The 115,343-nt window shown below is 70.9% G+C and carries 97 protein-coding genes and 5 pseudogenes (2 of these 102 only partly in view); 60 read left to right on the top strand and 42 right to left on the bottom strand.

Going from position 1 to position 115,343, the window contains the following annotated elements:
* Positions 1-761, top strand: the 3' portion of a protein-coding gene (locus OG285_RS10060) for an FAD-dependent oxidoreductase (protein ID WP_371790792.1). Its footprint begins 391 nt before the window's first position; only the last 761 of its 1,152 coding nucleotides appear in the window; the start codon falls outside the window, past its left edge; its stop codon occupies positions 759-761.
* Between the two features lie 48 nt (positions 762-809).
* Here OG285_RS10060 and OG285_RS10055 read toward each other — a convergent pair whose 3' ends face one another.
* Positions 810-965 (bottom strand): hypothetical protein, encoded by a 156-nt coding sequence (locus OG285_RS10055; protein ID WP_371790791.1) that lies wholly within the window; start codon positions 963-965, stop codon positions 810-812.
* A gap of 294 nt (positions 966-1,259) precedes the next feature.
* Here OG285_RS10055 and OG285_RS10050 point away from each other — a divergent pair.
* The 7 genes and pseudogenes from OG285_RS10050 to OG285_RS10020 all read left to right on the top strand — a co-directional run.
* Positions 1,260-1,631, top strand: a pseudogene (locus OG285_RS10050) (carboxymuconolactone decarboxylase family protein); the annotation flags it as partial.
* Between the two features lie 133 nt (positions 1,632-1,764).
* A pseudogene (locus OG285_RS10045) lies at positions 1,765-2,097 on the top strand (DUF952 domain-containing protein); the annotation flags it as partial.
* Positions 2,083-2,682, top strand: a complete 600-nt coding sequence (locus OG285_RS10040; protein ID WP_356827417.1) for a DUF1349 domain-containing protein — start codon at positions 2,083-2,085, stop codon at positions 2,680-2,682. The pseudogene OG285_RS10045 and the gene OG285_RS10040, both read left to right, overlap by 15 nt.
* 121 nt (positions 2,683-2,803) lie before the next feature.
* The gene (locus OG285_RS10035; RefSeq protein ID WP_356827202.1) at positions 2,804-3,559 is read left to right on the top strand and encodes a tyrosine-protein phosphatase; all 756 of its coding nucleotides are present in this window, start codon (positions 2,804-2,806) and stop codon (positions 3,557-3,559) included.
* A gap of 199 nt (positions 3,560-3,758) precedes the next feature.
* On the top strand, positions 3,759-4,310 hold the full coding sequence (locus tag OG285_RS10030; RefSeq protein ID WP_371790790.1) for a transposase domain-containing protein: 552 nt from the start codon (positions 3,759-3,761) through the stop codon (positions 4,308-4,310).
* A gap of 202 nt (positions 4,311-4,512) precedes the next feature.
* Positions 4,513-5,127, top strand: a complete 615-nt coding sequence (locus OG285_RS10025) for a hypothetical protein (protein WP_371790789.1) — start codon at positions 4,513-4,515, stop codon at positions 5,125-5,127.
* A 939-nt stretch (positions 5,128-6,066) separates the two neighbouring features.
* Entirely contained in the window at positions 6,067-6,465 is a 399-nt protein-coding gene (locus tag OG285_RS10020) for a hypothetical protein (RefSeq protein ID WP_371790788.1), read from the top strand.
* Here the strand turns inward: OG285_RS10020 and OG285_RS10015 are convergent.
* The 6 genes and pseudogenes from OG285_RS10015 to OG285_RS09990 all read right to left on the bottom strand — a co-directional run bounded on the left by OG285_RS10015 (position 6,446) and on the right by OG285_RS09990 (position 10,117).
* Positions 6,446-6,997 carry an NUDIX domain-containing protein gene (locus tag OG285_RS10015; protein WP_371790787.1) on the bottom strand — a complete coding sequence of 184 codons (552 nt, stop codon included), beginning with the start codon at positions 6,995-6,997 and terminating at the stop codon, positions 6,446-6,448. The genes OG285_RS10020 and OG285_RS10015 overlap by 20 nt on opposite strands.
* A 35-nt stretch (positions 6,998-7,032) precedes the next feature.
* Positions 7,033-7,380 (bottom strand): annotated as a pseudogene (locus OG285_RS10010) (tetratricopeptide repeat protein); the annotation flags it as partial.
* A gap of 159 nt (positions 7,381-7,539) precedes the next feature.
* On the bottom strand, positions 7,540-8,349 hold the full coding sequence (locus tag OG285_RS10005) for an aminoglycoside phosphotransferase (RefSeq protein ID WP_371790786.1): 810 nt from the start codon (positions 8,347-8,349) through the stop codon (positions 7,540-7,542).
* A 77-nt stretch (positions 8,350-8,426) separates the two neighbouring features.
* The gene (locus OG285_RS10000; protein ID WP_371790785.1) at positions 8,427-8,564 is read right to left on the bottom strand and encodes a hypothetical protein; all 138 of its coding nucleotides are present in this window, start codon (positions 8,562-8,564) and stop codon (positions 8,427-8,429) included.
* Between the two features lie 3 nt (positions 8,565-8,567).
* A complete protein-coding gene (locus tag OG285_RS09995) occupies positions 8,568-9,677 on the bottom strand; it encodes a radical SAM protein (RefSeq protein WP_371790784.1) in 1,110 nt (369 codons plus the stop codon).
* Entirely contained in the window at positions 9,665-10,117 is a 453-nt protein-coding gene (locus OG285_RS09990; protein WP_371790783.1) for an ATP-binding protein, read from the bottom strand. The genes OG285_RS09995 and OG285_RS09990 overlap by 13 nt, the downstream gene beginning before the upstream one ends.
* Before the next feature lie 149 nt (positions 10,118-10,266).
* Between OG285_RS09990 and OG285_RS09985 the strand changes: the two genes are divergently transcribed.
* Complete coding sequence (locus tag OG285_RS09985; protein ID WP_371790782.1) at positions 10,267-11,577, top strand: helix-turn-helix domain-containing protein; 1,311 nt, start codon at positions 10,267-10,269, stop codon at positions 11,575-11,577.
* Between the two features lie 3 nt (positions 11,578-11,580).
* Here the strand turns inward: OG285_RS09985 and OG285_RS09980 are convergent, their stop codons facing one another.
* Positions 11,581-12,120 carry an NUDIX hydrolase gene (locus tag OG285_RS09980; RefSeq protein WP_371790781.1) on the bottom strand — a complete coding sequence of 180 codons (540 nt, stop codon included), beginning with the start codon at positions 12,118-12,120 and terminating at the stop codon, positions 11,581-11,583.
* Between the two features lie 176 nt (positions 12,121-12,296).
* On the opposite strand from OG285_RS09980, the pseudogene OG285_RS09975 reads away from it, so the two are divergent.
* Positions 12,297-13,200, top strand: a pseudogene (locus tag OG285_RS09975) (tyrosine-type recombinase/integrase); the annotation flags it as partial.
* A gap of 7 nt (positions 13,201-13,207) precedes the next feature.
* On the opposite strand, the gene sodN reads toward OG285_RS09975, so the two are convergent.
* Positions 13,208-13,603, bottom strand: coding sequence for a superoxide dismutase, Ni (gene sodN, locus OG285_RS09970; protein WP_356827199.1), 396 nt, complete (start codon positions 13,601-13,603; stop codon positions 13,208-13,210).
* 142 nt (positions 13,604-13,745) lie between these two features.
* Here sodN and sodX point away from each other — a divergent pair, with 142 nt between their 5' ends.
* Entirely contained in the window at positions 13,746-14,171 is a 426-nt protein-coding gene (gene sodX / locus OG285_RS09965) for a nickel-type superoxide dismutase maturation protease (protein WP_356827198.1), read from the top strand.
* Here sodX and OG285_RS09960 read toward each other — a convergent pair.
* On the bottom strand, positions 14,075-14,704 hold the full coding sequence (locus OG285_RS09960) for a CGNR zinc finger domain-containing protein (RefSeq protein WP_356827197.1): 630 nt from the start codon (positions 14,702-14,704) through the stop codon (positions 14,075-14,077). The genes sodX and OG285_RS09960 overlap by 97 nt on opposite strands.
* A gap of 216 nt (positions 14,705-14,920) precedes the next feature.
* On the opposite strand from OG285_RS09960, the gene OG285_RS09955 reads away from it, so the two are divergent.
* Positions 14,921-15,610: a class I SAM-dependent methyltransferase gene (locus OG285_RS09955; protein ID WP_356827416.1), complete on the top strand. Its 690-nt coding sequence runs from the start codon at positions 14,921-14,923 to the stop codon at positions 15,608-15,610.
* Positions 15,611-15,690: 80 nt separating this feature from the next.
* Here the strand turns inward: OG285_RS09955 and OG285_RS09950 are convergent, their stop codons facing one another.
* From OG285_RS09950 to OG285_RS09940, 3 genes are read right to left on the bottom strand one after another with little or no spacing between them, the layout of a single operon-like run.
* Positions 15,691-16,452: an amino acid ABC transporter ATP-binding protein gene (locus OG285_RS09950; RefSeq protein WP_356827196.1), complete on the bottom strand. Its 762-nt coding sequence runs from the start codon at positions 16,450-16,452 to the stop codon at positions 15,691-15,693.
* On the bottom strand, positions 16,449-17,384 hold the full coding sequence (locus tag OG285_RS09945) for an amino acid ABC transporter permease (protein ID WP_356827195.1): 936 nt from the start codon (positions 17,382-17,384) through the stop codon (positions 16,449-16,451). The genes OG285_RS09950 and OG285_RS09945 overlap by 4 nt, the downstream gene beginning before the upstream one ends.
* Positions 17,385-17,413: 29 nt before the next feature.
* The gene (locus tag OG285_RS09940) at positions 17,414-18,364 is read right to left on the bottom strand and encodes an ABC transporter substrate-binding protein (protein WP_356827194.1); all 951 of its coding nucleotides are present in this window, start codon (positions 18,362-18,364) and stop codon (positions 17,414-17,416) included.
* 558 nt (positions 18,365-18,922) lie between these two features.
* On the opposite strand from OG285_RS09940, the gene OG285_RS09935 reads away from it, so the two are divergent.
* The 4 genes from OG285_RS09935 to OG285_RS09920 all read left to right on the top strand — a co-directional run bounded on the left by OG285_RS09935 (position 18,923) and on the right by OG285_RS09920 (position 22,472).
* On the top strand, positions 18,923-20,137 hold the full coding sequence (locus tag OG285_RS09935; protein WP_371790780.1) for an NADP-dependent malic enzyme: 1,215 nt from the start codon (positions 18,923-18,925) through the stop codon (positions 20,135-20,137).
* A gap of 193 nt (positions 20,138-20,330) precedes the next feature.
* Positions 20,331-21,296 (top strand): zinc-binding dehydrogenase, encoded by a 966-nt coding sequence (locus tag OG285_RS09930; protein WP_356827192.1) that lies wholly within the window; start codon positions 20,331-20,333, stop codon positions 21,294-21,296.
* A gap of 394 nt (positions 21,297-21,690) precedes the next feature.
* Positions 21,691-21,900, top strand: a complete 210-nt coding sequence (locus OG285_RS09925; protein WP_328331342.1) for a helix-turn-helix domain-containing protein — start codon at positions 21,691-21,693, stop codon at positions 21,898-21,900.
* The gene (locus OG285_RS09920) at positions 21,900-22,472 is read left to right on the top strand and encodes a Clp protease N-terminal domain-containing protein (protein WP_371790779.1); all 573 of its coding nucleotides are present in this window, start codon (positions 21,900-21,902) and stop codon (positions 22,470-22,472) included. Before OG285_RS09925 ends, OG285_RS09920 begins: the two co-directional genes overlap by 1 nt.
* A gap of 63 nt (positions 22,473-22,535) precedes the next feature.
* Here the strand turns inward: OG285_RS09920 and OG285_RS09915 are convergent, their stop codons facing one another.
* Together OG285_RS09915 and OG285_RS09910 are read right to left on the bottom strand one after the other, a co-directional pair.
* Positions 22,536-23,741 (bottom strand): helix-turn-helix transcriptional regulator, encoded by a 1,206-nt coding sequence (locus OG285_RS09915; protein ID WP_371790778.1) that lies wholly within the window; start codon positions 23,739-23,741, stop codon positions 22,536-22,538.
* A 1-nt stretch (position 23,742) separates the two neighbouring features.
* The gene (locus OG285_RS09910) at positions 23,743-24,594 is read right to left on the bottom strand and encodes a DUF4097 family beta strand repeat-containing protein (RefSeq protein ID WP_356827189.1); all 852 of its coding nucleotides are present in this window, start codon (positions 24,592-24,594) and stop codon (positions 23,743-23,745) included.
* Positions 24,595-24,718: 124 nt separating this feature from the next.
* Between OG285_RS09910 and OG285_RS09905 the strand changes: the two genes are divergently transcribed.
* Complete coding sequence (locus OG285_RS09905) at positions 24,719-25,525, top strand: hypothetical protein (RefSeq protein ID WP_371790777.1); 807 nt, start codon at positions 24,719-24,721, stop codon at positions 25,523-25,525.
* Positions 25,526-25,583: 58 nt separating this feature from the next.
* On the opposite strand, the gene OG285_RS09900 is transcribed toward OG285_RS09905, so the two are convergent.
* Positions 25,584-25,772 (bottom strand): DUF6104 family protein, encoded by a 189-nt coding sequence (locus OG285_RS09900; RefSeq protein WP_356827187.1) that lies wholly within the window; start codon positions 25,770-25,772, stop codon positions 25,584-25,586.
* Positions 25,773-25,937: 165 nt separating this feature from the next.
* Here OG285_RS09900 and OG285_RS09895 point away from each other — a divergent pair, with 165 nt between their 5' ends.
* From OG285_RS09895 to fxsT, 7 genes are all read left to right on the top strand, one after another.
* Entirely contained in the window at positions 25,938-26,336 is a 399-nt protein-coding gene (locus tag OG285_RS09895; RefSeq protein ID WP_356827186.1) for a CU044_2847 family protein, read from the top strand.
* On the top strand, positions 26,329-28,305 hold the full coding sequence (locus OG285_RS09890; RefSeq protein ID WP_371790776.1) for a trypsin-like peptidase domain-containing protein: 1,977 nt from the start codon (positions 26,329-26,331) through the stop codon (positions 28,303-28,305). Before OG285_RS09895 ends, OG285_RS09890 begins: the two co-directional genes overlap by 8 nt.
* 146 nt (positions 28,306-28,451) lie before the next feature.
* Positions 28,452-29,480 (top strand): MoxR family ATPase, encoded by a 1,029-nt coding sequence (locus OG285_RS09885; RefSeq protein ID WP_356827184.1) that lies wholly within the window; start codon positions 28,452-28,454, stop codon positions 29,478-29,480.
* 4 nt (positions 29,481-29,484) lie between these two features.
* Positions 29,485-32,781 (top strand): SAV_2336 N-terminal domain-related protein, encoded by a 3,297-nt coding sequence (locus tag OG285_RS09880; RefSeq protein ID WP_371790775.1) that lies wholly within the window; start codon positions 29,485-29,487, stop codon positions 32,779-32,781.
* Positions 32,778-32,963: a hypothetical protein gene (locus OG285_RS09875; RefSeq protein WP_356827182.1), complete on the top strand. Its 186-nt coding sequence runs from the start codon at positions 32,778-32,780 to the stop codon at positions 32,961-32,963. The genes OG285_RS09880 and OG285_RS09875 overlap by 4 nt, the downstream gene beginning before the upstream one ends.
* The gene (locus OG285_RS09870) at positions 32,960-34,141 is read left to right on the top strand and encodes an FxsB family cyclophane-forming radical SAM/SPASM peptide maturase (protein ID WP_371790774.1); all 1,182 of its coding nucleotides are present in this window, start codon (positions 32,960-32,962) and stop codon (positions 34,139-34,141) included. Before OG285_RS09875 ends, OG285_RS09870 begins: the two co-directional genes overlap by 4 nt.
* 69 nt (positions 34,142-34,210) lie before the next feature.
* On the top strand, positions 34,211-37,204 hold the full coding sequence (gene fxsT, locus OG285_RS09865) for an FxSxx-COOH system tetratricopeptide repeat protein (RefSeq protein WP_356827180.1): 2,994 nt from the start codon (positions 34,211-34,213) through the stop codon (positions 37,202-37,204).
* Positions 37,205-37,298: 94 nt separating this feature from the next.
* Here the strand turns inward: fxsT and OG285_RS09860 are convergent, their stop codons facing one another.
* The 4 genes from OG285_RS09860 to OG285_RS09845 form a co-directional block, all read right to left on the bottom strand.
* Positions 37,299-41,144 carry a multifunctional oxoglutarate decarboxylase/oxoglutarate dehydrogenase thiamine pyrophosphate-binding subunit/dihydrolipoyllysine-residue succinyltransferase subunit gene (locus OG285_RS09860; protein ID WP_371790773.1) on the bottom strand — a complete coding sequence of 1,282 codons (3,846 nt, stop codon included), beginning with the start codon at positions 41,142-41,144 and terminating at the stop codon, positions 37,299-37,301.
* A gap of 269 nt (positions 41,145-41,413) precedes the next feature.
* On the bottom strand, positions 41,414-42,505 hold the full coding sequence (locus OG285_RS09855; RefSeq protein ID WP_371793494.1) for an ATP-binding protein: 1,092 nt from the start codon (positions 42,503-42,505) through the stop codon (positions 41,414-41,416).
* 71 nt (positions 42,506-42,576) lie between these two features.
* A complete protein-coding gene (locus tag OG285_RS09850) occupies positions 42,577-43,314 on the bottom strand; it encodes a response regulator transcription factor (RefSeq protein ID WP_164266008.1) in 738 nt (245 codons plus the stop codon).
* Positions 43,315-43,447: 133 nt separating this feature from the next.
* Positions 43,448-44,137 carry a spermidine synthase gene (locus OG285_RS09845; RefSeq protein ID WP_371793493.1) on the bottom strand — a complete coding sequence of 230 codons (690 nt, stop codon included), beginning with the start codon at positions 44,135-44,137 and terminating at the stop codon, positions 43,448-43,450.
* Between the two features lie 153 nt (positions 44,138-44,290).
* Here OG285_RS09845 and OG285_RS09840 point away from each other — a divergent pair, with 153 nt between their 5' ends.
* Entirely contained in the window at positions 44,291-45,130 is an 840-nt protein-coding gene (locus tag OG285_RS09840; protein ID WP_371790772.1) for a rhomboid-like protein, read from the top strand.
* Between the two features lie 27 nt (positions 45,131-45,157).
* Positions 45,158-47,560, top strand: coding sequence for an endopeptidase La (lon, locus tag OG285_RS09835; protein WP_371790771.1), 2,403 nt, complete (start codon positions 45,158-45,160; stop codon positions 47,558-47,560).
* 63 nt (positions 47,561-47,623) lie between these two features.
* Here lon and OG285_RS09830 read toward each other — a convergent pair whose 3' ends face one another.
* On the bottom strand, positions 47,624-48,457 hold the full coding sequence (locus tag OG285_RS09830) for a lysozyme (RefSeq protein WP_356827176.1): 834 nt from the start codon (positions 48,455-48,457) through the stop codon (positions 47,624-47,626).
* A gap of 232 nt (positions 48,458-48,689) precedes the next feature.
* On the opposite strand from OG285_RS09830, the gene OG285_RS09825 reads away from it, so the two are divergent.
* Complete coding sequence (locus OG285_RS09825) at positions 48,690-49,172, top strand: MarR family transcriptional regulator (protein WP_356827175.1); 483 nt, start codon at positions 48,690-48,692, stop codon at positions 49,170-49,172.
* A gap of 73 nt (positions 49,173-49,245) precedes the next feature.
* Here OG285_RS09825 and OG285_RS09820 read toward each other — a convergent pair whose 3' ends face one another.
* Positions 49,246-50,028, bottom strand: coding sequence for a hypothetical protein (locus tag OG285_RS09820; RefSeq protein WP_356827174.1), 783 nt, complete (start codon positions 50,026-50,028; stop codon positions 49,246-49,248).
* Positions 50,029-50,404: 376 nt separating this feature from the next.
* On the opposite strand from OG285_RS09820, the gene OG285_RS09815 reads away from it, so the two are divergent.
* The 6 genes from OG285_RS09815 to OG285_RS09790 all read left to right on the top strand — a co-directional run bounded on the left by OG285_RS09815 (position 50,405) and on the right by OG285_RS09790 (position 56,433).
* Complete coding sequence (locus OG285_RS09815) at positions 50,405-52,981, top strand: nitrate- and nitrite sensing domain-containing protein (protein WP_371790770.1); 2,577 nt, start codon at positions 50,405-50,407, stop codon at positions 52,979-52,981.
* The gene (locus tag OG285_RS09810) at positions 52,978-53,463 is read left to right on the top strand and encodes a roadblock/LC7 domain-containing protein (RefSeq protein WP_356827172.1); all 486 of its coding nucleotides are present in this window, start codon (positions 52,978-52,980) and stop codon (positions 53,461-53,463) included. The genes OG285_RS09815 and OG285_RS09810 overlap by 4 nt, the downstream gene beginning before the upstream one ends.
* Complete coding sequence (locus OG285_RS09805) at positions 53,442-53,849, top strand: DUF742 domain-containing protein (RefSeq protein ID WP_164266009.1); 408 nt, start codon at positions 53,442-53,444, stop codon at positions 53,847-53,849. The genes OG285_RS09810 and OG285_RS09805 overlap by 22 nt, the downstream gene beginning before the upstream one ends.
* On the top strand, positions 53,830-54,456 hold the full coding sequence (locus OG285_RS09800) for an ATP/GTP-binding protein (RefSeq protein ID WP_371790769.1): 627 nt from the start codon (positions 53,830-53,832) through the stop codon (positions 54,454-54,456). Before OG285_RS09805 ends, OG285_RS09800 begins: the two co-directional genes overlap by 20 nt.
* Before the next feature lie 14 nt (positions 54,457-54,470).
* Complete coding sequence (locus tag OG285_RS09795) at positions 54,471-55,706, top strand: styrene monooxygenase/indole monooxygenase family protein (protein WP_371790768.1); 1,236 nt, start codon at positions 54,471-54,473, stop codon at positions 55,704-55,706.
* A gap of 511 nt (positions 55,707-56,217) precedes the next feature.
* Positions 56,218-56,433 carry a YozE family protein gene (locus OG285_RS09790; protein WP_371790767.1) on the top strand — a complete coding sequence of 72 codons (216 nt, stop codon included), beginning with the start codon at positions 56,218-56,220 and terminating at the stop codon, positions 56,431-56,433.
* 1,115 nt (positions 56,434-57,548) lie between these two features.
* Here OG285_RS09790 and OG285_RS09785 read toward each other — a convergent pair.
* Positions 57,549-58,061 (bottom strand): N-acetyltransferase family protein, encoded by a 513-nt coding sequence (locus OG285_RS09785; protein ID WP_371790766.1) that lies wholly within the window; start codon positions 58,059-58,061, stop codon positions 57,549-57,551.
* A gap of 24 nt (positions 58,062-58,085) precedes the next feature.
* Positions 58,086-58,883 carry a GntR family transcriptional regulator gene (locus OG285_RS09780; RefSeq protein ID WP_371790765.1) on the bottom strand — a complete coding sequence of 266 codons (798 nt, stop codon included), beginning with the start codon at positions 58,881-58,883 and terminating at the stop codon, positions 58,086-58,088.
* A gap of 129 nt (positions 58,884-59,012) precedes the next feature.
* Between OG285_RS09780 and OG285_RS09775 the strand changes: the two genes are divergently transcribed.
* The 7 genes from OG285_RS09775 (at position 59,013) to OG285_RS09745 (ending at position 64,867) form a co-directional block, all read left to right on the top strand.
* A complete protein-coding gene (locus OG285_RS09775) occupies positions 59,013-59,399 on the top strand; it encodes a hypothetical protein (protein WP_371790764.1) in 387 nt (128 codons plus the stop codon).
* Complete coding sequence (locus OG285_RS09770; RefSeq protein ID WP_371790763.1) at positions 59,396-59,803, top strand: XRE family transcriptional regulator; 408 nt, start codon at positions 59,396-59,398, stop codon at positions 59,801-59,803. Before OG285_RS09775 ends, OG285_RS09770 begins: the two co-directional genes overlap by 4 nt.
* Complete coding sequence (locus OG285_RS09765) at positions 59,800-60,591, top strand: hypothetical protein (protein ID WP_371790762.1); 792 nt, start codon at positions 59,800-59,802, stop codon at positions 60,589-60,591. The genes OG285_RS09770 and OG285_RS09765 overlap by 4 nt, the downstream gene beginning before the upstream one ends.
* Before the next feature lie 2 nt (positions 60,592-60,593).
* Entirely contained in the window at positions 60,594-61,283 is a 690-nt protein-coding gene (locus OG285_RS09760) for an HNH endonuclease (protein ID WP_371790761.1), read from the top strand.
* Positions 61,280-62,977 carry an ATP-binding protein gene (locus OG285_RS09755; RefSeq protein ID WP_371790760.1) on the top strand — a complete coding sequence of 566 codons (1,698 nt, stop codon included), beginning with the start codon at positions 61,280-61,282 and terminating at the stop codon, positions 62,975-62,977. Before OG285_RS09760 ends, OG285_RS09755 begins: the two co-directional genes overlap by 4 nt.
* A gap of 250 nt (positions 62,978-63,227) precedes the next feature.
* On the top strand, positions 63,228-63,461 hold the full coding sequence (locus OG285_RS09750; RefSeq protein WP_371790759.1) for a helix-turn-helix domain-containing protein: 234 nt from the start codon (positions 63,228-63,230) through the stop codon (positions 63,459-63,461).
* A 167-nt stretch (positions 63,462-63,628) separates the two neighbouring features.
* Positions 63,629-64,867 carry a tyrosine-type recombinase/integrase gene (locus tag OG285_RS09745; protein ID WP_371793492.1) on the top strand — a complete coding sequence of 413 codons (1,239 nt, stop codon included), beginning with the start codon at positions 63,629-63,631 and terminating at the stop codon, positions 64,865-64,867.
* Positions 64,868-65,070: 203 nt separating this feature from the next.
* Here OG285_RS09745 and OG285_RS09740 read toward each other — a convergent pair whose 3' ends face one another.
* The 3 genes from OG285_RS09740 to OG285_RS09730 all read right to left on the bottom strand — a co-directional run bounded on the left by OG285_RS09740 (position 65,071) and on the right by OG285_RS09730 (position 67,572).
* Positions 65,071-66,285: an NlpC/P60 family protein gene (locus OG285_RS09740; protein ID WP_371790758.1), complete on the bottom strand. Its 1,215-nt coding sequence runs from the start codon at positions 66,283-66,285 to the stop codon at positions 65,071-65,073.
* 143 nt (positions 66,286-66,428) lie between these two features.
* Positions 66,429-66,776: a hypothetical protein gene (locus OG285_RS09735; RefSeq protein WP_371790757.1), complete on the bottom strand. Its 348-nt coding sequence runs from the start codon at positions 66,774-66,776 to the stop codon at positions 66,429-66,431.
* A 64-nt stretch (positions 66,777-66,840) separates the two neighbouring features.
* Positions 66,841-67,572: a TetR/AcrR family transcriptional regulator gene (locus tag OG285_RS09730; protein ID WP_371790756.1), complete on the bottom strand. Its 732-nt coding sequence runs from the start codon at positions 67,570-67,572 to the stop codon at positions 66,841-66,843.
* A 164-nt stretch (positions 67,573-67,736) separates the two neighbouring features.
* Here OG285_RS09730 and OG285_RS09725 point away from each other — a divergent pair, with 164 nt between their 5' ends.
* A complete protein-coding gene (locus OG285_RS09725) occupies positions 67,737-68,975 on the top strand; it encodes a 4-hydroxybenzoate 3-monooxygenase (protein ID WP_371790755.1) in 1,239 nt (412 codons plus the stop codon).
* A 53-nt stretch (positions 68,976-69,028) separates the two neighbouring features.
* Here OG285_RS09725 and OG285_RS09720 read toward each other — a convergent pair whose 3' ends face one another.
* Positions 69,029-69,469, bottom strand: coding sequence for an ATP-binding protein (locus OG285_RS09720; protein WP_371790754.1), 441 nt, complete (start codon positions 69,467-69,469; stop codon positions 69,029-69,031).
* A 163-nt stretch (positions 69,470-69,632) separates the two neighbouring features.
* Between OG285_RS09720 and OG285_RS09715 the strand changes: the two genes are divergently transcribed.
* Positions 69,633-70,511: a helix-turn-helix domain-containing protein gene (locus OG285_RS09715; protein ID WP_371793491.1), complete on the top strand. Its 879-nt coding sequence runs from the start codon at positions 69,633-69,635 to the stop codon at positions 70,509-70,511.
* Complete coding sequence (locus OG285_RS09710; RefSeq protein ID WP_356827164.1) at positions 70,508-70,717, top strand: DUF397 domain-containing protein; 210 nt, start codon at positions 70,508-70,510, stop codon at positions 70,715-70,717. The genes OG285_RS09715 and OG285_RS09710 overlap by 4 nt, the downstream gene beginning before the upstream one ends.
* A 41-nt stretch (positions 70,718-70,758) precedes the next feature.
* On the opposite strand, the gene OG285_RS09705 is transcribed toward OG285_RS09710, so the two are convergent.
* The 4 genes from OG285_RS09705 to OG285_RS09690 all read right to left on the bottom strand — a co-directional run bounded on the left by OG285_RS09705 (position 70,759) and on the right by OG285_RS09690 (position 73,596).
* The gene (locus OG285_RS09705; RefSeq protein ID WP_371790753.1) at positions 70,759-71,133 is read right to left on the bottom strand and encodes a VOC family protein; all 375 of its coding nucleotides are present in this window, start codon (positions 71,131-71,133) and stop codon (positions 70,759-70,761) included.
* 335 nt (positions 71,134-71,468) lie between these two features.
* Positions 71,469-71,660, bottom strand: coding sequence for a hypothetical protein (locus tag OG285_RS09700; RefSeq protein WP_371790752.1), 192 nt, complete (start codon positions 71,658-71,660; stop codon positions 71,469-71,471).
* 260 nt (positions 71,661-71,920) lie between these two features.
* Positions 71,921-72,601: a hypothetical protein gene (locus OG285_RS09695; RefSeq protein WP_371790751.1), complete on the bottom strand. Its 681-nt coding sequence runs from the start codon at positions 72,599-72,601 to the stop codon at positions 71,921-71,923.
* A gap of 62 nt (positions 72,602-72,663) precedes the next feature.
* A complete protein-coding gene (locus tag OG285_RS09690; protein WP_371790750.1) occupies positions 72,664-73,596 on the bottom strand; it encodes a diiron oxygenase in 933 nt (310 codons plus the stop codon).
* Positions 73,597-73,724: 128 nt separating this feature from the next.
* Here OG285_RS09690 and OG285_RS09685 point away from each other — a divergent pair, with 128 nt between their 5' ends.
* The gene (locus tag OG285_RS09685) at positions 73,725-74,825 is read left to right on the top strand and encodes a ferritin-like domain-containing protein (RefSeq protein ID WP_371790749.1); all 1,101 of its coding nucleotides are present in this window, start codon (positions 73,725-73,727) and stop codon (positions 74,823-74,825) included.
* Between the two features lie 79 nt (positions 74,826-74,904).
* On the opposite strand, the gene OG285_RS09680 is transcribed toward OG285_RS09685, so the two are convergent.
* From OG285_RS09680 to OG285_RS09660, 5 genes are all read right to left on the bottom strand, one after another.
* Positions 74,905-77,670, bottom strand: coding sequence for a SpoIIE family protein phosphatase (locus OG285_RS09680; protein WP_371790748.1), 2,766 nt, complete (start codon positions 77,668-77,670; stop codon positions 74,905-74,907).
* Between the two features lie 23 nt (positions 77,671-77,693).
* Positions 77,694-78,836, bottom strand: coding sequence for an amidase family protein (locus tag OG285_RS09675; RefSeq protein ID WP_371790747.1), 1,143 nt, complete (start codon positions 78,834-78,836; stop codon positions 77,694-77,696).
* A 46-nt stretch (positions 78,837-78,882) separates the two neighbouring features.
* A complete protein-coding gene (locus OG285_RS09670) occupies positions 78,883-80,340 on the bottom strand; it encodes a penicillin-binding transpeptidase domain-containing protein (RefSeq protein WP_371790746.1) in 1,458 nt (485 codons plus the stop codon).
* Positions 80,337-81,716 (bottom strand): FtsW/RodA/SpoVE family cell cycle protein, encoded by a 1,380-nt coding sequence (locus OG285_RS09665; protein ID WP_356827156.1) that lies wholly within the window; start codon positions 81,714-81,716, stop codon positions 80,337-80,339. Before OG285_RS09665 ends, OG285_RS09670 begins: the two co-directional genes overlap by 4 nt.
* Before the next feature lie 212 nt (positions 81,717-81,928).
* On the bottom strand, positions 81,929-82,246 hold the full coding sequence (locus tag OG285_RS09660) for a zinc-ribbon domain-containing protein (protein ID WP_356827155.1): 318 nt from the start codon (positions 82,244-82,246) through the stop codon (positions 81,929-81,931).
* A 101-nt stretch (positions 82,247-82,347) separates the two neighbouring features.
* On the opposite strand from OG285_RS09660, the gene OG285_RS09655 reads away from it, so the two are divergent.
* Positions 82,348-83,229: an NERD domain-containing protein gene (locus tag OG285_RS09655; protein WP_356827154.1), complete on the top strand. Its 882-nt coding sequence runs from the start codon at positions 82,348-82,350 to the stop codon at positions 83,227-83,229.
* A 106-nt stretch (positions 83,230-83,335) separates the two neighbouring features.
* Here the strand turns inward: OG285_RS09655 and ligD are convergent, their stop codons facing one another.
* Positions 83,336-84,226, bottom strand: coding sequence for a non-homologous end-joining DNA ligase (gene ligD, locus OG285_RS09650; RefSeq protein WP_356827153.1), 891 nt, complete (start codon positions 84,224-84,226; stop codon positions 83,336-83,338).
* A 189-nt stretch (positions 84,227-84,415) separates the two neighbouring features.
* Here ligD and OG285_RS09645 point away from each other — a divergent pair, with 189 nt between their 5' ends.
* The 3 genes from OG285_RS09645 to OG285_RS09635 all read left to right on the top strand — a co-directional run bounded on the left by OG285_RS09645 (position 84,416) and on the right by OG285_RS09635 (position 88,837).
* Complete coding sequence (locus OG285_RS09645) at positions 84,416-85,576, top strand: Ku protein (protein WP_371790745.1); 1,161 nt, start codon at positions 84,416-84,418, stop codon at positions 85,574-85,576.
* 147 nt (positions 85,577-85,723) lie between these two features.
* Complete coding sequence (locus OG285_RS09640; RefSeq protein ID WP_371790744.1) at positions 85,724-86,659, top strand: VC0807 family protein; 936 nt, start codon at positions 85,724-85,726, stop codon at positions 86,657-86,659.
* 327 nt (positions 86,660-86,986) lie between these two features.
* Positions 86,987-88,837 (top strand): MFS transporter, encoded by a 1,851-nt coding sequence (locus tag OG285_RS09635; RefSeq protein WP_356827150.1) that lies wholly within the window; start codon positions 86,987-86,989, stop codon positions 88,835-88,837.
* A 38-nt stretch (positions 88,838-88,875) separates the two neighbouring features.
* On the opposite strand, the gene OG285_RS09630 is transcribed toward OG285_RS09635, so the two are convergent.
* Positions 88,876-89,766: a LysR family transcriptional regulator gene (locus OG285_RS09630; RefSeq protein ID WP_371790743.1), complete on the bottom strand. Its 891-nt coding sequence runs from the start codon at positions 89,764-89,766 to the stop codon at positions 88,876-88,878.
* 128 nt (positions 89,767-89,894) lie between these two features.
* Between OG285_RS09630 and OG285_RS09625 the strand changes: the two genes are divergently transcribed.
* On the top strand, positions 89,895-90,260 hold the full coding sequence (locus OG285_RS09625) for a nuclear transport factor 2 family protein (RefSeq protein WP_356827148.1): 366 nt from the start codon (positions 89,895-89,897) through the stop codon (positions 90,258-90,260).
* A gap of 222 nt (positions 90,261-90,482) precedes the next feature.
* Here the strand turns inward: OG285_RS09625 and OG285_RS09620 are convergent.
* Positions 90,483-90,659: pseudogene (locus OG285_RS09620) on the bottom strand (DNA-binding protein); the annotation flags it as partial.
* Positions 90,660-90,713: 54 nt separating this feature from the next.
* Here OG285_RS09620 and OG285_RS09615 point away from each other — a divergent pair.
* The 3 genes from OG285_RS09615 to OG285_RS09605 all read left to right on the top strand — a co-directional run bounded on the left by OG285_RS09615 (position 90,714) and on the right by OG285_RS09605 (position 92,749).
* On the top strand, positions 90,714-92,114 hold the full coding sequence (locus OG285_RS09615) for a hypothetical protein (RefSeq protein ID WP_371790742.1): 1,401 nt from the start codon (positions 90,714-90,716) through the stop codon (positions 92,112-92,114).
* A 202-nt stretch (positions 92,115-92,316) separates the two neighbouring features.
* The gene (locus tag OG285_RS09610; protein WP_371790741.1) at positions 92,317-92,568 is read left to right on the top strand and encodes a hypothetical protein; all 252 of its coding nucleotides are present in this window, start codon (positions 92,317-92,319) and stop codon (positions 92,566-92,568) included.
* Entirely contained in the window at positions 92,552-92,749 is a 198-nt protein-coding gene (locus tag OG285_RS09605) for a hypothetical protein (protein ID WP_371790740.1), read from the top strand. Before OG285_RS09610 ends, OG285_RS09605 begins: the two co-directional genes overlap by 17 nt.
* Positions 92,750-93,085: 336 nt before the next feature.
* On the opposite strand, the gene OG285_RS09600 is transcribed toward OG285_RS09605, so the two are convergent.
* Positions 93,086-93,718, bottom strand: coding sequence for a response regulator transcription factor (locus OG285_RS09600; protein ID WP_356827145.1), 633 nt, complete (start codon positions 93,716-93,718; stop codon positions 93,086-93,088).
* A gap of 273 nt (positions 93,719-93,991) precedes the next feature.
* Here OG285_RS09600 and OG285_RS09595 point away from each other — a divergent pair, with 273 nt between their 5' ends.
* The gene (locus OG285_RS09595; RefSeq protein ID WP_371790739.1) at positions 93,992-96,838 is read left to right on the top strand and encodes an AAA family ATPase; all 2,847 of its coding nucleotides are present in this window, start codon (positions 93,992-93,994) and stop codon (positions 96,836-96,838) included.
* A gap of 147 nt (positions 96,839-96,985) precedes the next feature.
* Here OG285_RS09595 and OG285_RS09590 read toward each other — a convergent pair whose 3' ends face one another.
* Complete coding sequence (locus OG285_RS09590; protein WP_371790738.1) at positions 96,986-98,353, bottom strand: RICIN domain-containing protein; 1,368 nt, start codon at positions 98,351-98,353, stop codon at positions 96,986-96,988.
* A 623-nt stretch (positions 98,354-98,976) separates the two neighbouring features.
* Here OG285_RS09590 and OG285_RS09585 point away from each other — a divergent pair.
* The 7 genes from OG285_RS09585 to OG285_RS09555 form a co-directional block, all read left to right on the top strand.
* Positions 98,977-101,880, top strand: a complete 2,904-nt coding sequence (locus OG285_RS09585; RefSeq protein ID WP_371790737.1) for an AAA family ATPase — start codon at positions 98,977-98,979, stop codon at positions 101,878-101,880.
* A gap of 184 nt (positions 101,881-102,064) precedes the next feature.
* On the top strand, positions 102,065-102,709 hold the full coding sequence (locus tag OG285_RS09580; protein ID WP_356827141.1) for a response regulator transcription factor: 645 nt from the start codon (positions 102,065-102,067) through the stop codon (positions 102,707-102,709).
* A gap of 258 nt (positions 102,710-102,967) precedes the next feature.
* Positions 102,968-106,918: a type VII secretion protein EccCa gene (gene eccCa, locus OG285_RS09575; RefSeq protein ID WP_356827140.1), complete on the top strand. Its 3,951-nt coding sequence runs from the start codon at positions 102,968-102,970 to the stop codon at positions 106,916-106,918.
* 53 nt (positions 106,919-106,971) lie between these two features.
* Positions 106,972-108,384 (top strand): type VII secretion integral membrane protein EccD, encoded by a 1,413-nt coding sequence (gene eccD / locus OG285_RS09570; protein ID WP_356827139.1) that lies wholly within the window; start codon positions 106,972-106,974, stop codon positions 108,382-108,384.
* Between the two features lie 9 nt (positions 108,385-108,393).
* The gene (gene eccB, locus OG285_RS09565; RefSeq protein WP_371790736.1) at positions 108,394-109,728 is read left to right on the top strand and encodes a type VII secretion protein EccB; all 1,335 of its coding nucleotides are present in this window, start codon (positions 108,394-108,396) and stop codon (positions 109,726-109,728) included.
* A 2-nt stretch (positions 109,729-109,730) separates the two neighbouring features.
* Entirely contained in the window at positions 109,731-112,838 is a 3,108-nt protein-coding gene (locus tag OG285_RS09560; RefSeq protein WP_371790735.1) for a hypothetical protein, read from the top strand.
* Positions 112,835-115,343 carry the 5' portion of a right-handed parallel beta-helix repeat-containing protein gene (locus OG285_RS09555; RefSeq protein ID WP_371790734.1) on the top strand. 815 nt of this gene lie beyond the right edge of the window, so 2,509 of the gene's 3,324 nt are visible here — the first part of the coding sequence; the start codon lies at positions 112,835-112,837; its stop codon lies off the right edge, out of view. Before OG285_RS09560 ends, OG285_RS09555 begins: the two co-directional genes overlap by 4 nt.

The following is a 115,343-nucleotide window of genomic DNA, read 5'->3' as shown; positions in this document are numbered from 1 at the left end:
CCGGGGCCCGCGCCCTGGCCGACGGCCGCCACGAGGTCACCCTCGCCGACGGCACCGCCTTCACCACCGACCTGCTGGTCGGGGCCGACGGGGCCTGGTCCCGGGTGCGACCGCTGCTGTCCGCCGAGGTGCCCGCGTACACCGGGGTGAGCATCGTGGAGGCCGACCTGCAGGACGCGGACACCCGCCACCCGGCCTCCGCCGTGGTGGTCGGAGGGGGCATGCTCTTCGCCCTCGGCGACCGCAAGGGTTTCCTGGCCCACCGCGAGTCCGACGGCAGCCTGCACGTCTACGCCACCCTCACCGTCCCCCGGGAGTGGACCTCCACCGTCGACTTCACCGACGCCGAGGGCGCCAGGGCAGTGGTGCTGGAGCAGTTCGACGGCTGGGACGACAGTCTGCGCGCGCTGGTGGCCGACGCCGACGGACCCTTGGTCCCGCGGCTCGTGCACGCCCTGCCGGTGGGTCACCGCTGGGACCGCGTGCCGGGAGTGACGCTGCTGGGCGACGCCGCCCATGTGATGTCCCCGCTGGCCGGAGAGGGCGCCAACCTGGCCATGATCGACGCGGCCGACCTGGGACTGGCCCTGGCCTCGCACCACGGCGACACCGAGGCCGCGCTGGCCGCGTACGAGCAGGGCATGTTCCCCCGCGCCGAGTCGGCCGCCGCCGAATCCGCCGCCAATCTCCTTGTCTGCTTCAGCGACGACGCCCCCAAGGGGCTGCTGGAGATGTTCGCCGGTCACCACCGGGCCGGCTGACCCGTACGGCATCACCGGGAGGGAACCGGCCACCCGGTGGCGCGGCCGCTACCCGGTCCTGTGGGCGGCCGTGGCCCGGCAGAGCGCCGCCCCCACGGCGTACCAGAACAGATCCGGCGCGTTGAACGTGGTGCCGAGCACCGGGCGCGGACCGGCGGCGACCGCCACCACCGCCGCGCCGCACGCGCGCATCCGTCTGCTCATCCCGCACAGTCTGCCCGGACCCGGCCGGGTCCCGTACGAGGCCCAGCACTTACCGTCTCTCTGAGAACGGCGAATGTTCAACCACCTTGTACAGCCCACCCGTAGGGCCACCCCGTACCGCCACCCGGCACATCCACCTCGTACGGTCACTTTGCGCGGCTGCCCGATACCCGACGGGCGGCCGGGAACGGAGCAGCCATGAGCACCCCGAGCGATCCGGTCACCCCGGAGGCCGCCACGGCACTCTCGTCCGACACCGTCGCCGAGACCCGGCAGGACCGTTTACAGCGGGGAATGGGGATGCTCGACCGCGTCGTCGGTGAGGGCGGCCGACGGGTCATCGACTCACTGGCCGACATCTCGCCCGAGCTGGGGCATCACATCGTCGCCTGGGCCTTCGGCGACATCTACAGCCGTCCCCAGCTGGCCCTGCGCGACCGGCAGTTGGTCACCCTGGGCATGCTCACCGCCCTCGGCGGCTGCGAACCGCAGCTCGACGTCCACATCAACGCCGCGCTCAACCTCGGCCTCAGCGCGGAGGAGATCGTCGAGGCGCTGCTGCACTCGGCGGTCTACTGCGGCATGCCCAAGGCGCTCAACGCCACCGCCGTGGCGAAGAAGGTCTTCGCCGAACACGGCTTGCTCAGCGAGCCGGAGAAGCCCGGCGGCTCCGCGCACGGCGTTCCGGAACAGGGCCGCCGCGGGGACGGCGCTGCGGCCCAGGCGGGTCAGGAGCAGGCCGGTCAGGGCCGGGCCCGTCAGGGGCAGGCCGGTCCCGGGTAGCGCATAGCGTGGGCCCATGACCGAACTGCTGCACATCACCGAGCGCTCCCTGTGGGAGGCGGCCCGCGCGGCCGGCACGTACGAGATGTCGACCCGCGGCCGCACCCTCCATGAGGAGGGCTTCATCCACTGTTCGACGCGCGGCCAGCTCGTCGCGGTCGCCGGCTTCCTCTACGGGAGCGGGACGGAGAGCGCGGACGGCCACGGCGAGCTGGTCGTACTCGTCATCGACAGCGACCGGCTCTCCGTACCGCTGCGCTACGAGGTCCCCGCGCCCGGCGCCGACGCGTTCCCGCACATCTACGGGCCGCTCCCGGTGGACGCGGTCACCAAAGTGGTTCCCTGGCAGGACGGATACGCGCTCGACTGGTCGGACGGGACCTGGCTCAACCCGCCCGCGCACGCGGGGACGGACGGCGCCGAGCTGGTGGTGACCACCCGCGACAGGACCGACTTCTGGCGTACGACCGGTTACGGCTTCGTCCGCGACGACGGGCACGCGCTGCTGACCGGGCTGAGTGCGGGATCGGCGGTCGAAGTGACGTTCCTGGCCGACTTCGACACGCTCTACGACCAGGCGGGCGTCCTGGTCCGCACCGACGAGCAGAACTGGATCAAGGCGGGTGTCGAGATGACGGACGGCGCACCGCACGTGGGCGCGGTGGCGACCCGCGGCGTCTCGGACTGGTCCATGGCGCCGGTCCCGGAGTGGGCGGGCCGGCCGGTCACCGTCCGGGCCAGCCGCTCGGGGGACGCGGTGACGGTACGGGCGCGCGCCGACGGCGAGCCGTGGCGGATGATCCGGCTGACGCCGCTGGACCCGGAGGCGACCGCGTCGGCCGGACCGTTCTGCTGCTCACCGCAGCGTGCGGGACTGCGGGTCCGCTTCACCCGGTTCACGGTCGGCCCCGCCGACCGGCAGCTGCACGGCTGACGGCGGCGGCCGACCGCTGTCCGCGCCCGCGTGCCTGCGGGACGGGTGCCTCGGCCATGACCAGTGATCCGTACCGCGGTCTTCGGGCGCGCCCCCGGTCCGCGGCATAGGCTTCCGCGTCATGAACGGACGCATACCTTTCCAGCGGCTGCACAACTTCCGTGATCTGGGCGGCCGTCCGGCCGATGACGGCCGCACGGTGCGCACGGGGCGGCTGTTCCGAGCCGACTCGCTGGCCAAGCTCGGCGGCGCGGACTGGGAGCGGTTCCTCGCCCTGGACATCGGTACCGTCATCGACCTGCGCCACTCCTGGGAGATCGACGCCAAGGGCCGCGTCCCCGTGCACCCGTCGTTCACCTACCACCACCTCAGCGTCGAGCACCGCCCCTACGACCAGCCCAGTCTCGGCCCGGACGTCGCGGCCGGCCCGTACCTCGCCGAGCGGTATCTGGAGGTCGCCCACGACGGCGTCGGGGAACTGAGCCGGGCCGTCGAAGTGATCGCGGCCGCCGGGGAGCGCCCCGCTGTCTTCCACTGCACCTCGGGCAAGGACCGCACGGGCCTGCTGGCGGCGCTCGTGCTGACGCTCCTGGGGGTGTCCGAGGCCGACATCATCGCGGACTTCGCCCTCACCGGGCTGGCCAGCGAACGCCTCCTCGCCGACTGGCGGGCCGAACACCCGGGCGCGGGGCCGATCTGGCCCGGCTACGGCCGTGCGCCCGAGGACGTGATGCGCCTGTTCCTGGCTGCCCTGACCGAGCGGTACGGGTCCGTGCGCGGCTACATCGCCGACCGGCTGGACATCGAGGACGACGTGGTCGCGGCGCTGCGGCGGAACCTGCTGGAAGCGGCTCCCGCCACCGGGCCCCAGCCGTAGCGCGCCGGGCTTCACGACAGAGAGACCCGACCGCTCGAAGCGGTCGGGCCTCTCTCGTCGCCACTCTGTCCTGGGTCCGGCCGGAGGCCGAACGGTCAGGACATCAAGCCTTCTTGGTCTCCTAGTAATGGGCCGGGTCGGCGACCTGCAGCGATGACTGCCGCAGGTCGCTGACCTGGTCTTTTGGTGATTGTTGGCAATGGCTTCCGACGGTCATGATCGGGTGTCCTGCGGACTGTGTGCGGACTGGCTCGCTGTCAGCCGGGTGGGCAAGCCCCAGAAAGCCAGCCGCGACACGCGCCCACTGAAGTCCGCTCGAGCCGCCAAGACCGTTCGACGCCTTACTCAGTCAGGGGGTCGCTCATACCCTGCGCGAACGCCAGGCTCATGCCTGCGGGCAGAAGCAGCTCAGCCGCCACACCGCCGAGGACTGGACGTGGGCGTCGCCGAAACCCTGCTGCACACCCACGACATCATGCAGGGACTGTCCGTGGACTGGCTACCACCAGCACCGCTGAGCTCAGCCGTACTAGAGCCAATGCCGGTGACTTTAGGTGGCTGTGCCTCGTTGTCTTCTGTGTGGCGAGGGTGGGGCAGGTCAGGGCGCCTGCGGGTGAGCGGTTGTCAGACCGGATTGCGATCGGGGTTGCTGACGCAGGAGTTTCCGCCGGGTCTGGTGGATGAGGTGATTGCCGAGACCGGCCGGGCTGAGCTGCGCAGTCGTCTGCTGCCGGCGCGGGGCTCGTGGTGATGTACGCGGCTGCGGACTGCCCGCGTCCCAGTCTGGCCATGCCTCACCGTCCTACTGGTGACAGTGGATTGGAAAAGCGTTAGCCTGCCGAAGGCGGAATTCTAAATTCCGAAGATCAGATTTCAGCCAGCAGTCGCAGTTTGAGGGGGGGAGATCTTCAACGAAATATGGGACGCAATCACCCTAAAGAGAGCGTCGTGAAGTGGAGAAATTTCCGGATGGGGACTACCAGACCCGGCAAGTCGGTTTCCAGCCACTCGGTTCGGAATCTCTTAACAGGCTGGTGCCGACCTGTGAAAGATTTCTCCCGTTCCCAACAGGGGGAATCATGGGAGGGGATTTCATGAGGTTCACCGGTAGATCCATCGTTCTCACCATCGCAGGCGCCGCCCTGGCCGCTATCGGCCTTGCTGCGCCGGCCGCCGCAGACAGTGCTCAGGCGGGTGTCACCCCGAGTGCCACCGTCACCATCCACCACCGCGGGGACGGCACCCAGCCGCCCGCCGAGCTGGGCAACCCCTCTGAGTGGGGTGTGGTAAAGATCGAAATCCCTGCGGCGGGCTCCGTTCAGACGTTGGCAGGAAATACCTGCAAGAATGTCACGCATGGCACGTGGTGCTACGGGTGGGACCCGACGACTCCGGTGGGCAAGAAGCACTGCTATTCGAATTACAGCGCGGATGTGAAGCACAAGACCACGGTGAGGGTCCAAAACGTCGACTACGGAAGTGGCTGGGCGGCGAAGGGCGACACATCCTATGCTGGCGTAACCATTGGCGGGGCCTATACTTGCTACGCCTACTATGATAATGCCTAAATGCGACCCCCGTATTGCCGGGTGAATTCCTGGCAGGAGGAGTGGACTGGTGTACGAGTCTGGGGCCACACGGGCAACCGTTTGGCCCCAGTGCTCTCGGCTTAGGTCTAAGAATGAATGGGGAAGAGAAATCGGAAACTTTCCGGGCGTCCGCGCTATATCGCTGGCAGCGCCACTCGGGGTTGGCTTGCTGCTTGGCCTGCTGGGCCCTCTTGGTGGAAAATGGGGCAATCCCGCCGGGGTAGTCGTGGATGTCATTTTTTCCGGCGGGTGGCCGTGGGCCTGTTACGCATTTCTGGTGGGTTATTCCCGTTGGTCAAAAATTGAATCAGTTATTCTTGCACCTTTTGGGCTGGCTATCGGGGTAGTCACTTACTACCTATTTAAGGATTCGATTCTTGCTGCCACCGTCTCGGACGGATTGCAAGCCTCAGGCGATGGATCGGCCTCTAAAATTGCGGCATGGGGACTGCTGGCGTTTGTATTCGGTGCGCCTCTTGGGCTCTTGGGAAACGTCGCGCGAGTGCCAGGCATTGGTGGCCTCTTCTTTCGGCTGCTCATTCCCGTCGTGGCCTTTTATGAGACCTCTATGCGTTTGACTAACGAGTCGCGTGGACCAGGTTTGGTTGTCATAGATACCTGGAAATCGGTGCGGTTCGGCGCGGTCGCTGTTGCGTTCGCTCTAGTGGCCCACACAATATGGAGTTGGTGGCACGCTCGGCGCACTCGTTCTTCGAAGTCGGAGCAGCTTGATTACCGATAAGCCTGTGCGGTAGGCCGAGATATGAATCTCCCAGGATAGTTCCCCCCCGCTGGCGTCGATGCTGAATTCGTGAAGGCTTTATTGGTAGCGCGGTGAGTTCGATTCAGCATTCCTCGAAGGCGACGTACGCGATGGCCGTCAGAGTTGCGGCGGTGTTGATGCGCAGCTGAAGGAACTTGGACGGCGACACTCCGAAGAGCGAACGGCTCCTCCTGTGGGCGTACTGGCTACTCTCCGGCTACGGCCTGCGCGCCTTCCGCGCCACCGGCGTGCTGCTCGCCGCCATCACCGTCACCGTGCTGCTCCTGATGGGCTTTGGCCTGACCAACCACGACCCCGATCCCGCCACCCCAGGCACCCTCCACGGCCACAAGATCATCCTCGCCACCAGCGCACCCGATCCCGCCCTGCATGGAAGATGGCCCCAGCGCATGACCTGGGCACGCGCGGGGAAGGCCACCCGTGTCGCTGTGAACTCGGTGGTCTTCCGTTCGTCCGGACAGAACCTCACCATCCGCGGTATCTATATCGAGATGGCCTCCCGCCTTCTCGAACCTACCCTTCTCGCCCTGTAGATCCGCAACCGCTTGTAGCAGGCGGGGCATTCGCTTGCTTCCAGCCGTCCAGGGAGACCTGCGGTCCGCCTCCGAGATAGCGGTGCAGGGCGCTGGCGGTGGTCTCCACGAAGTCCCCGGGGATGGCATCGGCGTTCACCCAGCGGACCTGGGCGTGCTTGCGGGGTTCACGGGTTTCCGGTTCGCCGGTCCATTCGTGCGCGGCAAAGACGACCGTGAGGAAGCCATTGGGGGCCTCCACGCCCCAGGCTCCGTGAATGATGTGGGCAACCTTCAAGGCTTCCGGCTTTACTGTCAGGCCGGTCTCTTCGTAGAGCTCACGGACTGCGGTCTCGGTGATGGGATCGCCGGGTTCGTTCTTGCCGACCGGCAGGTCCCACATGCCCTGGGCCAACTTGGCGTTCTCGCTGCGCTGGAGGAGTACGACGCGGTTGGTGGCCCGGTCGTGGACGATGACCGCGGCGACCAGCAGGGTCATCGATTCGAGCGCCGGCTTGAGGGCCTTCGGCTGGTCGTCGGTCTGCTGGGTCATGGGCGGTCCCTTCGTCGGACTGGCTGTTGGGCATGTTAGGCGAGGGCTTCGCGTGCGCGGCGGGCGAGATCGGCGGCGCCGGGTACCTTGCGCCGCTGGTAGACCGCGAGGGTGGAGCGGATTTGAGGTGCTCGCCTTGGGGGTGTGGTCGGAGGTCACGCCTTCCGTGAGGGTCATCCAGGCTGCAACGGCTTCGTCGGCGCGGGCCTGGGCGGCGAGGTTGTCTCCGAGACCGCCGTGGATGAGGGCGTGGACTCGCTTGTACTTCTTCGGGCCCAGCGGGCGAGGGCGCCGCGGTGCTGCTGTTCGGTGCCGATGTGGTTGGAGAGGCCGTTCAGGGCGCGGGCGGCGTGGCGAGCCGCAGTGCCGGCGGCGGTGCCGTTGGAGTGGCACGCGCGCCGCCGCCACAACAGTTCCGCGGAAGAGAGCAGTTCGGAGAGGTTCGCCGACCCTTCTGTGATCGGGAGCACAAGATCAACGCGGGGGAGTGGCGCCATGGCGGGCCTATCCGCAAGCTGCTTGGGGCCGAACCGTGGGTTTCGTCAGGAGCGATCGTTTCGGTGCTGTTGCCAGAGTCGCGTGGCGTCAAGCAAGTTCGTTGTCCAATCATCTGGGGCGGAACCCGCGATCTCTTCCCAGAGGTTCGCGCTGGCGTGGGTGAAGACGTCCACTGCCCGGGGTGGTGCCAATGTCCAGGCGGGCAGGAGCGCGACCGACTTTTCCGCGCTGACTGGTGTGTGACCTGCCGCGATCAGCCAGATAATCCAGTGGGCCGGATCGAGCCAGGCGGCTCCGCGGGTGGCCCAGCCCCAGTCGACGAGGTGGGCGCGGTGGCCAGCGATGAGGACGTTGTGGCTGTTCCAGTCCGTGTGGAGTAGCGCGTTGCCCTTGAAGACGTCTGCGTCGGCGGGGTGCGGGACGTAACTGGCCAGGCGTTGTTCGGCGTGACGGAGTTCGATGTCCGGGCAGGGGAGGGAGGCCAGTTCCCGGAGTGCGTCCGAGACTTTGGGCAAGTCGGGGGAGCCTGGGGAGTAATCGGCGTGGTGGCCGTCGATGGTCTCAAAGCCGAGGACGTCCCAGCCGTCGGCGATGACGTGGAAGAGCAGGGCAGGGGCGAGGGGGGTGACGTACGGGTTGATGTCGGCCTCGCGCTGCTGGGTCCAAACCCAGCGATGGTCGGTGCGCAGGCCCTTGAGGAAGACGGCTCCGCCGATGGTGTGTGCACGTGCGGAGAGGGAGCTGTTGAGGCCGGTGGTGATGTTCTCGATCTTGAGGATCGGTCCGGTCTCGGCCTCGATGGCGGTGCGGGCGCCGGAAGGGAGTTCGTCGAAGGCGACGGGGGGTGCGGGCATGGTCGTCAGGTTTCCAGACTTGCGTGCCAACAAGGGCTTCCGGCACGAAGTGCTGCCGGAAGCCCTTGGCTAGTTGGTCAGTTGTACGGGTTGTCGTCCCCGCAGCCGGACGCGGTGGCTGTGGCGAAGGCGTCCACGTCTTCGATGAGGATGACCTCCTCATCGGGCTCTGACGGCGGGCGGATGGGGGCGATTTCGACTGCTACGGCGGTCATGGTTCAGCTCCTTGTTGTCGCGTGCTGGCAGTACCTGTCCAGTGGTGCCTTCGCCTCCTGGTAGACCTTGGCCAGCGGTCGGCATACCCGGCAGGTGCCGGAGAGCTGACAGCCGGTGCAGCCACCGGTACGAAGCATCAGGGAGTCGGCGACGCCGCCGAGGCGGCTCAGTCCTTCGACTCCCGTGGTCATGAGGGGGATCGCATCATCGCGGCCGACCTTGCAGATGGAAGCCATTCCGTGTGGATCGACGTGAAAGAATGTGTGACCTGCGTTGCAGCCCTGGAAGGGCTCGCGGTCGGCGAGGTGGTCTGGGGCCTGGGTTGCGAGGGTTTCCGCACCGCCGTAGATGGTCGGCGACATATGGGTGTACTCGCGGTACGGCAGCCGGTAGCGGTCGGCGAAGGCGCGCATGAGGTCGGCCTCGTGGACGTTGTGCCGCGTGATGATCAAGGCCAGGTCGAGGGGCAGTCCGGCCTCGTGGGCTGCGTCCAGTCCTCTGACGAACATGCGGTACGCGCCCCGATGCCGGGTCAGTCCGTCGTAGGACTCCGCAGTGGCCCCGTACAGGCTGAGTGTGATCCGGTTCGGCCGCAGGCGTGTCAGCAGAGCGAGGTTCTTCGGCGCGGCAAGGCGCGAGCCATTGGTGAGGATCTCGACCATCATCCCCAGCTCGTACGCCAGTCGGTACGTCTCGGCGAACAGCTTGTCGATCATCGGCTCGCCGCCCGTGAGCTGGAGCCAGAGCACCCCGGAGTCCCGAATGGCGTGAAGCAGGCGTTCACGTTCCGGCCAGCCCAGGCCGGCGAATTGCTTCAGGCCGAGGTAGCAGTGCTCGCAGTCGTAGTTGCAGCCGAGGTTCAGTTCATAGGAGGCGCGCCCGTAGCCGTAGGGGGAGCGGGTGCGAGCCAGGACAGTCTCACCAAGGCGTCGGCCGCTTAGATCGGTCTTCCAGGCGCGGCGGGCCACGTCGACCAGCCACGTGGGCGCTGCTGAGGTGGGCGCGGTGTGCAGTTCCTCGTACCGGTGGGCAGGAAGGCGTGCCGCCTTCGGACTGCCGGGCCGTACGAGGAGGTGGTGGTCGAGGTACGGGGCGGCGATCAGCTCGTGCATACGGACTCCTCACTCGGGCTGCCGAGGTTCAGGCGGGCCCAGACGGTCTTGCCGACCGGGTGGCGATCGTGGTGGCCGGTCTCCTCGGAGAGCGAATAGACGAGAAGCAGGCCCCGGCCGCCTTCGTCGTCCTCTCCGGCTTTGATTGGGCGGGGCGGGGTGCGGCTGGCATCGGAGACCTCCACCAGGCAGCGCGGGCCGTCAACAGTCAGCCGAACTTCGAAGAGGTGCCCTCGTCTGCCGCCGTGCTCGACGGCATTGGCGGCGAGCTCTCCGCAGACGAGGACCACCCGGTCGATGTCCTCCTCGCCATATCCCCAGCTCGCGAGTGTCTTGGAGGCGAGGCCGCGGGCCAAGGGAACGCACTTGCGTACCGGGCTGAACTGCATCTGCCACCGCAACGGGGTGGCCTGTCGGTCGTGCGTCGTCATCGCGTGCATCGCGTCCCCTCGTCGCGGGCGGGCTGTGGGATACGAGTGCACCGCAGTGGCGATCACAGAAGCAGGCCACGGTGATTACCCAACGTGGGTAACCTCATGGGCAGTCGGTCCCACGCCAGTCCGCCCAGACGGGCGAGTGAGGGGGATGAGTGGCACGCTCACAGGCTCATCGGGCTCTGCCGACCGAACTGCTGGCCAGTGCGGAATGGCAGGAAGCCTGTCGCGGTCGGAACTTCGCCCGTATCTTCAGGCTGGTCAAAGTCAAGGCCGGGATCTACCCGTCGCGGATCGCCGCACTGTGCGGCATGACGCCGAGCCGAGTCGGCGAGATCATGGCGGGACGGCGCGGCTTGGCACACATCGACGTGATCGAACGCGTCGCCGACGGCCTGCGCATCCCCGGTGCATTGCTCGGCCTGGCCCACCGACCCTGGGAGATCCCTGCCCCGGCCCGCACCGACGAGAGGCAGCCCGAGTCGCTTGCTGCTGTACAGGACGATCCTCAGTGCACAGAACCGGCAGAGGAATTGGACGACCTGCTCGCCTTGGTCGACGGACGTGCCACCCGCTCCACCCTCACTGCCCTGCGTTCCTCGGTCCAGGACTACTGGCGCCGAGACAACGCACACGGCGGCGCGACCCTGCGGCCGGCCGTCGTGGGGCACCTGCGCTATGTCGGCCGCCTCCTCGACTCTGCCGAGGGTGGCTTACGGCGCGACCTTCAAGGGGTCGCGGCCGAGCTGGCACGGCTCTCCGGCTGGGCCTACTTCGACGCCCGCCAGTACAGCACCGCTCGCACTTACTTCACCCAGGCGCTCAAGCTCGCCCACGCGCACGGTGACCGCCTCTTCATGGCCAACGTACTGTCCTGTATGAGCCTGCTGGCCACCTACGACGGCAACCCGAACGACGCCGTCACCCTTGCTTGCCGTGCCCAGGACGCGGCCCGCGCCACAGGCGAACAGCCGCTCGTCATGTCGATGCTGCATCTGCGCGAAGCATTCGCCCACGCCACCCTCCGCGACGCCCAGGCTTGCCACCAATCGGTTGGCCGCTCCCGTGACGAGTACGAACGCTCGCGCGGAAACGAAGTCGAAGCGCCCTCCTGGGTCCATTACTTCGACGAGACCAAGCTCCTCGTCGACACCGGCATCGCCTACGCGCGCCTTGGTGAACCAGCCCGTGCCGAGCCCCTCATCACGGAGGGCCTGCGCCGGGAAAACGCCGACCAGCAGCGAGGCCGCGCCTTCCACGCCTACTGGCTGGCCGGCACCCAGCTCCAGCTGGGCAAACTAGACGAGGCGTGCACCAGCGCCGGCCTCGCTCTCGACCTCACTGCAGCCATCGACTCGCCACGAGTGAGCGGCCACGTCCAGGAACTTCACCGCCGAATGCTGCCTTACGCACGCGAGGCCCCCGTCCTCGCCTTCGAGCAACGCATGCGCGACACCCTCGACTGACCCCTACGAGCTGCCGGTCGCCTCGTCCAGCAGCAGATACAGCAGGCCGACCAGGCTGCCACTGCTGACGACCTCGCGGCGGTCGATCATGCCCCGGATCTCCGAGACCGGGATCCACTCGATCCGGTCGGACTCGTTCACCTCGGTCGGCGGGCCCGCATACGAGACGGCCTCCGCGCGGAAGACGAAGTGCTCGGAGTCGGTGATGCCGTTCGCGGGCTGCGCGTACACCAGCGGTTTGACGCCCTCCACCCGCCAGCCGGTCTCCTCCTCGACCTCGCGGGCCGCAGCCTGCTCGGGGGTCTCGTCGGCCTCGATGAGGCCCATCGGGAGTTCCCAGCCCCAGGTGTCGGTGATGAACCGGTGTCGCCACATCATCAGCACGCGCTTCTGATCGTCGACGACGGCCGCCACAGCCAGGTGCCGCATCCGGACCACATGGTGTTCCCACCGACGCCCATCGGGCTGCTGGACGTCCACGAGCCACAGGTTGACCCACGGGTTGCTGTAGATCTGCCGCTCGCCATGGACGGTCCACTGCATGAGCCCAACTCCCTTGCTTCAGTGAAGTATCCAGCATGTCACTTTGACGAGAATTCGTCCGCCTGGTCGAGGCATCATCGCCCACGCCGACGAGAGGGAGGAACTTTGGGGCCAATAGGTATGGGCGCTGGCATGCTTGCCCTGGCAGCGATTGTGCTGCTTGCTGTTGCTGCCGCCTGCGAGTGCACTTGATACCCGCGCTTGGCTCCTACGCGATGGCGTCACTGAGGCGGACCTACATCCAGGCCCTCTTACAAGAAGCTGTCCGAGCAGCTGGGGCCTGGCAGTGTGCGCAACGTGCACGACGTCCTCGTCCGCGTCATGACGGCTGCCGTGGAGGACAAGGTCATACCTGCGAGTCCCTGCAAGCGGATCATGCTCCCCTCCGTGCCCGACGAGGAAATCACGCCGCCCACGGTTGCGCAGGTCGAGGCGATGCTCGGAGCAATGCCGCCGTACATCCGCTCAGCAATGGTTGTTCTGGCCGGATCCGGTCTGCGCATAGGGGAGTTGCTCGGCCTCAAGGTCTCGGACGTCGACTTCAAGAACGGCACCATCCGTATCGAGCGGCAGCGTCTGCAGTCCGGTCTCATCGGGCCACCGAAGACCGGCAAGTCCCGGCGAACGGTCCCCGTCGGAGAGGTCGTCACCGATGCGCTCCTCGCGCATCTCGCCGCGCGGCCCTCGAAAGAATGGCTGTTCACGATTGAGGAGGGTGAACCCCTCAACTACCGCCGCTGGAAGACCGAATGGAATTGCGCTCGCCGTGCGCTCCAGGCAGCGGAGAACGAGGCGGCCGAGCAAGAGGGCCGCAAGCCCGTCGAGCTGCCGCACATGGTGACCCACGACCTGCGGCACTTCTACGCCTCCGCGCTCATCGCGGGCGGCGCGAGCGTCAAGCAGGTTCAGTTGGTTCTTGGCCACGCGTCCGCCGTCATCACGCTGCGGATCTACGCGCACCTGTGGCCGGGCGAAGAGGACCGCACCCGGTCCGTGATGGACGCCGTACTCGGCGGCCAGCGGACCGGGTGCGGACCGGAAGGCGACATGACCAGCGAAACCGCAGGTCAGACCGCCTAGCCGTAGATCAAGCCTTCTTGGTCTCCCAGAAGATCTTGTCGATCTGGGCGATGTAGTCCAGCGCCTTCTGGCCCGTGGCCGGGTCCGTCGAGCCCTTGGCTGCCGACAGCGCCTTGAGGGTGTCGTTGACGAGCTGGTGGAGCTCGGGGTACTTCTCGAAGTGCGGCGGCTTGAAGTAGTCGCTCCACAGCACCGAGACGTGGTGCTTGGCGAGCTCCGCGCGCTCTTCCTTGATGACCGTGACGCGGGCCCGGAAGTGCGGGTCCTCGTTGGCCTGGTACTTCTCCTGGACGGCCTTGACCGACTCGGCCTCGATACGGGCCTGGGCCGGGTCGTACACGCCGCAGGGGAGGTCGCAGTGTGCGCTGACCTTCACCTTGGGGGCAAACAGGCGGGAAAGCATGGAGCTGTCCTTCCTCGTGATCGTCTTCTCGGGTGCGACATTACTCGGTGAGAAGCCCGTTTTCGCGAGTGCCCCCTGGGGCTTAGGACAAAAGTCCAGGGTCAGTATGGGACTGGTGGACGATCGGACCGGGAGGTACCGGATGACGGATCAGGGGCGGGAGACGCGGGCTCCGTTGGGTGTGGCGGAGGTGACGGGGCCCTCCATGGTGCCCACCCTGCTCCACGGGGACCAGCTGCTGGTGCACTACGGCGCCGGGTTCAGGCCCGGTGACGTGGCCGTGCTGCGCCATCCGCTGCAACAGGATCTGCTGATCGTGAAGCGGCTGATCGAGCGGCGTACGGGCGGCTGGTGGGTGCTGGGGGACAACGCGCACGCCGAAGGCGTGGACAGCCGGGCGTTCGGCACCGTTCCCGAGGAGCTGCTGCTCGGGAGGGTGCGGGCCAGGTACCGGCCCATCACGCGGGGGCGTCAGCGGTCGGCTGCCGTAGTGCTCTCCTGGCTGGCGTCGGCGGTGCGGCCGGTGCTGGCGGACCGTGACGTCTCCAGGCGCTTGCGCGCGCGGTAGGCGGCCACGTTGGCGCGGGTCGCGCAGCGGTCCGAGCAGTAGCGGCGGGATCGGTTTGTCGATGTGTCGAGATAGGCGTTGCGGCACGGCGCTGCCTCGCACAGGCCGAGCCGGTCCACCCCGTACTCGGTGAGATGGAACGCCAGCCCCATCGAGGCGATGGCCGCGTAGCCGGACGTCACGTTGGACGGGTGATCGGCCAGGTGCATGTGCCACAGCGGCCGGCCGTCGTCGTCCCGGTGGTCGTGGCCCGAGATCTGCGGCGAGACCGGGAACTCCAGCAGCAGTGAGTTCAGCAGGTCCACCGCGAGCGTCTCGTCCCCTCCGTCCGCCGCCTGGAACACGGCGCGCAGCCTCCCCCGTACCGAACGGAATCGGGTGACGTCGGCGTCCGTGGCGCGGCGTGCGGCGGCCGCGTTCGCGCCGAAGAGCTCGCGCACCGCGTCGACCGAGGTGAGGGAGTCCTTGTTGCGGGCCGGCTCCTCGGTGTTCACCAGGCGCACGGCGTAATCCGAGTAATAGGCCAGTTCCACTTGTAGTCCTTACGGAGGCGGTCTAGTGTCGACGGGCGCAGGCGGCCGTAATGGCTGTCTACGCTTCGAGGGTATTACTAGTGCGGCGCTGTGGGGGTTCCCGGCGCACGGACGGCGGCGGAGACGGAGGAAGCGGTGACGGATTCGGTGCAGGGTGTGGAGGGTACGGACTGGCAGGCCTGGCAGGAGAGCTGGGACCGCCAGCAGGAGTGGTACATGCCCGACCGCGAGGAGCGGTTCCGGGTCATGCTGGACATGGTCGAGGCGCTGGTGGGCCCCGCGCCCCGGGTGCTGGATCTCGCATGCGGTACGGGAAGTATCACGGATCGGCTGCTGAAGCGGTTCCCCGGAGCCACCAGCACGGGCGTGGACCTCGACCCGGCGCTGCTCGCCATCGCGGAGGGCTACTTCGCCGGTGACGAGCGGGTCGGCTTCGTCACCGCCGATCTCAAGGACCCGGGCTGGACCGGGCTGCTGCCGCACCGGGAGTACGACGCGGTGCTCACCGCGACCGCGCTGCACTGGCTGCACGCCGAGCCGCTCGCCGCGCTCTACGGACAGATCGGCCCCCTCGTCGTGGACGGCGGCGTGTTCATGAACGCCGACCACATGATCGACGACGGGACGCCGCGGATCAACGCGGCCGAGCGGGCCCACCGGCACGCCGCCATGGACCGGGCCAGGGCCGCGGGCGCCCTCGACTGGGCGGACTGGTGGGCACTCGCCGCCAAGGACCCGGTCCTCGCCGGACCCACCGCCGAGCGGTACCGGATCTACGGGGAGCACGCGGACGGGGACATGCCGTCCGTGCGGTGGCACGCGGACGCCCTGCGGGCGGCCGGCTTCGCGGAGGCGCGGGGCGTCTGGGCCTCGCCGTCGGACACCCTGGTGCTCGCCGTGAAGTAGGTCCCGGCAGCGGGGACACGTGAGGGGGGTACGGGCCATCTCGGTCCGTACCCCCCTTCACGTACGCCTGGTGCGACCGCTCACAGCACCTTCGACAGGAACGACTTCGTCCGCTCGTGCTGCGGATCGGTCAGGACGTCCCGGGGGTGGCCCGACTCGACCACCACGCCGTCGTCCATGAAGACCAGCGCGTCGCCCACCTCCCGGGCGAAGCCCATCTCGTGGGTCACGACGATCATGGTCATGCCGTCGTCGGCGAGGCCCCGCATCACGTCCAGGACGTCACCCACCAGCTCCGGGTCGAGCGCCGACGTCGGCTCGTCGAAGAGCATCAGCTTCGGCTCCATCGCCAGCGCGCGGGCGATGGCCACCCGCTGCTGCTGGCCGCCCGAGAGCTGCGTCGGATAGCTGCCCGCCTTGTCGGAGAGCCCGACACGGTCCAGCAGCCGTTCGGCGCGGGCCCGCGCGACGGCCTTGGCCTCGCCGCGCACCTGGACCGGCGCCTCCATCACGTTCTCGATGGCCGTCATGTGCGGGAAGAGGTTGAAGCGCTGGAAGACCATGCCGATGTCCCGGCGCTTGAGGGCGACCTCGCTGTCCTTGAGCTCGTAGAGCTTCTCGCCCTTCTGGCGGTAGCCGACCAGCTCCCCGTCGACGTACAGCCGTCCGGCGTTGACCTTCTCCAGGTGGTTGATGCACCGCAGGAACGTCGACTTGCCGGAGCCCGACGGGCCGATGAGGCAGAACACCTCCCGCGGGGCCACCTCCAGGTCGATCCCCTTGAGCACCTGAGTCGGTCCGAAGGACTTGTGGACGCCCTCGGCCTTCACCATCGCCGTCATGCGGACACCCCCGAGCGGTTGCTGAAGGAAGCCAGGTTCGCCTTGATCCGCTGGAGCGGGGTCAGCGGCAGGCTGCGGCTGGAGCCGCGCGCGTAGTAGCGCTCCAGATAGAACTGGCCGATGGAGAAGACGGTCGTGAGCACCAGGTACCAGGCGGCGGCCAGGAACAGCATCTCCACCGCGGCCCCGGACGTCTGCCCGATGTCCTGGGCCGTCCGCAGCAGCTCGTAGAACTGCACCGCGGCCACCAGTGAGGTGGTCTTCAGCATGTTGATGACCTCGTTGCCGGTCGGCGGCACGATGACCCGCATCGCCTGCGGGACCACGATCCGCCGCAGCGTCTTCGCGTGGCTCATGCCGAGCGCGTGCGCCGCCTCGGTCTGGCCCTCGTCGACCGCGAGCAGGCCTGCCCGGCAGATCTCCGCCATGTACGCGGCCTCGTTCAGGCCGAGCCCGAGCAGCGCCGTCAGCAGCGGCGTCATGAAGCTGGACCAGTAGTCCTTGTAGATCGGACCGAGGTTGATGTACTGGAAGACCAGGCCCAGGTTGAACCAGACCATCAGCTGGACGAGGACCGGGGTGCCCCGGAAGAACCAGATGTAGAACCACGAGATCGACGCGGTCACCGGGTTCTTGGACAGCCGCATCACCGCGAGGACGATGCCCCCGACGATGCCGATCACCATGGAGAGCACGGTGAGCAGCAGCGTCTGGCCCACACCGTGGATGATCCGGTGGTCGAAGAAGTAGTCCGGGATCGCGCCCCAGTTGATCTTGCCCTGGGAGAACGCGTAGACGATCGAGGCCAGCAGTGCCACGGCCACGACCGCGGCGACATACCGCCCGTAGTGCCGGACCGGAATGGCCCTGATGGTCTGCGGTCCGGTGGGCGGCGCGTCGACCGCGCCCACCTTTTCCATGTCAGCAGTCATAGGTGATACCTCTCAGCGCCGGCGTCCGGTCAGGATCCGCCGTTGAGCTTGGCCGTGTGGACAGCGCCCTGTTCGGCGCCCCACTTGGCCAGGATCTTGTCGTACGTGCCGTTCTTGATGATGGCGTCCATCGCCTGCTGGATGGCCTTGGTGAGCTGGTCGTTGCCCTTGGCGACCGCGATGCCGTACGGGGCCGCCTGGACCGTCGGGCCGACGATCTGGAAGTCCTTGCCGCCGCCCGAGGTCTTCACCGCGTACGCGGCGATGGGGGAGTCGGCGGAACCGGCGTCGGCGCCGCCCGAGCGCAGCCGGGTCTGGGCCTGCTGGTCGTCGTCGAAGGGCTGGATGGTCAGCTTCTTGCCGGCCGGACACTTCTTCGCCTGCGCCTTGGCGAGGTCGTGGGAGACCGTGCCGCGCTCCATGACGATCGTCTTGCCGCAGAGGTCCGACCAGGTCTTGATGCCCTCGTCCTTGCCCTTCCGCGTGTAGATCGAGACACCGGCCGAGTAGTAGTCGACGAAGTCGACGCCCTCACCGACCTTCTTGCCGTTCTCCACACCGTTCTGCCGGTCCTTGGTGTCGGTCATCGCGGACATCGCGATGTCGTAGCGCTTGGCGCGCAGACCGGTGACCAGGGTGTCGAACGTGCCGTTCTCGAACTGGAACGTCACACCGAGCTGCTTGCCGAGCGCCGCGCCCAGGTCGGGGTCGATCCCGGCCACCTTGCCGGAGCTGTCCTTGAACTCGACGGGCGCGTACGCGATGTCGGAGCCGACCTTGACGGTGCCCTGGGCCCGGATCGCCTGCGGCAGCAGGTGTGCGAGCGGCGCGGCGGTACCCGCGCCGTCGCCCTTGGGTCCGTCGTTCTTGGTCTGGTCGCCGCAGGCGGTCAGCAGCAGTGCGCCGGCGACCGCGATCGCGCCGACCGCGGCTGTCCGGGACGTCATTGCGGCCGTGCGGCGAGTGGAGCGTGCGGTCATGGTGGTGGTCCTCCGGCGGATCAGAGACAGCTGAATGCTGGAGCCGCGGCACACGGTGTTCCGGTGCCACGACCATGTGTGGATGACGGCATCTTGCCAGCCGTACTGGTCCAATCAGGTCGCTGGTCATGTCAAAATCGGGTAACGGGTCACCCCCGTTCTCCACTTGGCCGGTACGGCACGACCGGACCATCTGCTGGTAAACGCGCGTTCCGCCGGAGGATCTCCGGTCCGCCCCGCACCGTTCCGGGGCGCGTCTCGAAGGATGGACTTGATCCGCGAAGCCGGGCCGACCTGCCCGGATATCCCGCTATGAGTCATCTCACCGCGTCGGTACGGACTCGATATGGACTCGTCCGATGTGCGGTCCATCCGGTAGAACAGACGGTTACACCCCTCATCCGGGGCTCAGGGCGCGTGTGCGGCGCGCCCGCGCGTACGTACCTCCCCCCGCCGGCGGGCCAACCCGCCGACGGGGCACATACGCGGTGCCCGCCCACCCCTCCTCAACCAGGAGTGGCCACCCTCAACTGATGAAGACTTAAGGGGTAACAACCAATGGCAGCGGAGATCGTCAATCCTCGCAGCGAAAGTTTGAGCACTTCCTCGCAGGACCAGGACACCTTCGACCCGGTGTTCGCCCTGCATCGCGGCGGCAAGATGGCCGTCCAGGCCACGGTGCCGGTGCGCGACCGGGACGACCTGTCCCTCGCGTACACGCCCGGTGTGGCCAAGGTGTGCAGCGCCATCGCCGAGAAGCCGGAGCTTGTCCACGACTACACCTGGAAGTCGCAGGTCGTGGCCGTCGTGACGGACGGTACGGCGGTGCTGGGGCTGGGTGACATCGGTCCGGAGGCGTCCCTTCCGGTGATGGAGGGCAAAGCCATCCTCTTCAAGCAGTTCGGCGGCGTCGACGCCGTGCCGATCGCGCTGGCGACCACTGACACGGACGAGATCATCGACACCGTCGTGCGGCTCGCTCCGTCCTTCGGCGGTGTGAACCTGGAGGACATCTCCGCGCCGCGCTGCTTCGAGATCGAGCGCAGGCTCCAGGAGCAGCTGGACATCCCGGTCTTCCACGACGACCAGCACGGCACCGCCGTCGTGACCCTGGCCGCCCTGCGGAACGCGGCCATCCTGACCGGGCGCTCGCTGGGACAGCTGCGCGCGGTCATCTCGGGTGCCGGCGCGGCGGGTGTCGCCATCGCGAAGATCCTCGTCGAGGCCGGAATCGGCGATGTCGCGGTGTGCGACCGCAAGGGCATCGTCTCGGCGGACCGCGAGGACCTCACCGACATCAAGCGGGAGCTCGCGGGCTTCACCAACAAGGCGGGTCTGACCGGCTCGCTGGAGACCGCGATGTCCGGTGCGGACGTCTTCATCGGGGTTTCCGGCGGTACGGTCCCCGAGCCCGCGGTCGCCTCGATGGCCGAGGGTTCGTTCATCTTCGCGATGGCCAACCCGAACCCGGAGATCCATCCCACGATCGCCGCCAAGTACGCGGCCGTCGTCGCCACCGGGCGCAGCGACTTCCCGAACCAGATCAACAACGTGCTGGCGTTCCCGGGGATCTTCGCCGGGGCGCTCCAGGTGCGGGCCTCGCGGATCACGGAGGGCATGAAGCTCGCCGCCGCGGAGGCGCTGGCGGCCGTGGTGGCCGGTGAACTGAGCGCGGACTGTGTGATTCCGTCGCCGTTCGACGAGCGGGTCGCCCCGGCGGTCACCGCTGCGGTGGCGGCCGCGGCGCGCGCGGAGGGTGTGGCCCGGCGCTGAGGCCTTCCGGGGAGTGAGGTCGGGGGGCCCGTGCGATGCGCGGGCCCCCCGACCTCGCCCCGGTGTCCGGTCCCCACAGCCCGGCCCGACGGCCCGTTCCGGCACGTCGCCCCGGCCCCGCACCCGCCCAGTGCAGGCAGCGTCACACGCGTGGCCGGTTCCGTACGGACCCGGCCCCGCCTATCGTCGGGGCATGTTCGCCGCCTACGCAGCCCGCATCGACCGCGACCACCCTCTCAACGGCCTTGAGCTGGGGGAGCGTCCGGCCCCCGAGGCCCGGCCCGGCTGGACGACGGTCGACGTCAGAGCCGCCTCCCTCAACCATCACGACCTCTGGTCGCTGCGCGGTGTGGGGCTCGCCGCCGACAAGCTGCCGATGATCCTCGGCTGCGACGCCGCCGGGGTCGACCAGGACGGCAACGAGGTCGTCCTGCACTCCGTCATCGGGCAGAGCGGGTACGGGGTCGGGCCGAAGGAGGGGCGTTCCATCCTGACGGAGAAGTATCAGGGCACGTTCGCCGAGCGGGTCACCGTCCCCGAGTGGAACGTACTCCGCAAGCCGGAGGAGCTGAGCTTCGAGCAGGCCGCCTGTCTGCCCACCGCCTGGCTGACGGCCTACCGCATGCTCTTCACCAACGCCGGTGTGCGGCCCGGCGACTCCGTACTCGTCCAGGGTGCCGGCGGCGGTGTGGCGACGGCCGCCATCGTGCTGGGGAAGGCGGCGGGTCTGCGGGTGTACGCCACCAGCCGGGACGAGGCCAAGCGCGAACGGGCCGTCCGGCTCGGCGCGGAGGAGGCCTTCGAGCCGGGTGCGCGGCTGCCCCGGCGGGTGGATGCCGTCATCGAGACCGTGGGGGCCGCCACCTGGTCGCACTCCGTCAAGTCGCTCAAGCCGGGCGGGACCCTGGTGATCTCGGGCGCCACCAGCGGACCGGACCCGGTGTCGGCCGAGCTGACCCGGATCTTCTTCCTGGAACTGAAGGTCGTCGGCTCGACGATGGGATCCAAGGACGAGCTGGAGGACCTGCTCTCGTTCTGCGCGGCCACCGGGGTGCGGCCGGTCATCGACGAGGTGCTGCCGCTCGACCGGGCCCGCGAGGGCTTCGAGAAGATGGCGTCGGGCGAACTCTTCGGCAAGATCGTGCTGACCGGGTCCTGACACCGGCCGGCCGGTGACCACGGTGAACTCGCCCTGGGGGCCGCCCGTTCCGCCCTCCGAAGCACCGGTGTCCAGAAGCAGCGCCCTCTCCTCCCCGAACAGCGGGAAGCGGGAGGGCGCTTCGACGTGCACGGACTTCTTCTGCCGCAGGAGCAGGGTGTGTTCGGTACGGGCGTGGATCCGGATGTCCGGCGCGAGGTCGTGTTCCGGGGAGGGCCGGCCGCGGTGCCGGCCGGCACCGGGGCTGCCGGGGACCGGGGCTCCGCCGGGGCGGTCGATCACGGCGGCGCCGCAGCCCCGTTCACCCCTGGGCGCTGTGCGTTTCCGCGCGGCCCTTCTCCGCACTTGTCAATGAAGGTTGACAGTGAATGCGGTGTCAACATAAATTGACACCATGACCGAGGCAACGGAACTCGCCGCCCGGGCGAGCGACAGTGACCCGCGAGTCGGGTTGCGGGCGGTGGCCGCGCTGCGGCGGCTGCTCGAACGGCTCGAATCCGTACAGGTGCGCAGCGCCCGCAACCAGGGCTGGTCGTGGCAGGACATCGCCGCGGAGCTCGGGGTCAGCAGACAGGCGGTCCACAAGAAGCACGGGAGGCAGTGATGTTCGAACGCTTCACCCAGGGAGCCAGGGACGTCGTCAGCGGTGCGGTCGGATACGCCGCGCGTGCGGGCGAGCCCCGGATCACCGAGGAGCATCTGCTGATGGCGCTGCTCGACGCGCGCGGCAGGACGGTGTCCTCCGTGTTCGCGTCGCTCGGTACCGCCGGTCTGCGCGAGCAGGTGGCCGGGGCGCTGGCGGACGCCCGGCGCCGGGGCGGGATGTCGCAGGCCGACACGGAGGCGCTGGCGGGTCTCGGTATCGACGTCGACGCGATCGTCGGCCGGATCGAGGAGGAGCACGGCCATGGCGCGCTGGCGGCGGGCGGTGGCCCGGTCAGGGCGCTCCGGCGCTCGTTCACGCCCGGCGCGAAGGAGACGCTGCGGATCGCCCTGCGGACCGCCGTGACCCACCGGGAGCGGCATCTCGGTGACGAACACCTGCTGCTGGCCCTCATCGAGCGCGGCGGGGTGGCCGCGGACGCCCTGGCGGCGTGCGGGGTGTCGTACGAGGACGTGGAACGCGTGCTGCGTGGGGGCGGGCAGCAGGGCGACGGCCTGCCGGCCGCGGTGTGACGGAACCGCGCCCGCCCCTCCGGTGGTGGCCGGGGGAGCGGGCGCGGCCCTTCAACCTGTCTCCTACGCCGCGGAGTTGCGCAGTGCGGCGCCGATGTGGGCTGCCGCCGCCGACAGATGCCGCCTGGCGTCCCGGAGCTGGCTGTCCGTGACCCCGTGATCGCGTGCCGCGTCCCGGATGTCGTCCCGGAAGCGGTCGAGCAGCCGGTCCAGGTCGCGGGCCGGGTTGCCGGACGGCTCCTCGTGCGCCCACTCCGGCTCGGGCGCCGGGCGGCCGTCCGCCTCGCCCGGGTCCGCCTCGCTGCCCGGGCCCTCCTTGTCCAGGCCGACGGGTGCTCCCGGGGCCGTGGCGGCGGCGGTGTCCGTGCCGGCGCCTGTGCCCGTACCGGTGGCCGTGCCCGCCGTGTCGTCCGTGCCCGTGGCCGTACCGGTGTCCGTGCCCGTACGGGTTCCCGCCCCCGCCGCCGAGCCCGCCCCCGGCTCCGCCGGCCGCCCGAAGCGGCCCAGCTCCCGGGTGAATTCGGCGAGACCCTCGCGGACCCCGGCCGGCCAGTCGCCGCGTGCGAAGTGGTCCTGAACCTGCTCGGCGACCCGCTGCAGCTGCTCGCGGGCGTGCTCCTGGGCCTCCCGGGCCTGGCGGCGAGCCTGCTGGGCATCCTCGTGGGCGCGGCGCGACTCGTCCTTCGCCCGCCTGGCCTGTTCCTTCCACTCCTGCTTGGCGCGCTTGAAGTCCTCCTTGGCCTGGCGCCAGCCCTCCTTGTCGGTCCGGTTCCCGTCGAAGAACTCGGAGGCGTCCGGGAATCCGGGGAACGGCCTCCCCGCACCCGAACCGCTGCCCGCACCCGCCCTCCGGCCGCCGCCCGCCGCGCCTGCCGAGGTGTCGCGGGCCTCCTTCGCCGCCTGGCGGATCTCGCGCCGCAGGTCGTTCGCCGAGCCGCTGACGTCGGCCCGGATCTCCGCGGCGAGCTCGGAGACCGACTCGCGGATCTCCATTTCCAGGTCGGCCAGTTCACCGGTGCGGTCCGCCAGCTCCGCGCGGCCGGCCTCGGTGATCGAGTACACCTTCCGGCCGCCCTCCGAGGCGTGGGTGACGAGTCCCTCCGCCTCCAGTTTGGCGAGGCGCGGGTACACGGTGCCCGCGCTCGGCGCGTACAGCCCCTGGAAACGCTCCTCCAGGATCCTGATCACCTCGTAGCCGTGGCGCGGTGCCTCGTCCAGCAGCTTGAGGAGGTAGAGCCGCAGTCGGCCGTGGGCGAAAACGGGGGCCATGTCAGAGCACCTTCTCGGCGATGTCGTCCTGTGCGGGCCTGCGCAGCAGGGCGATGGCCCCGCTCACGGTGGTCGCCCGGAGGCTGCCGGTGCCCGCGCCGAGGGTGCCGGTGATCTTCTTGGCACCCCACTGGCCACTGACCCGCAGATCCTCGAAGGCGTTCGACACGGCGCCGCTCGTGGTGTTCGCGCTGACCTCGGCGTCCGTCGGCTGGGCCAGCCGGATGGCGACCTTGCCGGAGACGGTGCTGAGGGCGATGTCGGTCGGCCTGCCGGTCGCGTCGAGGTCGACGACCATGTCGCCGCTGACCGATTCCGCCCGTACGGAGGAGCCGGCGCCCTCGATCACGGTGAGGTCCCCGGAGACCGAGTGGAAGCGGAGGTCGCCGCTGACGGCCTGCGCCTCGACGTTCCCCGACACGGTTCCGGCGAGAACGCTGCCGGAGAGGCCGACCAGGGCGGTGTCGCCGGAGACCCCGCGGACCTCCGTACGTCCCCGGATCCCGGAGACGACCGCGCCCGCGCCCGCCACGCCGACCTCGACCCGCGCCGACGCGGGCACCGCGACCGAGACGACGGCCTTGCGGTGCCAGCCCTTGCGGTCGAGCCACTTCAGGAAGCCCTTCCAGGGCAGGTCCTCGTAGGCCACGGTCAGCGTGCCGTTCTCCAGCGTCACGATCAGGGGCGGTCCCTCGATCTCGGAGATCTCCAGCCGGGCGCCGCCCTGTTCGTTCAGCACGGCGTCGTCGGTGCCCACGACATTGACCGTGCCGTTGATGATGCGCACGTTCAGCGCCGTCACGGGTTCGTCGAAGGAGAGCTTCTGCGGCTCCGCCACTGACCTCTCGGACATGGGACTTACCTCCACGGGTCGGCTGCGACGCAACATATCGCGTCTTCTGAAGAACACGATATATCGCGGTTGGGTGAAGTCAAGCGCGGGGGTGGAATGCGGGGATCTGCCCTAGCGTGGTGCCATGTCAGAGAACGCCACAGGTGTCCTGCTGCTCTGCCGGGCGGACCCGGCCGCCGCACGGTCCGCGGCCCAGGTGCTGGGGGAGCAGCTGCTTCTCGCCCCGGCGGGTGAACGGTGGAGCGTGCTCGTCCCCGAGGGAAAGCCCTGGCTGCACGGGGAGGAACCCGTCGACCGGGTGGCCGGCGGCTGGGTCACCACGCTCGCGGTCGCGTCGGACTGGCCGGTGCTCGCCCTCTGGTGGGACTGCGACCGGTCGGGCCTCACCCTGGCCTCCGGCTTCCGGCGTCCGGTCGGTTACGTGTGGCGGGCGGACGGTGCGCCGGTCGGTGAGGACGGGGCGATGCGCACGTTCGGCGCACGGCTGCGCCTCGATCCCGTACTGGATCTCCAGGCGCTGACCGAGCTCACCCTCCCGGACCCGCTCGCCGACTCCCGCTCGCGGCTGACCGGCCTCACCGCGGTCCTCGCCCGGGCCGGCCTCACCCTGCCCACCGGCCTCACCCCCGGGGACCCCGCCGACCGGCTGCGCGAGGTGGCCAGGGTCCACCCGGACACCCGGCTGATCGAGCCGACGGGCCTGCGGGAGACCGTACGGGCGGAGCTCGCCGCCTTCGAGGACGGCGCGCTCGGTCCCTGGCTGCGCGGCCCGCGGGCCCGCGCGCTCGGCGCGGCCCAGCTGGCGGCCGGCGTCCCGCTCGCGCTCTGGGGCTTCAGCCGCCGCCGGGCGGGGTGGACGGCGGCGGCCGCGCTGCTGGTGGCGCACGGGGTCCTGGGCCTCACGTACGACCGGATGCGGGCGGGAGCCTGATCCCGGTGGCCGGGCGGCGCCGGCCGGACGGTGCGGTCCGGGCGGCGCTGGACCGGGCCTACGCGTCCTCGTCGTCCTCGTCGTCGTCCAGCCGGGCCAGCCAGGTCGCCAGGCGCTCGACCGGAACTTCGAAGTCCGGGTTCAGGTCCACGAAGGTACGCAGCTGCTCGGCGAGCCACTCGAAGGTGACCTCCTCCTCGCCCCGCCGCTTCTCCAGTTCCTCGATGCCGCGGTCGGTGAAGTACACGTATCGCTCCTGATGCGTTCCGGATGTTCCCTTTCAGATTATGCGCGGCAGCGGCCCGTCCGGTTCGTGGCGGGTTCCGCACTCCTCCGCAACCGGGCGGACCAGTAACCTCGTCATGGTCCAAGTAACCTTTCCGTAAGGTGACTTGATCGATACGGGGGAGCCATGGCGGCCGAGGTACAGGAAATCGTCCTGCCGGGAGGTGCGGTCGTGCACGCCCGGCTGACCACGTCCGGCGCGCACGGCGACGGGTACGAGGACGTCGGCGTCGCGGAGGTGCTGCAGAACCGGGTGGACGATCTCCGGCGGGTGATCGCCGGTGTCGGCGGTTCGGTGCTGGACGCCGCGCGGGCCGCGTGCCCCGACGAGGCCACCGTCACCTTCGGCCTGGAGTTCAGCGTCAAGGAGGGGAAGGTCATCTCGGTCCTCGCCGGGGCGGAGGCGAAGACGGCCCTCCAGGTGTCCCTGACCTGGAAACTCGCCGAGAACAACGGGAACGGGAACACCGGGGACACGAACACCGCGACCGCCGGTACCGCCGCCCAGCAGCCTGCCGATGAATGAGCCCGACCACGTCGTCAACACCCTCGCGGCGGCGGCGACCGTCCAGCTGCTGCCCGCCGACGGGACCGGCCGGGACTTCTGGGGCAGCGGCTTCTTCATCGCCCCCGGCTGGGTGCTGACCTGTGCCCACGTGCTGCGCCCGCATCTGCCGGCCGGGCCGGGCGGATGCCTCGCGGTCCGCGGGGACGGCTTCAACGACGGGATCCCGGCCCCTGCCGAGGTGGTGGCCTGGCAGCTGGCCGAGAAGGAGGGGGCGTCGATCCCGCCGGAGCGCGATCTCGCCCTGGTCCGGCTGCTGGACCGGGAGACGGACCACGAATGCGTGTGGTTCACCGACCGCGACGTACGGCCGATGCACACGGTCGTGGTGCACGGCTACCGGCCGGATCCGCAGGCGGCGCCCGGCGGCGGCCCGGTGTCCTTCGTCGCCAAGGCCGGTATCAACGTACTCAGCGGGGACCACGGACTGGTCATCGAACCCGGCGCCGAATACCCCAAGGGCGTGTCCGGCGGCCCGCTCCTCGACCCGTTCACCGGTGAGGTGGTCGGCCTCATCAAGTCCCGCAGGAAGGACAAGGAGGGCGGCCTCGCCATCGCGGCCGGGGCGCTGCGCGGATTCGGCGACCGCTACCGGGAGGTGATGGCCGCGCACGACCGCTGGCACGCCGCACGGACCGGACACCACACCTGGACCGCCCGGCAGCCGTCGCCGGGCCCCGCAGGGACCGGCGGCTGGACACCGCGCGACCGGCGCGAGGCGCTGGGGCTGCTCGCCGCGCTGCCCGGCCCCGCCACCGGCGGGCCCGTCGCCGCCGTCGCCCGGCAGGCGGCCGGTGGCGACCTGCTGCCCCCGGCCAGGACCGTCCTGCGGAGCTGGCGGGACGGGCACGGTCTGCTGTACGACGGCGAGCAGCCGCTCGACCCGCTCGTCCACCTCCGCTACCTCCGGCTGGCCGCCCAGTACGCCGGGGCGCGCGGTGGTGGGACGGCCCCGCTCTCCGACTGGATCGACCGCAGGCTGGAGCAGGTGGCGGAACCGCTCCACCACGAACTGGTCACCGGGGTCAGGCTGCCCGCCGCGCTGCTGCCCGACCCCGTACGTCCCGAGCGCATCGTCCTGCCGTACCCGGGGCCCAAGGAGGGGCCGGTGGTCACGGTCGTGATGGAACCGCTGCACGACGACCCCGCCCTGGTCGAGTGGACGATCCACCTCTTCAACGGCGAGGGGGGCAGCGAGCAGGTCGGCGCGTACGAGGGGCCCGCCCCGCGGACCGACGCGGCCTGGCACAACCACCAGACGCTGCGGCGCAGGCTCCACGAGGTGCTGCACGCGGAGGATCCCGACGCGGCCCACCCGCTGCCGGTCGAGATCGCGCTGCCGCTCAGCAGGTTCGACACCCCCGTCCACCGCTGGCAGCTCCAGGACGCCGCCCCGCTGGGCGGGCTCACCCAGCTGGGGGCGCAGCGCCGGCTGGTGGTGCGTGATCTCGGGCGGCGCGGCCAGTGGCGCGGGGAGGCCGGATGGGAGAGCCGCTGGCAGTCCACCGCCGAGGCCCAGCAGCTGACCGTCGCACGGATCCCGGAGCCGGGTACCGCCCAGCGTCCCGCGTACTACGAGACGCTCCCGCCCGGTGCCGTCCCCGTCCTGTGCCGGCCCGCGGGCAGGGGCGCCGGGTCCGCCGCCATGGAGCTGACGCTGCGGGCGGGCCACGGCATCGCGCTCTGGGACATCGCGGGCCGTGCCGGGCACAGCTGCGGGCCGTACTGCGACGAACTGCGCACGCGGGTGCAGACGTTGTTCGACGGGGTCGGCAGGACCGCGGAACTCCCGGACCGGCTGCGCCATCTGCGGGAGGACATCGACCAGCGGCACCCCGGGACCCAGTGGCCGGAACCACTGATGCTGCTCTACGACGATCCCGGGCGACCCCTGCCCACCGACGACGAACACACCCTGGACTCGCCTTGACCTCCGGGGCGCCGTCCGGCGGCCCGCTCCACGGCACTCCACGGCGGCGCCCCGGTCCATGCCTGATGGCTCGAAAACGACTTTGACGATGCGCCGGACGGGTACGTATCCCGGAACGCCCGGCGCCGATGAGGAGCGAACCAGCGATGACCGAATGGTTCATCTACCGCGGCACCGGAGACCCCGATCCGGAGCGGATCGACCGGCGGCCCGCGCCGCCGGCCTGGCGTGCCTTCGACGCTCCGCCCATCGGCTACCGGGCGCCGGAGGCCGACTCCGCGACCCGGCGGCGGCTGGGCAACCGGACCGTCCCCCTCGCGGTACCCGGCAGCGAGGCGCTGCAACTCATCAACGCCGCGCTGTATCTGCGCCGGCCCCTGCTGATCACGGGTGAGCCGGGCTCGGGCAAGAGCACCCTCGCCCACGACATCGCCTTCGAACTCGGCCTCGGCCGCGTCCTGCAGTGGCCCGTCGTCAGCCGCAGCGAACTCCGCGACGGCCTCTACTCCTACGACGCCATCGGCCGCCTCCAGGACGCACAGCTGGCCCGTCTGGAGGACGGCCCGGCCGGCGGCCCGCATCCGGCCGGGGACATCGGGCGCTATCTGCGGCTCGGCCCGCTCGGTACCGCGCTGCTCGCCGCCGACCGCCCCCGGGTGCTGCTCATCGACGAGCTGGACAAGAGCGACATCGACCTCCCCAACGACCTCCTCAACGTGCTGGAGGAGGGCGAGTTCACCCTGCCCGAGCTGGAGCGGGTCGCCGACCGGCCGGGGCAGCAGACCGTCCAGGTCCTCACCGACGACGGACTGCGCGCGCCGGTCACCGGCGGACGGGTGCGCTGCCGGGCCTTCCCGGTGGTCGTCATGACCAGCAACCGCGAGCGCGACTTCCCCGCTCCGCTGCTGCGCCGGTGCATCCACCTCGACCTGGCCGCTCCCCGGGACGAGCGGCTCGCCGCCATGGTGCAGGCACACTTCGGCGCCGGCTCCTACGACGAGTACATCGGCCTCGTCGACCGGTTCGTCCGTTCCGAGGCGGACGGCGGAGTGCGCCCGACCGACCAGTTGCTGAACGCGATCTACCTCGTCCAGCACACCGCGGGCCGCGACGCCGCGGGCCAGGAGGGCGTCGCCGACCTGCTGATGCGGCCTCTCGACAACGGGCCGAGGTGACCCGATGGGTGCCGGGCGGGACGAGAGCGGCCGGGCCGTGGCGCTGACCACCCTGGTCGCGCGGCTGCGGGAGTCCGGCCGCGACATCGACGCGAGGGAGCTGGCGGACGCGCTGTGGCTGGCCGGCCGTACCGGATCGCCCGACTCCGCCGCGGCGGCCCTGCCGCAGAGCCTTCCGCAGAAGACCCCCGCTCCCCCTCCGGCGCCCGTCGCCGCACCCGGCGAGCGCCCCGCGGCCGATCCCGCCGCGCCCTCCACCCTGCTGACCGCGCCGGACCCGGACGGCGCGCCCGCGGCCGTGGAGGCGTCGCCCGTCCTGGCGCCCGCCGCGCCCGCACTCGCCGATCCGCACGCACTCCGGCGCGCGTTACGGCCACTGCGCCGCTACCGGTCACCGGCTCTGCCGCCCGGCCGCAGGCTCGACGAGGAGGCCACCGCGGGGCGGGCGGCCGACACCGGCCTCGTCATTCCCGTCCTGCGCGCCGCACGGCGGCAGAAGCCGCGGCTGCTGCTCCTGATGGATGTCTCCTCGTCGACGGTCGCCTGGGAGAGCGCTCTGGAGGAGCTGGCCGGCGTCTGCGCGAGCGCCGGAGTCTTCCAGGACGTCCAGCTCCGCTATCTGCACCCGGACGGCGACGGGGCCGCCGGATACGCGGCGGGGCGCGTCCCGGCGGGCCCGCTGCGCCGTGCCGCCCAGCTCGGCGACCCCACCGGCCGCCGGATCATCCTGCTGCTCTCGGACTGCTCAGGACCCATGTGGCGCTCCGGCGTCCTGCAACGGCTGCTGTACCACTGGTCGGCCGGCACCCCGGTCGCGGTCGTCCAGCCGCTGCCGCAGCGGCTGTGGCGGCGGACCCATCTGCCCGCGCACGGGGGAGTGCTGCGGCGGCACGAAGGGCCCCTGGGACGGCTGGATTTCGGCGCCGCGCCGCACGGATCCGATCCGCGGAACGCGAGACCGGTCCCGGTGCTCGCCCTGCGGCGCACCTCCGTCGAGGGCTGGTCCCGGCTGGTGTCGGGCGCCACGGGCCAGTCGGTGTCCACAGCGGCCGCCTGGGTGCGCCGGGACCAGCGGCCCTCCGGCGCGCCGGTGCGGGCCGCGGCGGCGCTCACCGGACAGGAGCGGGTCGGCGCGTTCCGGCGGACGGCGTCCCCCACCGCGCAGCGGCTGGCCGAGTACCTGACGGCGGTGCCGCTGGTGCTGCCGGTGATGCGCCTCGTCCAGCACACGATGCTGGCGGGTACCGGGCCCGAGGCGCTGGCCGAGGTGCTGCTCGGCGGCATCGTACGGCGGGCCGAACGGCCCGACATCGGCCCTTCGGACGGCCCGTACTACGAATTCCTGGACGGGGTGCGGGTGTTGCTCGCCGCCCGGCTGGACCGGGCGGAGGAGCAGCTCGTACTGCGGCACAGTTCGCGCTACGTGCAGCGGCGCTTCGGCCGCAGCGCGCGCAACTTCCCCGCCATGGCCGCCGTCGCACTCGGCGAGCGGCTGCCCGTCCCGGCGGGCGGCGGCGCGATGCCCGCCGGGCTGCGCGTCTTCGCCGAGGTCGCCGCGGACACGATCCGGCGCCGCGGCGGCCCGCCCGTCGCGGTGCCCGAGCCCGGCACACCCGGCGAACTGGCCTCGCGGGCAGCCGAGTTCGTCCAGCGGTACGAGCAGTACGGCGGCGCGCGGGACCTCGACAGTGCGATCGGGCTGCTGCGCCTGGCCGTGGACGGGGAGCGGCGCGGTGAGCTTCTGCCGGCGCGCCGGGCGGAGCTGTCCCGGGCGCTGCTGCTGCGCTGGCAGCAGCGGGCGCTGGACGACGATCTGGCGGAGGCCTGGGAGACCGTGAAGTCCTCGGACGGGTTCGCGGCCGCCGAGGTGCTGTTCGCCATGGCGGTGGCCGCCGAGGCCGGGGACCTCGGCCAGGAGCTGGCGAGGAGCGTACTGCGGGAGGCCACCGGGCCGTACCTGGATGACGCGGACACCGTGGCCGACCTGCTGACGGCGGCGTCCGACCGGCTCCGCGGGCTGACGGAGACCGTGCGGCCCTCGGCGGCGTGGCCGGCGGCCGCCGCACTCCACATCGAGGTGCTGCGACGGCTGTCCAGGGCGAACGGGCCGGCGGTGGACACCACGCCGCTGTACGCGGCGGCGGCCCTCGCGGAGCGGCTGGCGGAGACGACGGGCCGGGCCGGGGACCGGGTGCGGCACGGCACCCTGGAGCTGGACCTGGCCCGCCACGTGGTGAGCGAGGACGTCGTCCGGCACTACGCGCTCCGCGCGCTCCGGGCGCTGCTGCCCGCGACCGCCGGGGCCGCCGGGGGCGCCGAACGGGCCGACATCTGGCTGAAGGTCGCCGGCGCGCTGGAGCTGTCCCAGCTGGAGGGCGGTGACCCGGCCTGGCGGTGGGAGGTGCTGGACGCCCTCGCCGCCGCCCTGGCGGCGGCCGAGGACGACGCCGTACGCCACCACTGCCTCCGGCGCATGGGGGACGTGCACTGGCAGGGGCACATCGACCCCGGGGCGCCCGGGACCCAGGACGCCCCGGGCGGCGAACGCCAGGGGAGCGACCGGCCGGACGGCGGCCCCACGCGTGACCGAGGTCCGGACGACGACTCCGTGGGGGAGCGCGGCCCGGATGCCCGGCCCCCCGCGTCCGTCCGGGCCCGGACGCACCTGGACGGCGCCGTCGAGAGCTGGACCGCGGCCCTCTCCGTCGGGATTCCGGACCGCCCGGCCCGGCTCCTCACCCGGCTGGGCCGGGCACTGGGGCACCGGGCTGAGCGGGACGGCGCACCCGCCGATCTCGACGACGCCGTACGCCGCCTGCGCGAGGCCGTCGACGAGACGGCCGAGTCGGACCCCGAACTGGCCCCGCGCCGGGAGTTGCTCGGCGCGCAGTACCTGGCGCGCTACCGGGCCACCGGCGGGCTCACCGACCTCTACGAGGCCGACTGGGCCTACGGCGCCGCCGCGCGGGGCGCGCCCGATCCGTACGCGGCCTCGCGCGCCTGGCAGGCCCGGGGCGACATCGCGGTCCTGCTCGCCCGGCACACCGGCACCCCCGACCGGCTCCAGCAGGCCGCCGAACACTACCTGCGCGCCACCGACGTGGACGACGACGGGCGCGCCGGTGCGGCGCGGGCCGCGCGCGCCGCAGTCGTCGAGGAACTCGCGGGTCCGCTGGACGCCCTGCGCGAATACCGGGCCGCCCTCGCGCTGCTGGAGTCCGCCGGGCCCGCCGCTGACGGTGCCGCGGCCGGAGTGCGGGACGCCGTCGCCCGGCTGACGGACCAGGTGGCCGGCCGTTGACCCCGGACACCGGAGCTCAGCACACCGCAGCCGGGCCCGGCGAGCCACAGCACGGCGGCCCGCTGCCGCGGCTGGCCCCGCCGTGGGACACCGCCCACCCGGTGCTGGCCGCCGTACTCGCCGAGGCCCGGCAGCGCGATCCGCACGAACCGCTCATCGCCTACTACGAGGACGCGCCATGACCCGTGCGGTCCGCGACCGGCCCGTCGCGCGGCGGCCCGTGCCCTTCCGGCAGTTCGTCCTGAAGGTGCACAGCCGCTGCAACCTCGACTGCTCCTACTGCTACGTCTACCGCGGGCAGGACAGCAGCTGGCGCGAGCGCCCGCACCGCGCCTCCGGCGAAACCGTCCGCAGGACCGCCGCGCGCATCGCCGAGCACGTCACCACGCACGGGCTGCCCCGCATCCGGATCGAACTGCACGGCGGCGAGCCGCTGCTGACCGGGCCCGGGCCGGTGATCGAGTACGCCCGCGCCGTGCGCGACGCGGTGCCCGCCGGGTGCGAGGTCACCGCCACGGTGCAGACCAACGGCACCCTGCTGACCGCCCGCACCCTCGACGCGCTCGCCGCCGGCGGAGTCCGTGTCGGGCTCTCCCTCGACGGTGGCACCGCGGCGCTCAACTCCCGCCGCAGGGACCACGCGGGCCGCCCCTCCTGGCCCGCCGCCCACCGGGCCGCCCAACTGCTCGCCGCCTGCCCCCACCCCGGCACGTACGCCGGGATCCTCTGCACCGTCGACCTCGCGGCCGACCCCGTCGCGGTCTACGACAGCCTGCGCGCGCTGCGTCCGCCGGGGCTCGATCTGCTGCTGCCGCACGGCAACTGGTCCGTGCCGCCGCCCGGGATCGACCCGGGGGTACCGGGCCGGCACCGGCCACGCCCCACCCCGTACGGCCAGTGGCTGGCCGCCGCCTTCGACCGCTGGTGGGACGGCGGCCCCGGACAGCCCCGCATCCGGCTCTTCCACACCCTGGTCGCCCTGCTGCTGGGCGAGCCCGCGGCGGCCGAGGCGGTGGGACTGGCCCCGCTGGCAGCTGTCGTGGTGGACACCGACGGCTCCATCGAACAGGTCGACGCGCTCAAGTCCGCCTACGAAGGCGCCCCTTCGACCGGGCTCGACGTCTTCAGCGACCCGTTCGACACCGCGCTCGCGCACCCCGGGATCGCCGCCAGACAGGCCGGTGAGAAGGCGCTCGCCGCAGTCTGCCTGAGCTGCCCGGTGCTCCGGGTGTGCGGCGGGGGCAACTACGTCCACCGGTACGCGGACGGAGCGGGCTTCCGGCATCCCAGCGTCTACTGCGCCGATTTGGAGTACCTCATCCGGCATATCGCCCACCGGCTGAGCTCTTTCGTCACGTGACGTATCGTGGCGCCGACTGGCCGTCAACATGGCGACTTCTGTTCACACTTGAGTGGTAGGTGCACGACAGTGACGCAACTGGTTGAGGGGGCGACGATGGCGGACCCGGCGCCCCACGTCACGGTGGTCTTCGCCGGGCAGAGCGAGCCCTGGGCCCACTGGATGGCCCGGCAGCTCACGGAGGTCGGGACCGCCATCGCCCTGGTCCGCTGGAACCCGGCCCGCAGCACCCCGACGACCGACGCCCTGACCGGCATGCTGACCGCACCCGGGCGGGTCCTGCTCGTCATCGACGACTGGTTCGAGCGGTTCGACGACGGCCTCCGCACGGCGTGGGCCGACGCGCTGCGCCAGGTGCTCGCCGAGCACCCCGAACGGATCGCCGGGGTCAGCGTGACGACCCGCCCCCTCCCGGAGGCGATCATCGCCCTCGGCCCGGTCGCGCTGCGCGGCCTGAGCGCCGACGCGGCCCGCAGGCGGGTGCTCGAAGTCACCGGCACGGCACAGAGCACGGCCCGCCCGGTCACCCTGGACCGCGCCCCGAGGTTCCCCGACGACCCGCCGGACATCCAGAACGTGCCCCGCCGCAACCGGAGGTTCACCGGCCGCAGCCGACTGCTCGACCGGATCCATGACGCTTTCGCGGCGGCCGTCGGCGAGGGCGCGGTGCTCGCGCTGTGCGGACCGGGCGGGATCGGCAAGACTCAGATCGCCCTGGAGTACGTCCACCGCTTCAAGGGCGAGTACGACATCGTCTGGTGGGTGGACGCGACCACCACCGGCACCGCCCGTGAGCAGTTCGGCGCCCTCGCCGACACCCTCGGGGTGGGCGTCGGCAGCAAGCTCGACCAGTCCATAGCCGCGGCCGCCGGACAGCTGCGGGCCACCGGCGACAGCTGGCTGATCGTCCTCGACGGCGCGGGCGATCCGGAGAAGCTGTCCGCCCTGCTGCCCGACGGGGCCGGCGACGTCCTGGTCACCACCAACCACCGGGAGTGGTCCACCAGGGCCGATCTCTTCGAGGTCCGGCACTTCGAGCGCGAGGAGTCCGTCGCCTTCGCGGGCCGCCGCTCCGAACGGCTCTCGCCGTACGAGGCCGGGCTGCTCGCCGAGGCCGTCGAGGACCTGCCGCTGCTGCTCGACCAGACGGCGGCCTGGCTCGACATCAACCCCACCGTCGACATCCCCCAGTACATAAGGGAGTTGACCGAGAGCGACCCCGACCGCTTCGGAGTGCTGGCCTCCCAGGACTACCCCGTCGCCTTCCAGATCGCCTGGGCCAGGACCCTCGGCAGCCTGCGCGAACAGGACCCGGGCGCCTGGAAGCTGCTCAACCTCCTCGCCCGCTTCTCACCGGGCGTGCTGCCGCTGAGGCTGCTCCAGTCGGCGCGCGCCGCCGACCTCCCCACACCCCTGGACCGGGTCGTCCCGGAACCCAGCAGCTGGAACTCCGCCCTGCGCCGCCTCTCCGAAGTGACCTCCATGCGGCTGGAGTACGACCCCGTCCCGCGGATGGGCGGCTCCGTCACCGTCGCCGCCCTGCGGATGCACCGCATCTTCCACTCCTTCGTACGGCACGCCCAGACACCCGCGGAGCGTACGGAGCTGACCGGAGCCGCCCTCAAAGTGCTCGTCACCGCCGACCCCCGGGACCCCGCGTCGTCCCGCAACTGGTCCCGCTACGCCGAGCTGATCCCGCATCTGGAGACGGCCGGCGCGCTGGAGTCAGCCGACGAGGACGTCCGCAGGCTGGTGCTCAACTGCATCGAGTACCTGCGGATGCGCGGCGAGTACGAGGAGGGCGGGCGGCTCAGCCGCGCTGCCGTCGAGAGCTGGGAGCCGGTGTCCGGCGGCACCAGTACGTCCGTCCTGGTCGCCGTCCACCAGCGCGCCAACATGGAGCGCAGGCTGGGGCGTTACACCGAGGCGGAGTCGGTCGGACGCGGGGTGCTCGACCTGCTGCTGCGCAGCCCCGGAGCCGAACCGATCGAAGTCATCAGGGCCAGGGACGGGCTCGGCGGCACCCTGATGGCGCTCGGCCGCTACGACGAGGCCCGGACGCTCTTCGAGCAGGCCGACCGGGAGGCCGTCACCACTCTGGGCGACGCCGAGGTGCCGCGCACCCTGTCCATACGGAACAACCTGGCGGAGGCGATGGGTCTCCAGGGGCAGTACCAGGCGTCGCTGGAGCTCCACCAGTCCATCCTGACCGCCCGGGTCGCCCTGCTCGGCGGGCGCAACCCGCTCACCCTGCACTCGGCGCTGCGCACCGCGACCATGCTGCGGCTCCTCGGCCGCTACCGGGAGGCCCTGGAGATCCAGCAGCACAACTCGCGGCTGCACGGCCAGGAGCTCGACCGCAACCACGGGCAGACCCTCAACGCCGATCACAACCTCGCCCTGTGCCTGCGCCGCGACGGGAAGCTGTACCAGGCCAGAGCGCTGCTGGCCAGTGTCCGCAAGCGGCGGGTCGCCCGGCGGGGCCGCCGCCACCCGGACACCCTGCGGGCCGGCGCCGACTTCGCGATGCTGCTGCGTGAGGCGGGCGAGTTGCGCGAGGCCTACGAGATCGCGGACGAGACGGCCTCGCTGTACGCGCTGCAACTGGGCGAGCTGCACCCGTACGCGGTGGGCACCCGGGCCAACCTGGCGCTGCTGCAGGGCGACGCGGGCGACGACGACGGCGCACGGGAACTCGCCGAACAGACCCTGCGGCAGATGAGCGATGCCGTGGGCGCGGACCATCCGTGGACGCTGGGCTGCGCCTTCAACACCGCGACGGCCCGGCAGCGGCTGGGGGACGTGGAGGGCGCCGTACGGCTGGGTCACGACCTGGTGGACCGGGCCGTACGGACGCTCGGACCGGGGCATCCGCTCACCACGACCGCGCAGTCCGCGCTCGCCCGCGACCTGCGGGCGGCCGGTGAGACGGCGCTCGCCGAGCGGCTGCACGCGGACGCGCTGGCCCGGATCACCGAACTGCTCGGGGACGGGCACCGGCACACCCGCAGTATCCGGGACGGCGCGGTGCGGTACTGGGACTTCGAGCCGCAGTTCGTGTGAGGCCGGGCGGCCCCGCTCCGTGCGCGGTACGCCGTGGGGCCCGGACGCATCGTGTGATGCGTCCGGGCCCCACGGATGTACCTGCTCGTACCGCCTAGGCCTCGAAGACCTCGGCGACCAGCTGGGCCTGCTCGGCCTGGTGGCGCTTGGCGGAGCCGACCGCGGGCGACGAGCCGTGCGGCCGCGAGATGCGGCGCAGGCGCTCACCGTGCGGGACGTCGGCGCCGACGGCCAGATCCAGGTGGTCGATCAGGTTCAGCGCGATGAACGGCCACGCACCCTGGTTCGCCGGCTCCTCCTGCGCCCAGAGGTACTTCTCGGCGTTCGGGAACTTGGCGATCTCCGCCTGCAGTTCGGCACCCGGCAGCGGGTACAGGCGCTCCAGGCGGATGATCGCGGTGTCCGTGACGCCGCGCTTGGTGCGCTCCGCGTCCAGGTCGTAGTAGACCTTGCCCGCGGTGAACACCACCTTGCGCACGGCGCTGGGGTCGACGCTGTCGTCCCCGATGACCGGGCGGAAGCCGCCCGTGGTGAACTCCTCCGCCTTCGACGCGGCCGCCTTGAGGCGGAGCATCGACTTCGGGGTGAAGACGACCAGCGGCTTGTGGTGCGGGTTGTGCACCTGCCACCGCAGGAGGTGGAAGTAGTTCGACGGGAGCGTCGGCATGGCGACCGTCATGTTGTTCTGCGCGCACAGCTGGAGGAAGCGCTCCGGGCGGGCGGACGAGTGGTCCGGGCCCTGGCCCTCGTAACCGTGCGGGAGGAGCAGGGTGACGCCGGACGTCTGGCCCCACTTCTGCTCGGCGGCCGAGATGTACTCGTCCACCACGGTCTGCGCGCCGTTGACGAAGTCACCGAACTGCGCTTCCCACATGACCAGCGACTCGGGGCGGGCCAGCGAGTAGCCGTACTCGAAGCCCATCACCGCGTACTCGCTGAGCAGCGAGTCGTAGACGTTGTACCGCGCCTGGTCGTCGGAGAGGTAGAGCAGCGGGGTGAAGTCCTCGCCGGTCTTGCGGTCGATGAGCACCGCGTGCCGCTGGCCGAAGGTCCCGCGGCGCGAGTCCTGGCCGGAGAGGCGGACCGGGGTGCCCTCCAGGAGCAGCGAGCCGATGGCGAGGGTCTCGCCCATCGCCCAGTCGATCGTGCCCTCGTCGATCATCGCGGCCCGGCGCTGCACCTGCGGCAGCAGCCGCGGGTGCACGGTGATCCGGTCCGGGATGTTGACCTGGGACTCGGCGATGCGCTTCACGACCTCCTGGGAGATCGAGGTGTCCACGGCGACCGGGAACTCCGCCTGCGGGACCGGCACCGAGGCCTCGGCGGGCTCCGCGGTGGCCTCGCGGACCTCCGCGAAGACCTTCTCCAGCTGGCCCTGGAAGTCCTGGAGCGCCTGCTCGGCCTCTTCCAGCGTGATGTCGCCGCGACCGATGAGGGACTCGGTGTAGAGCTTGCGCACCGAGCGCTTCTTGTCGATCAGGTCGTACATCAGCGGCTGCGTGAACGAGGGGTTGTCGGCCTCGTTGTGACCGCGGCGGCGGTAGCAGATCAGGTCGATGACGACGTCCTTGTTGAACGCCTGACGGAACTCGAACGCGAGGCGCGCGACGCGCACCACGGCCTCCGGGTCGTCGCCGTTCACATGGAAGATCGGCGCCTCGATCATGCGGGCCACGTCGGTGGCGTACATCGAGGAGCGCGACGACTCCGGGGCGGCGGTGAAGCCGACCTGGTTGTTGATCACGATGTGCACGGTGCCGCCGGTGCGGTAGCCGCGCAGCTGCGACATGTTGAGCGTCTCGGCGACGACGCCCTGGCCCGCGAAGGCCGCGTCGCCGTGCAGCGCCACCGGCAGCACGGTGAAGTCCGTGCCGCCCTTGTTGATGATGTCCTGCTTGGCGCGGACGATGCCCTCGACGATCGGGTCGACCGTCTCCAGGTGCGAGGGGTTGGCGGCCAGCGAGACCGTGATCTGCTCGCCGTCCAGACCGGTGAACGTGCCCTGGGAACCGAGGTGGTACTTCACGTCGCCGGAGCCGTGCATCGACTTCGGGTCGAGGTTGCCCTCGAACTCGCGGAAGATCTGGGCGTACGACTTGCCGACGATGTTGGCCAGCACGTTGAGACGGCCGCGGTGGGCCATCCCGATGACGACCTCGTCGAGGCGCGACTCGGCGGCCGAGTCGATGACCGCGTCGAGCAGCGGGATGACGGACTCGCCGCCTTCGAGCGAGAAGCGCTTCTGGCCGACGTACTTGGTCTGCAGGAAGGTCTCGAACGCCTCCGCCGAGTTCAGCCGGCGCAGGATGCGCAGCTGCTCCTCGCGCTCGGGCTTGGCGTGCGCGCCGCGCTCGATGCGGTCCTGGATCCACTTGCGCTGCTTGGGGTCCTGGATGTGCATGAACTCGACGCCCGTGGTGCGGCAGTACGAGTCGCGCAGCACGCCCAGGATGTCGCGCAGCTTCATCATCGACTTGCCGGCGAAACCGCCGACGGCGAACTCGCGCTCCAGGTCCCAGAGGGTGAGCCCGTGCTCGATGATGTCCAGGTCGGGGTGCTTGCGCTGCTTGTACTCCAGCGGGTCGGTGTCGGCCATGACGTGGCCGCGGACCCGGTAGGAGTGGATCAGCTCGAAGACGCGGGCGGCCTTGGTGACGTCGTTGTCGTGGGAGACGTCGATGTCCTTGAGCCAGCGGACCGGCTCGTACGGGATGCGCAGCGCCTCGAACAGGTCGTCGTAGAAGCCGTTCTCGCCGAGCAGCAGGTTGGCGAGGATCCGCAGGAACTCGCCGGACGCGGCGCCCTGGATGACCCGGTGGTCGTAGGTCGAGGTCAGGGTCATGACCTTCGAGATGCCCAGCTTGTTCAGGGTGTCCTGCGACGTGCCCTGGAACTCGGCCGGGTAGTCCATCGCGCCGACGCCCATGATGAGGCCCTGACCGGGCATCAGGCGGGGCACGGAGTGGACGGTGCCGATACCGCCGGGGTTGGTGAGCGACGCGGTGACCCCGGTGAAGTCGTCCATCGTCAGCTTGTTCGCGCGGGCGCGGCGGACGATGTCCTCGTACGCCTGCCAGAACTCGAAGAAGTTGAGCGTCTCGGCCTTCTTGATGGCCGCGACGACGAGCTGGCGGTCGCCGTTCGGCTTCACCAGGTCGATGGCGAGGCCGAGGTTGACGTGGGCCGGCTTGACCAGCGTCGGCTTGCCGTCCTTCACCGCGAAGGAGTGGTTCATCGACGGCATGGCCTTGAGGGCCTGCACCATCGCGAAGCCGATGAGGTGGGTGAAGGAGACCTTCCCGCCCCTGGCGCGCTTCAGGTGGTTGTTGATGACGATGCGGTTGTCGAAGAGCAGCTTCACCGGGACCGCGCGGACGGACGTGGCCGTCGGCAGCTCCAGCGAGGCGTTCATGTTCTTCGCGACGGCGGCGGACGGGCCGCGCAGGGTCACCAGTTCGGGACCGGCCGGAGCCTCGGGCTCGGCGGCGGGCTCGGCCTTGGCAGCGGCCTTGGCGGCCGGAGCGGGCTGTGCGGCGGCCGCGGGCTTCGCGGCGGCAGGCGCGGCCGGAGCCGGGGCCTGCGGCGCTGCGGGCGCGGCAGCCGGGGGAGTGGCGGGCGCGGCCGGAGCCGCTGACGTGGTGGGAGCAGCCCCCGCGGCTGCGCCCCCCTGCGTGGCGGCCGCCCGGCCGCTCTCGCCCGACTGGTGTGGAGGGCTCGCGCTCACCGGGTCCGCACCCGCGGTGGGAGCACCGGCAGAACCTGGCTTGTAGTCGGCGAAGAAGTCCCACCAGGCACGGTCAACCGAATTCGGGTCCTGGAGGTACTGCTGGTAGATCTCGTCGACGAGCCACTCATTGGGACCAAAAGCTTCGGCAGGACTCTTGTCCTGCCCCTCCTGGTCGGTCGAGATGCTCGAATTACTGGGGGACTGAGACGACACGGCGTTAACCGCCCTCTTCCGCTTCACAAGGTGATGGACAGCGGAAATAAAGGCTACGCCTCCCTGGCCTGGAGGCGCAGGCCGGGCGGTCCAACGTCGTGTAAGTCACACTCGAAAGCTGGTTTCGGGGCTTGAAATGGCGGGAAACAAGCGTGGTTCCCCCTCATGCGGGTATGACGCGTCACAGCTACCGCCCCTTGGCCGGCACCCTCTGACGCGCTTACCCGCGGGTTCCGTACGGAACCCACGCTTCCGCTGGAGACTTTACGTCAACTTGGTGATTTCGATACGCCCGGAAGAGTGACCCGTATCCGGCAGCCACGGGACGATTCGGCCACCCCGATCCGCCCGCCGTGCAGATCGACGGCCCAGCGGGCGATGGCCAGCCCGAGCCCGGTGCCGCCGTCGCTGCCCGGACCGTGCGGAGAGGGCGCACGGCCCCGGTTGAAGCGCTCGAAGACCCGGTGCCGCTCGGACTCCGGGATGCCCGGGCCCTCGTCCACGACCTCCAGGTCCAGCGACTCCGGCTGCTGGCCGCGCCGGGCGCGGACCGTGACCCGGCCGTGCGGCGGGGAGTGCTTGACCGCGTTGTCGATCAGATTGGCGACCACCTGGTGGAGCCGCTCGGCGTCCGCGTGCGCCGTCAGCTCCGGCGGCGAGACGTCCAGATGGAGGTGGACGTCCGTCCGGGTGTGCTGGCCTCCGGAGCCCGAGGCGCCCGCGCGCTGCGCGGCTGCGAGACTGGCCTCCTTCAGGACGCCGGAGAGATACGGCCACACCTCGAAACGGCCCGCCTTGAGCGGCACCACTCCGTTGTCCAGCCGGGAGAGGTCGAGCAGCGTCTCGACCAGCCGGCCCAGCCGCTCGGTCTGCTTGAGCGCGGTGCGCATCGTCTCGGGGTCGGCGGCCGACACCCCGTCCACGACGTTCTCCAGCACCGCCCGCAGGGCCGCGATCGGGGTCCGCAGCTCATGGGAGACGTTCGCGACCAGCTCCTTGCGGTGCCGGTCCACCGCCTCCAGGTCCTCGGCCATCCGGTTGATGGTCGTGGCCAGGTCGCCCAGTTCGTCCCTGCGGTCGGCGCCACTGACCCGCCGGGTGTAGTCACCGTGTGAGATCGACCGCGCGACGGTGTTCATCTCGTCCAGCGGCGAGGTCAGGCTGTGCGCCACGAACTGGGTGATCAGCATCGAGGCGATCACCGAGAACACCGTGATGAACCGCAGCTCCGTCTTGGTCCGCAGCGCCACGAGCAGCAGCCCCGTGGTGATGAAGACCGACACCACCACGAGCGTGCCGAGCTTGGCCTTGATCGACACCGGGAGGGGGCGCTGCCGGTTCCACGGCCGGGGCCGGGTCAGCACCCCGCTCAGGCTGCGGCCCAGGTCCCGGGGCCGGACACCGCTCCAGGTCCGCTGGAACCGCGGACGGTTCATGGTGCCGGGGTCTCCAGCGCGTACCCGACACCGTGCACCGTACGGATGCGCTCCGCACCGATCTTCCTGCGGAGCGCCTTGATGTGGCTGTCCACCGTCCGGGTGCCGGAGGCGTCGGCCCAGTCCCAGACCTCGGCGAGCAGCTGCTCGCGCGAGAGGACGGCGCGCGGGGTGTTCGCCAGGCAGACCAGCAGATCGAACTCGGTGGGCGTCAGATGCACGTCGTCGTTGCGCACCCGCACCCGCCGCTGCGCGTGGTCGATCTCCAGCTCGCCGAGGCGCAGGATGCCGCTGCGCGGCGTCGAGGCGGCGATGGTCGCCCGCTCCACCCGCCGCAGCAGGACATGGACGCGCGCCGCCAGCTCGCGCATCGAGAACGGCTTGGTCATGTAGTCGTCGGCGCCGACACCGAGCCCGACCAGCATGTCGGTCTCGTCGTCGCGGGCCGTCAGCATCAGGACCGGCACCGGCCGCTGCGCCTGGACCCGGCGGCAGACCTCAAGGCCGTCGAAGCCGGGCAGCATCACGTCGAGAACCATCAGGTCCGGCTGCCAGCCCTGGGCCGCGTCCACCGCGGCCGGGCCGTCGGTGGCTGTCTGCACCTGGAAACCCTCGGCCCGCAGCCGTGCGGCGATGGCGTCGACGATTGTCGGGTCGTCCTCGACGACCAGCACCCGGCGCTGGGCGCCCGGGGTGGCCGCGACGCCGTTGTGGGTGGTGTGTGTCTGCTCCATCGCCCGCCCCTGGAAGTGCGCTCTTGGTCTGCGATCTGCTGCGTACGCGGCTGGACTCCCAGCCGCGTTCTTGGACAAGGCGTCCAGATCTCATCTGCCGGTCAGCAGACTAGATGCACGGACGCCGTCCCGGCTACGCAGGGCGAACACCGAGATGGACCACGTCAGGCACGCCCCGGGCAACTGGCACCTCTTCGGTCCGTACCCCGGTGAACCCGGCATTCCGCAAGGCTTCCTCAAAAGTCTCCGATGGCTGAGCCGACCAGACGGCCAGGATTCCGCCCGGTTTGAGCCGTTCCATACACGCTGCGAGCCCCCGTGCGGTGTACAGGCCGCCGTTGTCGTCGGTGACCGTCCACCCCGGTCCGTTGTCGATGTCCAGGCACAAAGCGTCATAGGCCGAGGCGGATCCGCGTACGTGGGCGACCAGATCGGTGGGCAGGATCACAGTCCGGGGATCCGCGAGCGCCGCGCCGGAGATCCGGGCGAGCGGGCCCTCCAGGTGCCAGTCGATGACGGCCTGCTCGCGCTCGACGACCGTGATCCGGCCCCAGCGCGGGTTCGCCGCGGCGTGTGCGAGTGAGAACCCGACGCCGAGTCCGCCGATGAGCACGGAGGGACGGTCGCGGCCGGCCGGCAGCGCGGCCAGGGCCACGTCGATCAGCAGCCGCTCCGAACGGCCGTCCGACGTGTCCATCAGAAAACACCCGTTGGCGATGATCTCGAAGTGCTCCCCGCGCTCGCGCAGCACGACCTCGCCGTACGGGCCCTCGCGCCGGTCGAGTGTGCGTACGTCCTCGATGCCGGTGATGTCGATGGGGATGTCTCCTCCCGGGTCGGCCCCGGACGCCACGGGGGGTGCGGGGGTTGCTTCGTGTGGTGCGCGTCATAGGCGCGGTCGGAGGCTATCCCGGAGAGTGAACGGTGGGGAAAGCGGAGTCGAACGGACAGACCGACGGCCGACGGGACAGACAGAGTGCACCACATACAGCGGATACGGCGCCCGGCCGGTGGCACGGGCCGGGCCCTGTCGCCCTTGCTGCGCCTGCTGCCCACCCCCGCCGGGACACCCTTCACCTTCGTCTACGTCCTGGTGCTGGTCGCCACCTCGCTCTTCGCCGAGCACGCCGACCCGCACACCGTCACCGCCCTGCTGCGGGACTCCAGTACCGACATGGCCCATCTGGCCCGCACCCCGCTGCTCGTCCTGGTGGGCAGCGCCCTGTGGATAGCCGGCGGGCTCCTCTCGACGTCCGCCGTCGGCTTCCTGCTCGTCCTCACCGCCCTGGAGCGGCGCATCGGCGCGCTGCGCACCGGCGCGGTGTTCCTGGCGGGGCATGTCCTGGCGACGCTGGCCACCGAGATCCCGGTCGGTGTCGCGGTCGCCGCGGGCCATCTCCCCGACTCCTCGCTCCACCGAATGGACTACGGCATCAGCTTCGGTCTGATGGCCGGCGTCGGGGCGCTGTCCGGACTGCTCCCGCCGCTGCTGCGCTGGCCGCTCCTGGCGGCCGTCGCCACGACGCTCGTCCAGGCGCTGCTGGTGCTCGGCGACCCGCTCACCGACTGGGGGCATCCGCTCTCCCTGGCCATCGGGGTGGCCTGCTGGCCGCTGGTGCGCCGCTGGGCGGCCGCCAGGACAGGCAGGGCGCCCGAGGCGTCCGCACCTGCCACGTCCGCCCCGCCCGCCGCCCCGTCCGGACCGGTCGGCGCGGCAGCCGCCGATGCCTCCCCGGTGGGGTCCGCGGGCCCGATCGCTGAGAGCGAACGGCCGCCCGGGAACACCAGCACCCTTCTCGGCATTGAGTCTGGATAGCTCAACTTCACTGCCTAAGGGGAGATCATGGCTGACACGTCCACACCGCTCACCCTGCCCGTGCTGCCACTCGACGACGAGGTCGTGCTGCCCGGAATGGTGGTGCCGCTGGACCTTTCCGACGACGGCGTACGTGCCGCCGTGGAGGCCGCCCAGGCGTCCTCCACCCGCTCCAGCGGCAACAAGCCGCTGGTCCTTCTCGTTCCGCGGCTCGACGGCAGCTACGCGAGCACCGGCGTCCTCGGCACCGTCGAACAGGTCGGCAGACTCTCCGACGGAGACCCCGGCGCCCTCGTTCGCGGCCGCGGCCGGGTGCAGATCGGCGCGGGCACCACTGGCCCCGGCACCGCGCTCTGGGTCGAGGGGATCCGGATCGACGAGGCCGACCCCGAGCCGCTGCCCGGCGCCGTCACCGCGCTGGTCAAGGAGTACAAGGCCCTCGCCACCGACTGGCTGAAGAAGCGCGGGGCCTGGCAGGTCGTCGACCGCGTCCAGCAGATCGAGGGCGTCTCGGCCCTCGCCGACAACTCCGGCTACTCGCCGTTCCTCACCCTCGCCCAGAAGACCGAGCTGCTGGAGACCGCCGACCCGGTGGCCCGGCTGAAGCTCGCCGTCCAGTGGCTGGGCGAGCACCTCGCCGAGCAGGACGTCGCCGAGTCCATCGCCAAGGACGTCCAGGAGGGCGTGGACAAGCAGCAGCGCGAGTTCCTGCTCCGGCGCCAGCTGGACGCCGTACGCAAGGAGCTCTCCGAGCTGAACGGCGAGGCGGACGACGAATCCGACGACTACCGGTCGCGGGTCGAGGCCGCCGCCCTGCCCGGCTACGTCAGGGAGGCCGCGCTCAAGGAGGTCGAGAAGCTGGAACGCTCGTCCGACCAGAGCCCCGAGGGCTCCTGGATCAGGACCTGGCTCGACACCGTCCTCGAACTGCCCTGGAACGAACGCACCGAGGACGAGTACGACATCCGGGGCGCCAAGGCCGTCCTGGACGCCGAGCACTCCGGCCTGGACGACGTGAAGGAGCGCATCACCGAGTACCTGGCGGTGCGCAAGCGCCGTGCCGACCGGGGCATGGGCATCGTCGGCGGGCGCCGCGGCGGCGCCGTACTGGCGCTCGTCGGGCCGCCCGGAGTAGGCAAGACCTCACTCGGCGAGGGAGTGGCGCACGCCATGGGCCGCAAGTTCGTCCGCGTCGCGCTCGGCGGCGTACGGGACGAGGCGGAGATCCGCGGACACCGCCGCACCTACGTCGGCGCGCTGCCCGGCCGGATCGTGCGGGCGATCAAGGAGGCCGGCTCGATGAACCCGGTCGTCCTGCTCGACGAGATCGACAAGGTCGGCTCGGACTTCCGGGGCGACCCGGCGGCCGCCCTGCTCGAAGTGCTCGACCCGGCCCAGAACCACACCTTCCGGGACCACTACCTGGAGGTAGAGCTCGACCTGTCCGATGTGGTGTTCCTGGCCACCGCGAACGTGCTCGAAGCCATTCCGGAGGCGCTGCTCGACCGGATGGAGCTGGTCAGGCTCGACGGCTACACCGAGGACGAGAAGGTCGTCATCGCCCGCGACCACCTGCTGCCCAGGCAGCTGGAGCGCGCGGGTCTGGAGCCCGGCGAGGTGACGCTCGACGACTCCGCGCTGCGCAAGCTGGCGGGGGAGTACACCCGCGAGGCGGGCGTGAGGAATCTGGAGCGGGCCGTCGCCAGGCTGCTGCGCAAGGTCGCCGCCCAGCACGAACTGGGCGACCAGGAGCTGCCGCTCACCGTCACCGACGCACAGCTGCGGCCGCTGATCGGGCGCCCGCACCACGTGCCGGAGTCCGCCCAGGACCCGGCGGAGCGCCGTACGGCGGTGCCCGGCGTGGCGACCGGACTCGCGGTCACCGGCGCTGGCGGCGATGTCCTGTTCGTCGAGGCGTCGCTGGCCGACCCCGAGACCGGCGCGGCGGGGCTGACCCTCACCGGACAGCTCGGCGACGTCATGAAGGAGTCGGCGCAGATCGCGCTCTCCTTCCTGCGCTCGCACGGCGCCGAACTGGAGCTGCCTGTCGCGGATCTGAAGGAACGCGGGGTGCACATCCACTTCCCGGCGGGCGCGGTGCCCAAGGACGGCCCGAGCGCGGGCATCACGATGACCACGGCGCTGGCGTCGCTGCTCTCCGGCCGGCAGGTCCGTACGGATGTGGCCATGACCGGTGAGGTGTCGCTGACCGGGCGGGTGCTGCCGATCGGCGGGCTGAAGCAGAAGCTGCTGGCCGCTCACCGGGCGGGCATCACGACCGTGGTGATCCCCAAGCGGAACGAGGCCGATCTGGACGACGTCCCCGCCGAGGTGCTCGACACCCTGGAGGTGCACCCGGTGACGGACGTACGCCAGGTCCTGGACATCGCCCTGTCCCCGGCGGAGGTACGGGTCCCGGCGGCCGCCTGAACGGCTGCGCCTCACCAAGGGGCCCCCGGCAGCTTGCCGGGGGCCCCTGTGCGGATCGCGGGGTCAGCCGTTGGCGAGTGCCTGCACCCGGTCCAGCGCGCCGTTGAACTTGTCGTGGTCACCGACCGTCGGTCCGGTCGAGGTGTACTGCCACATCGTCTGGAAGCCCCAGCCCGCGGGCAGCGCGCCCGGCGCCGAGTCGTAGCGGGCGATCCAGAGCGGGTTGGTGGCCCCGAAGCTGCTGTTGTTCCCCGTGCACTGCGTCCACCAGCTGGTCGCGGTGTAGATGACCGCGTCGCGCCCGGTGAGCGACTTGTAGGTGGTGGCGAAGTCGTGGATCCAGGCGACCATCGATGCCGCGCTCAGGCCGTAGCAGGCGTCGCCGTACGGATTCCACTCGATGTCCAGCACACCCGGCAGGGTCTTGCCGTCGCGGGACCAGCCGCCGCCGTGACTGACGAAGTAGTTCGCCTGGTTCGCACCGCTGGAGTCGTTGGGCGTCGCGAAGTGGTACGCGCCGCGGATCATCCCGACGTTGTACGAGCCGTTGTACTGCTGCGTGAAGGAGGGGTTCGTGTAGTAGTTGCCCTCGGTGGCCTTGGTGTAGGCCCACCGCACACCGCTGCCCCACAGCGTCGCCCAGTTGACGTTGCCCTGGTAGCCGGAGACGTCGACGCCCTCGGTCTGGGCGGCGCGGGTGTCGTGGGGGGTGCCTCCCTGGCCGTCGTGGGCGATGACGCCCATCCCCATGGTCGCCGTGCCGCGCGCGGGGGCGACGGGACTGTCGGCTGCGGACGCCTGGCCGGGCAGGGCCAGCAGGGAGGTGAGGAAGGCGAGAAGAATCCCGACTGCGGCAATGCGTCCGCGTCGGGCCGTTCCGGATCTGAGCACGGGCATGTGCGTGCCTCCGAAAGGCTCGGTGGGGGAGCTGGGGGAAGTCTCCCGGCATGTCGTGTTGTGAACATGTGAACATGTCGGCGGTGACGACGCTACGCACGTAGACCCGTACGGCGGAAGGGGGCCCGGGTGCTGCCGTTGGTCTACTCCTGCGAAATACTGGCCAAGCTGCGGCGATGGCAGAGGCTGAAAGAAACTTTCAGGATCGGGAAAGCTCGTAAGGGGTGCTGACGTGCACGACAGCGGTACTGGAAGTGAACTCCCCGTCGCGCCCAAGAGTGGTGTGGACCATGAATTCCTGGCGCTGGAACGGGAGTTGGCTGTTTTCCTGCGTCGTGCGCGGGCCTCGTCCGGTGAGATGTCGCGCGCCGTCCATCCCGATCTGGAGGCCGCCGCCTACGGACTGCTGGTCTGCCTCGACGAGTTCGGCGGACAGCGGGCCACCGACCTGGCCGCCTACATCGGAGTCGGCCGGGCGACCATGAGCCGTCAACTGCGGTCCCTGGAGGACCTCGGGCTGGTCACCCGTGAGCAGGATCCCGGGGACGGGCGCGCCTTCCTGGTACAGCTCACCGTCGAGGGGCGCGAACGGATGCGGCGAGTACGGGACGCGCGCCGGGCCGAATACGTGCGCAAGCTGGACGGCTGGGACCGGGCCGAGGTCGCGGAACTCGCCCGCCTGCTGCACCACTTGAACGCCCGGGCCGAGGACTGAGCCCGGGGCCGGGCGCGGAGTGCGGGCGGGCCGCTGGGCCGGGGCCGCGGGCTCTCCGCCCGGCCGGGGAGTCCTACGGCTCCAGCAGCACGGCCGACGCGTCGTCGTGCGTCTTGCCGTTCCGCAGGAACACGCGGTCCGTGTCCGCGTCCTCCAGCGCCCGCACCCGCCCGATCAGGGCCTGCGGACCCTCCTTGCGCAGCACCGCGAGGCACTCGGCCCAGTCCCCCTCCCGGAACACCTCCACCCAGCGGCTCGCGCCGTCGCTGAGCGCGGCCAGCGCCCGCACCTCCGCCAGGGGCGTGCGTCCGGTCACCGCGCGCGCCGCCACCGCCGGATCGGCGGCCGCGGTGAAGAACCCGCCCTCCTGGTTCCGTACGGCGTCGGCCGTCGCGTCGGTCGCCAGTACCTCGCGCGGCAGCCGGTCGAGGCGGTCGTCCAGCACCGCGCGTACGTCCCCCGAGGCGTCCTCGATCAGCAGGACCGAGTCGGACAGCACCAGGTGCTCGACCGTCTCGCCGGACCAGCGCGCCATGACGACGGTTGCCTGCGGGGTCCGCACGTGAGAAAGGTCACAGATTGAGCCGTGCGCTTCGGCGGTAAGGCGAATCGCCTCCGCGAGTACCTCACGCAGGCTCATATCCCGTCGCGAACCGGACAGTTCGACCAGGGAGCCGCCGAGCCGGGCGGTGAACCACGGCACACCGTGCACACATCCGTCCGCCCCCGCGGGCGGTGTCACGCCGTCGAGCAGCACGAGCAGCCCGCCCCGCCCCGCGGCAGGCAGGACCGCACCGGTCCAGTCCTCGTTGGGGCGTTCGGGGGTGCCGGGGGTGGAGGCGAGTTCGATCCGCATACCGTTCAGTCTGCCTGAGGCCTTCACGGAGGGCGCACAGTCGCGGGCGAATGGTACGGACCGCCACGCCGGCCGTGGAACTTGGCACGGAATGTACGACTCCGTGACGGCGCCGACGCGCTGCGGGCGCGCATCCTGCCAAAGCCGGTCCGGAAGTTCCAACCGGCGCCCCGTGCACGCACCGCGTGCGCGGGGCGCAGAGTTGTTCGCCAACTTGCTGTTGATGTTCACTCGTTCAGGTGGCTGACCTGGTGATGCGCACTCCCCTCCCAAAACCACTGGAATGGTCAGAAGCCGTACCAGAGGTGGGAGCGCATCCTTGTGATCAGTCATCACCTCGGCGTCATGCGTGGACGAGTCAAGATTGTGAGCACCGGTGCAGAACAAGCGGCTTCGGGGCAACAGAGGCGCGCCGCCCGAGCGCACCGTCCGGGTACGCAGGCGCCTGGTCGCCGGTGTGGCCGTCGTCGGTCTCGCCGTCCTCGCGGCGAGTGCCCCCGCGGTCTACAGCGCTTCGGCCGAACTGACCGACGCCCAGCGGCTGGTCACCCTCGGTGACCTGGACCAGCAGACCGTCTCCCTGGCGCACGACCTCGCGGACGAGCGGGACGACGTCACGGTCTACATCGCGGGCGGGCGCGCCAAGAAGGACAAACTGGCAGCCGACCGGGCCACCCGCGTCGACAGCGACATCGCGGAGATCGGCGCGGCCGCACCCGCCGCCCTCCGGCACGATCTCGCCACCCTCCCCTCCGTCCGCCGGACGGCCCTGACCGGCAAGAGCACCGCGCTCGAAGCCAACAAGGCGTACTCCGACCTGATCGAGAAGGTCCAGGAGACCTCGGACCAACTCGCCGACCGGACACCGCCCGAGGCCGCGGCGGCCACCCGTGCCGGGGTCGACCTCGGCCACGCGGTCGGGCAGGCCTCACAGACCCGCGGGCTGCTGCTCGGCGCGCTTGCCGTCCCGCGCCCCGCATCGGCCCCCGTGTACGACCCGGTGACCGGCACCTACGTCCAGCAGCCGGGTGACACCGGCGGCGAGGGCGGCCGCACCCGGGACGGGCTGAGCGCGGCGGCCCAGCAGGCCAGGGTCCGCGAACTCGCGGCCCTCGCCGACTTCGACCAGGCCGCGGACCCCGCCGACCAGGAGTCGCTCGCCTCCACGGTGTCGGGCCCGGAGGTCAGCACCGCCGAGGCCTATCTCGCACACCTCGCCGACCGGCCCACGCTCTCCGCGGCGGACCTCAAGACCGACCCGGCCAAGCTCGGCGCCGCGCTCGGCGCACGCACGGACCAGATGCGCGGTGTCGAGGCGTCGCTCGCCACCCGGCAGGCCAAACGGCTCGCCGCGCTCCGCGACGACGCCGTGACCGCGCTCGAACTGCGGATCGCCCTCGCCGGGGTGCTGCTGCTCCTCACCATCGGGGTCGGCGCCGCCGTCGCCCGTACGCTCACCCGCCCGCTCGCCGTGCTCCGGATCGGCGCCGCGCGCCTGGCCGGCGCCCCCGAGTCGGAGGAGCCGATCGCCTTCACCGGCCGCAACGACGAGTTCGCCCAGGTCGTCCGGTCCATCAACGCCCTGCACAGCAGGGTGCTGGCCGCGGGTGCCCGCGCCGACGCCCTCGCGGGCGACGAGCGCGAGCTGCGGGGCGGCCGGGACCGGTTCGACGCCGAACGCGCCATGCTGGAGGCGGACACCGCAGAGGTCACCGCCCGTCTCGACCGGCTGCGCCACACCGTTCAGGCGACCTTCGTCAACCTCTCGCTGCGCTCCCTCGGCCTGATCGAGCGTCAGCTCACCATCATCGAGGGCCTGGAGGAGCGCGAGCAGGACCCGGAAGCGCTCGCCACCCTCTTCAAGCTCGACCACCTGGCGACCGTGCTGCGCCGCCACGGCGAGAACCTGCTGGTCCTCGCGGGCACCGAGCACGGCCCCGGCCAGAGCGGCGGTCCGGTACCTCTGGTGGACGTGCTGCGTGCCTCGGTCAGCGAGATCGAGCGGTACGAGCGGGTCGCCATCCAGTCCCTGCCGCCGCACTCCCTCGTCGTGGGCTTCGCCGCCGACGACATCAGCCACCTCGTCGCCGAGCTGCTGGAGAACGCCACGGCGTTCTCGCCGCCGGAGGCCCACGTCCAGCTCTCCGGCTGGCTCCTGGAGAACGGCGAGGTGATGCTCTCCGTACAGGACGAGGGCATCGGTATGTCGCCCGGCCGGCGCACCGAACTCAACGCGCTGCTCGCCGACCCCGAGGCGTCCCGCCCGGGGGCACCCGGCGACGAGCAGTCCGGGCTCGGCCTCCACGTGGCCTCGCTGCTCGCCAAGCGGCACGGCGTACGGATCGAGCTGCGCGAACAGAAGCAGGGCGGGGTGGCCGCCGTCGTCGTGCTGCCCAGCGCGCTGCTGCCGGACGAACCCCCGGTCACCCCGGCGCACTTCGTCCCGGACGCAGGGTCGGCACCCGGCATCAGCCTGCCGGGCTCGGCGGCCGAGGCCAACTCCAACACGATCCCGACCAGGTCGCGTTACGAGATCGGGGCCGACGCCCACGAGCGCACCCCCGACGAGGTGGACGAGCCCACCTTCATGATGCGGCGCCCCAGCCCCGTAGCGGAGCCGGAGCCCGCACCCGAGCCCGTGCGGCAGCCCGGCCCGGCCGCCGCGGAACCCGGCCCGGACCCCGCCACCGGCGGTGTCCCGGAGCAGGGGGCCGGACGCATCACCGACAAGGGGCTGCCCAAGCGCGTCCCCAAGGTCACCAAGCCCACCGGGACGGCCCCGAAGCAGCGCACCGGCGGCGTGGACGCCGCGGCCCTGCGCAGCAGGCTCGGCGGCTTCCACCAGGGAGCGAAGGACGGCCGCAAGGACGTCGAAACGGAGATCTCGGAGCAGAGATCGGATGTTGTACCTACCGATGACACGGGGGACAGTGTCGAGGAGGCACGCAGTTGACTGCGCCCAGCACATTCGGACTCAGCAGTGAAGCCCGCAACCTGCACTGGTTGTTGAAGAACCTCGTGGAGGAGGTCCCAGGGCTCCGTTCGGTCGCCGTCGTCTCGTCCGACGGGCTGATGCTGCTCTCGTCGGACCCCGAGGTCTCGGCAGCCGGCGCGGTCCGGCCCGTCCGGCAGGGCGGCCCCAAGGGGTCGGCCGCCGATCTCGCCACCATCGTCTCCGGCATCGGCAGCCTCACCATCGGCGCCGCGAAGCTGATGGACGGCGGAGGCGTCAAGCAGACGATGGTCGCGATGGAGGAGGGCAGCGTCTTCGTGATGTCGATCAGCGACGGTTCGCTGCTGGGAGTCCATGCCACACCGGACTGCGACATGAGCGTCGTCGCGTACCACATGGCGCTCTTCGTCGGGCGCGCCGGTCATGTCCTCACCCCCGAACTCCGCAGCGAGTTGCGCAAATCGATGGAGAGCGCCCAGTGACCCCGGCCCTTCCGGTCCGTAACCCGGATCGCCGCCCCGCGCGAGTACGCCCGTACTCGCTCACCGGCGGCCGCACCAAATTCGGCCACATCCTCTTCGTCGAGACCTTCGTGGCCGCGATCGAAGCGTCACCGGAGCGCCCGGAGCTGGCCAACGGCCCCGCGCGCCTCATGCCGGAGATGCGTGCCATCGTCGAGATCTGCCGCCGGATGCGTACCGTCGCGGAGATCTCGGCGCTGCTCAAGATGCCGCTGGGGGTCGTCCGCGTCCTGCTCAGCGACCTCGCAGACCAGGGAAAGATCCGTGTGTACGGTACCGGGCACGGCGAAGGCCAGCCCGACCGCGCTTTGCTCGAAAGGGTGCTGAGTGGACTCCGCCGTCTCTGAGACGCTGATCCCCGCCGAGGCCGAAGAGTCCGTCCAGGCCTGGCAGAACGACCGCACCCGGGCCCCCATAGCCACCAAGATCGTGGTGGCGGGCGGCTTCGGCGTGGGGAAGACGACCTTCGTCAGTTCCGTCTCGGAGATCACCCCGCTCCAGACCGAGGCCCTGATGACCCAGGCGAGCGAGGAGACCGACGACCTCAGCGCCACACCGGACAAGCTGACCACCACGGTCGCGATGGACTTCGGCCGGCTGACGCTCGACGACGACCTCGTGCTCTACGTGTTCGGCACGCCGGGGCAGCAGCGCTTCTGGTTCATGTGGGACGACCTGGTGCGCGGCGCGATCGGCGCGATAGTGCTCGCCGACACCCGCAGGCTCGCCGACTGCTTTCCCGCGCTCGACTACTTCGAGAGCTGCGGGCTGCCGTACATCGTCTCGGTCAACCACTTCGAGGGCACGCCGGACTTCGAGGCACAGGACGTGCGGGAGGCCCTGACGATTCCTCCGCACGTGCCTGTACTGATCATGGACGCGCGTAACAGAATGACGGTGGTCGAGTCACTGCTTGCCCTGGTGGGGCACGCACTCGACACCACCCCCGAATAGGAGAACAACCCGCCATGCGGAAGATACTCATCGTCGGAGCCGGTCAGTCCGGGCTCCAGCTGGCTCTCGGCCTTCAGTCCCAGGGCTACGAGGTCACGCTCATGTCCAACCGCACGGCCGACGAGATCCGCTCCGGCAGAGTCATGTCCACGCAGTGCATGTTCCACACGGCGCTCCAGCACGAGCGCGACCTCCAGCTCAACTTCTGGGAGTCGCAGGCGCCGAAGATCGAGGGCCTGGGCGTCTCGGTGGCCGGCCCCGACTCCTCCCGTGCCGTCGACTGGGTCGGCAGGCTCGACGGCTACGCCCAGTCCGTCGACCAGCGCGTGAAGATGGCCGGCTGGATGGAGACCTTCGCGCGGCGCGGCGGCCAGCTGGTCATCCACGGTGCGGCAGTCTCCGACCTGGACTTCTTCGCCCGGACGTACGACCTGGTGATGGTCTCGGCGGGCAAGGGCGAACTGGTCTCGATGTTCGGCCGGGACGCGTCGCGCTCGCCGTTCTCCGTGCCGCAGCGCGCGCTCGCGGTGTCGTACGTGCACGGCATGGGCGTACGCCCCGAGCACCCCGACTTCGACGCGGTGCGCTGCAATCTCGTCCCGGGCGTCGGCGAGCTGTTCGTGATGCCCACCCTCACCAACAGCGGCCGTGCGGACATCCTCTTCTGGGAGGGCGTACCCGGCGGCCCGCTGGACGCCTTCCAGGGCATCAAGGACCCCTCCGCGCACCTGGCCCTCACGCTGGAACTCATGGAGAAGTTCACGCCCTGGGAGTACGCGCGGGCCACGAAGGCCGAACTGACCGACGCGGGCGGCACGCTCTCCGGCCGCTACGCCCCCACGGTTCGCAACCCGGTGGGCCGGCTGCCCGGCGGCGGCCTGGTCCTCGGCGTCGCCGACGTGGTCGTGGCGAACGACCCGATCACCGGCCAGGGCTCCAACTCGGCGTCGAAGTGCGCCGCCGCCTACCTCGGCTCCATCGTCGAGCGGGGCGACCGGCCCTTCGACGAGGCGTGGATGCAGCAGACGTTCGACCGGTACTGGGAGACGGCGCAGCACGTCACCAAGTGGACGAACGCGATGCTGGGCGTACCCCCGGAGCACGTGCTGAACCTGATCGGCGCCGCGGGGCAGCTCCAGCCGGTGGCGGACCGCTTCGCCAACGGGTTCAACGACCCGGCCGACTTCGACAACTTCTTCTTCGACCCGGAGAAGACCAACGCGTACCTGGCGTCGGTCGCAGGGGCCTGACCCCGGCTCTGACCAGGGTTCTAGCGATTGGCGTTGGTCGTCATTGGTCACCCTTGGCCACTCTCGGACGGCCCACAGGCGGCCCGGGTAGAGGGGGCTCTCTACTCGACCCACCACGTTGGGAGCCCGCCGAAGTCCCCTCTACCCGGCGGCTCACGTAGTGGGGCCCCTCTATCTCGGTAGAGGGAGTAGGTAGTGGGGTCTGACCTGCAAGGTAGTGGGGGTAGAGGGGGTGCAGCCCGCCCCTGGAATACCTGGCTGGACCACCGTTCGGGGTGAGGGAGGCAGTTGGGGAGGCGCCGGCATCGTGGGGAGAACTCCCCAACTGCCTCCCCAACCCGCCTCCCCGGCACTGACCTGCAATAGCGCCCCAGTTGGGGAGTCTGGGGAGGCTGGGGAGGCAGGCCGACGGGGCACCAGAAAGGGCCTAGAAACCATGCGCCAGGGGTGTGGCTCCCCTCCCTCCCCGAAAGAACTCACACCGCTGGCACGGCGGTGAAAGGATGTAGGGATGACTCAATCTCACGGCTTCACCGCATGGTTGAAAACGCACGCGAAGGATCGGAGCGCCATCGGTGACCTGGCGCGGGACGTTGCCGCAGATCCGGACTGGCCCAGCGGGAAGCAGCTCAAGGGGCAGCGAGAGTACTTGGAGGACCGGGGGGCGATTCCGGCCGCTGTGGAGACCCTGGAACGTGCGTGGGAGCTCTACGAGTCCCGTCAGTAGAAGGCCCATGGCCAGGCTCATCTTCGCCACGTAGTGAAGACGAAGAGACCACTCTGCGGCGGCCGTGGTCTCTTCTCCCGAGGCTCCGAGGGCAAGCCCCCCACTGAAAGCCGTCAGTAGCCACGCCTGAGCCGCAGAGGGCTGTGAGGCCTGAAGGGGCATCCGGCCCCGCCCTCCCCGACGGCTTACAGAGGCTTTTCAGTGGGGGGTGGTGAATTCCGCTTGGCTCTCATCCCCTCTCATCCTAGAGATTTAAGGGAAGACAGCGTCCACAGCGTCCGCAGAAGGTGGCGCACCAACCCTGACCTGCACAGATCGCGTGGACGCTAAACAAACTGTTTAGCGTCCACTAGCGTCCGCAGCGTCCGCAAGCCTCGCTCCTCTTAAGAGCATCACCGCAGGTCAAGACGGTTCTTAAGGTGGAGGGGTGTGGACGCTGACCTCTCCTCCGGCGCGCGGTCTCTCCGGCCGTGCGGATTCCGCTTCCCGCTCACAAGCAAGAGGAGCACCCCGTCGAGCGCCCAGGGTGCTCCTCTTGTTGGCACGGCCACCCCCTCTTGTGGCACTACAAAACCTCCCTCTTTTTCCTAGGTAGGGAAGGTCTGCGTCACCGCGTCACCCCGGCACGGCAAAAGAGGGTTTGACCTGCAGGGAAGGGGGGTGACGCAGAGGCTGAATCCTGCGTCATCGTGCGTCACCTGCGTCACCCGATGACGCGGCTCTGCGTCACCGATGACGCACCCCCAGCCCTCTGCGTCACCCTAAAAGTGCTGGTCAGAGGAAGCGGGTGACGTTGATGACGCGGTGACGCAGAACTCCGGCCCTCGGACAGGTCCCGCACCGCCGGGCCCGCGCCGCGTCACGGTGCCGGGTCGGCCGACGCGGTGCGCGCGCTCGCGGAGCGAGCTGCCAAGGGGATGTGCGGCTTGCCGCTCGCTCTATCACCTTGCGTAGCCGATGCAGCAGGTCGACTACTGCTAGACCTAGCATCACCTCCTGCTAGGTCTAGCAGCACTGCTAGCACCTTGCATGACCTCTGATCAGCTATCTAGCGTCTAGCGGCCGACAGGGGAAGGCCCCGGCCCGTGGTGGAACCGGGGTCTTCCCCTGTCAGGTCAACCGCTAGAGCGAGCCTGGGATGTCGGCACCTTCGGCGCCACGAAGGTAAGCGCTGGGTACGAGTCTCCGATGTCCAGGCGATGCGTCCGCTGCCCAGTCTCAGTCCACCCCAGGCGTTTGTAGAGACGGATAGCGGCCTCATCCTTGGTCAGCACCTCCAGTTCCAGGGCAAGCTTCTGGGCCTGCGCGTACTCCTCCGCAGCCCGAATCAGACGTTCGCCCGCTCGATGCCGCCGTGCATCAGGGAGCACGAAGAGCCGCTCAAGAGTTCCGGTTCGGCAGCCGTCCATGCCGCTGACGGCCGCGTGCCCCACAACCCGCCCGGAAAGTTCCGCCACCCAGGCAGTCAACAGCTCGGACGGAGACAGCCATGCCTCTGGATCCTCTACGCCTTCCACGGGATAGCCGTCCGCTTCGTGCACCGTAACCAGGGCAGCAGCTGCCTGAGCCAGGTCCCCGGTGGTTCGAGGGCGAATGAGCAATTCATTGCCTGACGTACTGCCGTTCACGGAAGGGCCCTCCGGTTCTCTGGCTCATTCGACGGGAAGGTCGTACTTGAGTCCGGTCACGTCTCCCCTATGGACGTAGCGGGAGACCTCGAACGCTTCTCCCGCTTGGTCGAAGCTCGTGTGCAGCACCTCCAGAACAGGCACGCCGGGGGACAGGTGCAACACGGCTGCCTCGTGCGGGTTGGGCATCCGGGCGGTGATCTCGTCCCTGATGGTAGTCATGACGTGCCCGAGGTCTTCCAGGCGGCCGTAGATGCCGTTCGGGCCGGATTTTGGCTGTGTCAGGAGTGTCCCCTCCGCCTCGCTCCACCTGAGGTATGTGGAGACGATCTGTACCGGCTCCTCGTCGGCGTAGTAGTGGTTCTCCCGGTGGACGACGCTGGCGGTGTCTCCAGGGACGCCGAGCCGCTCGGCCACATCGCTGGGCGGCTCCTCATTTGCGATCGACACCACGTCGATGCGTGCCGTCTTGCCCTGCTTCTTGGCTTCCAGGCGGAACGGCGTCAGCCCGCTCTCCCTGTTCTTGAGGGCATAGCGATCACTGCCGAACCGGAAGAGCCGCTGTGGTTCGCGAACGAAGACGCCGCGGCCGTGTTCCGCCCTGACCAGACCCTGCTCGGAAAGCAGGCGGACCGCTTCACGGGCGGTGTTCCGTGCTGTGCCGTACTGCTCGGCCAGAGTCCGTTCAGACGGCAACTTGGCGCCGGCGCGCAGTTCTCCGGACTCGATCGCGGAGCGCAATGCCTGTGCGATGCGCCTGCTGGCGGGCTGGGTCTCGCGGCTCTGAGGCGAAGTCATGACCTCAGGATACAACTGGCTCAAGCCAGTAGCTTGACGACCGCTCCTTGGGCGTGCTCAACTGGCTCAAGCCAGTAACTGGCTCAAGCCAGCAAGGAGCGGCGTCTCCGACCAAGAAGCCCGCCGCTCCTCTACCCACAGAGGGGTACTTCCATGATGCCTGGAATCGTTTCGGAGCGGGTCACCGCTGACCGTCTGGCGAGCAACATCGACGTGTTTGGGGGGCCTGAGCCGCTTGACCCGACGGTGCGGGTCGCGGTGCTGGTGCCGGTGCACCTTTCGTTCGCGGACCTTCTGGGTCTGCTGACGTTCGAGGGTGCGCTGACCTGGGACGAACTGAACGACGAGTCGGTCATCCGGGAGACGCTTCAGTACGCGGTGCTCCAGACGGACCTGGTCACGGTTGAGTCTTACGGCCGCCGGGCCCTGGCCGCCTACCGGGGTACGCCGGAGTTGGAGGACATGGGCGACACCAGCCTGGTCTCCTTCGCCCGCAGTGTCGCCATCGCGGTCACCCGGACGTTCGGGGTGTCGGCATGACGACCGCCCTTGACACGGCTGCCGCTCCCGTTGTGCGTCCGGAGCAGCCCTACCTCCTGCGTTCTGCGAACACTCCGCTGGGACAGGCGCGGGTCGCCCGTGGGTGGTCGCAGGACAAGGCGGTTCGCGCTCTGCTCCTGCTGGCCCGGTCCTGGGGGTGGCAGGTCGCGGCGGAAGCATCGCTGAAGGTGCAGCTCTCGCGCTGGGAGCACGGCCGGTCACGGCCGAACGAGACGTACCGGGCCCTGCTGTGCTCGATCTACCGGGCCACGCCCGAGGGCCTGGGGTTCGACCGGCCGGTGCAGTCCTCGACCGTCAAGAGCCTGCGGGAACGCATCAATGACCTGGAGCGTCTGGTCGAGAGCCTGGCGGGCGCGGGAGCCGTGCGGGGGGTGTCGGCATGACGACGACGTTGGATGCCCTGTACGCGCACGTCACGCCCCCGGCGGGTCCGGTGTTCTGCTTGGCAGAGGCGGACCGTAGGCAGACGGGACACGACTTCCCCACCGTCCCTGTGGACGGCCTGGAGCTGGACGTGAACGAGGTGGCCGCCGCGCTCTTCGAGGTCGTGGCCGACAGCTTCGCCTACCCCGTCCCCTCCACGGACGGCCTGTACGCCACTCTGCGGACCGCCGTCGCGGCTCTCGGCCCGGTGGGGATCGCGGAAGCCTCTGGGGTCTTCGCGGGCTTGCCCGAGGACGAGTTTCCCGAGGTTCGTGAGTGCCGCCGCTTCGCCTACCGGCTGGCCCTGTCGTTCTGGTACGCCGGAGCCCGCTCCCGCTCCATGAGCATCGGGGAAGCCGGGGTGGCCCTGTACCTGTCGTCCCTGCACCGCTACCGGCAGGCTGCCTTCCGGGAGCTCCCGCACCGGGCCCTGCTGATCTCCCGCTCTCTCCACGAGGGCATGACCGCCGTTCCGACCGAGACTCTGATCCGGCTCGGGGCGTTCATGTCCGCCGAGCTGGGCGGCCCGGCGGGCGACCGGCAGCGGGATGCGGAGTGGCTGTACAAGCAGGCGCTGCCGGACTACCACCGGCGCCGCTTCTGCTTCGACCTGTTGCGCGCCATCGGCCCGAAGGCGCAGCCCATGCCGCTGATCGTCCGCCCTGATACGGGTGGGCACGTCATCGGTCTCACCCCGCCGGCGGGCCCTGACGGGATGCGGCTGCGCTCGATGCGGGCGGAGTGGTAGGCGTGGGAGTCCAGCACCTCAGCGCCTCGCGCCGCCGCACCCGCAAGTACCAGCTCGCCCGCCGTGACGGCCAGCGGTGCACGTACTGCCGTCGCCCGTTCGCCTCGCTGCGGGAAGCGACCCTCGATCATGTCGTGCCGGTGTCGCTGCTGCGGACGTGGTCGGTGGGTGCGCTTGTGCTCGCCTGCCGACCGTGCAACCAGGCCAAGGCCGATCGGCTCCCGCTGTCGATGGCGCTGCTGATCGTCTGGACGTACGGGCCTGACCTGCGTGACGAGACGCGTCACACCCCCCGTCACACCGACCCGACCGGTGAGGGGGCCACCCCGGCGGAAACCATTTCGCAGGGTGTCCCTCGGTGTGACCTGCCTGGGAGTGGCCTCGATCGGGCACCCGACCCGTCACCTGTTCACCTGGCTGAGGCGGTGTTCACGGTCGACCGGCCGGTGGTCACCGACACCGACCCGTCGACCCGGCGGGCCCCGGTCCGGCTCGGTCCGGGAGAGGTGAACTGGCTGATGCTGGCCCGACTCGTTCACGCCCGGCAGACCCGTGAACGATCGACCCCTGGCCAGACGAAACACCGCAACCCGGATCGCCGTGCGGTGAGGGCCGGTCGGCTCGCGCACCCCCGGCGGACCGCCCGACTGAACACCTGTGAACAGCCGACCGATCGAGGGGTGAGCGCATGAACACCGACCTGAACCACGTGAACGGCCACCGCCGACCGATCGACCCCGCCAACCCGGCCGAACCGCCGCCCGTGAACACCGATCGGCCCGGCGTGAACACCGATCGGCCCGGCGTGAACACGGGTCGGCCGACCGTGAACGCCCGCCGGTCGGGCGGCAAGTCGGGTGAGGACGGGGGCAAGAAGCCGTCGGCGGCTACGCGCTTGGTCGCCCTGGCGCGGGAGCGGTACACGTTCGTCATCTCGACCGACGCCCGCCCCTACGCGGTCGCCATCGACGGTCCGAACCTCGCGCTCCCGCTGCGGGGCAAGACCGGCGTACGGCAGCGGCTTGCCCGGCTGTACGCGGACACCTTCGAGGGGGACGTTGCCTCTCAGTCGGCCCTGGCGGACGCGATGACGGTCCTGGAAGGAATCGCGGAGGACAACGACCCCGTCCTGGTGCACCTGAGGGTCGGCTCCACCCCCGACGGAAGGGTCGTGGTCGACCTCGGCACCACCGACGGCCGGGCGGTGACCGTTTCTGCTGGCCGCTGGGAAGTCGTGGACCGCTCCCCGGTTCTCTTCCGGCGCTCCGGAGCCATGGCACCCATGCCCGAGCCCACGCGGGCGCCGGACGGCCTGGCCCGCTTCCACTCCATGCTGAACATGGACGAAAGCGCGTTCCGTCAGATGGTGGCCTGGATGGCTGCAGCCTGGCTGCCCGACATCCCGCACCCGATCCTGACGTGCAAGGGGGAGCAGGGGACCGGCAAGTCCATGACAGCGCAGATGGCTATCAACCTTGTCGACCCCTCCCCGGCCGCCAGGCGCAGCCAGCCCCGCGATGAGAAGGCGTGGTCCCGGCAGGCGTTCACGTCGTGGGCGCTGTGCCTGGACAACATCAGCACGATCCCCCGGTGGCTGTCGGACACCCTGTGCAAGGCCGTCACCGGGGACGGGGTGGTGGACCGGGCGCTGTTCACCGATGACGACGTGGTGGTGCTCTCCTTCCGGCGGGTGCTGGCCATGACGACCATCGACGCGGGAGCGCTCGCGGGGGACCTGGCCGAACGGGTCCTGATGGTGGAGCTGCAACTCATCGACGGTGCCCGGCGTCGCTCCGAGGAGGAACTTGACGCGGCGTTCGAGGCGGCGCGGCCCGCGATTCTCGGTGCGCTACTGGATCTGCTGGCCGGGGTGCTGGAGGTTCTGCCGTCGGTGCGGCTGGACTCCATGCCGCGCATGGCGGACTTCGCTCGGGTCCTGGCGGCCGTCGACCAGGTCACCGGCTGGCAGACCCTTCCCGACTACCTGGCCGCATCCTCGAACGTCGCCAGCGACGCCCTGGAAGGCGACACCTTCGGCACCGCTCTCGCCGCGCTGGTGACACGGGCCGGGACGTGGACGGGCACCGCCGCACAACTCCTCGAACAGCTCCAACCCGCCAGCGGAGTCCGCCCTCCTGACTGGCCCAAGGACCCGACCCGGGCCTCAGGGCGGGTCAAGCGGCTGGCCCCGCTCCTGCGGTCCATCGGGATCACCGTGGACGACACGCAGCGTAGTCAGGACCCCGACCGGCGCCGCCTGCTGATCCTCACCCGGACCGAGCCGGAGGACACGTCAGCGTCCACACCCTCCGAGCCCGACCAAGGTTCCTTCTGGCCGGAAGAACCCCCGCCAGACCCGGACAACTTCCCGCCCGACCTGCACTGACACGACCGGAATCCTTCCGGGCCGGGCCGCCAAACAGCGGCCCGGACGTGTCACCCGCTGCGGACGCTGAAACCGTCCAGCGTCCGCAGCGTCCACACCAGCGTCCACCCATCTCACCCCAACTGAACTGCACAAACCCGAGAGTGCGGACGCTAGGTCGCTCTGGACGCTGGCTTACACCAACTCTCTAGGACGGCACCCCGGTACGACCCCCGACACCGCACCACGGACACGAGGAGTCACCGCAACCATGGCCACGGAACCGCCCAATGACCCCCGCACCACGCTGCGTTCGGGTCTGCCGGATCGCTACCTCACGCCCGAAGACCTCGCCGTGATGTTCAAGGTCCCGATCGAGACCGTCTACGGCTGGCGCAAGAAGCGGACCGGCCCCATCGGCTTCCGGGTCGGCCGACACGTCCGCTACGACCCGGCCGCAGTTCGCGACTGGATCCGCCAGCAGACCGCACTTGAAGCCGCCTGACCGTACGCACCCCGCCTTGTCGCTTGTCTTGTCGCCTGTCCGCCAACAGCCAGCCAGGCGGCCCCAGCAGCCTGAAAACGGCACCTGACCTGGAGCGCGACAAGCGACAAGACAAGCGACAAGCGACAACCACACGACAAGCTCAGCAATCCAGGAAGAGGCTCCACGTGGCAGGCCACATCCAAGACCGCTGGTACAAGACCACCACCACCGATGGCAAGACCACCCGGATCAAGACCGACCGCCACGGCACCGGCTTGCGCTACCGCGCCCGCTACGTCGGCCCCGACGGCACCGAGAAGTCCAAGTCCTTCCGCGACGGTCAGAAACGACTCGCTGAATCCTGGCTCGCACAGATCGAAGCCGACATGACCCGAGGCCAGTACGTCGACCCGCGCGCCGGCCGAATCACCTTCCGGCAGTACGCGGAGAAGTGGCTCAAGGCGCAGGGATCCGAGCCGAGCTGGGTGGCTTCGATGGAATCTCAGCTCACGCTGCACGCCTTCCCGCACATCGGGTCGCGCCCGCTCGGTTCATTCCAGCCGGAACATGTTCGCGAATGGGTGGCCACGCTCGAACAGCGCGGGATTCCTGGTACCTATGCGCGAACGATCTACTCCAATGTCCGAGCGGTGCTTAGCGCCGCCGTTGACGACGCGTACCTGAATCGCAATCCGTGCTCCGTTCGTTCAGTCAAACAGCCGATTGTTGAGCGGAAGCGGGTCGAACCCTGGAGCGCCGAGCGGGTGTTCGCCGTCCAGGCCGGTATGCCGGACCGGTATCAGGCGATGGTCGACCTGGGGGCGGGTTGCGGGATGCGGCAGAGCGAGATCTTGGGTGTGACCGTGGACGCCTTCGACTTCGAGACCAACACCCTTCATGTGGTGCAGCAACTCAAGCTCAGCCGGAACAAGCCTGTTTTCGCACCGCCCAAGGGCGGGAAGCCCCGGGACGTGCCACTTCCGGGCCCCGTGGCCGACGCCATCAAGGCACACATGAAGCAGTACAGGCCGGTTGAGATCATGCTGCCGTGGAGGCGTGCTGACGCCCCGAAGGTGACCAAGAACCTGGTCTTCAGCGCGTTGATGGGCAACCACGTCTGGCGCACCTCGCTCAACGAAGGCGCGTGGAAACCCGCACTCGTCGCCGCGGGAGTCATCCCAGAGCCCGAGACTCCCGAGGACGGTTACGACGCGGCACGGGAGCACGGGATGCACGCTCTCCGCCACTTCTACGCCTCCGCTCTTCTCGACGGCGGGGAGAACATCAAGGCGGTGAGCGAGTACCTCGGACACAGTGACCCGGCCATGACGCTGAGGGTGTACGCCCACCTGATGCCGAGCAGCCAGGAGCGCACACGGAAGGCCATCGCGACGGCCTACCACCGGGCCCCGATTGAGGGCTGACGGCCCACAGGCGGCCCACGCAATGTCAGAAGCCCCCTATCTGCGGAGAGTTCGCAGGTGGGGGGCTTGCTGCCTGGATTGCTTACTTCTCCGACCCGGCGAAGACCGACGCGTACCTGGCCTCGGTCGCCGGGGCCTGAGACCGCCCGCAGGGCCCGGCCCCGGCGCACCGTTCAGCCGTCCCGCGTTCGGACGTCCCGCGTTCAGGCGTCCGGGCGGACCGCGCCGAGGATCGGGTTCGCCGCGATGGGCGAGACCCGCACGGTGGCGCCGGGGCGGGGTGCCTGGACGACCTTGCCGCCGCCGATGTACAGGGCGACATGGGTGGCCCCCGGGAAGTAGACGATCAGGTCGCCGGGGCGCAGCGACCGCAGCGGGACCCGGGGCAGCCGGCGCCACTGCTCCTGGCTGGTCCGGGGAATCGTGCGCCCGGCGTGCGCCCAGGCACGCCAGGTCAGCCCCGAGCAGTCGAAGGAGCGGGGGCCCTCGGCGCCCCAGAGGTACGGCTTGCCGACCTGGGCGAGTGCGTACGCCACCGCGCGGGTGCCCTGTGACGACGCCGATGCCTGCGGTCCGCTCAGTGCCCCGGAGGCGTCCAGTGCGTTCTGGGCCGCGCTGGTGTCGGCGTCGTCCTGGGCCTTCACGTCGGAGGCCTCGTCGGGGGAGAGCCCGGCGAGCAGCGCCTCCGCCTCGCGCAGGCGGGCCTGGGCGGTCCGGTACTGCTTCTTCTGCCGCGCGACGAGCGCCTGCTTCTTCTGGAGTGCGGCGCGTGACGCGGTGTCGAGTGTCCCGGCGTGCTGCTCGGCCTTCCTGAGCCGTTCGGCCCTGGCCAGCAGATCGGCCGACGCCCGCTGGATCTGGTGGCCCGCGTCGAGGGCCTGCTGGGGGTCGCCGCCCAGCATCAGGTCCAGATAGGGGGAGAGCCCGGACTGCTCCTGGTACTGCTCGCGCGCCAGCCGGCCGGCTGCGTTCCGGCTCTGGGCCAGCTCCATCCGCGCCTTCACCAGACCGGCCCCGACGCTCTTCGCCTTGGTCTGCTGGCGCTTGAGCGCCTCCGTGGTGGCGCGGTAGGTCTGCCCGGCCTGCTCGGACTGCTGGTAGAGGGTACGGAGCCGGGTGAGGGTGGCCTCGGCCGGGGTACTGGGCGCGGCGGGCGCCGCGGCGGGCGCGGCTCCGGGGTCGCTGAGCGCAGGGTCCTTCGGGGCCGGTTCGCCCTGCACCGGGCCGGTCGCCCCGGGGGCCGCGGGAGTGGCGGAACCGGACGGAGCGGCCGGTCCGGTGGGGGCGGGCGAGGCGGCCGGGCCCGGTTCCGGGACGGGGCTGCCGAGGCCGACCGGAACGGCCAGTGCGGGGGTCGCACCGACGACCACCGTGGCCAGCGCCGTCGTACAGATGAACCGCAGCAGTCTGCCTGACACCACATCACCTCTGCTTCCGGGGCGGGCCGTCCGCCCCGGGCCGAGCATGCGGCGAAGCAGCCGATGTCACCTCCGGTGTGGGCGGATCGGCCCAATCCGGTCACCCGTACAGGGCGGAGCGGGTGCGCGCGGCCCGCGCTGCCCTACTCGGGAGCGCCGTCCGCCCCGGAACCGGGCCGGACGTCCGGGGTCCCGCCCGGGTTCGGGTCCGGCTGGGTGTCCGGAGTCGTGTCCGGTTTCGACCAGGGCCACTTCAGCGTGCGGGGCCGGCCGTCCGGCGCGTACACGTACTTCCAGCCGCGCACGGTGCCCAGCCGCCTGCTGTGGCCGGCCGGGGTGCGGACGTAGACCAGTACGGTCGGCGGCCCGCCCGCCGCGTCCGGCACGGGAACCTCGTACACCTTGGGCGGCTGGCTGGTCGGGCCGAGCAGGACGGGCAGGATCCGACCGTCCAGCGGACCGCCCTCGAACAGGGTCTCTTCGCTCTTCACCGGGCCAGTCTGACGCAGGGGCGCCGGAGCGTCCCGGACACCGCCGGCGTACGGGGGCCTCGCGTCAGACGCCGCCGGGCAGCCGCGTGGCCTCGTCCACCACGGGCAGCAGCCGGCGGGCCAGTGCTCCGACCGCTCCGTCGGGCCGTTCACCGGACAGCGCGGCCCTGACCGCCGCCGCGGTCTGACGGTCCGTCGCGGCCGTCGCCGCGAGCAGCGCGATGAGGTGGTCGATCAGCCAGTCGCGCAGCTCGCCGACGGGCGGCTGCTTCTCCTCGTCCAGCCAGATCAGCGAGGCGGCCTCGACGGCGGCGATCCAGGTCCGGACCATCATGCGCAGCCGCGGGCCCGGTGCGCCGACCCCGAGGTGGATGAGGATCTGCTCGGCGGCGGCCCGGCGCACCTCGTCCACGATCGCACCGGTGCGGGACGTCTCGGCGACACTGCCGCCCTGGAGCAGCGCGGAGAACCCGGCGTCGTGCTCGTCCACGAAGGCGAGATAGCGGTCGAGCACCCGCCCCAGCCGTACGGTGAGGGGGCCGGTGTGCGGCTCGGCGAAGCAGAGTTCGAGTTCGTCGGCCGACGAGCGCAGCGCCTTCTCGTACAACTGCTGCTTGCCGCCCGGGAAGTAGCGGTAGACGAGCGGCCGGGAGACCCCGGCCGCCTCGGCGACGTCGTCGAGCGAGACCTCGTCGGGCGCCCGGTGCGCGAAGAGCGTCAGGGCCGCGTCGAGGAGCTGGACACGGCGCTCCTCGACGCTGAGACGTCGGTACGCGGGGATCGCTGCGGGGGTCATGACCGCAGCGTAATCCCCGGTGTTCACGGCCGGGTACGTTCCGGGGAGTGCCCCGGAGCCGACCGCCACAGCGTCACCGCCATACTGCGGTTGATCGTTTCAGCAGTTCCGGCCTGTGTCCTCCTGGGATCTGTCCCGCCCCGAACCTGAATGGAGCCCCCGACGTGTCTTCGGCTCTTCCCGTCCTCACGCACACCCCCGTCGTCGTCATAGGTGCCGGCCCGGCCGGGCTCGTCGTGGCGAACCGGCTGCACGAGAGCGGCGTCGGCTGCGTGCTCCTGGAAGCGGAGAGCAGGGATTTCATCGAGCGGCGGCCGCGTGCGGGGTTCATGGAGGAGTGGGCGGTACGGGCGCTCGCCGAGCACGGTCTCGCGGAGCGGATACTCGTGCAGGCCGAAACCCAGGGCGAGTTCGAGTTCCGGTTCGACGGCGAGCGGCACACGGTGCCGACGGCGGAGCTGTCCGGGCGGCGGCACTTCGTGTACCCGCAGCCGCGGCTGGTGACCGATCTGCTCGCCTCGTACGCGGACAAGGGCGCGGGAGACGCCCGCTTCGGCGTCCGTGACATGCGGCTGGACGGCATCGGCACCGGCCGGCCGGTGGTCTCGTACACCGACCCGCTGACCGGCTCCCGGCACCGCCTCGTGTGCGACTACGTCGCGGGCTGCGACGGGGCGCGGGGGGTCGCGCGGGCGGCGATACCCGACGGGGAGGTCACGGTCAGCCGCCGCGACGACGGGGTCGCCTGGCTGGCGCTGCTCGCCCAGGCGCCGCCCTCGGCGGACGGCGTGGTCTTCGGCCTCCACGAGCGCGGGTTCGGCGCCCACATGGCCCGCAACCCCGAGGTCACCCGCTACTACCTTCAGGTCCCGCCCGGTGACACCCCGGAGAACTGGCCGCACGAGCGCGTCTGGCACGAACTGCGCACCCGGCTCGCCGCCGACGGCGCGCGCCCGCTCACGGAGGGCCCGCTCGTCGAGAAGGTGGTCCTGGACATGCACAACTACGTGGCGGAGCCGATGTCCTACGGCCGCCTGCACCTCGCCGGCGACTCCGCGCACCTGGTCGCGCCGATCGCCGCGAAGGGAATGAATCTCGCGATCCATGACGCGCTGCTGCTCGCGGACGCCCTGATCGCCGCCGCCCCGGGCACCGGTGGCGACGGGGACGGGGACGGCGGGGACGGGGGCGCGGGCCTCGCCGGGTATTCGCAGGCGGCCCTCCGGCGCGTCTGGGAGTACCAGGAGTTCTCGCAGTGGCTCTCGGACGTGCTGCACGGGGCGTCGTCCGGTGACCGCTTCCGGGCGGGCACCGCGCGGGCCCGGCTGCGGCGGATCCTGGAATCCGGTCTCGACGCCCGGGCGTTCGCCGGGCTCTACATGGGGGAGGAGGGCGGCCGCTGACGCTGCGGCTGTCTGCTCCGCCGCTGCGACCTCGCCGGGCCGGGCGGCGGTCATCACCGTACGAGGTCGATCTCCGCCCACACCACCTTGCGGGGGACGGGCCCCGGGGCCACACCCCAGCGGTCGGCGAGCGCTTCGACGATCAGCAGACCGCGCCCGGACTCGGCGTCGGTGGCGGGCCGGGCGAGATTGCCGGGCCGGGTGGCCGGAAGCCGGTCGCCCCGGGTGTCGGTCAGCTCGATCCGCAGCAGCGTGTCGCCGTGCACGGCAAGGCTCAACTGGAAGTCCCTGCCCCGTACCCGTCCGTGGACGACGGCGTTGGCGGCCAGCTCGGCGACGATGTGCGCGGCCGCCTCCGACGGCAGCCCCCAGGCGCCCAGGTGCGCGGCGGCGAGCAGCCGGGCGAGTCTGGCGCCCCGGCGGGTGGGGGAGAGCAGCACCGTGAACTGCCGGGTGGGAGTGGAGGGTTCGGGTCGGGTGAGTTCTTGGGTCACGTCACTCAGCGTGGCCGCACCCGCCTACCGTGACCAGTGACATGGCGCCTGCGTACGGTGATTGTCCCGGACTTGTCCAGCGCTGTCCCGGCTGTCCCGGGTGACGTGCTGGGGACGAACAGGGTTGAGCCAGAACGGCATGGACGTCGGAAGCGGGGCACGGATGAGCGTGGACGAGGCGGGCACGGAGCACGGGGACGGCGGAGCGGACGACCCCGGCTGGGACGTCGACCCTGATGACGAGTCAGGTGCGGCGGTGGTCGCTGCGGTGGGCCGCCAGCTCAAGGCGTGGCGGGAGTCGGCGGGGCTGCGGGCGAGTGAGCTGGGGTCGGCGATCGGGTACGGGGAGAATCTGATCTACAAGGTGGAGGGCGGGCGGCGTATCCCGCGCCCGGAATTCCTGGACCGGGTGGACGGGGTGCTGGGCGCGGGCGGGAAGATCGCCGCGATGAAGAAGGACGTCGTAGAGGTCCGGTATCCGAAGAAGATTCGGGATCTGGCGCGGTTGGAGGCACGGGCGGTCGAGGTCGGGGTGTACGCGGACCATGGCATCCACGGTCTGTTGCAGACGGAGGGCCATGCGCGGGTGCTGCTGGAGACGCGACAGCCTTCGTACTCCCGGGATGAAGTGGAGCGTGGCGTGGCGGGCCGGATGGCCCGGCGTTCGATCTTCGAGCGCTCACCGGCGCCCGCACTCAGCTTCGTCCAGGAAGAGGCTGCGCTGCGGCGGCCCATCGGAGGCAGAATGGAGTGGCGCCGTCAGCTCGAACGACTCCTGAAGGTGGGCCGGTTGCGAAACGTTTCACTCCAGGTCATGCCTCTCAAATGCGAGACTCACCCAGGGCTGGACGGCGGGATCGAGGTACTGAAGTTCGGAGACGGCACGGCCGTGGGCCGATCGCTCGGCGTGCTCAACGGTCGCCCGGTCTCCGATCCGAAACACCTGCGGATCCTTGAGCTTCGTTATGGCATGATCCGGGCCCAGGCTCTTACGCCAGGGGAGTCGCTGGCCTTCATCGAGCAAGTGCTGGGAGAGACATGATCTGCAAGCCCTCTGCCGGGGATGTTTCCGAGCTGGCGTGGTTCAAGAGCAGCTACAGCGACAGCAGCAGCGGAAACAACTGCATCGAGGTCGCGTCAGCCCCCGGCACGGTCCACGTCCGGGATTCCAAGAACGTGCCGGGTCCTGACCTCGGTTTCGCCCCGCGCGTGTGGGCGGATTTCGTGGCGTACGCGACCGTGAGCTGAACTCGGGGGCGCGGGCGGCCGCCCGCGCGGATCCGTACCGTTCAGGCGCCGGGGAGGAAGAGGCAGAACGGGTGGCCATGAGGGTCGCGGAGTACCCGCACGTCCTCCTGAGGCTGGTGAGCCTCCAGCGTCGCGCCCAGGCCGCAGGCCCGCTCCGTCTCCGCCTCCAGGTCGTCGACCAGCACGTCCAGGTGCGCTTGCATCTGCTGAGTGCCAGGGCGGGGAGGCCATACCGGGATCTCGTGGCCGTTTTCCAGCTGGAAGCTGAGGCCGGGGCGTTCCTGCTCGGGAGCCCGCAGCCGGACCCACTCCGGCCGGCGTTCGACTTCCTGCCAGCCCAGCAGGGCCCGGTAGAAGTCCGCCAGCGCGGGCGGATCGGGAGTACCGAGGACAAAGGCACCGAGCGTCGTCGTCATTCTCCCACCTTGCCCCCGGCACTCACCCCCGCGCATCCGGGCACGCGGCCGTCGCCGAGGACGTGGTCCGGTACGGTGTGGCGAGGCCGGTACCGTCTCTCTGTCCCGGCCGGTGGCGCCGAGCCACACCGTGCGGATAACCTCACCCGACAACGGCGAGTCCAGCAGCCTCCGCGCGTCTTCGCCGATCCGCATGCCAGTCGTGCGTTCGAGCTCGGTAAGGGAACCGTCCACGATGCTGAGTTGTACGTCCACCGGCCCAGTCTTGGGAACGAACCGATGGAAGTCCTCTCCGGAAAGCCACGACGGGTAATCGGACTTCGACGCCATCCAGCTCAGTCCGATATCCAGGATGAACTCCTCGAACTCTTCGAGCTGCTCTGCGTCGCTCCTTCGCCCTGCTCCATGCCCTGCTCCATCGGGATTCCTCCTGACTCCGGGTGGGCGGCTTCTTCAGCCAGTGCGTTGCGCTGGGCGAGGACATCCGGCGGGGCTCTCGGCGGCAGATCGAATCCGTGCTCGGTCAAGCGTCCTTTACCTCTCCTCCTGTTGTCGGCCGGCCGGGGAGCGTTCCGAACGCCCCCGACCGGCCACCTTGATGCAGGTAGCCGGCAGTCGCTTCTCCGCCCTCTCGATGCCCGGACAGTAAGGGAGGGACGGGTGACTGGTGCGCCCGCCTTCCGGATCTCGAAGTCCGGCACACTCCCTGAACTGGGCGTTGCGACGACCACTGGAAACCGATTTTCCTGGCGTGGTCCCGCTTCTATCGATCTGCCGAGATTCCTGATTACTGTTTGTTCAAGGCGGCTCGCAGGTAGGCGATCAGATCGCCGGTCGCCACCTCGACCCAGGCAGCCCCGGGAATTCCGGCGAGAATGACCTCGTAGAGGTCCCCGTCCAGCTCATGGACCAGGACCTGGCGGCTTGTTCCGTCCAACGGATCCGTATGCAGGCGGACAGCACCGTGCGTGATCGACGGAAACATATTTCGCAGTACCCCATCCGCATGAAGGCGACGCAGAAGGTTCCCTTGTCGCCGGTGGAAATCGGACGACAGGAGGCCGGGCCACTGCAAAGAGGTGGGCTCACCGATTTCGATTGCCCTGGCGAATTCACCGAGTTCGAGGAACTCGAATCTCGCCTTCAACCCGTCGAGCGGCATGCCTTCCCGCCATGCGGCGACCGCCTCCACGAGCAATCCAAGATCGTCCGTAGAGCCGATCTCCCAGGAGAACCCGGGAACCTCCCAGGTGGATCCGGGGGTGAGGACGCGCATCCGGAACAGACGCTCCTCGGCCGCCGGATGGACCGACACGATCCCCCTGGTCGTCTCGATGCTGATGGAGCCGGACTCCCAGGGCGATATCCCGATGTCGCACCCGCGCAGCTTCGCTGCCTCCTTCATGGCCGGTGCAAGGCCACCCGAAGCGGTCACGTCCGGGTACAGGTCATTCTGATGGGTATTCATATTCGCTCCCCGCATCCCCGGAGTCTCGCCCCCCCTGCACCCACCTGCCGGACGGCGGTGTCCTACTTGGCGAGCAGCCCCGAGCTCACCCACAGCCTGCGGCCCGCGCCGCGCAGCACGCCGATGTCGTCCAGGAAGTCCGTCAGCCGCTTGGCGCCGCTCTGCATGACCTCGGCGCGGTGGCCGCTCGCCCTGACCTGGGCGACTGCCTCGCGGCGGTCCAGGCCGGCGTTCGTGTACACCTGGGGATTGATGAAGCAGGTGGAGAAGACCCGCGCCGCCTCACCGCAGCTGATGCGGGTGAAGTGCTGCTCCCAGCGCGGCGCGGTGACCATCTGGCGGCGCAACTCCTCGCGTGCGTAGCGGACATGGCGCGCCTCCTCGACCACATGGATCCGGGTCACCCCGCGGACCAGGGTCTGTACGCGCTCGTCGGGGAAGGTCAGCCGCTGCATGTAGTCCAGGATCTCCTCGCCCAGCAGGGTCGCCGAGAAGGAGCCCGGGGTCGTGGAGAAGGTCTTCAGTACCCGCGCCAGGTTGTGGTACATCCGCGGGACCGGGTACGCCGGCGCTCCGCCCTTCTTGATCATCCTGGCGAACATCATCGAGTGCCGGCACTCATCGGCTATCTCGGTCAGCGCGTACCGCACGTGATTGCTGGTCAGCGACTTGTCGTAGATGTGCCGGACGAGCAGCTGCATCAGAATGATCTCGAACCAGATGCCGAGCGAGGCGAGCGACGCCGCCTCGTGCCGGGCGAGCTCCATCCGCTGGTCCTCGGACATCTTCCGCCAGAGCGGGGTGTCGTAGAGGGATACGAGCTCCGGCGGCCAGAACCACTTGCCGTCCTCGACGGGGGCCACCCAGTCCAGTTCCTTGTCCGGGTCGAAGGAGTGCCTGGCCGAGGATTCGAGGAGGCGTTCGGCCACTTGTTCGCGGTCCCTGAGCAGGCCGAGGGCGTCACGGAGCACTTCGCGTTCGGTCGCTGTCGTCATCTCTGAGGTACCTCGCGCTTGGGGTTACCGGCGGTCACCCTTTATGAGACTACTTGTCAGTAAGCTGCGTCAATCCCTTGTGCGCGACTTGTTGACCCGGCGTCTACCAACGTGTGAGCCTGCCAGGTATGTCGACGCATGAGCTCTACACCAAGGGACCGGTCGAGCCCAACTGGCAGATACCGGCGTCTGGTTCGGCCCGGTTCAGCTGGGAGTACGACGAAGGGCGCGACCGTCTCCTCGCCCTGTACCAAAAGGGCAAGGACAAGCAGTGGGACGGCGCGAAGCGCATCGACTGGTCGCTCGAAGTCGACCCGTACGATCCGCTCGGTACGCCCGACGAGGCGATGACCCTGTACGGAACGCCCCACTGGGCGAAGATGACCGACCGCGACCGGGGCGAGCTGCGCAAGCACTACACGTCCTGGCAGTTCAGCCAGTTCCTCCACGGCGAGCAGGGCGCGATGGTGTGTGCGGCCAGGATCGTGGAGTCCGCGCCGGACATGGACGCCAAGTTCTACTCGGCCACCCAGACCATGGACGAGGCCCGGCACGCCGAGATCTACGGCCGCTTCCTGCACGAGAAGATCGGGATGCTCTACCCGATCAACGACAACCTCCAGGCCCTGCTCGGCGACACCCTGCGCGACTCCCGCTGGGACATGCCGTATCTGGGCATGCAGGTCCTCATCGAGGGCCTGGCGCTCGCCGCCTTCGGCATGATCCGCGACACGACCGACAAGCCGCTGCCCAAGCAGATCCTGGCGTACGTCATGCAGGACGAGGCCCGCCACGTGGCCTTCGGGCGGATGGCGCTGCGCGACTACTACAAGCAGCTCACCGACGCCGAACTGCGGGAACGCGAGGAGTTCGTCATCGAGGGCTGCTACCTGATGCGCGACCGGCTGCGCGGGGTGGAGGTCCTGGAGAACTTCGGCATCGCGAAGAAGGAGGCCGAGGAGCTCTCGGAGCAGTCCGAATTCCTCACGCTCTTCCGGCAGTTGCTCTTCAGCCGGATCGTTCCGTGCGTCAAGGACATCGGCCTCTGGGGCAAGCGGCTGCAGAAGGCGTATGTCGACATGGGCGTGTTCGAGATGGGCAACTCGAACCTGGACCTGCTGATGTCGCAGGACGAGGAGATTGCCGAGCAGCTCGACCGGGAGCGGTTCGCGCAGGAGGAGCAGGAGCGGGTCGCCGAGGTGGAGTCGGCCATCGCGGACGGAGCCTGAGGCGCTGCCGCACTCCCCGGGCTGCCGCAGGGTGGTGGACAGCCCGCGGCCTGTTGACGGACCGTGAGCGGGGGAGGCGTCACGGATCGGGACCTCCCGGCCCCTCCGCCCCTCCCAGTTCCTCCAGATCGTCCAGGTCGTCCAGATCCACGGACCACTGCTGGGGCTGCGGCTGCGGCCCGGTGAGGAGCTGCTCGGCCCAGATGATCTTTCCGCGCGGCGGATACCTGGTGCCCCACCGCTCGGCGAACTGCGCGACCAGATAGAGCCCGCGCCCGCCCTCGTCCATCGCCGCAGCCCGTTTCAGATGCGGTGAGGTACTGCTGCTGTCCGCGACCTCGCAGGTCAGGGTCGCACTGTGGAGCAGCCGCACCCGGATCGGGGCGGTGCCGTAGCGGACCGCGTTGGTGAGCAGTTCGCTCAGGATGAGTTCGGTGTTGAACGCGATCTCGTCCAGGCCCCATTCGCCGAGCCTGCGGGCGGCCTGGGACCGTACCGTGGCGACGGCCGCCGGGTCGGCGTCCATCTCCCAGTCCGCGACGGACGACGGGTCGAGCAGCCGGGTCCTGGCCACGAGGAGGGCGGCGTCGTCCTCCCGGTGCGACGGTGACAGGGCGTCGAACACGCTCCGGCACATCTCCTGCGGCTCCGTGTCCAGCCGGGCCTGTTCCTCCAGCGTGGTGCGCAGCAGATCGAGCCCCGCGTCGATGTCCCGGCCGCGCTCCTCCACCAGGCCGTCGGTGTACAGCACCAGGCTGGTGCCCGCGGCGAGATCGAGCACCGCGGTCTCGAAGGGCAGATTGGCGGTGCCCAGCGGCGGCCCGGCGGGTACGTCGGGGAACAGCACCGCCCCGTCCGGGTCCACGAGCGCGGGGCCCAGGTGGCCGGCGCTGGCCACCGTGCAGCGGCCCGACGCGGACTCGTAGACCGCGTACATGCAGGTGGCGCCCGTGACACTGGTGCCGTCGCCCAGCGAGCTGTTCCCCTCGTCCATGGTGAGGACCAGGTCGTTGAGATGGCCGAGGATCTCGTCAGGGGACAGGTCGAGGGAGGAGAAGTTGTGGACAGCGGTACGGAGCCGGCCCATGGTCACCGCCGCGTGCAGGCCGTGCCCGACGACGTCGCCGATGACCAGCGCGACCCGGGCACCGGGCAGCGGGATGACGTCGAACCAGTCGCCGCCCACCCCGGCCCGGGCGGGGACGTAGCGGTGGGCCACGTCCAGGGCCCGGTTCTCCGGCAGGTCGTGGGGGAGCAGGCTCTGCTGGAGGGTGACCGCCGTGGTGTGCTCGCGGGTGAACCGGCGGGCGTTGTCGACGCTCAGCGCGGCCCGCAGGGCCAGCTCCTCGGCGAAGGAGAGATCCTCCTCCTCGTACGGGTCACGCTCCAGGGCGCGCCAGAAGCTCACCAGACCCAGTACGACCCCGCGCGCCGTGAGCGGCATCCGGATCAGCGAGCCGAACCCCTCGTCGACGGCGCGCAGGCCGCCAAGCGGGTCCTGGGCCCGCCAGTCGTACGCCCCGGGGAGATCCGTCTCCAGGGTGGCCTCACCGGCCGCCAGGTACTGCGCCAGCGGGGTCCCGGGCTCGACCTCGATCCGGGTGCCCGCCGGGTCCAGTGCCGCGCTGTCCCGGACACCCCGCACGGCGGCCCGCCGCATCGAGGTGAAGGAGCCGCCCGGCTCCCCGCCGGACATCACGGGCTCGGTCAGGTCCACCGTGACGAAGTCGGCGAACCGCGGCACGGCCACTTCCGCCAGCTCCTCGGCGGTCCGTACGGCGTCCAGCGAGGTGCCCACCCGCCCGCTCGCGTCGTACAGCAACTGCAGCCGCTCCCGGGCCACTTCCGCGCGGCCGGTCAGGGCGCGCAGCTCGGTGGTGTCCCGCAGGGTCACCACTCTGGTGCCGAGTCCGGCCCGGGCCCGGGTGAGCCGCAGGTTGACCGCCAGCAGCCGGTCCCCGGTGAGGTGCACGGCGTCGGTCACGGCCTCGCCCCGGGTCAGCAGCTGCTCCGTGGACGGAGCGAGTCCGAGGTCCGAGACCCGGCCGAGTTCGGCATCCGGCGGCAGCGAGAGCAGCCGTCGTGCCTCGTCGTTCGCCAGCATGACCTGCTCGTCGCTGCCGACGATGAGCACCCCCTCGCGCACCGCGTGCAGAACGGCGTCGTTGTGCTCGTACATCCGGGTCATCTCGGCAGGGCCCAGCCCATGTGTCTGGCGGCTGAGCCGGCGGCTGACCAGTGCCGCCCCGGCGGTGGCCACGGCGAGCGCGGCCGCTGCGGTGCCGAGCAGGAGCGGGAGTCTCCTGCTGACCAGGTCCGACACATTGCTGATTTCGATTCCGGCCGAGACCAGGCCGATCACCTGGCCGTGGCCGTCGGTCACGGGGACGACGGCGCGCACGGCGTCGGACGGTTCCCCGTTGAAGATCTCGGTGAAGGAGTGGCCCGCGACGGCCCTGCTCAGATCACCCGTGGCCCGCTTGCCGATCAGCGAGGGCCTGGCGTCCGTGTAGCGGATCCCCCGGGTGTTCATCACGGCGATGAAGTCGACTCCGGCCCCCTTGCGCGCGGCCTGCGCCAGCGGCTCCAGGACGGCCGTCGGGTCGCGTGAGCGCAGCGCTCGCGGCAGCCCGGGGCCGTACGCGAACGCCTCGGCGGCGGCCAGCGACCGGCTCCGCGCCGCGTGCACGCTGTCGGACCTGGACTGCAGCACCAGCACCACCGCTGCGGCGGCCACCAGCAGGACGATCAGAACGACCTGCATGCCGAACACCTGCATGGCGACACTCCGGCGCAGCCCCCAGCGGGACGGGTGCGGCACGGGGCTCCGGCGGTGTGCGGTCACTCTCGCTTCATAGCATTGATCCCTTACCGGGGCGAAGCGGACCAAGCACGCCTTTTCATGATCAACTCGGCGGCCCGCGCCAGCTCCACCAGTGAGGCGTCCTGCCCGTGCGCCGCCACGATCTGCAGCCCCACCGGGCACCCGTCAGGGTCGAATCCCGCGGGGATGCTCGCCGCCGGATGACCGCTGAGGTTGAAGGCCCAGGTCAGCGAGGTCGAGTACCGTTCGCCCGGCCCTTCGTGACCATGCGGCCGGTTCGGCGTCACCGGCGTGAGCAGCAACGGCGTGCGGGCGAAGAGCGAGGCCAGGCGGTGGTCGTTCTCCGCACGGACCGCGGTGGCCAGGTCCGGCTGCCCGCCGCGCACCGCCAGCCAGGCGTCGCACGGGTCGAGCAGGGCGTACGAGGTGGCGTCGAGGCGTACGAGACCGGCTGCCGCCATCCGCTCCACCGCCCGCCTCGCGACCCGTTCCACCTCGTCGTCCACCTCGGCGAAGCCCAGGTCGGACGACCAGACGGCGGGCACCGGGAACTCCGGCAGGGACGGTTCGTAGCGGCCCGTCACCGAGCGCAGATACGCCTGCGCCCCGGCGGCGTCCGCCGCCAGGACTCCGGCCGACGCCAGTCCGGTCCGGTCGGGTGACGGCAGCAGCCCCGCCGTCGTCCGCAGACCCAGCACGCCGCACCACGCGGCCGGTATCCGTACCGAGCCCGCGCCGTCGCTCCCGGTGGCCAGCGGGACCATGCCGGTGGCCACCGCCACCGCCGATCCGGCCGACGAACCGCCCGGGGTACGGTCCGGGCGCCACGGGTTGCGGGTGGGGCCGTGGGCACCGAGGCCCCAGGTCTGCCAGTGCGTCCCGGGCCCCGGCACCGCAGTCGAGCCGACCGGGACGGCGCCCGCGGCCCGCAGCCGCCGGGCCGCGTACCCGCGGATCCCGGCCGGGCCCTTCACCGCGAACGGCACCCCGGACAGGGGCATCTCGGAGAACGGGGGCCCGGTCGACCCGGAGAGCGGCACCCCGGGGAGTGGTGGCCCGCCGTCCGCGGTGCGGTCCGGCGGCGTCCCGCCCTGCTGTGCCGCGTCCGGCCAGACCTCGGTGAAGGCGCTCAGCGCGGGGTCCAGCCGTGCGATCCGTCCGAGCGCTTCCGCCACCGTCACCGTCATGGCCACCGCCTTCAACCTCCCGGTCCCAGCCGCCGGTTCCCGGGCGTCAGTGTTCCAGAGCCGCTCGCATGACCGCCCGTGCGATCGGGGCCGCGAAGCCGCCGCCGGTGATGTCCGCGCGGTGGGCGGACGCGTCCTCGACGACCACGGCCACCGCGACCGCCGGCTGGCTCGCGCAGTCGGCCTTCGCCCAGGAGATGAACCAGGCGTACGGCGTACCGGCGTTGTTGACCCCGTTCTGGGCGGTGCCGGTCTTGCCGCCCACCGTCGCGCCCGGGATCGCCGCGTTGGACCCGGTGCCCTGCGTCACGACGTCGACCATCATCTGCTGGAGCTGGACCGCCGTGGAGGCGTCCATCGCCCGGCGGTAGGACTTCGGGTCGTTGCGGCGGACGACCCTGCCTCCCTTGGCCCGGGTCTCGTCGATCAGATGCGGGTACATCAGCTCGCCGCCGTTCGCGACGGCGGCGGAGACCATCGCCATCTGAAGCGGTGTCGCCGAGGTGTTGAACTGCCCGATCGACGAGAGGGCCAGCTGGTCCTTGCTCATGTCGGTGTCGAAGTTGCTCCTGGCCACCCCGGAGGGGATCTTCAGACCGCTGTCGTTGAAGCCGAACTTCCCGACCGCCTCGTCCATCCCGCTCAGCCCGACCTTGACACCGAGGTTGGCCATCACGGTGTTGCAGGAGACCTCGATGGCGTATTCGAGGGAGGCGTTCTCGCAGCCGCTCGCCTCGTTCGGCAGGACCGTCGTGGTGTCGGGCAGGGTGTACGGATCGGGGGTGTCGGTGTCCGCGTTCATGTCGGTGACCGCACCCGAGTCGAGGGCGGCCGCCGCCGTCACGATCTTGAAGGTCGAACCGGGCGGATAGGTCTGCCGGATGGCCCGGTTGAGCATCGGCTGGCTCGCCGAGGCGTTCAGCCGCGACCAGGCGTCGGTGACGGAAGGGCCGGTGCCGGAGAGCACCCCCGGGTCGTACGAAGGGCTGCTCACCAGCGCGAGGATCTTCCCGGTCGAGGGCTCGATCGCGGCGACCGCGCCGCGCCTGCGGCCCAGCCCGTTGTACGCGGCCTCCTGCGTCGACGCCTTGATGGTGGTGGCCACGTTGCCGCCCGGCTGCTGGGCGCGGGTCAGTTCGTTCCAGAGCGGGAAGGGGGCGAGCATCGAGTCGGTGCCGGAGAGGATGCCGTCCTCGGCGTTCTCGATCAGGGTGGTGCCGTAGGTCTGCGAGGCGTATCCGGTGACCGGCGCGTACAGCGGACCGCTGCGGTACGTGCGTTCGTACCGCAGCTGCTGATCCGTGTCCTTCGACCCGGTGACGCTGCGCCCGCCGACCAGGATGTTGCCGCGCGGTTCGTGGTAACGGGCAATGGTCAGACGGCGGTTGGCCGGATTCTTGTCCAGGGAGTCCGCCTGGAAGACCTGGACCCGGGCGGCGTTGGCCAGCAGCGCGACCAGGAGCAGCAGACAGCAGGCGGCGGCCCGCCGGATGTAGCGGATCACGACTCGTCCTCCACGATCGGCGCGATGATTCCGGTCTCCGCGAAGCCGGGGTCCGGTCTGCGCGCGGAGTCGCTGATCCGGATGAGCAGCGCCACGATCACCCAGTTGGTGACCAGCGAGGAGCCGCCCTGGGCGAGGAAGGGCATCGCCATACCGGTCAGCGGGATCAGCCCCATCACCCCGCCCGCGATCACGAACACCTGGATCGCCAGGATCGAGGAGAGGCCGATCGCCAGCAGCCGCCCGAAGGAGTCGCGGAGCGCGAGCCCGGCCCGGTAGCCGCGGGCCACCACCAGGGCGTACAGGAGGAACACGGCGGCGAGCCCGGCGAGGCCCAGCTCCTCGCCCGCCGTCGCGAGGATGAAGTCGGACTTCACGGCGAAGCCGATGAGGATCGAGTGGCCGAGCCCGAGCCCGGTGCCCAGGACGCCGCCCGCCGCGAAGGAGAAGAGCGACTGGGCGAGCTGGTTGGCGCCCTGACCCGCGTCGATGGAGGCGAAGGGGTGCAGCCAGTTCTCGACGCGGCCGCGGATGTGCGGTTCGAGGCTGCCCACGACGAACGCGCCGAACGCGGCCATCACCATGCCGATGGCGATCCAGCTGAGACGGCCCGTCGCCACGTACAGCATGATCACGAACAGGCCGAAGAAGAGCAGCGAAGTCCCGAGGTCGCGCTCCAGGACGAGGACGCCCACGCTGATCAGCCAGATCGCCAGCACCGGTGCCAGTACACGCATGGTGGGCAGTTGGAGCCGCCAGATCCTGCGGCCGGTGTACGAGAGCGCGTTGCGGTTGGCCGAGAGGTACGAGGCGAAGAAGACCGCGAGCAGGATCTTGGCGAACTCGCCGGGCTGGATGGAGAAACCGCCGACCCTGATCCAGATCTTCGCGCCGTTCACCGCGGGGAAGAAGATCGGGGTGATCATCAGGACCAGGGCGGCGGCGACCGAGAGATAGGTGTACTGCTGGAGGATCCGGTGGTCGCGCAGGAAGAGCACGCAGCAGATGAAGAGCGCCACCGCGAGCGTGGACCAGATCAGCTGGGTGGGGGCCGCGCTGTCACCCGGGGTCTCCAGGTCCAGTCGGTAGATCAGTACGAGCCCGATGCCGTTGAGGAGTATGGCGATCGGCAGGAGGAGCGGGTCCGCGTACGGGGCCCGGAACCGGACGGCGAGATGGGCGAGGAGCGCCAGCAGGCCAAGACCCGCACCGTAGTTCAGGGTGTCGGCCGGTACGGCGTCGTTCTTGGCGAGCCCGACGTCGATGTAGCCGTAGACGGAGATCAGTACGGCGCCGACCAGCAGCACCAGCTCGACGCCCCGACGCTTCGGCAGACGTAGTTCGGGCGGGGGAGCGTCCGCCGTCGTTGCGGTCATGCCTCGCAACGTAGCAAGACGGTGACGCTATGTCCGTTAATGTCACTGTGCGCCGAAACGGAGCCGGTGCCGGGCGCGGGTGAGGGTGGTCGTCGCGCCGTCGCGGGGCGGCCCTGGGGCACATCACGTCAGGGCCGCTGTGACACCGCGTCAGGGCCGCTGTGACACGGCGTCAGGCCGCGCGGGCCGGGTGCGCCGGCCGGCGGTGCGGCTCACTGCTGGTAGGGGTTCTGCCCCATCCCCTGCTGCTGCGGCGCGGGCTGCCCGTACCCCTGCTGCGGGCCCTGCGGCTGGCCGGCGCTCTGCGCGAGAAGCTGCTCCGCCTGCTCCTTCGTCGCCCGGTTCTCGACACCGCAGAACGTGCACTGCGTCGTGAACTTGGTGGAGAACGGGAAGAGCGGCACGAAGAACAGCGTGAACTTCGTGACGCGCTTACGGAGCGTGTGCGCGGACGGATTCCCGCACCGCCCGCACACGAGCGTCAGGATGGCCAGCTGGTAGATATAGCCTCTGCTGCCAAAAATGATCATGTTGAGTCCCCTCCTGGTCAGTAATCGCGGTACACCGTAACCGTCTTCTTGCCCCTGCGGTGCCCGGGCTGTTCCCATGGAGCGGGGTGGGGTGATGCGGTATGCCGGAACTCAGGGTGACACCGGGGCGGTACCGGGGTCGGACGCGTCTGTACGTCACGCTGCCGGGGGGCCCGGCCGCTGCCTGGTACGACCGGGAGTCGGGGCAGGTCGGCCTCGTCCTGGACGAGTACAGGGCTGAGGTGCTCGACGCCCTCGCGCCGTATCTGACCGGCGAGCCCGTGGTCGGCCCGCCGCCGGTCCCCACCCCGGCGGAGCTCGCGCTGCTCAGCCTGCATCCCGACGACGACCTCGCACCCAACCGGCCCGGCGAGGCGCTGCACACCGCCCTGGCGGGGATCGCCGTCTCCCGCTTCCGGCCGGCTCCCCGGCGTGCCGCGCTCGCCGCCCTCACCGCGCAGGAGGCGCTGGGGGCCGAGCTGGACACGCTGGAGGGGGCGGGGTGGCGGGTGCTGCACTCGGTGCCGCTGACCGGCGGCGGGCACATCGGCCATCTCCTGATCGGTCCGGCCGGGGTGCTGTCCGTACGGACCCTGTACGCCAGGAAGCGGACGGTCCGGATCGCGGATCCGCTGGTCACGGCCGGGCGCGGACAGCCGGAACCGCAGCTGCGCCGGGCCCGCCACGAGGCGGAGCGGGCGTCGCTCGCCCTGGCCGCGGCGGTACGTCCGGTGCTCGGGATCGTCGGGGCGGCACGGGTGGAGTCGGCGACGCCCGACACCGGGGGGCGCGGGGGACCGGGTGGCCCCGGTGAGCGGCCTGATGAGGCGTGGCTGCTGCGGGGCGACGGGCAGGTGGGCGTACGAGTGCTGCGGGACGGCGAGGTGGGCGCGCTGGCCGGACTCGGCGGTGTGCTGAAACCTGCCGACATCGAGTCCCTGTACGCGACCGCCCGCGACCGGAGGACCTGGCTACGGGCGTGACCCGGTACGACCGGGGGTGACCAGGTGCGACCGGGCGGGACCAGGTACGGCCGGGGATGACCAGGTGCGGGCGGTCGCGGCCCGGTACGAGCGGTCGGCAGCCGGGTCAGGCGCGGGGCAGCGGCCTGGCCCGGTTGAGGTTGATCAGCGGGCCGAGCAGATCGCCGTACCGCTGGAGCCGGGGGCCGATGTCGTCGATCCTGAAGACCAGGTCGGCGGCGGCCGTGCAGTCCTCGATCTCCTCCCAGGTCACCGGCGTGGAGACGGTCGGCTCGTCCCGTGCGCGCAGCGTGTAGGGCGCGGCCGTGGTCTTCGCCGCCGCGTTCTGGCTGTGGTCCACGAAGACCTTGCCCGGCCGCAGCGCCCGCTTCATCCGGTGCAGGGCCAGGTCGGGGAGGGCGGCCTCGGCCTCGACCGCGAGCCCCTTGGCGTAGGCCGACACCTCGTCCGAAGGCGTCGGCTCCAGTGGCGCCAGCAGGTGGAGCCCCTTGGAGCCCGAGGTCTTCGCGTACGCGGTCAGCCCGTCGGCCGCCAGCCGCTCGCGGAGCCACAGCGCCACCGTGCAGCACTCGACCGCCGTGGCCGGGGCCCCGGGGTCCAGATCGAGGACCAGACGGTCGGCGCGGGCCGGTGCGTCCGCCTGCCACTGCGGGGTGTGGAACTCGACCACCAGATTGGCCGCCCACATCAGGCTCGACAGGTCCTGCACCAGCACCTGCCGGGCGTCCCGGCTCCTGGAGCGCGGCACCTCCGCCGTATGCACCCAGGAGGGGGTGCCGGGCGGCACGTTCTTGGTGAAGAACAGCTGGCCCCCGGGGCCGTCCGGGTACCGCAGGAAGGAGACCGGGCGGCCGTGCAGATGGGCCAGCAGGGCCCCCGCCGTGCTGGCGCAGTAGTGCAGGACCTCGCCCTTCGTGGTGCCCGTGGCCGGATAGAGGACCTTGTCGAGGTGGGTGAGCGGCACCCGCCGCCCCTCCACCTCGGTGATCGGCGACATACGATGAGAGTCCCACGAAATGCGAAGAATGCGAAGAAAGCGATAAATAGCAGCAAGAGCTGCCAGCAAGGGCTACCGGCGTGAACGGCCCGTGCTGCAGACAGCACGTACAGGGCTGGGCTGAGCAGAACAGAGCAGAACAGGGCTGACCGGAACAGAGCGGTGCGGTACTGACGGACGGGAGCCATCGTGCGATCCATATGGAACGGGGCCATCTCCTTCGGCCTGGTCAGCATTCCGATCAAGCTGGTGAACGCCACCGAGAACCACTCGATCTCCTTCCGGCAGATCCACACGGCCGACGGCGGCCGCATCCGCTACCGGAAGGTCTGCGAGCTGGACGGCGAGGAGCTGACCGCCGACGAGATCGGCAAGGCGTACGAGGCCGACGACGGCGCCATGATCCCGATCACCGATGAAGACCTGGCCGCACTGCCGCTGCCGACCGCGAAGACGATCGACATCGTGGCGTTCGTGCCGCTCGACTCGATCGACCCGTTGCAGATGGGTTCGGCCTACTACCTCGTCGCCGGAGGGCCCACGGCCGCGAAGCCGTACACCCTGCTGCGCGAGGCGCTCAAGCGCAGCCGCCGGGTCGCCATCGCCAAGTTCGCGCTGCGCGGCCGGGAACGGCTGGGGATGCTGCGGGTCGTCGGCGATGCCATCGCGATGCACGGCCTGCTCTGGCCGGACGAGATCAGGTCGTACGAAGGGGCCGCCCCGGAGACCCCCGTCACGGTGCGCGACGCCGAACTCGACCTGGCCGACACCCTGATGGACACCCTGGGCGAGGTCGAGATGGAGTCGCTGCACGACGACTACCGGGAGGCGGTCGAGGAGTTGATCGCCGCGAAGACGTCCGGCGAGGAGACGCCCGCCCAGCCCGCGGCGGACGCCGGTGCGGGCAAGGTCATCGACCTGATGTCGGCGCTGGAGAAGAGCGTGCGGGCGGCGAAGTCCACGCGCGGCGACGAGACCGGGGACGCGGAAGAGGCCGGGGGCGGGGAGGACGCCGAGGTCCGGGAGCTGCGGCCGGAGGGGAAACGCAAGGCGGACGCGAAGAGCGGGGGCGGCGGCACGCACGCCAAGGCGGGGTCGGCCGAGTCGGCCCCGAAGAAAGCCGCGTCCGGCCGGGCGGCCCCGAAGAAGAGCGCCGCCAGGAAGACCGCCCCGCGCAAGACGGCCTCCGGCGGCGGTGGGACCTCCGCGGCCAAGGGGTCCACGGCGAAGAGTGCCTCGGCGAAGAAGAGTTCCACGGGCGGGACGTCGTCCAGGAGCGGTACGTCCAAGAAGACGGCGGCGGGCGCCGGGTCCTCGGCGACGCGGGGAAAGAAGCGCGCGTCGGCGTGAACCGGACGAGGGTCTCCGGGCCCGTCCAGGCCTGTACGGGGGCCAGTTGGACGTACGGTGTCCTGCTCCGGGCACTGACAAATGTCCTGCCGGGTACAGGACAGCTGCCTCTGCCGGGGACCCCGTCCTTCTCGCGAAGCTGTAGGCATGGACAACGCGACGGAGAACCCGAAGAAGAGCAGGAGCCCGCTGGTCGTGGACGTCGTCGTCCCGATGGGCGCCTACTACCTCCTCAAGCACGACGGCATGAGCACGGTCGCCGCTCTCGCCTGGAGCAGCGCACTGCCCGCCGTGCGGACGGTGTGGGGCATCGTCAGGGAGCGCCGGGTCAACGGTCTGGCCGCCCTGATCCTCTTCGTCAACGTCGTGGGCCTGGCGCTCTCCACGCTCTCCGGTGACCCCCGGCTGATGCTCGTCAAGGACAGTGCGGTGAGCAGCACGGTCGGTATCGGGGTGCTGATCTCCGTACTGCTCGGTAGGCCGCTGATGTCCGCCGGGCTGAAGCCCTGGATCGTCAAGAGCAGCCGGGCGAGGGCCGCGGCCTGGGAACGGCTTTCGGCGGGATCCCGGCCCTTCCGCCGCCTGGAGTCGCTGTTCTCCTTGATCTGGGGGGCCGCCCTGCTCGCCGAGTGCGTGGTCCGGGTGGTCGCCGTGTACTCCCTGCCGGTCGACACGATGGTCTGGTTCGGCAACGTGATCATGGGCTGCTTCGTGATCCTGCCCATGCTGGTCGGCGGGGCACTCGCGGCGGCGCCGCTGCAGAGGCTGGTGGCGGCGGAAGCGGCAGCCTGTACGCCGGAGACCGCCGCCCCGGCCGCCGCCCCGGCCGCCCGCACCCCGGCCGGAACCACGACCGCCCGCACCCCGGCCGGCCCTGTTCCGGTCGGCGCCACGGCCACCGGCACCCAGGCCGGCGTCACCATGGCCGCCCGCTACGCCAACCTCAGGACCGACACCGACACCGACACCGGCACCGACACCGGCACCCGAGGGCCCGGCACCGGCACCCGGAGGACCGCTGCCGACGCCGGCAACGCCGCCGCCAACGCCGCCGCCAACGCCCATACGTATGCTGTGATCTGAGTCACAAATAAGATGTGTGTCTGATTCTGACTGAATCGTGCGCCCTGCGTCCGCGCCCCCGCCGAATCCGGGGAGCGCCGGGTCGCGTACCACCTGACGTGCTGCTTTGCCGGACGCTCCAGGCTTCGCGCCCGCGCGCCGCTGTCCGTGGCCCCTGTGGTGCGAGGGGCGAACGGGGCGTACCGCCCGGCCCGCGAGCCGATCTTCCCATCGCCACGAAATGTGGATGCCCCGTACAAGAGTTAGATTGCTTGCGTCAACTAACGACCCGTGTCCCCCGGTGTCGGCGGGCAGGGGCGCGTGCAGAGGGGAACGTGCATCGTGGGCATGACCGGTCGAATACCCGCAGAGTCGTCGCCCCCGGCCGGACCGGGGGAGCACTACAAGTGGATCGCGCTGTCGAACACCACGCTCGGCGTGCTGATGGTGATGATCAACCAGTCGATCGTGCTGATCGCGCTCCCGGACATCTTCCGCGGCATTCATCTTGACCCGCTGGACTCCGCGAACACCAGCTATCTGCTCTGGATGCTCATGGGCTTCATGGTGGTCACCGCGGTACTGGTGGTCACCTTCGGCAGGCTCGGCGACATGTTCGGCCGGGTCCGGATGTACAACCTCGGCTTCGCCGCCTTCACGCTCTGCTCGGTCATGCTCTCGGTCACCTGGATGGACGGCAGCGCGGGTGCGCTCTGGCTCATCGGCTGGCGCATCGCGCAGGGGGTCGGTGGTGCGCTGCTCTTCGCCAACTCCACGGCGATCCTGACCGACGCGTTCCCGGCCAATCAGCGCGGTACGGCGCTGGGCATCAACTCCATCGCGGCCATCGCCGGTTCGTTCCTCGGGCTGATCCTGGGCGGTGTGCTGGCCCCGGTGAACTGGAAGATGATCTTCCTGGTATCGGTGCCGTTCGGTGTCTTCGGCACCATCTGGGCCTATGTGAAGCTGCACGACACGGGGGTACGGGCCAAGGCGCGCATGGACTGGTGGGGCAATGTCACCTTCGCCGTCGGGCTGATCTCGGTGCTGGTCGGCATCACGTACGGCATCCAGCCCTACGGCGGCAGCACCATGGGGTGGCTCAACCCGTGGGTGCTGACCGCGCTGATCGGCGGGGTGGCCGTGCTGGGGGCGTTCGTCTGGATCGAGCTGAAGGTGGCCGAGCCGCTCTTCCGGCTCTCGCTCTTCCGGCTGCGGGCCTTCACCGCGGGCAACATCGCCAGCCTGCTGACCGCTCTGGGACGCGGCGGCCTCCAGTTCATGCTGATCATCTGGCTCCAGGGCATCTGGCTGCCCCTGCACGGCTACAGCTTCGAGAAGACCCCGCTCTGGGCGGGCATTTACATGATCCCGCTGACCGTCGGCTTCCTGCTGTCGGCCCCGCTCTCCGGGTGGCTCTCGGACCGGCTGGGGTCGCGGCCGTTCACGGTCGGCGGCGCGCTGCTCACCGCGGTGAGCTTCCTGGTGCTGATGACGCTGCCCACCGACTTCCACTACTGGATCTTCGCGCTGCTGCTGCTGGTCAACGGCATCGGATCCGGTCTCTTCGCCTCACCGAACCGGGCCGAGATCATGAACGCCGTCCCCGCGGAGTCGCGCGGCGCCGGATCCGGGATGACCGCGACGTTCCAGAACTCCGCGATGGTCCTGTCGATCGGCATCTTCTTCAGCCTGATGATCGCGGGCCTCTCGCACACCCTGCCGAGCGTGATGCACGACGGTCTGGTGGCGCAGGGCGTCCCCGGCGCCGAGGCCACGCAGGTGTCCCAACTCCCCCCGATCGCCGTGCTCTTCGCGGCATTCCTCGGCTACAACCCCCTCCAGCAGCTCCTCGGGGGCCATCTGGCCAAGCTGCCGGACGGCGGAAAGCACCTCACCAGCAAGGAGTTCTTCCCGCATCTGATCTCCGGCCCCTTCCACCAGGGCCTCGTCATCGCCTTCTGGTTCGCGGTGGCGGCCTGCCTGGTGGCCGCGCTCTCCTCGCTGCTGACCGGCAGGGTGGGCCGTAAGCACCGGGTGCTGCCGTCGGAGTCGCTGGGCTCCGAGCTGGCCGGGGTCTCCGGAGGCGCGGGCCTGGGCCTGAGCGAGCCGGTCGTCCCGGACGGAGAGGGCGCCCACCCGGCGGGCCCGGGGCGCGGGGCGACTTCGGCGGGACAGGGCGGTACGCCGCGCGGATAGCCGGGAGCCGACGGCGAACAGCGGCCTGGGGGAGACGGTCAGGGCTGGGCCTGCGACCCGAAGAACGCGTGTCTGCTGTGGACGAGCAGCTCACGCACCGCGGGGCTCGGCGTCTCCTTCCAGGCCAGCGCGAGCAGGGCGGGCGCGGTCACATCCGCCAGCGGGAGCGGGACGAGCCGGTCGCGGTACCGCTCGGCCATCGACTCACTGAGGACGGCGACGCCGAGGCCGCGGGCGGCCAGGCCGGCGATGGCGTCCGCGGCGCTGGCCTGCAGCGCGATGACCGGCTCGACCTGCTGCTCCGCGCAGGCCCGGTCGAACACCGTCCGCAGGCCGGTACCGACCGGCATGCACGCCACGGGCTGCCGGTCCAGGTCGCGCAGGGTGACCCGCCGCCGCTTCGCCAGGGCGTGCCCGGCCGGGACCGCCGCGACGAGCCGCTCACTGATGAGGGTCAGCGTCTCAAGACCGTCAGGGGCGGCGGCTGTTCCGATCAGAGCGAGGTCGACGGCGCCGGCCCGCACACCTTCGGCGAGCCGCCCCGAATTGCCCTCCTCCAGCGAGATCTCCACCCCGGGATGCGCCCGGTGGAACGCGGCGAGAGCATCGAAGAGCGGAGTGACGGTGCACCCGATGACCATCCCCACGGCGAGCCGGCCGCGCACCAGCCCTGTTACGTCACTCACCGACCGGCCGACCGCCCCGGCGGCGGCGAGCGCCGCCCGCGCGTGGCCGAGCGCGGCCCTTCCCTCGGCGGTCAGGGTGATGGTTCGCGCCGACCGGTCGAACAGCTCCGCGCCGAGTTCACGCTCCAGCTGCCGGATCTGCGCGCTGACGCCGGACTGACTGATGTGCACGCGCTCCGCGGCCCGGGTGAAGTTCCGCTCCTCGGCCACTGCGACGAAGTAGGCGAGCTGCCTCAGGTCCATGAACAGTAATTCTAGTGACCAGCAGAACCAGCTGTTGGACTTCTCGTACGGAGAGAACCAGGCTGGGAGGCACGGAAGCGTGAGCCGCGGCAGAAGAAGCAGAACCTATCCGCAGGAGGAAGCGAGCCATGCCGGAGTACGAGAAGGCCATGCGTCCAGAGGACATCACCCGCCTGTTCGTCGAACGGTCCAATGCCGGCGACGCGGCCGGAGTCGCCGAGCTCTACGAGGAGAACGCGGTGCTGGCCTACCCGCCGGGCGAGCGGACGGTGGGCCGCGAGGCGATCCGCGCACTGTGGGAGAAGGTTCTCGCCAACCGCCCCCGCTTCGAGCCGGAGCAGCCGCTGCCGACCCTGGTCAACGGCGACATCGCGCTCACCTCGACCCCGCCGAAGGACGGGACGGGCGCCCGCGCGCAGGTCGTCCGCCGGCAACCGGACGGAAGCTGGCAACGCATCCTCGACCAGCCGGAGTTCGTGCCGCCGGGCCAGTGAGTGGCCGGAAGCGGTACCCGGTGGGGCACCTCGTGAGCAGGTGGTACGCAACAAGGCTCTGACTAGTATTTATGCTGGTCAGAGCCTTGTTCCGGAAGTGCCCCCGGGGCGGTGTCCGCAGCCCGGGAACGGCCGGGAATCCCCCTTCAACGGCGATACGTCGGTCATCGGTGCGGTCCAGCGGCTGACGTGGTAGCCACCACGGACCCGGATGCTCACACACACTTTGCTGGCAGTGATGCGCTTGCCGCACAGCGCGGTGAGGTCCTCGGGAGCGACAGTGAGAACGGTGACGGTGCCTGGGGCCGCAAGGGCGGTGGCGCCGAGCGTGGCGTCGATGACGTACTTGTGCCCGTGCAGTCCTGCGTCGGCCAGAACCACGGCGGCTCGGCGGGGAATCTCTGCAAGCACTGCGTCGCCGTCGGACTGGCGATCCTCTCGCGCGCACAGGACGTGCCGCACCAACGCTCGGCTGCCTCTTCCCGCACCGAGGGCCTGGAGCGGTGGCTGGTGTCCTTGCCCCGCGAGGAGCTGCTGGCGCTGGTGCGCGAACAGGTCGAGCGGGACCACGAGTTGCGCCGTCGACTGGAACTGCGTGCGGCGAGCGCGCGACGCGACGATCCGACCGTGCGGGAGCGAGTTCTCGCCCTCCTCGATCCGGTGCCCTTCGCCCGTTACGGATGCGTCGAGTACGCCGACGCACACGCCTACGGCCGACAGGCGTCCGAAGCCGTCGCCGCACTGCGCACCCTGACCGCCGACGGTCGGGCCGCGCTGGCCGTCACCCTGGCCCGGGAGGCGATGGCAGCGCTCTGCCGAGCGTACGAGGACATCGACGACTCCTCCGGAAGTGTGGGTTCCGTCGCCGAGGAGCTCGCCGAAGCCCACTTGGAAGCGTGCCGGGCGGCGTGCCCCGACCCGCTGGAGACGGCCGAATGGCTGGCCCGCCACCTGCTGGGCGGCGACTGCGACGTCTTCGGTCCCGACCCTTTCGACTACCGCGAGGTTCTCGGCACGGACGGCCTGGCCCGGCTGCGACAGCTGGCGACCGAGGCTTGGCGGCGCAAGCCGTCCGGCTGGGCCGAGAAGTACCTGATGGAGCGGCTGGTGAAGGCGGCCGGCACCGTGGACGAGCTGATCGCCGTCTACGCGGCGGACCTTTCCCCCACGGGCGAGACCCACCTGACGATCGCCCATGAGCTCGAAGCGGCGGGCCGCCCCGACGAGGCGCTGGAGTGGGCGGAACGCGGACTGCGAGAACTGGCCGAGCCGCATCGCGGCGGCAGCGACCTGGAGGACTTCCTCTGCGAGCGCTACGCCGTGGCGGGTCAGCCGGCCCGAGCGGCCGAGGTGCGTCGGAACGGCTTCCGCGCCCGCCGCTCGCTCGCCACGTACCGGTTGCTGCGCGAGTGCGCGCGGGCCGAGGGCAGCTGGGAACGCGAGGGCCCGGTGGCCCTGGGACTGCTCCGCGAGGACGCCGACCGTTCCCGCCCCTCCTGGTACGGCGGCCCCGTGCTGATCGACGCCCTGATCGACGACGGTGACCTGGCGACCGCCTGGCAGACAGCCACTGAAGGCCAGGCCACCCCACACCAGTGGCTGACTCTCGCCGACCTGGTACGCAAAGACCGACCCGCTGACGCGCTGCCGGTGTACCTGCGCCTGATCGATCCCCTCAAGAAGATCACCGGCGACGCCAACTACCAGCAGATCGCCCGCCTGCTGCTCGGTGCCCGGGAGTGCCACCAGAAACTGGGGACGGCACAGGAGTTCGCCGACTACGTGACCGCCCTGCGCGCCGAGCAGAAGCGCAAGCGCAACCTGATGAAGCTCCTCGACCAGAACGGACTGTGAGGGCGGAGGCATGAGCGCCGGGCGGGTCTCCGCCGGGGTCGTTCTCGCCGGGCGCCGCCACGTGGCCGGGACCATGCGCCGCCGAAGTGGCCGGCCCCGCCGCGTCAACTCTGCGAACGATCCGAATGCCCTGGGGGGTGCCTCTATGTCCTTCGTCAAGGCACCGCTGTCAGGTTTGGGGTGGTTCAGGGTTGCTGGGGTTATGGGCACGGACGGCCTGGCCCGGCTGCGACAGCTGGCGACCGGGGCACGGCGGCGCAAGCCGTCCGGCTGGGCCGAGAACGGCTCTTCCGCCCACTTCACCGTGGACCGCCTCTACGGCGACGTGCCCGATACCCAGCTCCGCCTCGTCACCTGCGGTGGCAACAGAACCGCAGGCGGATACGACTCCAACCTCATCGTCTTCGCCCACCGCGTCGCACACCTGAGGAGGGGCGTTGACCACGCGGTTTGACGACGAGGACGACGAGCGGGGGAGGGCCGACGACCTCCTGGTCTCTCTGCTGCGGTCCCCTGAGATCAGCTATCTCCCGGTTCCGCCAGGTCAGTACTCCGCCGTGCGTCGGCGTGCCGGGCGGCGCCGACTCCTCCGTACAGCCGGCGGCGCCGCGCTCGCCACAGCGCCGCGCTGGTGATCGCCCTGCCCTTGCACAACGGCGCCGCATCCCCCGCCCCGACCCGGCCGCAACCTCCCCTCGCCCCGGCCCCCTTGCACACCTCACCCCCAACCCCGACCCCACCCCCGGCCTCACGCTCCGCCAGAACTCCCCCGGCCCGGAAGATGTTGGCCCCCAAACCGTCCGCCGCGTCGGGCGAAGCCCCGTCGAGCGACCGGTGACAATCGGCGACAACACGAAAGGGCTGTGGCTCGGGGGGTGCGCACACCGCGCGGTACGAGAGTCGGCCCGATGCCCTGGTGCCGACCCCGACCCCGACCCCGACCCTGGCACGGCGCTTCGGCGTCGCCGTGCTCAGATCAGGCCGGTGCGTAGGGCGTAGGAGACCGCGTGCGCGCGGTTGCGCAGGTTCAGGCGTTTCATCAGGCCGTAGAGCACGTACTTGACGGTCCGCTCGGAGTAGGCGAGCTTCTCGGCGACCTCCGACAGCTCCAGGCCCTCCGCGATGAGGCGCAGGACCTCCACCTCGCGGGGGCTGACTCCTGAGGCGGTCAGGCCGCGCGGGGTGAGGACCTCGCGGTGGGTCCACCGCACCTGCCGCATGAGGGTGCCCTGGAGGTTGGGGGGGTAGCTGCCGCCGCCGCCGGCGACGGCCAGCAGTGCCTGGGAGAAGGCCGCCGGGGTGAAGCTGTCGCGCCACAGCACGGCGCGGACCCCGCGGTCGACCGCGGCGAAGATGTCGGCCTGCCACTGCCGTCCGACCAGCAGCACGAACCGCGTGCTGGAGGATTCCGAGAGCGTGAGCAGCAGGCTGAGGATGGAAGCGTCCGCGGTGTCCACAGCGACCACGGTCACGTCGGCCTGGTCGGTCGGCGTCTCGGAGAAGCGCCGATCCTGTTGTATGAGGCTGGCCAGGCCGGCGCGCGTGAGCGCATCCGAGGCGTGGATCGCCACTCCCACTTTCTGCGTGGGTGTTTGCTGAGGCATGGAACCTTTCTCGGACAACAGAACCGTAGATCACTCCGTTGGGAGGCCGATCGTGTCACGTACGGTTCTGATCACCGCCGGGTGTGGACCGCTGGTCACCAAACGACAGGGAAACCTGGCACCAGGGCCGATCCGGTGCGCGGTGATTTTACCGAAAGTCGGATTTGGCATCATGGACTCGGCCGCCGACCGGGCCGGCGCAGGACTTTCGCACCGCGACCCGGTCCCCACCGGATGGTTCCCGCCTGCCGGGTCCTGAGTGAGGAGTCGTCGATGCAGCAGCGTGGTCCGTCCCTGCCGGGCAGGGAAGATGACGTGCGCGCGGTCGCCCGTACTCTGAGCGCCACAGGCACGGCACGGACCGTGCTGGTCACAGGACCGGCCGGGGTGGGTAAGACCACCGTCGTGGAGGCCGGTCGTCTGGCGGCGGTGCGAGGCGGCACGAAGGTACTCTCGCTCGGCCTGTCGACGGCCGAGGGGGAGCCGGGTACCGCGGCGCTGGTCGACGCGGTCTGCCGGCTGCTGAGCAGGATCCACGACGGCCGACTTCCCGTGCGAGTCACCGAGATCCGGCGCGCGGAGCTGCGGACCGCCGGGCGCGACGGGGGGCTTACCCTGCTGTCCACCATCGGCGAGGTGATCGCCGACGCGGCGAACCACATGCCGTTCGCCCTGGTGGTGGACGGCGTCGACGCCGCGAAGCCGGCAACCGTCTCCGCCCTGGGGCTGATGCTGCGTGTCTTCAGGCCGGCGGGCCTGCCGGTGGTGCTGACGTCCCGGCCCACCGCCCTGGCGGACGGCGGCGGGGACCTGGCGCTGGCCGCCGACAGCGTGCTCGCGCTGGGGCCGCTGGCGCGGGACGACGTGCGGGAACTCCTCTCGCGCCGGCTCGGCCACCCCGTCGAGCCGGACCTGGTGACGGCGGTGACCCGTTCCCTCGGCCCGCTGGGGGGCAACCCCGGCGCCCTGCTTTCGGTGCTCACCGGCATCGAGCGGGACGGCGCGCTCGTGGAGATGGACGGCCGGGTCGCCCTCAGCGAACCAACGGGCGGCCTGCGCTTCGCAGCGGAGGGGGAGACACTTTCCGCTCTTGGGTGGCCGTACCTCCCCGTGGACCACGGGCGCACCCGGATCGCGGCCGTACTGGCCCGTATGGTCGCCGCAGCCGAGGTGCGCCTGGAGGACCTGTGCCGCATGACGGCGCCGGGCGGGCCGGCCGGAAGCGACATCGCAGGGGCCGTGGACCAGTTACTCGTCCAAGGTGTGTTGAGCGCCGACCACGAGGGGCGGCTGACGTTCGCCGTGCCGGCGCTGGCGGCGGCGTTGCGGACGCTGCCGGCCACCTGCGAGGTGCGGGAGCTGCACGCGCGCATCGTGCGTTCGGTCCTCGACCGGCTGGGCCCGGTCGTCGCCGGCACCGGCCGCCCGCGGCTGGCCGGTCACGCGATCGCCGTGGGGCCGGAGCTGGACGACGAGATCACGGTGCCGCTGCTGTTGGCGGCGGCCCAGCGATACGCGCGGTTCGCCGCGCCCCGGGCGGTCGGCGTCTACGGCGCGGCGCTGGAGCGCATGCGGCCGGGGCCTGCGGCGTCCGGCGTGCTGCGCCAGGCGCTGGAACTGGGCCTGCGCCACGCTGACCACGCCGGGTCACTGGCGCTGGCCGCGCCGTTGTTCACCTGCCTGGACGCCGCGCCCGCGGACGCCGGAACGGACCTGGACTTCAGCGCCCGCGCCTGGTCTGTGGCGGCGCTGCACGAACACGCCGACGCGGCGGGGGGCCCGCGCCGGGCCGCGCTCCGGCGTATACCGGCGGCGGCCGGGCTGGTGGCGCTGGGCGGGTGGTACGGGATCGGTCCGCTGACGCCGGTAGTACCGGGCGCCGTGCCCGAGGCGGACGGGCCCCCTCGCGGTCCGCTGCCCACGCCGGCGGAGACCCGGCTGCTGGCGGCTGTGGTGGGCGGGCGGCCCGAGAGCGAACGGGCCCGGCGCGATCTTCCGGGGGCGGTGGAGGGCGTGGCCTGGGACCGGCTGCGCTCCGCCGCCGCCTGCGGCGACCTGGCCGGTGCTCTGGAAGCGGTGCTGGGGGACCGGTACGCCAAGGTCGGCGACAGCACCGCGGTGCGATATCACGCGGTGGTCCGCGACTACCTCGCCGGCCGCTGGGACGAGGCGCTCGCCGGGGTCCGCAGGATCGAATTGCGGGGCCGAACCCAGGATTTCTCCGGTGTCGCGCAACTCGCTCGGGCACTGGCGGGCGAGATCCACTGGATGCGCGGCGACATCCAGCGGGCCCGCGCCTGGCTGGAGCTCATACCCGAGACCGTCTCCCACCCTCTGGTCGGGCGGGCGTGGCTGGGTGTCCGTCTCACGGAGGGTGCGCCGGACGAGGCGTTCGAGCGGGGGTGGCGGGACGTCCGGCGGGCGCGCGAGAACGGCATGCTCGCGGGGCTGGACCGACTGGTGCTGCGGCTGCTCTCGTACGGTTCAAGGGAAGGCCGCCAGGGCGACTGCGCGCGAGCCCAGGAGGAACTGGAGGCGCTGCACGCCGAAATGGATTCCCCGATGACGCGGGAGTCGCTGCTTCTGGGACGGGCACTGCTGCACGGCGATGTCGAGAGTGCGCGGACCGCCTTCTCCCTGGTGCGGCGGCGTGGCGACCGGCCGTTGTCGCTGCTCGCACGGGAGTGCCTGGTCGCGGTGGGCGACAACCCCCAGACCTGGCTTGACGAGGCGGTGCGTGAGGCGCAGTCGCTCGGGGCTTCGACGTTCCTGCGTACGATGCTCGCCGTCCGGGCCCGGGGGAGCGGCCTGAAGCTGAGCCTGCCCAGGCGGCGGGCGGCGCCGGCCGAACTGAGCGAGAGCGATGTGCGCCTGATCGACCTGGTGAGCGACGGCGAGACCAACCGGCGGATAGCCGCCCACATGGCGTGCAGCGAGAAGACGGTGGAGCAGCGCCTGACGAGGCTCTTCCAGCGCACCGGCTGCCGGTCCCGCGCTGAGCTGGCCGCGTCCCGGCTGGACGGGAGCCTGGCCAGGCTGGGGCTGCTGCCGGACGGGCGGGCGCTGGACGGGGCAGGCGAACATGTGGTGTCGCCCGGCCACCTGGAGACGCTGGGGTGACGGCAGGACGCGGCGCGGTCGACGCTCACGGCCGGGTGCTGAAGCCGGGTGAGCGGTGCTGTGACGGCGGAGGGCCGCCGGGCTTGTGAAGCCGGGCGGCCCTCGTGCGTCGCCAGGGGGCCGGGGAGCCCTCGGGACCTTGTGGTGTCACCAGGTCCAGTTGGTGTCAGCCGTCCCGCAGGAGCGCAGGGCGAGTCGGGCGTCCACGCCGGCGCCGGGCCCCCCGCTGACGCCCAGGCACCGGCCTTCGCTCTTGGCGTTACGGAGCTGGTAGTGGTTGTCCGGTCCGGGCCAGATGTACCAGGTTTGGTTGTCCCGGGTGCTTTCGTTGCACGGGTACTCGGAGACCTCGGTGCCCACCGGCTTGCTCCCGTAGCGCGGCAGGTCCATACACAGGCCGTCCTTGATGTTGCGGATCACGAAGAGGTTCGCTTCCCCGGGCCCCTTGTCGTTCACCATTGCCAGATTCCACATCTGGTTGTCGCTGTCACCGGCCTGGCAATGGAACTGGCTGACGGGGCCGTTGACCGACCCCGTGCCGTGGTCCGGCAGGTCGGCGCAGAGCCCTGTGGCGTCGTTGTGCAGCAGCACCTGCGAGGAGCCCCCGAACAACCGGGAGGCCCCCGGGGCCAGCGCGACAGACGACTTCGCGTTCTTCTCGGAGGAGTGATCCGCCGGGGTGGAGCCGTGTTCGGCAGCCCGACCGGCAGTGTCCTTGTCCTTCGGCTTCGTGGCGTGGTGCTTCTTCGAGGAAGCGGAAGGAGAGGAAGAGGGGTGGTTTTTGGGTGAAGGGGAGTTTTTGGGTGAAGGTGAAGGGGAGTGCTGGGGTGAGGAGGAGGACCCGGGGCTGCCGGGTACGGGGCCCCTCGGGATATCGGCCATGGTGGCCTGGTGGTCCGCGGACTGATGCCGCGAGCCCGAGATCACGAGCACCGACACCACCGCCAGCACCACCGCGCTCGCGACCACCCCGGCGAGCAGGTTCCTGCGGGGGTGATGCTCCCCCGGCGTCGCCGACGCGGAGTCCGCGTCCTGGTTCGCCGACCTCGCGGAGGTCGCCGCCCCTGCCGCGGCCGCCGCGCTTGTCGCGCTCGCTTTGTTCGACGCGCCTGCGGTGTTCGACGCGCCTGCGGTGTTCGACGCGCCTGCGGTGTTCGACGCGCCTGCGGTGCTCGCGGTGCCTGCCGTGCTCGCCGGTGTCGTCGGCGACTTCGGAGGTGTTGTCGGTTCCGGTGCCCTCCGCGTTTCCGGTGTCTCCCCCGTCTCCGCCGTCTTCGGCTTCGACGCGGCGGACGCCGTAGGTGGTGCGGCGGGCACGGTGGGTATGGACTGCGTCGGCGCTGACACCGCGGGCGGAGTGGTGGGCGTTGACGCCGGCGGCGGTGTGGTGGAAGTGGTGTCCGCGGCCGACGCGTCGCCGGCGTCGGGGTGCGGAGTGTTCGCGCTGCCGGTGCCCTGGTCCCAGAGCGCGGGCGAGTCGTCGGCCAGGGTCTGCAGGCGCGCCGCGGATCTCATGCGCTGCACCAGACGTCCACGCAGACGGGGGCCGGTGGGGCCGCTCGGGTCGCTTTTCGGTGGTGGGGAGCCGGAAGTGCCGGGACCCGGCACCGGCGACTCGGCGGTGGGCGCCGGGGGCCCCGGGCTCTCCGCGACGTGGGGCTCCCGCCCGGAGGAGCGGGCAGACTGCGTAGCCAGGGTGTGCCTCCTTGGCGGAGTGGCGGGGTCGGAGGGGGCCGGCGACGGCCGACCTCACCTGCCCGGGGATCATAGTTCTTCTTCCCGGAGCCCGGGACCCATGGCCCGTGCCTGGCCCCGGCTATGGCGCGGACGTACAGCAGGCGACCGTGCGAACGGGCAGTGCCCGCCGAGCCACCGGCGTGGGGCGCCGCCGTTCCGCGCTTCGTACGGCGAGGCGTGCGCCGTTCCCCTGGGCCGTCGCGGGCGGAGCGGGTGAGAGAGGTGGGGCACTGTGGGCCGGAATGTGGAGGGAACGTAGCCTTCTCGCAGTGGCACCCGAGTCGTGAGTTGCCCCCGATTCGTGAGTGACACCCGAGAACACCAGGCCCCTCTCGTGCGGCGAACCACCGAGCGGTCGGCCCGGCCTACCGCGGTCCGGTAGGCGAACCGCTGGAGGAGGCATGGGTAATCGAAGCGGACCGGCCACGGACGGCTTCGCCGCGACGCCGTCGCGGCCGGCCCCGGCGTCCGGCACGGACCGGGCCCCGGTGTACCCGCCCGTGCGCGAGCGGGCCCTGGAGGAGGCCCGGCAGCGCCTCTTCGCCTCCGAGGGGCCGAACCTGCTGGTCGTCGAGGGGGAACGGGGCGCGGGCCGGTCCACGTTCGCGCACGCCCTCGCCGCCGCGGCGCGGGCGGAGGGCATCGGGGTCTCGTTCCTGACCTGTGGCGTCGAGGACGGACGGCGTCCGCTGCTGCTGGCGCTGCGGCTGGTCAAGGAGCTCGAACGGCACCGGCAGATCCTGCCGGTCCCGCGGAGGGCGGGTGGTGGGGCGGCGGACGCGCTGGCCGCCGTCGAACTCGGCGACCGGTCCGCCGTGGTCCAGGCGCTGGTGGCCGCCCTGGCGCGGTCCGCCCCTCTGACCCTCGTGGTCGACGACGCCCAGAACGCCGACGCCGAGTCGCTGGACCTGCTCACCGGCGTCGACCTGGAGAGGGTGGCGCCCGATGTGCGGCTGGTCGTGTCGGCGGTCCGGCACGGCGGGGCCGAGCGGCACGCGCGGGGAGGCGACGCGGTGGAGCGTCTCGCGCACCGCCGTGGCGCGCACCGCGCCGTCCTGCCGCGTCTGGAGCGGGCGGAGGTCGCCGCGGTGGTGAGCCGGCGACTGCACGCGCTCGCTGACCCCGAACTGGTCCGAGCGGTACACGAGCTGAGCGGTGGCGTGCCGGCGGCCGTCGACGGGCTGCTCACCGCGTGGTCCAGGGCCGGCGCGATCCGGGCGCTCGACGGCCGCGTCCTGCTGGCTCCGGGGACGCCGCCGCCTCAACTGCCGGACGATGACCGTTTCGTCGCGGCGCTGCGCGCGCTGGATGAGCCGGGCCGGACGGTGGCGGCGGCGCTGAGCGTCCTGTGGCCGCTGGGCCGGAAGGCCCTGACGCACACGGCGGAGGCGACCGGGCTCTCCCCGGCGGTCGTGGACGACGGCCTGCGCGCTCTGCTCGGCGCGGGGATCGTGGTGGAACTGCCGGGTCCCGAGGGCGCCGCGCCACGCGGCTGGGCGTTCTCCCTGCCGCTGCTGGAGCGGACGGTCCGCGACCGGCTGGGCCCGCTGGAACGCGACCGGCTGTCGGCCGCCGCTGTGGGGGCGGTCGACAAGGCGAAGGACGACACGCGGGCCGGGTCGCGGGGCGCGGCGGCCGGACTCCTGGCCGAGGCCGACCCCGACACGTACCTGCCTGACCGGCTGACCGAGCTGAACTCCTGCCTGGACCGCCCGCGTGCGGTGGCCGAGTTGGTGGCGGCGGCCGACCGGCTGCACCCGGACGCGGACCGGCGCGGGATGCTGCGGTGGCTGCGGGCCGCAGTGCGCTTCGCCGAGGAGCCGGCGGTGCGGGACGACCTGACCCGGCAGTACGTGGGGATGGCCTACACGGCGGGCGAGTACGAGGCCGTCCGCCCCGCCGCCGCGTCGATACTGCGCGACCCGGCCGGCTTCGGTGTGGTGGCGCTCCAGGAGACCGCGGCCCTGATGGCGGGCTCCGTGGCCGCAGCCGGCGACCGGATGTGGCTGGACCGGCTGGCCTCAGGTCACTGGTGGCAGACGCGGGGCCTGCCGGTTGTGGTGGAGGTCACCGGTCGGGCCCTGGCGCTGTGCGGGCAGGGCCGGTGGGCGCGGGCCCTGACCCTGCTCGCTGAGACCGAGCGGGAGTGGGACGACGGCGGGGATGTCGGGGTGCTCCCGGCACTGCTGCGTGCCGTGGCCGAACTCGTCAGGGGTGAGCCGGAGCGGTTCACCCGGTCGCTGGCCCGCCCGGAGGTGGACGGGCTGTCCCGCTGGGGGCGGCAGGCGGCGACACTGCTCCAGGTGGACCAGCTCCTCGGCGCCGGAGAACTGCTGGAGGCCGGGGCGGTGCTGGAGCGCTGGGGGATGACCGAGCGGGCACTCCCCCCGTACAGCCTGTTCCTCCGACGCCAGATGGAGGGTCGCTGGGACGACGCGCTGGCGGTGGCCCGGCGACTGCTGGTGAGTAGTCAGGCCGCCGCTCCCGGGCACCACCTGCTGCCCGAACGGATGGCGACCGTGCTGCTCGCCCGTGGCCACACCCGCGGCGCTCAACAACTCCTGGACGACGCGCGCGGGCAGGTCACCGGGCCGGCCGAATCGCTGCTCGACCGGGCCGAGGCGGAACTGGCAAGGACACTCGGCGACCTCTGCGGAGCGGAGCAGACGCTGCGGCGCGGGCTGAAGGCCGCGGCGGCGGGCGCATACGTCTACGGCACGGACGAGCTGTGGGCCGCCCTGGCGGAGGTGTGCCTGGACACCGGCCAGGTGGCCTGGGCGCGGGAATGCCTGCGTCGGCTGGAGGGGGTGGCGAAGCGGACCGGCGGGAGCCGGGCGCGCCTGCTCCACCTTCGGGCCGCGGCCCGGCTCCCCGAGCAGGAAGCGACCACGGCCCGGGACCTCCTGCGGGAGGCGGTGGACCTCGCCCGGTCCCGGAGCCAGCCGTTCGAGACCGCAGTGACGCTACTGGCCGCCGCACCGTCCAGCCACGATCCCGCGGCCCTGCTCCACGAGGCGTACCGGTTGTTCGGTGACGTCGGCGCGCCGCTGTGGCGGTTCCGCACCCGCGTCGCCATCCGGGAGAGCGGCAACTCCGTCCCGGGGCGCAAGGAGGCCGCGGCGGAGAACGAACGGCTGCTGGCCGTGCTCGTGGCCGAAGGGTTGTCCAACCGTCAGATATCCAGCGTCCTCGGCCTCAGCGGGGACGCGGTGGCCAACCGGCTGACCCGGCTCTTCGCCCGTGCCGGAGTGCGGTCTCGTGCGGAGCTCGTGGCCGGGGTGCGCACCGGGCACCTGGAGTGCTGAGTCGGGCGATGCTCACGGGTCGGCCCACCACAAAGCAGCCCAATCCGTACGGATATTCCAGCCGCCATGTTTCCCCATGCCTTGGGCGGCGGGGTCGCTGAAGGCGGTAGGGCGCCTTCCGCTCGTGGCACGATCGGCCCGTTCGGTCCTCCGCACCCCGCACATGCCCCAGGAGAGTGCGCGCATGCCACTACAGACACTCGTCGACACCACGCGTGTCGCGATACACGCGCCGGAAGGCATCGTCCGTGCCGGTCTGGTCAGCTACCTCCAGCACGACCGTGAACTGAGAGAGGTGCCCGTCGGCGACATACGCGACGGCGACGTCGTGGTGGTGGCCGCTGAAGTCGCCGACGCCTCCGCGCTGGAGGTCCTGCGCGAGCTCAGCGGCGACGCCGACATCCTGTTCGTCCTCGTCCTGGCCGGGCGGCAGTGGCGCGCCGACATCTCCTCTGCCGTCGACCACGGGGTGCGCGCGGTGCTGTGGCGGGACTCCTTCAACCCGGACGAATTCACCCAGACCCTGCTCACCGTCGCGCGGGGCGGCGGTAGTTTCCCCGCCTCCCTCCAGGGGGCACTGATGGAGCAGGTCCAGAGCATCCAGCGTGAGGTCCTGGTGCCCCGGGGGCTGGCGGCCGCCGGGATCAGCTCCCGTGAGATGGATGTGCTGCGGCTCGTCGCCGAGGGGGAGGAGCTGTCGCAGATCGCCACGAAGCTGTGCTACTCCGAGCGCACCATCAAGTACGTGCTGTACGGCTTGATGAAGCGGCTTCAGCTCCGCAACCGCGCGCACGCCGTCTCCTACGCCATCCGCTCCGGCCTCATCTGACGCCGCGCCCCCGCCGGGCCGCCGGGGCAGGCCCCGCACCGCCGGACGACGTACCTCGCCACCTCGCCGTTCGACGCACTCGTCGCGCCGCGACCCCAGGTCACCGATGCACTGGCAGGCAGAGTTCCGCTGTCCGGAAGGACAACGTCCACTCTCCGGATCACGTCACCGCGCCACCGCTCTCTAGTGTGGAAACGGCAGCCATGTTGCCATGCCGCGGCACTGCCCGGGCCCACCACCATCTTGAAGGACTGACCGATGAGCACCGTGGTCGTCAAACGCTCACCTCGTGTCTCCGGCCCTGAGGCACCGGAAGGACAGATCGAGCTTGCCGAGCCTCCCGCTCTCGGCGAACCAGTGACCGCGGACTTCACCTCGGCGCTGGTCTACCTGCCGATGCTGCTGGGCGTGGGCGCCATGGCGATGATGTTCACGATGGGTTCCAGCTCGCCCACCACGTTCATGATGTCCGGGATGATGGGCACGGCCATGCTGAGCATGGCGATCACCCAGCTCGGCCGCCGAGGCGCCGAGCGCAAGCGAAAGATGCGCTCCGAGCGCCGCGACTACCTGCGCTACCTGGCCCAGCTACGCCGCCAGGTGCGGCACGCGGCGGCCGAGCAGCGCGCCGCCGCCTACTGGAACAACCCACACCCGCAGGACCTGTGGGTGATGGCTTCCGGCCAGCGCCTGTGGGAACGCAGGGGCGGGCACGAGGACTACTCCGAGGTGCGCGTCGGGCTGGGCTCGCGCAGAGCGGGCCTGGTCCTGCTGCCGCCGGAGACCAAGCCGGTGGAGGACCTCGAACCGCTCTCGGCGATCTCGCTGCGCCGCTTCACCAAGGCGTACCAGAACGTCACCAACCTGCCGGTGACAGTGCCGCTGCGCCGGTTCACCAGCGTGGAACTGGCCGGCGACGGCGAGGCGGCGCTGGGCCTGCTGCGCGCCCTGGTGGGCCAGCTCGTCGTGGCCCACGCGCCGGACGAGATGCGCGTCGCGCTGCTTACCGACACGGAGGGCCGCACCGAGTGGGACTGGCTGAAGTGGCTGCCCCACAACGCTCACCCGTTCCTTGAGGACGAGACCGGTCCGCTACGGCTGGTTGCTGACGACCACGACGTACTGATGGACCTCCTCGGACCCGAGGTGAGCGAGCGCGGCGAGCACGAGCCCGGCTCGCCCCCACGCCCTGCCGAGCCCTTCATCGTCGTACTCGCCTACCGGGTGTACATCCCCGAGACCTCACGGCTGCTGGCCGGCATGCGCAACGTCGTACTGCTGGACGTCACAGGCGCGATGACCGGCGGTGACAACGTGCTGCGGCTGACCGTGCGCGACGGCGAGGTGCAATACCCGGCGGGGGACACCGTGGTCACAGCGAGCGTCGACTCGCTGTCCCCGACGGCCGCCGAGGAACTCGCCCGCGTCCTGGCGCCGATGCGCACCTCCAGCGGCGGCATCGAGATCGTCGAGCAGCCGCTGGAGACCGACTTCGACCTCGCCACGCTGCTCGGTATCCGCGACCCACGCGCCTTCGACGTGGCCTCCCTGTGGCGCACTCGGACCGCGCAGAGCTCGCGGCTGCGGGTGCCGATCGGCATCACCGAGGACAACGAGGTCCTGGAACTGGACATCAAGGAGTCCGCCCAGTCCGGGATGGGCCCGCACGGCCTCCTGATCGGCGCGACCGGTTCCGGTAAGAGTGAGCTGGTGCGCACCCTGGTCATCGGGCTCGCAGCGACGCACTCATCGGACGTCCTCAACTTCGTACTGGTGGACTTCAAGGGTGGTGCGACCTTCCTCAATATGGACCGGTTGCCGCACACCTCCGCGGTCATCACCAACCTGGCCGACGAACTCCACCTCGTGGACCGCATGCGGGACTCACTCCAGGGCGAGATGACGCGACGGCAGGAGCTGCTCCGCGAGAGCGGCCACTCCTCGCTGTACGACTACGAGAAGGCCCGGCTCGGCGGAGCGCCGCTGACGCCCCTGCCCTCGCTGGTGATCGTCGTCGACGAGTTCTCCGAACTACTCGCGAACAAGCCGGAGTTCGTCGACCTCTTCGTCTCCATCGGACGCCTCGGCCGGTCGCTCGGCGTGCATCTGCTGCTGGCCTCCCAGCGCCTGGACGAGGGCCGCATCCACCGCGTCGAGGGCCACCTGTCCTACCGGCTCGCGCTGCGCACCTTCTCCTCGATGGAGTCCCGCAGCGTCATCGGCGTCGGCTCCGCCTACGAGCTGCCGTCAGCGCCGGGCAACGGCTACCTGAAGGTGGACACCACCAACCTGGCCCGCTTCAAGGCCGCCTACGTCTCAGGCCCGGCCCCCGTACCGCAGAGCGCGTCCCGTCCGGCCGAGCTGACCGGCGGTTCGCAGGAGATCGTCGCCTTCGGCATGGAGCAGCGCACCCCGGTGCCGCGCGAAGAGGAGGAAGCGGGGGAGGCGAACGCCCAGTCGACAGAACCCGCCGCCGAGGACGAGCAGAGTCTGCTGGAGGTCCTGGTCGGCCGGCTGGAGGGCGCCGGCCCACCCGCACGCCAGGTGTGGCTGCCGCCGCTGGACTTCTCGCCCAGCCTCGACCAGATGCTGCCAGGTATCGTCCCCGACCCCGAGCGCGGCATGAGCGCAGCCGACTACCCGGCACTCGGCCAGCTACGCGTGCCGCTCGGCATGGTCGACCGGCCCTACGAGCAGCTCCGCGAACTGCTGGTCGCCGACCTCTCCGGCGCCGACGGCCACCTGGCCATCGCCGGTGCACCGCAGAGCGGCAAGTCCACGACGCTGCGCACCCTGATGCTCTCCCTCGCCCTCACCCACACGCCGCGCGAGGTGCAGTTCTACTGCCTCGACTTCGGTGGTGGCGGTCTCCAGTCCACCGCGGGCCTGCCACACGTCGGCTCGGTCGCCACCCGTATGGAGCGGGACCGGGTGACACGTACCGTGGAGGAGCTCACCCAGCTTCTGGAGGCGCGCGAGCAGCGCTTCACCGAGCGGGGCCTGGAGTCGATGTCGGCCTACCGGCAGCTTAGGGACGGCGGCGAGATCGACGATCCTTACGGCGACGTCTTCCTCGTCATCGACAACTGGGGAACCCTGAAGCAGGACTTCGAGGAGCTCGAACCGCGCATCACCGACCTGGCTGCCCGGGGCCTGTCCTTCGGCCTGCACGTGGTGGTCTCCGCGGTGCGCTGGTCGGAGATCCGGCCCCGCGCCCGCGACCTGTTCGGCACCAAGCTCGAACTCCGTCTCGGTGACAGCGTGGAGTCCGAGCTCGGCTCCAAGCTCGCAGCGAGCGTGCCTCAGCAGCCCGGCCGTGGCCTGACCAAGTCCAAGCTGCACTTCCTGTCAGCGCTGCCCCGGCTGGACAGTTCCTCCGATACCGGAGACCTCACCGCGGCGACCAGGTCGGCCGTCGCGGAGATCGACACGTTCTGGACCGGACGGCAGGCCCCCGGCGTGCGGATGCTGCCCGCCAAGCTGCCGCTGGACAAGCTCCCCGCGCCGGAGGGCGATCTGCGGGTCGCCCTGGGCTGGGACGAGCAGCGCCTCGCCCCGGTGTGGCACGACTTCGGCGTCGCCCCGCACCTGATGGTCTTCGGCGACGCCGAGACAGGCAAGACCAATGTCCTGCGCCTGACGATCGATGCCATCATCCGCCGCTACCAGCCGGACGAGGCCCGCATCCTGCTCGCCGACACCCGACGCGACCTGCTCAGCATGGTCCCTGAGGAGTACCGGGTGGGCTTCGCTGTGGACGGTGAGAGCCTCACCCAACTCGCCGGCAACGCGGCGGTGTCGGTCGGCAAGCGTGTTCCCGGCCCCGACATCGCCCCCGAGCGCCTGCCCCGGCGTGACTGGTGGACCGGTCCGCGGCTCTTCATGCTCATCGACGACTACGACCTCTACGGCGGTGCGCCCGGCAGCGGTTCGCCGCTCAACCCGCTCGCCCCGATGCTCGCCCACTCCGTGAACATCGGCCTGCACCTGGTGATTTCCCGATCCACCTCGGGAGCGAGCCGCGCCATGATGGACCCGGTGCTGCGCCGGATCTGGGAACTGGGCAACCCGGCGCTGCTGCACTCCTATCCCAAGGAGGAAGGTAAGTTCATCGGTGAGGCCAGGCCGCGGACTCTGCCGGCCGGCCGTGCGCAGCTCGTCACCCGCCGCGGCGTGCGTCTGATGCAGGTCGGCTACGCGGGTCCCTGACGCCAGGCCCGCCCCCGACCAGGCCGCCGCGAACCACCGCCTCCAGGAGCACCATGACCACCGCCATACCAGCCCCCCGCACCTCGGGAGCGGTCAGTACCGGGGTGTGCCGGCTGACCATAGCCGGGCCGGCCGGCCGCGCAGACCTGGCCATCCCCGTCACCACCCCCGTCTCCGCACTGCTGCCAGTGCTGCTGCGGAACGTCACCACCGACCCCGCCAGGCCTGCCCTGACCTGGACCCTGCAACGCCTGGGCGAGGCGCCGCTGGATCTGGACGCCACGCCGGAGAGCGCTGGACTCGTCCACGGCGACGTGGTCTACCTGCGGCCCGCCGACGACCCGATGTTCGAGCTGGAGTACGACGACGTATCCGACGGTGTGGGGCAGGCCGTGGGCGCGCACACCAACCGGTGGCGCCCCGAGCTGACCCGCAGGCTCTTCCTCGGCCTCGCCTGCCTGGTGCTTGTCACGCTGGCCACGGCCATCCCGGTGCTCGGGCACGGGACGCTGATCCCTGTGCTGTACGGGCTGTCCACCCTGGTGCTCGGCGTGAGCTGCGCGTTGGACCAGCAGTGGTCGGGCGACCGCGGCATCGCGCTGGTGACCGGCCTCGGCGCGTGCGTCAACGCGGCGCTGACCGGTCTGACCGTCTTCGACTCGACCGCCGCGCTCACTTCACCGAAGCCCGGTGACATCATGCTCGGCGGCGCGAGCGCAGCCCTGGTGGCCGCCGTCGTACTGCTGCCCATCGCCCGGATTCCGGTCGCGGTCACCGGCACCGTTCTCTCCACGGCCGTACTCGTCGCCATCACGGCGGGGGTCGGCGTCCTCTTCGACTGGGACGCGCCGCGCAGCGCCGGCACGGTCGCGGTCGTCGTGTTCTTCTTCGGCCACCTCGCGCCCCGGGCGTCGCTGCGGCTGGCCCGGCTGCGGGTGCCGCAACTGCCGCACAACGCCGCTGAGCTCCAGGAGGACACCGACCCCATCTCCGAGGCCCAGGTCAAGCGCAGGGCGGCCATCGCCGACGCGTTGCTGACGGTGGTCACCGCCGCCAACGCCGTGCTGTGCGCCGGTGCCTTCGTGCTGGTGGTGCGCGCCGACGGGTGGATCGGCTGGGTCTTCCCGCTGGTGTTCGCCACCGCGATGCTGCTGCGCTCCAAGCACCTGATCACGACCTGGCAGCGGATTCCGGCCGTGCTGTGCGGTGTGATCGGACTGCTCGCGGGGCTGCTCGGCTGGGCCGCTTCGCTCACCTCCACCGGCGGGCGCTGCGCGCTGCTGATCGGACTGCTGATCGGCGTGCTGCTGGTGCTGGTCGGCGCGTGGCGGCTGCCCACCGCGCGCCTGCTGCCGGTGTGGGGGCGTACGGCGGACATCCTGGAGATGCTGACGGCGCTCGCCCTGGTGCCGCTGCTGCTGCAACTCCTCCACGTCTACGCGCACGTGCGTGCAGCGACCAGCTGAGGAGCCTCCGTGCAAACCCGTCGCGACCATCTGCACGCCTACCAGTTCGCCACCGGACGACTCGCCTCCGCGCTGGTCTCCGGTGACGCCGGCAACGGCGAGGCGCCCATGCGCAGTGCGGGGCTCGGCGCCATGTTCGGTGTCATCCTCGCCGTGCTGCTGGTGCTCGGCTCCGCCGTCTTCGGCCTCCTCATGCCGGCCGAGGACACCTCCTGGGAGCACGACGGTGCCCTGGTCGTCCAGAAGGAGACCGGCACCCGCTACCTCTACGTCAAGGGCCAGCTCCACCCCACCCTGAACTACTCCTCCGCGCTCCTGGCCGCCGGCAGTGGTGCCAAGGTCACCGAGGTGTCCCGCACGTCGCTGTCCAAGGTGCGGCGCGGCTCGACCATCGGCATCGCCGGCGCCCCCGACGACATCGCGGAGCCGGGCTCCCTGCTGACCGGGGCCTGGGCCGACTGCCTGCGGCCCGGTACGCGGCCCGTCGAACGGGTGGACTTCTCGCCGAATTCCGCACGGGCCGTATCCGACGACACCCGGGTGCTCGTCTCGGGCCCGAACGACAGCCGCTACGTGATCTGGAACGACACCAAGTACCTCATCAAGGACCGCACCTCACTGCTGGCCCTCGGCCTCGACGCCGAGCGGCCGATCCCCTCCACCCAGGCGTGGTTGGACGCGCTGCCCAGCGGCGCCTCGGCCGGACCCGCCACGATCCCCGGCGCCGGCGAAGGCGGTCGCACGGTGGCCGGCACCCAACAGCCCGTGGGCAGCCTCTTCCGTACCGTCGTCGGCAGCACCAACCACTACTACGTGCTCCGCGCCGACGGGCTGGCCCCGGTCAACCAGACCGAGTCCGCGCTCCTCGCCGCCAAGCCGGGCGGCCGGGAGCCCGTGCAGGTGAGCCCCACGGACATCGCCGCCGTCCCGTCCTCCGCCGACACCACGCTGCTGCACCGCATCCCCGACCTGATCGCCGCCAAGGACACCACCTCCGACAAGAGCGGGGCGCTGTGCCTGAAGCGGTCCACGTCCGACCACAAGGCACACCCCACCGTGGTGCGGGAGAGCGGCCGGGTCATGACCGCCAGGACGGCGGCCGTGATCCCCACGGAGCACGCGGTGCTCGCCGCTCCGCCCAAGCAGCGCGGCGCCACCGGTGACCCTGACAAGTACCTGATCACCGACCAGGGCGTGAAGTACCAGCTGCCCGGAGACGCCGCCCAGGCCCTCGGGTTCGGCAGCGTCACCCCCAGGACACTGCCCACGACGACGCTCGACCAGATAGCCAACGGCCCACGACTCAGCCGTTCGCGAGCCGTCGCCGTGGCGGGAGTGGACTGAGGATGGCACCCGCCTTCGACGAGGAGAACTCCGCGGCCCGCCGCGATCCCGGCCACCGGCTCTCCGCCCGGCTGGCCAAGGCCGCGCTGCGTGCCGTCGGCCCGACGCTGGAGGCCAGGAGCGTCGGCAACGCGCTCCTGATCCACCCGCGCGGTTTCGTCGACAACCGCGCGCTGGCCTTCTCCGAGCGCCTGGCCGCCGACCCACAGCACACCCTCGTCGTCCTCGACCTGCCCGCACGTCCGGACAACGACGTGTGGGAGACCGTGGCCCGCACCCTGGACCGCAAGGGCAACAGCTTCCGTCTCATCCCAGGGCGGGGCACCCGCGAGGACGTCCAACGTGCCGCGCGGTGGCTCGCCGACCGTCTGGACCGCGTCGTCCTGGCTCCCGACGGGCCGCTGGTCCCAGCGGCCGGCGGCGCGCTGTTCGTGCCCGCCCATCACGGTCTCGGCTGGCTGCGTTACCGGCCCAACATGGCCTCCGCCCCCGATTCGCGCCGGTTTCCCAAGCCCCAGTGGGAGTACTCGGTCCCCTACCAGCCGTATCAGATCGGCACCGGCGGGACGGCCGAACCGCTCCCCGGCGGTGTGTGGATACGGGGCTCCTGGGAGGACTCCGCCACCCCCGGCCACCGCCAGGGCCTGATCGACCTGCTCGCCGGCGACCCCGATCTGCTCGCTGTCGCGCTCGGCAGCCCGGGAGCCTCCTCCGCGCTGCCGCTGGAGGCGGTCTCCGCGTTCTGGGCGACGCTGCCGAGCAGCGCGCGCCACCTCGTGCGGTTCGTCTCCTACGGCCCGGTTGCCGTCCCCGAGGGCGCCCAGCTGGGGCAGGCGCTCGCCGACCTGCTCGGGCAGCGTGTCGCCGTCTACGCGGGCCTGCCATCGGCCGGCGTGACGGCCGGGGCCCGCGAAATCCGTACGCTCCAGGCCGACGGGAGCCTGGGGTGGCGCCCGTACGCCGACGAGTTCGGCTACACACCGCGCGGACCGAACGGCGAACCGGCGCCGCCACCCGTGCCGTTGAACACGCGGGTCCCGGCAGGCGCCACCCCCACAGGCCGGCCCGGCATCTATCAGCACACGCCCGAGGTATTCCTGGAGATCGTGCAGAGCGGCCTGTGGGTGCGGTCGAGGAACGAGCCGAGAGACGGCCACCTGATCCGCTCCGCTCCCGCCGACCCCGCTCACCCGGCCCTCCTCTACGACCAGTCCGACCCGGCCCTCGCCGACCACTTGCGGTCCGCCGCCAACGAGCTGCTGCCCGTGCTGGAGCCGGGTTTCCGCGACAGTGGCCGGGTGCTGCCCTCCAGCGAGGCGGGCAAGGCGCTGCTGACCGGCTCCTGGCCGCCGGCGATCCAGCTGCCGCGAGGGAAGACGGGGCGTGCGTCCACCGCCGTCGCCGGACGGTCGGAGAGCTGGATGCTGGACGGCGGGACGGGCGCGCAGGCGCCACAGCCCGTCCCGCGGCAGCCCGCCGAATGGACGGACCACGCGCCGGCGACCGAGCCCGGCGCGGCAGGTCAGCCGGCCGCTTCCGGCCAGGCCGCCGCCGAACAGAGCCCCGCCGCACCGCCGTTGCCCGGGCGCTTGGACGCAGGCCCCGCCCAGGCCGGACTGCCCCCGGCTCCGGCGCCGTTCACTCGCCCGGTGGCGGCCCCGGAGCGGTCCGGGCCGTCCGCCGCGCCCACGGAGGAGACGACGGCCACGGGAACGGGCCCGGCGGCACCCGGCACGCCTGTGTCTCCAGTGCCCTCGACACCCCCAACGCCCACGGCGGGGCCCGCCGAGCCGGTGGTTCCGTCTGCCCCGGCGGCCACCCCGGAGTGGACGGAGGACGAGGAGCCCGGCCCCACACCCCCCGGCCCGCCGTCCCCCGTGCGTCCCGCGGAGCCTGAGCCCGTCGTGCCCGAGCCCCCCGTAGCCGCGCCCGAGCCCGTCGTGCCCGAGGCCCCGCCCACGCCGCCGGACCCGGCCGCTCCCAGGCCGAGGATGCCGAGCATCCGCCTGGAGTCCTCGCCCTCGCAGCCGCCCCCCGCGCCGTCGCCGCCGACCCCGGATCGCGACGACTTGCTGCCCCCGGTTCCGCAGCCCCCGGCCCCGCAGCCGACGGCGCCCCCGACGTCCGAACCGCCGCCCGCCGCCGGACCGACAACACCGCCCGTCCAGGACCCCGGACCGGTGCGGGATGTCGTCGCGCCGGTGCCAGTCGCCGGCGCGGCGCGGGGCACCGTCCGAGTCCAGCCCGTGCCCCCGGCCGCCGCGAACGTACTGCCGTCGCCGAAGGGCGTCGAGAAGGAACGCGACTGGGTGCGTCGCAGCCTCGGCGGCCGGTACGACAACGCGGCGGCTGTGGTCGCCCGCGTGCTCTCGCAGTCGCCAGGACTGGCGGGCGGTCCGCACGGCTCCTCCGGCGACGTCCTCACCGACCTCGCGGCCATGCGGCTGTATCTCTCCGGTTCCACGCCGGACATCGACGCGGCCATCCGGTCCGCCAGTTCCGGGCCGCACGTGCCCCTCGCGCGCTGCGCCACGGCCGGTATGCGCCGGCTGCCGTCCTACCGGGGCGGCGCGATCCTGCGGGCCACGCTCAGCGACGCAGAACGCGCCTGGTACGAGGAGGGGAAGCCGGTCACCGAGTACTCGTTCCTGTCCGCCCTGTCCTCCATCCGCAGGGGCCTTAGCGGCAACACCGATGTCCTGTTCTGGTCACTGACGGCCCGAAGGACCGGGCTGCTGGCGCAGGAGGTCCCCGACCGCCTGGTGTTCACGCCGGGCACCCGGTTCAAGGTGCTGCGCGTGGTGGACGGTGACCGTCCCGCCGTACTGCTGCGGGAGCTGGGCGCGCCCGAGGTTGACGAGGCCGGTAACCTTCGCGAGGAGCGCGTTCCGCTCGACGAGATAGCCCTGAACGGCCTCGATCAACTCCACACCCTGTGGAAGCAGGCCGAGTCGGACCCCGAGGTCCCGGTGGGCGATCCGCTTTCCGACGAGTACGCGGACGCCTTCCGTTCCGCTCCCGGGCTGTTGCAGTCCTGGCCGGGCAGAACAGTCGGGCCGCGGCTGCCCGCCGCCTCGAACACAGCGCCGCGGAGAGGGCAGAACCAGTGAACCGTCAGATCCTGAGAGTCTCAGCCACCCAGAGTGGTGCCTATCGCACGGTCTCCCAGGCGCTGGCGGCGGCGGCCGAGGGCGCCCTCATCGCCATCGCGCCCGGCACCTACACCGAGGCGCTCACACTCAACCGGGCGGTGACGCTCTCAGCCGAGGGCGATCCGGGCACCGTGCGGCTGGAGGCACCGGTCGGCAGCACGGTCGTGGTGGACGCCGAGGCGGTGCAGCTCACCGGAGTCACCCTCGGCGGCTCCGACGCCAACGCGGCCGTGCTGGACGTGCGCCGAGGCCAGGCGGCGCTCGACGGCTGCACGGTGATCGGCGACGGGGCGTGGGCCGCGCTGCTGTGCTGGCAGGACGGGCACCTCGCGGCGCGGGACTGCCGGGTGACCAATCCCGGCGGCGCCGGCATCGTGGTGACCGCCGACAGCGACAACACCGTGGAACGCGTCACCGTCACCGACCTCGGCTCCTCCGCCGTCGTCGTCGCCGACAAGGGGCGCCTGACGGTCCGCGACTGCACACTGGAGCGCGTCGGCGGCAACGGCATCTGCGTGAACGGGCAGGGCGGTATCACCGTCGAGACCACCTCGGTCACCGGCAGCCAGAAGCCGGCCCTTGTGGTGGAGCAGGAGGCCAGGGCCGAACTCATGCGGGTCACCGTCACCGAGTCCGCCAACCTCGACGCCTACCTGACCAGCACCGGCCTCACCACCCTCACCGACTGCACCCTGAGCGGCTCGGGCGAACAGTCCGTGCACGTCAGCGGGGGAGCCGCCCCGCTGCTGCGGGCTTGTCACCTCACCTCGGCGAAGGTCAGCGGCCTTCAGGTCACCGGGGGTTCCGCGCCCCGTCTTGAGGACTGCCGGATCAGTGGCACACCGATGGCCGTCCTCGTCGAGGAGGGCGGCAAGGCGGAGTTCCACCGGCTGCGGGTGCAGGGCGCCAAGCGGACCACGCTCCAGCTTCACGGCGAGTCCCGCGCGGAGTTCCGGGACCTGTCTGTCGCGGAGGACTGTGCCGGGCTGCGGGTGTCGGGTTCCTCCCGCGTCGAGCTGCGCCACGCCGACCTCGTCATCGACCACGGCGTCGGCGTCGAGCTGTCCGAGAGCGCCACCGCCGTGTTCGAGGACGTCCGGTTGCGCGCGGCGGGCGAGTGGGGCTTCTCGGTGTCCGGCGGGGCACGCGCCGAGGTGGACTCCTCCACCGTCGACGGCGCCGGCGTGCTGGTGGGGACGGACGGCGAGGCCGTGCTGCGCGGCAGCGAACTGGCCGGCTCCTCCGGCGACGGCGCGCGGGTCCTTGGCGGCGGCGCGCTCACCGCGACCGGCTGCCGGGTGCACGACGCGGGGGGCCACGGCATCAACGTCCAGGCGTCCGGCCGGGCCGACATCAGTGACTGCATCATCACCGGCAACGTGGGCGACGGCGTCCGCAGCAACTCCGAGGAACCCGTAACCGTCCAGCGCTGCGAGGTCACCGACAACGGTGGCACCGGCTTCAACCGCCTGCGCGGCGACGAGGACGAGCAGCGGCCCAAGCAGGCGGCGGGCGAACCGGCCTGGGCCGGGGCGGGCGCCGGCGTGCGGGACAAGAGGGAAGGCCCCAGGTCGGGCGGGAAGGATCGCGCCGCGGCCGGCAGCGACAACGGGCCGCTGGCCGACCTTGAGGCACTGGTCGGCCTTGACAGCGTCAAGCGCGAGGTCACCGGCCTGATCAACGTCAACAAGATGGCCCAGCGGCGCCTGGAAATGGGCCTTCCCATGCCACCCATGAGCCGCCACCTGGTCTTCGCCGGCCCGCCCGGCACCGGCAAGACCACCGTCGCCCGCCTCTACGGCGCGGTCCTCGCCGAACTCGGCATCCTCAAGCAGGGCCACATCGTCGAGGTCTCCCGGTCGGGGCTGGTGGCACAGATCATCGGGGGTACGGCGATCAAGACCGCCGAGGTCTTCGAGAAGGCGCTCGGCGGTGTCCTCTTCATCGACGAGGCGTACACCCTCACCAACCAGTCGGGCGGCAGCGGCCCGGACTTCGGCCAGGAAGCCGTCGAGACACTGATGAAGCTCATGGAGGACCACCGCGACGAGCTCGTGGTGATCGTGGCCGGGTACTCCGAGCAGATGGAGCAGTTCCTGGAGTCCAACCCCGGTATGGCCTCCCGCTTCGCCCGCACCGTGGAGTTCCCCAACTACGAGGTCGACGAGCTCGTCACCATCGTGCAGGGCCTGTGCGCCAAGCACTACTACGAGCTTGAGGATTCCGGACTTGAGGCCCTGAACAGGTACTTCGTGGAGATCCCGAAGGGCCCCACGTTCGGTAACGGCCGTGTCGCCCGGTCGATCTTCGAGACCATGATCAGCAACCAGGCGTCCCGGCTTGCCACCTCCTCCAGCGACAACGAGACGCTGAACCGACTGGTGGCCGAGGACGTCGGCCGGTTGCCGGAGCTTGAGGACGAGGGGAGGGGGCTCCCTCAGCCGGAGGTGCTCCAGGACGGTC

Origin of the sequence: Streptomyces sp. NBC_01471, assembly GCF_041438865.1 — a bacterium.
GTDB lineage: Bacteria > Actinomycetota > Actinomycetes > Streptomycetales > Streptomycetaceae > Streptomyces.
Note: the sequence above shows the minus strand (reverse complement) of the source record. Positions and strands in the feature narration are given on the sequence as shown.

Excerpts from the sequence above, each read along its gene's own strand:
- OG285_RS10055 (WP_371790791.1), bottom strand. The coding sequence starts at position 965 with ATGAGCAGACGGATGCGCGCGTGCGGCGCGGCGGTGGTGGCGGTCGCC.
- OG285_RS10035 (WP_356827202.1), top strand. The coding sequence starts at position 2,804 with ATGAACGGACGCATACCTTTCCAGCGGCTGCACAACTTCCGTGATCTG.
- OG285_RS10030 (WP_371790790.1), top strand. The coding sequence starts at position 3,759 with ATGGCTTCCGACGGTCATGATCGGGTGTCCTGCGGACTGTGTGCGGAC.
- OG285_RS10015 (WP_371790787.1), bottom strand. The coding sequence starts at position 6,997 with ATGACCCAGCAGACCGACGACCAGCCGAAGGCCCTCAAGCCGGCGCTC.
- OG285_RS10005 (WP_371790786.1), bottom strand. The coding sequence starts at position 8,349 with ATGCCCGCACCCCCCGTCGCCTTCGACGAACTCCCTTCCGGCGCCCGC.
- OG285_RS10000 (WP_371790785.1), bottom strand. The coding sequence starts at position 8,564 with ATGACCGCCGTAGCAGTCGAAATCGCCCCCATCCGCCCGCCGTCAGAG.
- OG285_RS09995 (WP_371790784.1), bottom strand. The coding sequence starts at position 9,677 with ATGCACGAGCTGATCGCCGCCCCGTACCTCGACCACCACCTCCTCGTA.
- OG285_RS09990 (WP_371790783.1), bottom strand. The coding sequence starts at position 10,117 with ATGCACGCGATGACGACGCACGACCGACAGGCCACCCCGTTGCGGTGG.
- OG285_RS09980 (WP_371790781.1), bottom strand. The coding sequence starts at position 12,120 with ATGCAGTGGACCGTCCATGGCGAGCGGCAGATCTACAGCAACCCGTGG.
- sodN (WP_356827199.1), bottom strand. The coding sequence starts at position 13,603 with ATGCTTTCCCGCCTGTTTGCCCCCAAGGTGAAGGTCAGCGCACACTGC.
- sodX (WP_356827198.1), top strand. The coding sequence starts at position 13,746 with ATGACGGATCAGGGGCGGGAGACGCGGGCTCCGTTGGGTGTGGCGGAG.
- OG285_RS09955 (WP_356827416.1), top strand. The coding sequence starts at position 14,921 with ATGCCCGACCGCGAGGAGCGGTTCCGGGTCATGCTGGACATGGTCGAG.
- OG285_RS09950 (WP_356827196.1), bottom strand. The coding sequence starts at position 16,452 with ATGACGGCGATGGTGAAGGCCGAGGGCGTCCACAAGTCCTTCGGACCG.
- OG285_RS09945 (WP_356827195.1), bottom strand. The coding sequence starts at position 17,384 with ATGACTGCTGACATGGAAAAGGTGGGCGCGGTCGACGCGCCGCCCACC.
- OG285_RS09940 (WP_356827194.1), bottom strand. The coding sequence starts at position 18,364 with ATGACCGCACGCTCCACTCGCCGCACGGCCGCAATGACGTCCCGGACA.
- OG285_RS09935 (WP_371790780.1), top strand. The coding sequence starts at position 18,923 with ATGGCAGCGGAGATCGTCAATCCTCGCAGCGAAAGTTTGAGCACTTCC.
- OG285_RS09930 (WP_356827192.1), top strand. The coding sequence starts at position 20,331 with ATGTTCGCCGCCTACGCAGCCCGCATCGACCGCGACCACCCTCTCAAC.
- OG285_RS09925 (WP_328331342.1), top strand. The coding sequence starts at position 21,691 with ATGACCGAGGCAACGGAACTCGCCGCCCGGGCGAGCGACAGTGACCCG.
- OG285_RS09920 (WP_371790779.1), top strand. The coding sequence starts at position 21,900 with ATGTTCGAACGCTTCACCCAGGGAGCCAGGGACGTCGTCAGCGGTGCG.
- OG285_RS09915 (WP_371790778.1), bottom strand. The coding sequence starts at position 23,741 with ATGGCCCCCGTTTTCGCCCACGGCCGACTGCGGCTCTACCTCCTCAAG.
- OG285_RS09910 (WP_356827189.1), bottom strand. The coding sequence starts at position 24,594 with ATGTCCGAGAGGTCAGTGGCGGAGCCGCAGAAGCTCTCCTTCGACGAA.
- OG285_RS09905 (WP_371790777.1), top strand. The coding sequence starts at position 24,719 with ATGTCAGAGAACGCCACAGGTGTCCTGCTGCTCTGCCGGGCGGACCCG.
- OG285_RS09895 (WP_356827186.1), top strand. The coding sequence starts at position 25,938 with ATGGCGGCCGAGGTACAGGAAATCGTCCTGCCGGGAGGTGCGGTCGTG.
- OG285_RS09890 (WP_371790776.1), top strand. The coding sequence starts at position 26,329 with ATGAATGAGCCCGACCACGTCGTCAACACCCTCGCGGCGGCGGCGACC.
- OG285_RS09885 (WP_356827184.1), top strand. The coding sequence starts at position 28,452 with ATGACCGAATGGTTCATCTACCGCGGCACCGGAGACCCCGATCCGGAG.
- OG285_RS09880 (WP_371790775.1), top strand. The coding sequence starts at position 29,485 with ATGGGTGCCGGGCGGGACGAGAGCGGCCGGGCCGTGGCGCTGACCACC.
- OG285_RS09870 (WP_371790774.1), top strand. The coding sequence starts at position 32,960 with ATGACCCGTGCGGTCCGCGACCGGCCCGTCGCGCGGCGGCCCGTGCCC.
- OG285_RS09850 (WP_164266008.1), bottom strand. The coding sequence starts at position 43,314 with ATGGAGCAGACACACACCACCCACAACGGCGTCGCGGCCACCCCGGGC.
- lon (WP_371790771.1), top strand. The coding sequence starts at position 45,158 with ATGGCTGACACGTCCACACCGCTCACCCTGCCCGTGCTGCCACTCGAC.
- OG285_RS09830 (WP_356827176.1), bottom strand. The coding sequence starts at position 48,457 with ATGCCCGTGCTCAGATCCGGAACGGCCCGACGCGGACGCATTGCCGCA.
- OG285_RS09820 (WP_356827174.1), bottom strand. The coding sequence starts at position 50,028 with ATGCGGATCGAACTCGCCTCCACCCCCGGCACCCCCGAACGCCCCAAC.
- OG285_RS09795 (WP_371790768.1), top strand. The coding sequence starts at position 54,471 with ATGCGGAAGATACTCATCGTCGGAGCCGGTCAGTCCGGGCTCCAGCTG.
- OG285_RS09790 (WP_371790767.1), top strand. The coding sequence starts at position 56,218 with ATGACTCAATCTCACGGCTTCACCGCATGGTTGAAAACGCACGCGAAG.
- OG285_RS09775 (WP_371790764.1), top strand. The coding sequence starts at position 59,013 with ATGATGCCTGGAATCGTTTCGGAGCGGGTCACCGCTGACCGTCTGGCG.
- OG285_RS09770 (WP_371790763.1), top strand. The coding sequence starts at position 59,396 with ATGACGACCGCCCTTGACACGGCTGCCGCTCCCGTTGTGCGTCCGGAG.
- OG285_RS09765 (WP_371790762.1), top strand. The coding sequence starts at position 59,800 with ATGACGACGACGTTGGATGCCCTGTACGCGCACGTCACGCCCCCGGCG.
- OG285_RS09755 (WP_371790760.1), top strand. The coding sequence starts at position 61,280 with ATGAACACCGACCTGAACCACGTGAACGGCCACCGCCGACCGATCGAC.
- OG285_RS09750 (WP_371790759.1), top strand. The coding sequence starts at position 63,228 with ATGGCCACGGAACCGCCCAATGACCCCCGCACCACGCTGCGTTCGGGT.
- OG285_RS09730 (WP_371790756.1), bottom strand. The coding sequence starts at position 67,572 with ATGACCCCCGCAGCGATCCCCGCGTACCGACGTCTCAGCGTCGAGGAG.
- OG285_RS09715 (WP_371793491.1), top strand. The coding sequence starts at position 69,633 with ATGAGCGTGGACGAGGCGGGCACGGAGCACGGGGACGGCGGAGCGGAC.
- OG285_RS09710 (WP_356827164.1), top strand. The coding sequence starts at position 70,508 with ATGATCTGCAAGCCCTCTGCCGGGGATGTTTCCGAGCTGGCGTGGTTC.
- OG285_RS09705 (WP_371790753.1), bottom strand. The coding sequence starts at position 71,133 with ATGACGACGACGCTCGGTGCCTTTGTCCTCGGTACTCCCGATCCGCCC.
- OG285_RS09695 (WP_371790751.1), bottom strand. The coding sequence starts at position 72,601 with ATGAATACCCATCAGAATGACCTGTACCCGGACGTGACCGCTTCGGGT.
- OG285_RS09690 (WP_371790750.1), bottom strand. The coding sequence starts at position 73,596 with ATGACGACAGCGACCGAACGCGAAGTGCTCCGTGACGCCCTCGGCCTG.
- OG285_RS09685 (WP_371790749.1), top strand. The coding sequence starts at position 73,725 with ATGTCGACGCATGAGCTCTACACCAAGGGACCGGTCGAGCCCAACTGG.
- OG285_RS09675 (WP_371790747.1), bottom strand. The coding sequence starts at position 78,836 with ATGACGGTGACGGTGGCGGAAGCGCTCGGACGGATCGCACGGCTGGAC.
- OG285_RS09665 (WP_356827156.1), bottom strand. The coding sequence starts at position 81,716 with ATGACCGCAACGACGGCGGACGCTCCCCCGCCCGAACTACGTCTGCCG.
- OG285_RS09660 (WP_356827155.1), bottom strand. The coding sequence starts at position 82,246 with ATGATCATTTTTGGCAGCAGAGGCTATATCTACCAGCTGGCCATCCTG.
- OG285_RS09655 (WP_356827154.1), top strand. The coding sequence starts at position 82,348 with ATGCCGGAACTCAGGGTGACACCGGGGCGGTACCGGGGTCGGACGCGT.
- ligD (WP_356827153.1), bottom strand. The coding sequence starts at position 84,226 with ATGTCGCCGATCACCGAGGTGGAGGGGCGGCGGGTGCCGCTCACCCAC.
- OG285_RS09640 (WP_371790744.1), top strand. The coding sequence starts at position 85,724 with ATGGACAACGCGACGGAGAACCCGAAGAAGAGCAGGAGCCCGCTGGTC.
- OG285_RS09635 (WP_356827150.1), top strand. The coding sequence starts at position 86,987 with ATGACCGGTCGAATACCCGCAGAGTCGTCGCCCCCGGCCGGACCGGGG.
- OG285_RS09630 (WP_371790743.1), bottom strand. The coding sequence starts at position 89,766 with ATGGACCTGAGGCAGCTCGCCTACTTCGTCGCAGTGGCCGAGGAGCGG.
- OG285_RS09625 (WP_356827148.1), top strand. The coding sequence starts at position 89,895 with ATGCCGGAGTACGAGAAGGCCATGCGTCCAGAGGACATCACCCGCCTG.
- OG285_RS09610 (WP_371790741.1), top strand. The coding sequence starts at position 92,317 with ATGGGCACGGACGGCCTGGCCCGGCTGCGACAGCTGGCGACCGGGGCA.
- OG285_RS09600 (WP_356827145.1), bottom strand. The coding sequence starts at position 93,718 with ATGCCTCAGCAAACACCCACGCAGAAAGTGGGAGTGGCGATCCACGCC.
- OG285_RS09595 (WP_371790739.1), top strand. The coding sequence starts at position 93,992 with ATGCAGCAGCGTGGTCCGTCCCTGCCGGGCAGGGAAGATGACGTGCGC.
- OG285_RS09590 (WP_371790738.1), bottom strand. The coding sequence starts at position 98,353 with ATGAGATCCGCGGCGCGCCTGCAGACCCTGGCCGACGACTCGCCCGCG.
- OG285_RS09585 (WP_371790737.1), top strand. The coding sequence starts at position 98,977 with ATGGGTAATCGAAGCGGACCGGCCACGGACGGCTTCGCCGCGACGCCG.
- OG285_RS09580 (WP_356827141.1), top strand. The coding sequence starts at position 102,065 with ATGCCACTACAGACACTCGTCGACACCACGCGTGTCGCGATACACGCG.
- eccCa (WP_356827140.1), top strand. The coding sequence starts at position 102,968 with ATGAGCACCGTGGTCGTCAAACGCTCACCTCGTGTCTCCGGCCCTGAG.
- eccD (WP_356827139.1), top strand. The coding sequence starts at position 106,972 with ATGACCACCGCCATACCAGCCCCCCGCACCTCGGGAGCGGTCAGTACC.
- OG285_RS09560 (WP_371790735.1), top strand. The coding sequence starts at position 109,731 with ATGGCACCCGCCTTCGACGAGGAGAACTCCGCGGCCCGCCGCGATCCC.